At 59.2% G+C, this 110,208-nt stretch carries 124 protein-coding genes and 2 tRNA genes (2 of these 126 cut by a window edge); 87 read left to right on the top strand and 39 right to left on the bottom strand.

Annotated elements, in window-relative coordinates; genetic code table 11:
• The 4 genes in view from WC529_03025 to rpmH are tightly spaced (at most 8 nt apart) and all read right to left on the bottom strand, a layout consistent with a single transcriptional unit that may run on beyond the window.
• A protein-coding gene (locus tag WC529_03025) for a YidC/Oxa1 family membrane protein insertase (GenBank protein MFA5113252.1) crosses the window boundary here: on the bottom strand, window positions 1-69 show its beginning. It extends 555 nt beyond the left edge of the window; the window shows 69 of its 624 coding nt (coding positions 1-69); its start codon is at window positions 67-69; its stop codon lies beyond the left edge, outside the window.
• 8 nt (window positions 70-77) lie between these two features.
• Window positions 78-320, bottom strand: coding sequence for a membrane protein insertion efficiency factor YidD (yidD, locus tag WC529_03030; protein MFA5113253.1), 243 nt, complete (start codon window positions 318-320; stop codon window positions 78-80).
• Window positions 308-640 (bottom strand): ribonuclease P protein component, encoded by a 333-nt coding sequence (gene rnpA, locus WC529_03035; GenBank protein MFA5113254.1) that lies wholly within the window; start codon window positions 638-640, stop codon window positions 308-310. Before rnpA ends, yidD begins: the two co-directional genes overlap by 13 nt.
• Window positions 630-770, bottom strand: a complete 141-nt coding sequence (rpmH, locus tag WC529_03040; GenBank protein MFA5113255.1) for a 50S ribosomal protein L34 — start codon at window positions 768-770, stop codon at window positions 630-632. The genes rnpA and rpmH overlap by 11 nt, the downstream gene beginning before the upstream one ends.
• Window positions 771-851: 81 nt before the next feature.
• Between rpmH and dnaA the strand changes: the two genes are divergently transcribed.
• The 5 genes from dnaA (at window position 852) to gyrA (ending at window position 8,396) form a co-directional block, all read left to right on the top strand.
• Window positions 852-2,219, top strand: coding sequence for a chromosomal replication initiator protein DnaA (gene dnaA / locus WC529_03045; GenBank protein MFA5113256.1), 1,368 nt, complete (start codon window positions 852-854; stop codon window positions 2,217-2,219).
• Window positions 2,220-2,402: 183 nt separating this feature from the next.
• The gene (dnaN, locus tag WC529_03050) at window positions 2,403-3,542 is read left to right on the top strand and encodes a DNA polymerase III subunit beta (protein MFA5113257.1); all 1,140 of its coding nucleotides are present in this window, start codon (window positions 2,403-2,405) and stop codon (window positions 3,540-3,542) included.
• The gene (locus WC529_03055) at window positions 3,542-3,829 is read left to right on the top strand and encodes a DUF721 domain-containing protein (GenBank protein MFA5113258.1); all 288 of its coding nucleotides are present in this window, start codon (window positions 3,542-3,544) and stop codon (window positions 3,827-3,829) included. Before dnaN ends, WC529_03055 begins: the two co-directional genes overlap by 1 nt.
• Window positions 3,829-5,802 carry a DNA topoisomerase (ATP-hydrolyzing) subunit B gene (gene gyrB, locus WC529_03060; GenBank protein MFA5113259.1) on the top strand — a complete coding sequence of 658 codons (1,974 nt, stop codon included), beginning with the start codon at window positions 3,829-3,831 and terminating at the stop codon, window positions 5,800-5,802. Before WC529_03055 ends, gyrB begins: the two co-directional genes overlap by 1 nt.
• A gap of 20 nt (window positions 5,803-5,822) precedes the next feature.
• Window positions 5,823-8,396, top strand: a complete 2,574-nt coding sequence (gene gyrA, locus WC529_03065; GenBank protein MFA5113260.1) for a DNA gyrase subunit A — start codon at window positions 5,823-5,825, stop codon at window positions 8,394-8,396.
• Here the strand turns inward: gyrA and WC529_03070 are convergent.
• Window positions 8,393-8,812: a thioredoxin family protein gene (locus WC529_03070; protein MFA5113261.1), complete on the bottom strand. Its 420-nt coding sequence runs from the start codon at window positions 8,810-8,812 to the stop codon at window positions 8,393-8,395. The genes gyrA and WC529_03070 overlap by 4 nt on opposite strands.
• 68 nt (window positions 8,813-8,880) lie before the next feature.
• Between WC529_03070 and WC529_03075 the strand changes: the two genes are divergently transcribed.
• Entirely contained in the window at window positions 8,881-9,405 is a 525-nt protein-coding gene (locus WC529_03075) for a GerMN domain-containing protein (GenBank protein MFA5113262.1), read from the top strand.
• Here the strand turns inward: WC529_03075 and gcvPA are convergent.
• Genes gcvPA through gcvT form a run of 4 tightly spaced genes read right to left on the bottom strand, consistent with a single transcriptional unit; the run spans window position 9,379 to window position 12,304 of the window.
• Window positions 9,379-10,590: an aminomethyl-transferring glycine dehydrogenase subunit GcvPA gene (gene gcvPA, locus WC529_03080; GenBank protein ID MFA5113263.1), complete on the bottom strand. Its 1,212-nt coding sequence runs from the start codon at window positions 10,588-10,590 to the stop codon at window positions 9,379-9,381. The two genes, WC529_03075 and gcvPA, sit on opposite strands and share 27 nt — an antisense overlap.
• Window positions 10,587-10,970 carry a glycine cleavage system protein GcvH gene (gene gcvH, locus WC529_03085; GenBank protein ID MFA5113264.1) on the bottom strand — a complete coding sequence of 128 codons (384 nt, stop codon included), beginning with the start codon at window positions 10,968-10,970 and terminating at the stop codon, window positions 10,587-10,589. The genes gcvPA and gcvH overlap by 4 nt, the downstream gene beginning before the upstream one ends.
• 1 nt (window position 10,971) lies before the next feature.
• A complete protein-coding gene (locus WC529_03090) occupies window positions 10,972-11,256 on the bottom strand; it encodes a hypothetical protein (protein ID MFA5113265.1) in 285 nt (94 codons plus the stop codon).
• A gap of 7 nt (window positions 11,257-11,263) precedes the next feature.
• Window positions 11,264-12,304, bottom strand: a complete 1,041-nt coding sequence (gene gcvT, locus WC529_03095) for a glycine cleavage system aminomethyltransferase GcvT (GenBank protein MFA5113266.1) — start codon at window positions 12,302-12,304, stop codon at window positions 11,264-11,266.
• A gap of 50 nt (window positions 12,305-12,354) precedes the next feature.
• On the opposite strand from gcvT, the gene WC529_03100 reads away from it, so the two are divergent.
• Complete coding sequence (locus WC529_03100; protein MFA5113267.1) at window positions 12,355-13,194, top strand: hypothetical protein; 840 nt, start codon at window positions 12,355-12,357, stop codon at window positions 13,192-13,194.
• Between the two features lies 1 nt (window position 13,195).
• Here the strand turns inward: WC529_03100 and hisC are convergent, their stop codons facing one another.
• From hisC to WC529_03140, 8 genes are all read right to left on the bottom strand, one after another.
• Window positions 13,196-14,263, bottom strand: a complete 1,068-nt coding sequence (gene hisC / locus WC529_03105) for a histidinol-phosphate transaminase (GenBank protein MFA5113268.1) — start codon at window positions 14,261-14,263, stop codon at window positions 13,196-13,198.
• A gap of 75 nt (window positions 14,264-14,338) precedes the next feature.
• Complete coding sequence (locus tag WC529_03110) at window positions 14,339-15,013, bottom strand: hypothetical protein (GenBank protein ID MFA5113269.1); 675 nt, start codon at window positions 15,011-15,013, stop codon at window positions 14,339-14,341.
• Window positions 15,014-15,074: 61 nt separating this feature from the next.
• Window positions 15,075-15,803, bottom strand: a complete 729-nt coding sequence (locus WC529_03115; protein ID MFA5113270.1) for a hypothetical protein — start codon at window positions 15,801-15,803, stop codon at window positions 15,075-15,077.
• Entirely contained in the window at window positions 15,800-16,894 is a 1,095-nt protein-coding gene (locus WC529_03120; GenBank protein ID MFA5113271.1) for a glycosyltransferase, read from the bottom strand. Before WC529_03120 ends, WC529_03115 begins: the two co-directional genes overlap by 4 nt.
• Window positions 16,891-17,826: a UDP-3-O-(3-hydroxymyristoyl)glucosamine N-acyltransferase gene (lpxD, locus tag WC529_03125; GenBank protein MFA5113272.1), complete on the bottom strand. Its 936-nt coding sequence runs from the start codon at window positions 17,824-17,826 to the stop codon at window positions 16,891-16,893. Before lpxD ends, WC529_03120 begins: the two co-directional genes overlap by 4 nt.
• 2 nt (window positions 17,827-17,828) lie before the next feature.
• Window positions 17,829-18,284 carry an OmpH family outer membrane protein gene (locus tag WC529_03130; protein ID MFA5113273.1) on the bottom strand — a complete coding sequence of 152 codons (456 nt, stop codon included), beginning with the start codon at window positions 18,282-18,284 and terminating at the stop codon, window positions 17,829-17,831.
• Between the two features lie 25 nt (window positions 18,285-18,309).
• On the bottom strand, window positions 18,310-20,100 hold the full coding sequence (gene mnmG / locus WC529_03135) for a tRNA uridine-5-carboxymethylaminomethyl(34) synthesis enzyme MnmG (protein MFA5113274.1): 1,791 nt from the start codon (window positions 20,098-20,100) through the stop codon (window positions 18,310-18,312).
• Between the two features lie 18 nt (window positions 20,101-20,118).
• Window positions 20,119-21,162 (bottom strand): histidine kinase N-terminal 7TM domain-containing protein, encoded by a 1,044-nt coding sequence (locus WC529_03140; GenBank protein MFA5113275.1) that lies wholly within the window; start codon window positions 21,160-21,162, stop codon window positions 20,119-20,121.
• Between the two features lie 31 nt (window positions 21,163-21,193).
• Between WC529_03140 and pyrH the strand changes: the two genes are divergently transcribed.
• From pyrH to WC529_03185, 9 genes are read left to right on the top strand one after another with little or no spacing between them, the layout of a single operon-like run.
• Window positions 21,194-21,934 (top strand): UMP kinase, encoded by a 741-nt coding sequence (gene pyrH, locus WC529_03145; GenBank protein ID MFA5113276.1) that lies wholly within the window; start codon window positions 21,194-21,196, stop codon window positions 21,932-21,934.
• Window positions 21,931-22,488: a ribosome recycling factor gene (frr, locus tag WC529_03150; protein ID MFA5113277.1), complete on the top strand. Its 558-nt coding sequence runs from the start codon at window positions 21,931-21,933 to the stop codon at window positions 22,486-22,488. Before pyrH ends, frr begins: the two co-directional genes overlap by 4 nt.
• Window positions 22,489-22,529: 41 nt before the next feature.
• A complete protein-coding gene (uppS, locus tag WC529_03155; protein ID MFA5113278.1) occupies window positions 22,530-23,189 on the top strand; it encodes a polyprenyl diphosphate synthase in 660 nt (219 codons plus the stop codon).
• On the top strand, window positions 23,189-23,989 hold the full coding sequence (locus WC529_03160) for a phosphatidate cytidylyltransferase (GenBank protein MFA5113279.1): 801 nt from the start codon (window positions 23,189-23,191) through the stop codon (window positions 23,987-23,989). The genes uppS and WC529_03160 overlap by 1 nt, the downstream gene beginning before the upstream one ends.
• The gene (gene nadC, locus WC529_03165; protein ID MFA5113280.1) at window positions 23,986-24,816 is read left to right on the top strand and encodes a carboxylating nicotinate-nucleotide diphosphorylase; all 831 of its coding nucleotides are present in this window, start codon (window positions 23,986-23,988) and stop codon (window positions 24,814-24,816) included. The genes WC529_03160 and nadC overlap by 4 nt, the downstream gene beginning before the upstream one ends.
• An 11-nt stretch (window positions 24,817-24,827) precedes the next feature.
• The gene (locus tag WC529_03170; protein MFA5113281.1) at window positions 24,828-26,921 is read left to right on the top strand and encodes an ATP-dependent helicase; all 2,094 of its coding nucleotides are present in this window, start codon (window positions 24,828-24,830) and stop codon (window positions 26,919-26,921) included.
• A 42-nt stretch (window positions 26,922-26,963) separates the two neighbouring features.
• Window positions 26,964-28,376, top strand: a complete 1,413-nt coding sequence (locus WC529_03175; protein ID MFA5113282.1) for an ATP-binding protein — start codon at window positions 26,964-26,966, stop codon at window positions 28,374-28,376.
• A gap of 24 nt (window positions 28,377-28,400) precedes the next feature.
• Window positions 28,401-29,048 (top strand): 3'-5' exonuclease, encoded by a 648-nt coding sequence (locus WC529_03180; protein ID MFA5113283.1) that lies wholly within the window; start codon window positions 28,401-28,403, stop codon window positions 29,046-29,048.
• 7 nt (window positions 29,049-29,055) lie between these two features.
• Window positions 29,056-29,898, top strand: coding sequence for a CPBP family intramembrane glutamic endopeptidase (locus tag WC529_03185; GenBank protein ID MFA5113284.1), 843 nt, complete (start codon window positions 29,056-29,058; stop codon window positions 29,896-29,898).
• Window position 29,899: 1 nt separating this feature from the next.
• Here WC529_03185 and WC529_03190 read toward each other — a convergent pair.
• Together WC529_03190 and WC529_03195 are read right to left on the bottom strand one after the other, a co-directional pair.
• A tRNA-Glu gene (locus WC529_03190) sits at window positions 29,900-29,971 on the bottom strand.
• A 58-nt stretch (window positions 29,972-30,029) separates the two neighbouring features.
• Window positions 30,030-31,160, bottom strand: a complete 1,131-nt coding sequence (locus tag WC529_03195; protein ID MFA5113285.1) for a DNRLRE domain-containing protein — start codon at window positions 31,158-31,160, stop codon at window positions 30,030-30,032.
• 84 nt (window positions 31,161-31,244) lie between these two features.
• Here WC529_03195 and ychF point away from each other — a divergent pair, with 84 nt between their 5' ends.
• The 12 genes from ychF to hisD all read left to right on the top strand — a co-directional run bounded on the left by ychF (window position 31,245) and on the right by hisD (window position 41,385).
• Entirely contained in the window at window positions 31,245-32,336 is a 1,092-nt protein-coding gene (ychF, locus tag WC529_03200) for a redox-regulated ATPase YchF (GenBank protein MFA5113286.1), read from the top strand.
• A gap of 116 nt (window positions 32,337-32,452) precedes the next feature.
• Window positions 32,453-32,836, top strand: coding sequence for a 30S ribosomal protein S6 (gene rpsF, locus WC529_03205; protein ID MFA5113287.1), 384 nt, complete (start codon window positions 32,453-32,455; stop codon window positions 32,834-32,836).
• The gene (locus tag WC529_03210; protein ID MFA5113288.1) at window positions 32,820-33,248 is read left to right on the top strand and encodes a single-stranded DNA-binding protein; all 429 of its coding nucleotides are present in this window, start codon (window positions 32,820-32,822) and stop codon (window positions 33,246-33,248) included. Before rpsF ends, WC529_03210 begins: the two co-directional genes overlap by 17 nt.
• Before the next feature lie 3 nt (window positions 33,249-33,251).
• Window positions 33,252-33,632: a single-stranded DNA-binding protein gene (gene ssb / locus WC529_03215; protein MFA5113289.1), complete on the top strand. Its 381-nt coding sequence runs from the start codon at window positions 33,252-33,254 to the stop codon at window positions 33,630-33,632.
• Window positions 33,633-33,644: 12 nt separating this feature from the next.
• Window positions 33,645-33,896, top strand: coding sequence for a 30S ribosomal protein S18 (rpsR, locus tag WC529_03220; protein MFA5113290.1), 252 nt, complete (start codon window positions 33,645-33,647; stop codon window positions 33,894-33,896).
• Window positions 33,897-33,926: 30 nt separating this feature from the next.
• Complete coding sequence (rplI, locus tag WC529_03225) at window positions 33,927-34,352, top strand: 50S ribosomal protein L9 (GenBank protein ID MFA5113291.1); 426 nt, start codon at window positions 33,927-33,929, stop codon at window positions 34,350-34,352.
• Between the two features lie 3 nt (window positions 34,353-34,355).
• Window positions 34,356-35,621, top strand: a complete 1,266-nt coding sequence (locus tag WC529_03230) for an excinuclease ABC subunit UvrC (GenBank protein MFA5113292.1) — start codon at window positions 34,356-34,358, stop codon at window positions 35,619-35,621.
• A 39-nt stretch (window positions 35,622-35,660) separates the two neighbouring features.
• Window positions 35,661-36,770 (top strand): peptidoglycan DD-metalloendopeptidase family protein, encoded by a 1,110-nt coding sequence (locus WC529_03235; protein MFA5113293.1) that lies wholly within the window; start codon window positions 35,661-35,663, stop codon window positions 36,768-36,770.
• A gap of 20 nt (window positions 36,771-36,790) precedes the next feature.
• Window positions 36,791-37,990, top strand: coding sequence for a S41 family peptidase (locus WC529_03240; protein ID MFA5113294.1), 1,200 nt, complete (start codon window positions 36,791-36,793; stop codon window positions 37,988-37,990).
• Window positions 37,977-39,041: a bifunctional phosphoglucose/phosphomannose isomerase gene (locus tag WC529_03245; protein ID MFA5113295.1), complete on the top strand. Its 1,065-nt coding sequence runs from the start codon at window positions 37,977-37,979 to the stop codon at window positions 39,039-39,041. The genes WC529_03240 and WC529_03245 overlap by 14 nt, the downstream gene beginning before the upstream one ends.
• On the top strand, window positions 39,038-40,129 hold the full coding sequence (locus tag WC529_03250) for an NDP-sugar synthase (protein MFA5113296.1): 1,092 nt from the start codon (window positions 39,038-39,040) through the stop codon (window positions 40,127-40,129). The genes WC529_03245 and WC529_03250 overlap by 4 nt, the downstream gene beginning before the upstream one ends.
• A complete protein-coding gene (hisD, locus tag WC529_03255; protein MFA5113297.1) occupies window positions 40,117-41,385 on the top strand; it encodes a histidinol dehydrogenase in 1,269 nt (422 codons plus the stop codon). The genes WC529_03250 and hisD overlap by 13 nt, the downstream gene beginning before the upstream one ends.
• Here the strand turns inward: hisD and WC529_03260 are convergent.
• Window positions 41,363-42,043 carry a histidinol phosphate phosphatase domain-containing protein gene (locus tag WC529_03260; GenBank protein MFA5113298.1) on the bottom strand — a complete coding sequence of 227 codons (681 nt, stop codon included), beginning with the start codon at window positions 42,041-42,043 and terminating at the stop codon, window positions 41,363-41,365. The two genes, hisD and WC529_03260, sit on opposite strands and share 23 nt — an antisense overlap.
• A gap of 24 nt (window positions 42,044-42,067) precedes the next feature.
• Between WC529_03260 and rlmD the strand changes: the two genes are divergently transcribed.
• Window positions 42,068-43,288: a 23S rRNA (uracil(1939)-C(5))-methyltransferase RlmD gene (rlmD, locus tag WC529_03265; GenBank protein ID MFA5113299.1), complete on the top strand. Its 1,221-nt coding sequence runs from the start codon at window positions 42,068-42,070 to the stop codon at window positions 43,286-43,288.
• A 44-nt stretch (window positions 43,289-43,332) separates the two neighbouring features.
• Here the strand turns inward: rlmD and miaA are convergent, their stop codons facing one another.
• From miaA to WC529_03295, 6 genes are read right to left on the bottom strand one after another with little or no spacing between them, the layout of a single operon-like run.
• Complete coding sequence (gene miaA / locus WC529_03270) at window positions 43,333-44,238, bottom strand: tRNA (adenosine(37)-N6)-dimethylallyltransferase MiaA (GenBank protein MFA5113300.1); 906 nt, start codon at window positions 44,236-44,238, stop codon at window positions 43,333-43,335.
• Window positions 44,238-44,921 carry a zinc metallopeptidase gene (locus tag WC529_03275; protein MFA5113301.1) on the bottom strand — a complete coding sequence of 228 codons (684 nt, stop codon included), beginning with the start codon at window positions 44,919-44,921 and terminating at the stop codon, window positions 44,238-44,240. Before WC529_03275 ends, miaA begins: the two co-directional genes overlap by 1 nt.
• A gap of 18 nt (window positions 44,922-44,939) precedes the next feature.
• Entirely contained in the window at window positions 44,940-45,656 is a 717-nt protein-coding gene (locus tag WC529_03280; GenBank protein MFA5113302.1) for an anaerobic ribonucleoside-triphosphate reductase activating protein, read from the bottom strand.
• Window positions 45,653-46,090: an MgtC/SapB family protein gene (locus WC529_03285; protein MFA5113303.1), complete on the bottom strand. Its 438-nt coding sequence runs from the start codon at window positions 46,088-46,090 to the stop codon at window positions 45,653-45,655. Before WC529_03285 ends, WC529_03280 begins: the two co-directional genes overlap by 4 nt.
• Before the next feature lie 12 nt (window positions 46,091-46,102).
• On the bottom strand, window positions 46,103-46,507 hold the full coding sequence (locus WC529_03290) for an archease (protein MFA5113304.1): 405 nt from the start codon (window positions 46,505-46,507) through the stop codon (window positions 46,103-46,105).
• Complete coding sequence (locus WC529_03295) at window positions 46,488-46,994, bottom strand: 3-isopropylmalate dehydratase small subunit (GenBank protein MFA5113305.1); 507 nt, start codon at window positions 46,992-46,994, stop codon at window positions 46,488-46,490. The genes WC529_03290 and WC529_03295 overlap by 20 nt, the downstream gene beginning before the upstream one ends.
• A gap of 60 nt (window positions 46,995-47,054) precedes the next feature.
• On the opposite strand from WC529_03295, the gene WC529_03300 reads away from it, so the two are divergent.
• Entirely contained in the window at window positions 47,055-47,675 is a 621-nt protein-coding gene (locus WC529_03300) for a hypothetical protein (GenBank protein MFA5113306.1), read from the top strand.
• Here the strand turns inward: WC529_03300 and WC529_03305 are convergent.
• Both WC529_03305 and WC529_03310 read right to left on the bottom strand, forming a co-directional pair.
• Entirely contained in the window at window positions 47,670-48,923 is a 1,254-nt protein-coding gene (locus WC529_03305; GenBank protein MFA5113307.1) for a 3-isopropylmalate dehydratase large subunit, read from the bottom strand. The two genes, WC529_03300 and WC529_03305, sit on opposite strands and share 6 nt — an antisense overlap.
• Complete coding sequence (locus WC529_03310; protein MFA5113308.1) at window positions 48,923-49,813, bottom strand: hypothetical protein; 891 nt, start codon at window positions 49,811-49,813, stop codon at window positions 48,923-48,925. The genes WC529_03305 and WC529_03310 overlap by 1 nt, the downstream gene beginning before the upstream one ends.
• Window positions 49,814-49,922: 109 nt before the next feature.
• Here WC529_03310 and rnc point away from each other — a divergent pair, with 109 nt between their 5' ends.
• The 6 genes from rnc (at window position 49,923) to WC529_03340 (ending at window position 54,598) form a co-directional block, all read left to right on the top strand.
• On the top strand, window positions 49,923-50,750 hold the full coding sequence (gene rnc, locus WC529_03315) for a ribonuclease III (GenBank protein ID MFA5113309.1): 828 nt from the start codon (window positions 49,923-49,925) through the stop codon (window positions 50,748-50,750).
• Entirely contained in the window at window positions 50,747-52,036 is a 1,290-nt protein-coding gene (locus tag WC529_03320) for a dihydroorotase (GenBank protein ID MFA5113310.1), read from the top strand. The genes rnc and WC529_03320 overlap by 4 nt, the downstream gene beginning before the upstream one ends.
• Window positions 52,020-52,670: a carboxypeptidase-like regulatory domain-containing protein gene (locus tag WC529_03325; GenBank protein ID MFA5113311.1), complete on the top strand. Its 651-nt coding sequence runs from the start codon at window positions 52,020-52,022 to the stop codon at window positions 52,668-52,670. The genes WC529_03320 and WC529_03325 overlap by 17 nt, the downstream gene beginning before the upstream one ends.
• Window positions 52,667-53,008 carry a hypothetical protein gene (locus WC529_03330; GenBank protein MFA5113312.1) on the top strand — a complete coding sequence of 114 codons (342 nt, stop codon included), beginning with the start codon at window positions 52,667-52,669 and terminating at the stop codon, window positions 53,006-53,008. The genes WC529_03325 and WC529_03330 overlap by 4 nt, the downstream gene beginning before the upstream one ends.
• A gap of 63 nt (window positions 53,009-53,071) precedes the next feature.
• Window positions 53,072-53,437: a hypothetical protein gene (locus WC529_03335; protein ID MFA5113313.1), complete on the top strand. Its 366-nt coding sequence runs from the start codon at window positions 53,072-53,074 to the stop codon at window positions 53,435-53,437.
• A gap of 3 nt (window positions 53,438-53,440) precedes the next feature.
• Complete coding sequence (locus WC529_03340) at window positions 53,441-54,598, top strand: secretin and TonB N-terminal domain-containing protein (protein MFA5113314.1); 1,158 nt, start codon at window positions 53,441-53,443, stop codon at window positions 54,596-54,598.
• Here WC529_03340 and WC529_03345 read toward each other — a convergent pair.
• Complete coding sequence (locus WC529_03345) at window positions 54,595-55,320, bottom strand: UPF0280 family protein (protein MFA5113315.1); 726 nt, start codon at window positions 55,318-55,320, stop codon at window positions 54,595-54,597. The genes WC529_03340 and WC529_03345 overlap by 4 nt on opposite strands.
• A gap of 58 nt (window positions 55,321-55,378) precedes the next feature.
• On the opposite strand from WC529_03345, the gene WC529_03350 reads away from it, so the two are divergent.
• Window positions 55,379-56,281: a hypothetical protein gene (locus tag WC529_03350; protein ID MFA5113316.1), complete on the top strand. Its 903-nt coding sequence runs from the start codon at window positions 55,379-55,381 to the stop codon at window positions 56,279-56,281.
• Here WC529_03350 and hisB read toward each other — a convergent pair.
• From hisB to WC529_03365, 3 genes are read right to left on the bottom strand one after another with little or no spacing between them, the layout of a single operon-like run.
• Window positions 56,261-56,887 (bottom strand): imidazoleglycerol-phosphate dehydratase HisB, encoded by a 627-nt coding sequence (gene hisB, locus WC529_03355; GenBank protein ID MFA5113317.1) that lies wholly within the window; start codon window positions 56,885-56,887, stop codon window positions 56,261-56,263. The genes WC529_03350 and hisB overlap by 21 nt on opposite strands.
• A complete protein-coding gene (gene ruvB / locus WC529_03360; GenBank protein MFA5113318.1) occupies window positions 56,887-57,897 on the bottom strand; it encodes a Holliday junction branch migration DNA helicase RuvB in 1,011 nt (336 codons plus the stop codon). The genes hisB and ruvB overlap by 1 nt, the downstream gene beginning before the upstream one ends.
• Window positions 57,881-60,055: a transglycosylase SLT domain-containing protein gene (locus tag WC529_03365; GenBank protein MFA5113319.1), complete on the bottom strand. Its 2,175-nt coding sequence runs from the start codon at window positions 60,053-60,055 to the stop codon at window positions 57,881-57,883. Before WC529_03365 ends, ruvB begins: the two co-directional genes overlap by 17 nt.
• 46 nt (window positions 60,056-60,101) lie before the next feature.
• Here WC529_03365 and galT point away from each other — a divergent pair, with 46 nt between their 5' ends.
• The 4 genes from galT to WC529_03385 are packed head-to-tail and all read left to right on the top strand — an operon-like array spanning window position 60,102 to window position 63,038.
• Window positions 60,102-61,112: a galactose-1-phosphate uridylyltransferase gene (gene galT / locus WC529_03370; protein ID MFA5113320.1), complete on the top strand. Its 1,011-nt coding sequence runs from the start codon at window positions 60,102-60,104 to the stop codon at window positions 61,110-61,112.
• Window positions 61,096-61,842 (top strand): TlyA family RNA methyltransferase, encoded by a 747-nt coding sequence (locus WC529_03375; GenBank protein ID MFA5113321.1) that lies wholly within the window; start codon window positions 61,096-61,098, stop codon window positions 61,840-61,842. Before galT ends, WC529_03375 begins: the two co-directional genes overlap by 17 nt.
• A gap of 13 nt (window positions 61,843-61,855) precedes the next feature.
• Entirely contained in the window at window positions 61,856-62,245 is a 390-nt protein-coding gene (locus WC529_03380; GenBank protein ID MFA5113322.1) for a hypothetical protein, read from the top strand.
• A 31-nt stretch (window positions 62,246-62,276) separates the two neighbouring features.
• Window positions 62,277-63,038: an NAD(+)/NADH kinase gene (locus tag WC529_03385; GenBank protein MFA5113323.1), complete on the top strand. Its 762-nt coding sequence runs from the start codon at window positions 62,277-62,279 to the stop codon at window positions 63,036-63,038.
• Here WC529_03385 and WC529_03390 read toward each other — a convergent pair.
• The 3 genes from WC529_03390 to WC529_03400 are packed head-to-tail and all read right to left on the bottom strand — an operon-like array spanning window position 63,035 to window position 64,317.
• Window positions 63,035-63,253: a hypothetical protein gene (locus WC529_03390; protein ID MFA5113324.1), complete on the bottom strand. Its 219-nt coding sequence runs from the start codon at window positions 63,251-63,253 to the stop codon at window positions 63,035-63,037. The two genes, WC529_03385 and WC529_03390, sit on opposite strands and share 4 nt — an antisense overlap.
• The gene (locus WC529_03395; GenBank protein ID MFA5113325.1) at window positions 63,250-63,438 is read right to left on the bottom strand and encodes a hypothetical protein; all 189 of its coding nucleotides are present in this window, start codon (window positions 63,436-63,438) and stop codon (window positions 63,250-63,252) included. Before WC529_03395 ends, WC529_03390 begins: the two co-directional genes overlap by 4 nt.
• 45 nt (window positions 63,439-63,483) lie before the next feature.
• A complete protein-coding gene (locus tag WC529_03400) occupies window positions 63,484-64,317 on the bottom strand; it encodes a histidine phosphatase family protein (protein MFA5113326.1) in 834 nt (277 codons plus the stop codon).
• 89 nt (window positions 64,318-64,406) lie between these two features.
• Here WC529_03400 and WC529_03405 point away from each other — a divergent pair, with 89 nt between their 5' ends.
• The 20 genes from WC529_03405 (at window position 64,407) to WC529_03500 (ending at window position 84,100) form a co-directional block, all read left to right on the top strand.
• Complete coding sequence (locus WC529_03405; GenBank protein MFA5113327.1) at window positions 64,407-65,432, top strand: serine/threonine-protein kinase; 1,026 nt, start codon at window positions 64,407-64,409, stop codon at window positions 65,430-65,432.
• Complete coding sequence (locus tag WC529_03410) at window positions 65,433-66,062, top strand: PASTA domain-containing protein (protein ID MFA5113328.1); 630 nt, start codon at window positions 65,433-65,435, stop codon at window positions 66,060-66,062.
• Entirely contained in the window at window positions 66,059-66,709 is a 651-nt protein-coding gene (rpe, locus tag WC529_03415; protein ID MFA5113329.1) for a ribulose-phosphate 3-epimerase, read from the top strand. The genes WC529_03410 and rpe overlap by 4 nt, the downstream gene beginning before the upstream one ends.
• Before the next feature lie 49 nt (window positions 66,710-66,758).
• Window positions 66,759-69,218: an HD domain-containing protein gene (locus WC529_03420; GenBank protein ID MFA5113330.1), complete on the top strand. Its 2,460-nt coding sequence runs from the start codon at window positions 66,759-66,761 to the stop codon at window positions 69,216-69,218.
• A gap of 23 nt (window positions 69,219-69,241) precedes the next feature.
• On the top strand, window positions 69,242-70,342 hold the full coding sequence (gene ribD / locus WC529_03425; protein MFA5113331.1) for a bifunctional diaminohydroxyphosphoribosylaminopyrimidine deaminase/5-amino-6-(5-phosphoribosylamino)uracil reductase RibD: 1,101 nt from the start codon (window positions 69,242-69,244) through the stop codon (window positions 70,340-70,342).
• A complete protein-coding gene (locus tag WC529_03430) occupies window positions 70,342-71,610 on the top strand; it encodes a radical SAM protein (protein MFA5113332.1) in 1,269 nt (422 codons plus the stop codon). Before ribD ends, WC529_03430 begins: the two co-directional genes overlap by 1 nt.
• A 53-nt stretch (window positions 71,611-71,663) precedes the next feature.
• On the top strand, window positions 71,664-72,302 hold the full coding sequence (locus WC529_03435; protein ID MFA5113333.1) for a redox-sensing transcriptional repressor Rex: 639 nt from the start codon (window positions 71,664-71,666) through the stop codon (window positions 72,300-72,302).
• A 75-nt stretch (window positions 72,303-72,377) separates the two neighbouring features.
• Window positions 72,378-73,421, top strand: coding sequence for a 4Fe-4S dicluster domain-containing protein (locus WC529_03440; protein MFA5113334.1), 1,044 nt, complete (start codon window positions 72,378-72,380; stop codon window positions 73,419-73,421).
• Between the two features lies 1 nt (window position 73,422).
• Window positions 73,423-74,247 (top strand): FAD/NAD(P)-binding protein, encoded by an 825-nt coding sequence (locus WC529_03445; GenBank protein ID MFA5113335.1) that lies wholly within the window; start codon window positions 73,423-73,425, stop codon window positions 74,245-74,247.
• Window positions 74,241-75,662, top strand: a complete 1,422-nt coding sequence (locus WC529_03450) for a molybdopterin-dependent oxidoreductase (GenBank protein ID MFA5113336.1) — start codon at window positions 74,241-74,243, stop codon at window positions 75,660-75,662. Before WC529_03445 ends, WC529_03450 begins: the two co-directional genes overlap by 7 nt.
• Window positions 75,655-76,134: a 4Fe-4S dicluster domain-containing protein gene (locus WC529_03455; GenBank protein MFA5113337.1), complete on the top strand. Its 480-nt coding sequence runs from the start codon at window positions 75,655-75,657 to the stop codon at window positions 76,132-76,134. The genes WC529_03450 and WC529_03455 overlap by 8 nt, the downstream gene beginning before the upstream one ends.
• Window positions 76,135-76,136: 2 nt before the next feature.
• Window positions 76,137-76,814, top strand: a complete 678-nt coding sequence (locus tag WC529_03460) for a tetratricopeptide repeat protein (protein MFA5113338.1) — start codon at window positions 76,137-76,139, stop codon at window positions 76,812-76,814.
• A gap of 32 nt (window positions 76,815-76,846) precedes the next feature.
• The gene (locus WC529_03465) at window positions 76,847-77,734 is read left to right on the top strand and encodes a complex I subunit 1 family protein (protein ID MFA5113339.1); all 888 of its coding nucleotides are present in this window, start codon (window positions 76,847-76,849) and stop codon (window positions 77,732-77,734) included.
• Window position 77,735: 1 nt separating this feature from the next.
• Window positions 77,736-78,158 (top strand): NADH-quinone oxidoreductase subunit NuoB, encoded by a 423-nt coding sequence (gene nuoB / locus WC529_03470; GenBank protein ID MFA5113340.1) that lies wholly within the window; start codon window positions 77,736-77,738, stop codon window positions 78,156-78,158.
• Window positions 78,155-78,610: an NADH-quinone oxidoreductase subunit C gene (locus WC529_03475; protein MFA5113341.1), complete on the top strand. Its 456-nt coding sequence runs from the start codon at window positions 78,155-78,157 to the stop codon at window positions 78,608-78,610. Before nuoB ends, WC529_03475 begins: the two co-directional genes overlap by 4 nt.
• A 1-nt stretch (window position 78,611) precedes the next feature.
• Window positions 78,612-79,790, top strand: a complete 1,179-nt coding sequence (locus tag WC529_03480; protein ID MFA5113342.1) for a nickel-dependent hydrogenase large subunit — start codon at window positions 78,612-78,614, stop codon at window positions 79,788-79,790.
• Window positions 79,787-81,709 carry a complex I subunit 5 family protein gene (locus WC529_03485; GenBank protein MFA5113343.1) on the top strand — a complete coding sequence of 641 codons (1,923 nt, stop codon included), beginning with the start codon at window positions 79,787-79,789 and terminating at the stop codon, window positions 81,707-81,709. Before WC529_03480 ends, WC529_03485 begins: the two co-directional genes overlap by 4 nt.
• Window positions 81,710-81,719: 10 nt before the next feature.
• Complete coding sequence (locus tag WC529_03490; GenBank protein MFA5113344.1) at window positions 81,720-83,168, top strand: proton-conducting transporter membrane subunit; 1,449 nt, start codon at window positions 81,720-81,722, stop codon at window positions 83,166-83,168.
• A complete protein-coding gene (locus tag WC529_03495; protein ID MFA5113345.1) occupies window positions 83,165-83,770 on the top strand; it encodes a 4Fe-4S dicluster domain-containing protein in 606 nt (201 codons plus the stop codon). Before WC529_03490 ends, WC529_03495 begins: the two co-directional genes overlap by 4 nt.
• Before the next feature lie 48 nt (window positions 83,771-83,818).
• Entirely contained in the window at window positions 83,819-84,100 is a 282-nt protein-coding gene (locus tag WC529_03500) for a hydrogenase maturation nickel metallochaperone HypA (protein ID MFA5113346.1), read from the top strand.
• On the opposite strand, the gene hydG is transcribed toward WC529_03500, so the two are convergent.
• Entirely contained in the window at window positions 84,089-85,471 is a 1,383-nt protein-coding gene (hydG, locus tag WC529_03505) for a [FeFe] hydrogenase H-cluster radical SAM maturase HydG (GenBank protein ID MFA5113347.1), read from the bottom strand. The genes WC529_03500 and hydG overlap by 12 nt on opposite strands.
• A 156-nt stretch (window positions 85,472-85,627) precedes the next feature.
• On the opposite strand from hydG, the gene WC529_03510 reads away from it, so the two are divergent.
• Window positions 85,628-86,308: a response regulator transcription factor gene (locus WC529_03510; protein ID MFA5113348.1), complete on the top strand. Its 681-nt coding sequence runs from the start codon at window positions 85,628-85,630 to the stop codon at window positions 86,306-86,308.
• Between the two features lies 1 nt (window position 86,309).
• Window positions 86,310-87,323 (top strand): ATP-binding protein, encoded by a 1,014-nt coding sequence (locus WC529_03515; protein MFA5113349.1) that lies wholly within the window; start codon window positions 86,310-86,312, stop codon window positions 87,321-87,323.
• On the opposite strand, the gene nikR is transcribed toward WC529_03515, so the two are convergent.
• Window positions 87,303-87,719: a nickel-responsive transcriptional regulator NikR gene (gene nikR, locus WC529_03520; protein MFA5113350.1), complete on the bottom strand. Its 417-nt coding sequence runs from the start codon at window positions 87,717-87,719 to the stop codon at window positions 87,303-87,305. The genes WC529_03515 and nikR overlap by 21 nt on opposite strands.
• A 57-nt stretch (window positions 87,720-87,776) precedes the next feature.
• Here nikR and WC529_03525 point away from each other — a divergent pair, with 57 nt between their 5' ends.
• The 19 genes from WC529_03525 (at window position 87,777) to WC529_03615 (ending at window position 102,519) form a co-directional block, all read left to right on the top strand.
• Window positions 87,777-88,475, top strand: coding sequence for an energy-coupling factor ABC transporter permease (locus WC529_03525; GenBank protein ID MFA5113351.1), 699 nt, complete (start codon window positions 87,777-87,779; stop codon window positions 88,473-88,475).
• Between the two features lie 2 nt (window positions 88,476-88,477).
• The gene (locus WC529_03530) at window positions 88,478-89,461 is read left to right on the top strand and encodes a PDGLE domain-containing protein (GenBank protein ID MFA5113352.1); all 984 of its coding nucleotides are present in this window, start codon (window positions 88,478-88,480) and stop codon (window positions 89,459-89,461) included.
• An 18-nt stretch (window positions 89,462-89,479) separates the two neighbouring features.
• Entirely contained in the window at window positions 89,480-90,217 is a 738-nt protein-coding gene (locus WC529_03535) for a ZIP family metal transporter (protein ID MFA5113353.1), read from the top strand.
• A gap of 75 nt (window positions 90,218-90,292) precedes the next feature.
• On the top strand, window positions 90,293-90,463 hold the full coding sequence (locus WC529_03540; protein MFA5113354.1) for a hypothetical protein: 171 nt from the start codon (window positions 90,293-90,295) through the stop codon (window positions 90,461-90,463).
• 17 nt (window positions 90,464-90,480) lie between these two features.
• Window positions 90,481-91,692 carry a hypothetical protein gene (locus WC529_03545; GenBank protein MFA5113355.1) on the top strand — a complete coding sequence of 404 codons (1,212 nt, stop codon included), beginning with the start codon at window positions 90,481-90,483 and terminating at the stop codon, window positions 91,690-91,692.
• 16 nt (window positions 91,693-91,708) lie between these two features.
• The gene (gene pstS / locus WC529_03550) at window positions 91,709-92,716 is read left to right on the top strand and encodes a phosphate ABC transporter substrate-binding protein PstS (protein MFA5113356.1); all 1,008 of its coding nucleotides are present in this window, start codon (window positions 91,709-91,711) and stop codon (window positions 92,714-92,716) included.
• 5 nt (window positions 92,717-92,721) lie between these two features.
• A complete protein-coding gene (pstC, locus tag WC529_03555) occupies window positions 92,722-93,570 on the top strand; it encodes a phosphate ABC transporter permease subunit PstC (GenBank protein ID MFA5113357.1) in 849 nt (282 codons plus the stop codon).
• Complete coding sequence (gene pstA / locus WC529_03560) at window positions 93,537-94,391, top strand: phosphate ABC transporter permease PstA (protein MFA5113358.1); 855 nt, start codon at window positions 93,537-93,539, stop codon at window positions 94,389-94,391. The genes pstC (WC529_03555) and pstA (WC529_03560) overlap by 34 nt, the downstream gene beginning before the upstream one ends.
• A complete protein-coding gene (pstB, locus tag WC529_03565) occupies window positions 94,384-95,145 on the top strand; it encodes a phosphate ABC transporter ATP-binding protein PstB (protein MFA5113359.1) in 762 nt (253 codons plus the stop codon). The genes pstA (WC529_03560) and pstB (WC529_03565) overlap by 8 nt, the downstream gene beginning before the upstream one ends.
• 14 nt (window positions 95,146-95,159) lie before the next feature.
• The gene (gene phoU, locus WC529_03570) at window positions 95,160-95,816 is read left to right on the top strand and encodes a phosphate signaling complex protein PhoU (GenBank protein MFA5113360.1); all 657 of its coding nucleotides are present in this window, start codon (window positions 95,160-95,162) and stop codon (window positions 95,814-95,816) included.
• Window positions 95,797-96,195, top strand: a complete 399-nt coding sequence (locus tag WC529_03575; GenBank protein MFA5113361.1) for an arsenate reductase ArsC — start codon at window positions 95,797-95,799, stop codon at window positions 96,193-96,195. The genes phoU (WC529_03570) and WC529_03575 overlap by 20 nt, the downstream gene beginning before the upstream one ends.
• Before the next feature lie 102 nt (window positions 96,196-96,297).
• Entirely contained in the window at window positions 96,298-97,107 is an 810-nt protein-coding gene (locus WC529_03580) for a phosphate ABC transporter substrate-binding protein (GenBank protein ID MFA5113362.1), read from the top strand.
• A complete protein-coding gene (gene pstC / locus WC529_03585; protein MFA5113363.1) occupies window positions 97,104-97,985 on the top strand; it encodes a phosphate ABC transporter permease subunit PstC in 882 nt (293 codons plus the stop codon). Before WC529_03580 ends, pstC (WC529_03585) begins: the two co-directional genes overlap by 4 nt.
• A complete protein-coding gene (gene pstA / locus WC529_03590) occupies window positions 97,982-98,830 on the top strand; it encodes a phosphate ABC transporter permease PstA (GenBank protein ID MFA5113364.1) in 849 nt (282 codons plus the stop codon). The genes pstC (WC529_03585) and pstA (WC529_03590) overlap by 4 nt, the downstream gene beginning before the upstream one ends.
• Window positions 98,824-99,564 (top strand): phosphate ABC transporter ATP-binding protein, encoded by a 741-nt coding sequence (locus WC529_03595; protein ID MFA5113365.1) that lies wholly within the window; start codon window positions 98,824-98,826, stop codon window positions 99,562-99,564. Before pstA (WC529_03590) ends, WC529_03595 begins: the two co-directional genes overlap by 7 nt.
• Window positions 99,561-100,313 carry a phosphate ABC transporter ATP-binding protein PstB gene (gene pstB, locus WC529_03600; GenBank protein ID MFA5113366.1) on the top strand — a complete coding sequence of 251 codons (753 nt, stop codon included), beginning with the start codon at window positions 99,561-99,563 and terminating at the stop codon, window positions 100,311-100,313. Before WC529_03595 ends, pstB (WC529_03600) begins: the two co-directional genes overlap by 4 nt.
• Window positions 100,314-100,315: 2 nt before the next feature.
• On the top strand, window positions 100,316-100,981 hold the full coding sequence (phoU, locus tag WC529_03605; protein ID MFA5113367.1) for a phosphate signaling complex protein PhoU: 666 nt from the start codon (window positions 100,316-100,318) through the stop codon (window positions 100,979-100,981).
• 40 nt (window positions 100,982-101,021) lie between these two features.
• Entirely contained in the window at window positions 101,022-101,195 is a 174-nt protein-coding gene (locus WC529_03610; GenBank protein MFA5113368.1) for a ferredoxin, read from the top strand.
• Between the two features lies 1 nt (window position 101,196).
• Complete coding sequence (locus WC529_03615; GenBank protein ID MFA5113369.1) at window positions 101,197-102,519, top strand: MFS transporter; 1,323 nt, start codon at window positions 101,197-101,199, stop codon at window positions 102,517-102,519.
• Here the strand turns inward: WC529_03615 and WC529_03620 are convergent.
• On the bottom strand, window positions 102,500-103,438 hold the full coding sequence (locus tag WC529_03620) for an aspartate carbamoyltransferase catalytic subunit (GenBank protein ID MFA5113370.1): 939 nt from the start codon (window positions 103,436-103,438) through the stop codon (window positions 102,500-102,502). The two genes, WC529_03615 and WC529_03620, sit on opposite strands and share 20 nt — an antisense overlap.
• A gap of 29 nt (window positions 103,439-103,467) precedes the next feature.
• Here WC529_03620 and WC529_03625 point away from each other — a divergent pair, with 29 nt between their 5' ends.
• From WC529_03625 to WC529_03635, 3 genes are read left to right on the top strand one after another with little or no spacing between them, the layout of a single operon-like run.
• Window positions 103,468-104,274, top strand: a complete 807-nt coding sequence (locus tag WC529_03625; protein MFA5113371.1) for an FAD:protein FMN transferase — start codon at window positions 103,468-103,470, stop codon at window positions 104,272-104,274.
• Entirely contained in the window at window positions 104,246-105,538 is a 1,293-nt protein-coding gene (locus WC529_03630) for an acetate kinase (protein MFA5113372.1), read from the top strand. Before WC529_03625 ends, WC529_03630 begins: the two co-directional genes overlap by 29 nt.
• A gap of 15 nt (window positions 105,539-105,553) precedes the next feature.
• The gene (locus WC529_03635) at window positions 105,554-106,354 is read left to right on the top strand and encodes a hypothetical protein (protein MFA5113373.1); all 801 of its coding nucleotides are present in this window, start codon (window positions 105,554-105,556) and stop codon (window positions 106,352-106,354) included.
• On the opposite strand, the gene WC529_03640 is transcribed toward WC529_03635, so the two are convergent.
• Window positions 106,344-108,788: a hypothetical protein gene (locus WC529_03640; protein ID MFA5113374.1), complete on the bottom strand. Its 2,445-nt coding sequence runs from the start codon at window positions 108,786-108,788 to the stop codon at window positions 106,344-106,346. The genes WC529_03635 and WC529_03640 overlap by 11 nt on opposite strands.
• A 101-nt stretch (window positions 108,789-108,889) precedes the next feature.
• On the opposite strand from WC529_03640, the gene WC529_03645 reads away from it, so the two are divergent.
• Together WC529_03645 and WC529_03650 are read left to right on the top strand one after the other, a co-directional pair.
• Window positions 108,890-108,960: transfer RNA gene (locus WC529_03645), tRNA-Gln, on the top strand.
• A 32-nt stretch (window positions 108,961-108,992) separates the two neighbouring features.
• A protein-coding gene (locus WC529_03650; protein ID MFA5113375.1) for a hypothetical protein crosses the window boundary here: on the top strand, window positions 108,993-110,208 show its 5' portion. It continues 395 nt past the right edge of the window; the window shows 1,216 of its 1,611 coding nt (coding positions 1-1,216); its start codon is at window positions 108,993-108,995; the stop codon falls past the right edge of the window.

Below are 110,208 nucleotides of genomic sequence, written 5' to 3' on the forward strand. Positions count from 1 at the left end.
CAGCCAAATAATTGCTAGGCCGTAGTTGTGCCCGCCTATTACATAGAAGAACTTGAGCACCTCGAGCATAATATTAGTTAATTGTTCCATTTTGTTTCACGTGAAACAGCCGCAGGGACCGGGTCGAATCCACCCGGGAAAAACTGGTTGCATTTTATTAGCCTTTTTATGCCTAATAATGAACCAACCAGTGCCCCGTGGCTGCCTACCGCCTCCTTTGTGTAATCAGAACAGGTTGGATAGTAACGGCAGCGCTGGCCCAGGTAGGGAGCGATATATTTTTGGTATAATGTCAGCAAATATATCACTATTCTTGCCATAATTTTGCCTGCTTCAAACCCTGCTCCAGCGCGCCCTGATATTCATTTGTCGCCGCGCTCTTTTGCGGCATGATGGCCATATCAATGTTTTTGGCGATATTATGCCTAATATTGCCATAAGCTCCGACGATCTGCCGCTTAATGCGGTTCCTCGTCACCGCGTTGCCGACTTTACCGCTACAAATGACCACGACCCGTTTGTCGTTTTTACTATATCTACCAGAAAAATAGAGTAGGGGAGAGGCAAAGTGAAACTGCTTGTTCCTTACCGTCTGCTTGATCTCATCGCCCCTGACGATCCGCTGGTCCTTAGGGAGCAATCCGCTTCCTGCCCTTTTTCCGGCGACTGGACAACACCCGGCGGCCGCCCCTGGTCCTCATCTTGACCAGGAACCCGTGCGTTGTTTTTCTGCTCTTCTTGTGCGGCTGATACGTTCTTTTCGTTGACATGGGTCAATTATACTTTTTGCCCCGGGCCGTGTCAACCTTCTTGTTAATGCGCGGCGGCCGTGCTACAATGTTTTTCTGGCCATGGCTATCGTCGATATTAACACGATCTGGAACGACGTACTCCCGTTATTGGAAAAAAGTCTTAACCGGCCTATTTATGAGGCGCTTATCTCTTCGACCAAGCCGGTCTCCTTTAATAATGGCGTGTTCGAAGCCGCCGTGCCCAACCACGTGGTCAAAGAATGGCTTTCGAAATATTGCGTGACGCTCCTGGAGCAGGAGCTGGCGGCCCATCTGCCCGGCTTAAAAAGCGTTTCTTTCGTGGTCGGCCCCGAGTCGCTGTTTTCCACGCCGCTTTTTGAGGCGACCTCGATCGAGCCGGTCAAGGCGCAGCCGCCGCTCAACCAGCATTTGAACTACCGTTACACCTTCGACACTTTTGTCGTCGGTCACGGCAACCGCTTCGCCCACGCCGCCGCCCTGGCGGTCGCCGAAAGCCCCGCGACGGCCTACAATCCCTTTTTCCTTTACGGCGGGGTGGGGCTCGGCAAAACCCACCTGATGCAGGCGATCGGCCACCGCGTGCTGCTGAAAAATCCGCGCGCCAAGATCCTTTATACCACCTCGGAGATGTTCACCAACGAGCTGATCAACTCGATCCGCGACGACCGCGCCCTGCAGTTCCGGAACAAATACCGCAATATCGACATCCTGATGGTCGACGACGTCCAATTCATCGCCGGCAAGGAGCGGACCCAGGAAGAGTTCTTCCACACTTTCAACACTTTATACGAATCGCACAAGCAGATCGTCCTAAGCTCGGACCGGCCGCCGAAGGAAATGACCACGCTGGAAGACCGGCTGCGTTCCCGCTTCGAATGGGGCCTGACCGCCGATATCCAGCCGCCGGACTTCGAGACCAGGATGGCAATTTTAAAAAAGAAGGCCGAGATCAGCGGCATCGTCGTTTCCGACGACCTTTTGGCCGTTATCGCCAGCCGGATCATCTCCAATATCCGCAAATTGGAGGGGGCGCTGATCAGGGTCGTGGCCTTTGCCTCTTTGACCAACCGGGCGATCGACATCGCCCTGGTGGACCAGGTGCTCAAGGACGTGTCCACGCCGGAAAAAGAGGCGCTGAACATCTCCATCGACCTGATCAAGAAGATCACCGCCGAGCATTTCAACCTCCGGATCGAGGACCTGTCCGCCAAAGTGCGGACCGAAAAGATCGCTACCGCCCGGCAGGTCGCCATGTTCCTGGCCCGCGAGCTGACCGGGGCCTCGCTGCCGAAGATCGGCGACGAATTCGGGGGCCGCGACCACACGACGGTCCTCCATGCCTGCGCCAAGATCAAGACCAAACAGAAAAAAGACAGCGACCTGGCCGACTCGATCCGGAGCATCGGCGCGCTGGTCAGGAAGTACACACCCTCGGCTGTGCATTAGTCCGGCCCGGGGAGTTTTGCACCGGTTCTTTAAACAGTTGTGGATTAAGTCTCATTTCTTTTCCCGCCAAAGGGGAGATTAATCGACTTATTCACATATCAACAGGCTCTTTTACTACTGTATTATTTATACTATAATACATAGAGCCTTGGATAAGGTGGACAAGCCCAGAAAGGGGGAGTTATGGAATTTTCTTGTGAAAAGAAAGATTTGCAAGCCGGAGTTTCCACGGTCGAAAAGATCGTGGCCACCCGCAGCACGCTGCCGATCATCGGCAACGTTCTTTTTGAAGCCCAAAAGAGCGGCATAAAGATCTCCGCGAACAATTTAGAGATCGGCATGGAATTGGGGATCAAGGCGAACGTCACGAAAGAAGGTTCCGCATTATTGCCGGCCAAAAAACTGAGCGAAATCGTCTCCCGCTTGCCGGAAACAAAGATCAGCTTCAAGCTGGGCGAGAACGGAACGATCAGGATCAACTACGACCAATCGCACGTGAACCTGCACGCGCTGCCGGCGGACGAATTCCCCGCTTTACCGAAAGTCAAAGAGGGCAAAGCCTTCAGTGTTGAGCCAGAGACCTTGGTCAGCGTAATCAAACAAACGATCTTTTCCGCTTCGAGCAGCGAAGAAAAATACGTTTTGACCGGAGCATTGCTGGAGGCGGGGAAAAGCAGCCAGGCCGGGGATGCTTCCAATCTCCGCATGATCGCGACGGACGGCTATCGCCTGGCCAAGCGGGGCGAAAAGATCGAGCTAAAGGGCGATCCGGGCATCAGCGTGATCATTCCCGCCCGGGCGCTGCAGGAACTAGCCAAGATCCTGGAAGGAAAAGACAAGGGAGAGGTCAAGATCAACGTCTCCGGCGAACAGATCAGTTTTAAATACGAAGACACTTACCTGGTTTCCCGCCTGATCCAGGGGCAATTCCCGGATTACCGGCAAGTGATCCCCAAAAAGAGCGCGACCAAGCTGCACCTGAACACCCGGGAGCTGCTGAAGGCGGCGGAGCGGGCGGCGGTCATCGCTTCCGGATCGGCCAACGTCACGGCCTTCGAATTGCGGAGCGGAAAGCTCTATGTTACCGCGAATACCCCGGACCTGGGGAGCGTGACCGAAGTGTTGAACGCCGAAGTTAAGGGGGCGGAAAAGGCGCGGGTCTCTTTCAATATCCGCCTGATCACCGACGTCCTTAACACCATCGAAGAAGAGCAGATCGTGCTGGAATTAGGCGAAGGGCTGAGCCCGGGCGTTATCAAGCCGGCGGAAGGCCCCGATTATCTTTACATAGTAATGCCGATCAGGACGCAAGAGGCCGCCTAGTGACGCAGAAGATTGGGGAGATTTTCCTGCAGATAGACGGGAACATCGGCGGGTTAGTCCGCAACTGCCGGCTACTGGACCTCTGGGCGATGGTCGTGGACGAACGGGTCGCCCGCAACACCGAGCCGGTCAAGATCCGCGACCGGACGCTCCACATCTACACCAAAACGCCGGTCTGGGCGCAGGAATTATCGTTCCTGAAAACCCAGATCATTAAAAAATTCAACGAGAAGGCGGGCCGGGACGTCATTTCCGACATTCGCTTCAAGACGATGGAGGTAGCTTAATGGCAAAGGCGGCAAAAACCAAGGATCCGTCAGGTTACGACGCATCCAGCATTAAGATCCTGGGCGGGATAGACGCGGTCCGGATGCGGCCGGGCATGTACATCGGTTCGACCGGAAAACCAGGCCTCCACCACATGATCTACGAGGTCGTGGATAACAGCGTTGATGAGGCGCTGGCGGGGCACTGCGATACGATCGAAGTGACGATCCATAAAGACAATTCCGTGTCGGTGGACGACAACGGCCGCGGCATACCTTTTGATATCCACCCGGAAACGAAGCGGCCGGCGGCGGAAGTCGTCTTGACCACGCTGCACGCCGGCGGCAAGTTCGGCGACTCGGTCTATAAGGTGTCCGGCGGCCTGCACGGCGTCGGCGTCTCGGTCGTCAACGCGCTGTCGGAATGGATGGACGTGGAGATCTACCGCGAAGGGAAGGTCTACAACCAGCACTTTGACGTCGGCGAACCGAAAAAAGAGAAGATCGGCTCGGCCAAGGACAAAGAGCGAACGGGGACGGTCATCACCTTCATGCCGGACAAGAAAATATTCGACGACATTATTTTTGAATATGAAACGGTCAAACACCGGCTGCAGGAAGTGGCGTTCCTTAATAAAGGATTAAAGATCATCCTGGCCGACGAGCGGGGCAAAAAAGAACCGGAGACATTCCACTACGAAGGCGGGCTGATCGAGTTCGTGAAGCACCTGAACAAGGGCAAAGAAGCGATGTACGCGCCGCCGGTGCTTTTTGCTACCGACAAGGACAACACTTACGTCGAGATCGCCATGCAGCACTGCAAGGAATATTACGACGAGAACATTTTTTCTTACGTCAACTGCATCCGGACCAGGGAGGGCGGGACCCACCTGGTGGGCTTCAAGTCGGGGCTGACCAAGGCGATCAACAATTTTGCGAAGAAGAATAACTTGCTCAAGGAAAACGAAGCGCTGGCGGGAGAGGACGTCCGCGAGGGGCTAACCTGCGTCATTAACCTCCGCATCGCGAACCCGCAATTCGAAGGACAAACCAAGACCAAGCTGGGGAACAGCGAAATTAAGGGGCTGGTCGATTCGATCACGATCGACGGCTTGGGCGCCTATTTGGATAAAAACCCGGCGGCGGCCAGGGCGATAATTGAAAAATCCCTCCTGGCATACCGGGTCCGGGCGGCGGCGCGCAAGGCCCAGGAGCTGGAGAGGAAGAAATCGGCCCTGGACACGGCCACTCTCCCGGGCAAGCTGGCGGACTGCTCGGAGTCGGACCCGTCCAAATGCGAGATCTTCATCGTTGAGGGCGACAGCGCCGGCGGCTCGGCCAAGCAGGGGCGGGACCGGCGGTTCCAGGCGATCCTGCCGCTGCGCGGCAAGATCCTGAACGTGGAAAAGGCCCGCCTGGACAAGATCCTGGCCAACAACGAGATCCGGACGCTGATCACCGCGATCGGCCCGGGCGTCGTGACCGCGCTCAAGGGCGACGGCAACGGCGACGCCGAAGTGGAGCTGACGCCGGAAGAGCTGCATAAGCGGCTCCGCTACCACAAGATCATCCTGCTTTGCGACGCCGACGTTGACGGCGCGCACATCCGGACGCTGATCCTGACCTTCTTTTACCGGTATGCCCGCGAGCTGGTCGAGAACGGCCACCTTTATATCGCCCAGCCGCCGCTTTACCTGCTAAAAAAGAACAAGGCCCAGCACTGGCTGCACTCCGACGCGGAGCTGGAAAAGAAACTGAAGGAGATCGGCAAGGAAGGGATCAGCCTGCAGCGCTACAAAGGCTTGGGCGAAATGAACGCCGAACAGCTGTGGGAGACGACCCTGAACCCGGAAACCAGAACGATGCTGCAGGTCCAATTGGAGGACGCGGAGACCGCCGACGAGATCTTTACCATCCTGATGGGGTCGGAAGTCGAGCCGCGCCGCGAGTTCATCGAGCAGAACGCTAAATTAGTAAAGAGGTTGGACGTATAATGGCGCTTAAAAAAAGGAAAATGAAAGAAGGGCCGGCGGAACAGGCGCCGGCAAAGCTGGAGGCCGGGCTGCTGCCGACCACGATCGAACACGAGATGAAGTCGTCGTACATTGACTACGCGATGTCGGTCATTGTCGGCCGCGCGCTGCCGGACGTCCGCGACGGGTTCAAGCCGGTCCACCGCCGCATCTTGTTCGCCATGGACGAGCTGGGCCTGCAGCCGGGCAAGCCGTACAAAAAATCCGCCAGGGTCGTCGGTGAAGTCTTAGGTAAATACCACCCGCACGGCGACACGGCCGTTTACGACGCCATGGTCCGCATGGCCCAGGATTTCTCGCTCCGCTACATGATGGTCGACGGCCAGGGCAACATGGGCAGCGTCGACGGCGATTCGCCGGCGGCGATGCGCTACACCGAAGCCCGGCTCTCTAAGTTTGCCGTCGAAATGCTGGCGGACATCGAAAAAGAGACGGTCAACTTCGGGCCGAACTTCGACGAGTCGCTGCAAGAGCCGCTCGTCATGCCGTCCAAACTGCCAAACTTATTGATCAACGGCTCGTCCGGGATCGCCGTCGGCATGGCGACCAATATCCCGCCGAACAACCTGGGGGAGATCGTCGACGGGCTGGTGATGTTGATCGACGCCCCGGAAACGACGATCGAGTCGCTGATGCAGGTCGTTAAAGGGCCGGACTTCCCGACCGGCGGCTTGATCTGCGGCAAACAGGGGATCAAGGACGCCTACACGACCGGCCGCGGCCTGCTGACGCTGCGCGCCCGCTACGACGTGGAGCGGGCCAAGGCGGGCAAGGAAGCGATCATCGTCACCGAGATCCCGTACATGGTCAACAAGGCGGAGATGATCGAGCAGGTCGCCGAGCTGGTCAAGGATAAAAAGATCCAGGGGATCTCCGACCTGCGCGACGAATCGGACCGCGACGGAATGCGCATTTACATCGAGCTGAAGCGCGACGCCAGCCGCGAGGTCGTGCTGAACCAGCTATTCAAGCATTGCAACCTGCAAACGACCTTTGGCGTCAACATGGTCGCGCTGGTCGACGGCCAACCCAGGCTGCTTAACCTGAAGGAGATGATGGCCGAGTTCATCAAGCACCGCGAAGAGGTCGTCACCCGCCGGACCAAGTACGACCTGCGCCGGGCCGAAGAGCAGGCCCATATTTTAGAAGGCCTGGTCATTTGCGTCTCCAATATCGACGCGGTCGTTAACCTGATCAAGAAGGCCAAGAACGTCGAGGACGCGCGCGAAGGGTTGATGAAGAAGTTCGACCTGAGCAAGGTCCAGGCGCAGGCGATCCTTGACCTGAAACTGCAGCGGTTAACCGCCCTGGAGCGGCTGAAGATCGAAGAAGAGCTGAAGGCGCTCAAGAAACTGATCGGCGAGCTGAAGGAGATCCTGGCCAGCAAGAAAAAGCTGATGGGGATCGTGAAGAAAGAGCTCGTCGACGTCCGGGAGAAATACGGCGACAAGCGGCGGACCGACATCGCCGCCGCGGCCGAAGAGATCGACATCGAACAGTTGATCCCGGTCATGGAGGTCGCCGTGCTGATCACCCGCGACGGCTACGTCAAGCGGGTGCCGGTCTCCTCGTTCAAGTCGCAGCTGCGCGGCGGGCGAGGGGTGTCCGGGATGACGACGCGGGAAGAGGACCAGATCGAGAACATCTTTACGGCGTCGACCCACGCCTTCGTCGTTTTCTTCACGAACATGGGCCGGGTGTTCAAGCTCAAGGTCTACGACCTGCCGGAAGCGAGCCGGGCCGGCAAAGGCCAGGCGATCGCCCAGGTCCTGCAAGTTGGCCAGGGGGAGACGGTCACGGCCGCCGTGCCCGTCGACAATTTTGAAAAGAAGACGTTCCTGATGATGTGCACCCGGAACGGCATGGTCAAAAAGGTCCCGCTGGAGGACTTTGCCAATATCCGCCGGAACGGGATCATTGCGATCAAGCTCAAGGACAAGGACGAGCTCCGCTGGGTCTCCGAGACCGACGGCAAGAGAGAAGTTATTCTCGGCGCGGCCAGCGGCCTGATGATCCGCTTCTCGGAAAAGACCGTTAGGCCGATGGGCCGGGCGGCCTCGGGCGTGCGCGGGATCCGCTTAAAAGACAAAGACAAGGTCGTTTCCATGGACATTATCAACGACGGCGGCGACCTGCTGGTCATCTCGGACAACGGTTTCGGCAAGCGGATGAAGATGGGCGAGTTCTCCGCCCAGAACCGCGGCGGCAAGGGGCACATCGCCATCAAGCTGCGCGACAAGGACACGGTCTCGCAGATGAAGATCATCCAGCCGAAAGACGAGCTGCTGTTCGTGACGGCGAACGGGACCATGAGCCGGCAGAAGGCCTCCGGCATCACCGCCCAGGGGCGCTACGCTAAGGGCGTGCGGATCCAGCGGGTGGACGACGGCGACCGGATCGTCGACCTGGCCCGCGTCGTGAACGAAGAAGAAGCGGCCGAAGCGCTCGAGGAAGCGGTCAAGAAAGAAGAAGAGCGCAAGGAAGAGCTCCTGGAAAAGATCAAGGAAGAGCGCGCCAAGCTCCCGATCAAGCGGACCAGAAAAAGAAAGAGCTAGTTGGCGGCGAGTTTCTTGAGAACGGCCAGGATCGCCGATTTATCCCAATAGCCTTCGTGTTTTGCCTGGATCGCGCCGGCGGGCGTTAAAATAATAACCGAGGGGATCTCGCTCACCCCATAAAATTCCGCCAGCTGCGGCTCGTCCTCAACATTGATCAGGCGGAACGACGCGCGGCCGCGCCATTCCCGGGCAAGCTCCCGGGAGACGAAAACCGCCAGGTCCGACTCGCTTTCCCCTTTTTGGTACAAGGTAACGACTTTGGGGAGAACGACCGCTTTGACGGCGGTCGCCTCCGGCGTGGCGCCGGCAAGCTTGACGGCCGGCGGCGGGGCGGAAGGCCGCAGGGCCAGGTACAACGAGCCGATAACGGCGACGGCGGCCACGGCCAGAATAACGACCCAATATTTTTTCATGATATTATCTCCTTCGAGTTTTCGAGATTATAGCATTTACTTTTTAATTGTGGTAGACTTTTTTCGCGATGGCCAGAAAACGCCCGAAAAAAATCCCGCTTAGCCTGCTCCTGGCGTCGTTTGTTTTCGCGACGATCATCCTCGCCGCGCTCTACTACTGTTCCAGCGCGCCCCAGCCCAAACAGCCGACGGTCACGATCTATTTAACCAAAGGAGACCGGCTGGCCGCCGCGGAGCGGCCGCTGGCGAAAAACGACGATCGGCTGGGGCGGGCAATCGCCGCGCTGCTCGCCGGGCCGACCGCAGCGGAAAAAGCCGGCGGGCTGACGACCCTGATCCCCGGCGGGACCAGGGTGCTGCACCACCGGGTCAAGGACGGAGTGGCGATAGTTGATTTTAACCGGCAGCTCGAAGATTACGGCGGCGGGTCGGCCAGGATCGAAGGGATCATCGCCCAGATCGTTTACACGGCGACGGAAGTCCCCGGCGTCAAGAAGGTCTGGGTCCGGATCGAAGGGAACAAAGAGGTCGTCCTCGGCGGGGAAGGGCTCGTCCTGGACAAGCCGCTAGGCCGCGCCGATCTCCGCCGCTAATTTATCCAGCGCCGCTTTTTTTACCAGTTCGGTCACGCACAGCAAGCGCAAGGGAGAAGTTTGGGAAATAAGGGCGGAGGCGTCGTAGCCGAAAGGGGCGCCGGACCGGGCCACGAACTCCTTGAAGCTCGGCGTCTCGGGCCACAACACTTTAGCCCCCAACAACCTTTTCAGGTAAGTGGATTTTTGCAGGCAGAGCTCGGCGACCCGGCGCAGCCCGCCGCCGCCCAGCAGCGAGAGATAGACGCAGGCGGAGAGGGCGCAGAGCGCCTCATTGCTGCAGATGTTGGAGGTCGCGCGCTCGCGGCGAATGTGCTGTTCGCGAGTCGCCATGGTCAAAACGTAGCCGCGGCGACCCTGGCTGTCAACGGCCGCGCCGGCCAAGCGGCCCGGCATCTGACGTAAGAACTCTTTTTTAGCGGCGAACAAGCCAAGCCCCGGCCCGCCGAAGCTCTGCGGGTTGCCGAGCGCCTGCCCTTCGCCGACCACGATATCGGCGCCGTAAGCGCCGGGCGGCTTGAGGAGGCCGAGCGAGATCGGGTCGACGCTGACAATAAAGAGGGCGCCGGCGGCGTGGACCTTGTCGGCCAGCCCGAAAACGTTTTCAATGTTGCCGAAAAAATTTGGCTGTTGTAAAACGAAGCAAGCGGCACCGGGGGCCAGGGGCTGGGGGCTGGGGGTTAACCCTGTTGTTTGGTCAAAGGGCAAGGCCGTCAGCTTTAAATCGGCCGCATTACAATAGGTCCGTAAAACCTCCAGGTAGTTCGGATGGATCGCGGCGGAGACGACGATCTCTTTGCGGCCCGTTATCCGGCAGGCCATAAAGGCGGCCTCGGCGAGGGCGGTCGCCCCGTCGTACATCGAGGCGTTAGCGACTTCCATCCCGGTCAGCTCGCAGATCAGGGACTGGTATTCATAGATCGCCTGGAGCGTCCCCTGGCTAGCCTCGGCCTGGTAAGGGGTGTAGGCGGTAGAGAACTCGGCGCGGCCGACAAGATGCTTTAGCGCGCTGGGAATAAAATGCCGGTAAGACCCGGCGCCGAGGAACCGCTCGGCCCGCGGCTGTTTTTCGCTCAGGCGGGCAAGCTCGGCCAGCAGGTCCGGCTCGCTTAAAGGGGCGGGCAGGGACAAGGGCTGCTTGACCCGAACTTTATCCGGGATAACGGCAAAGAGATCGGTCGTCACTTCTGGATCAGTTTCTGGTAATCAGCGGCGGGAAGCAGCGCGTTCAGGTCGGCCGGCGCGGACATTTCCAGCTTCATGATCCACCCTTCGTCGTAAGGAGAGGAGTTGACCTTTTCCGGATGATCGTTCAGCCCTTCGTTGCGCGCCACGACCTTGCCGGAAACGGGAGAGTAGAGAGTGGAGACCGACTTGACCGATTCGACGACACCGAACTCCTGCATGGCCTGGAACTCCTTGCCAAGCGCCGGGATCTCGACATAAACGACGTCGCCGAGAGAATCCTGGGCGTAATCGGAGATCCCGATGGTCGCGACGTTCCCCGCCACCCGGACCCATTCATGCTCCTTGCTGTATTTGAGGTCAGCCGGATAATTTCCCATGTTAGCTCTCCGATCCGTCGGCCCGCTTGCGGCAGTACAGGAAAACGGCGCCGGCAAAAGCGACCCGCGCCACCCCGTCCCACAGGCGGTCGACCAGCATTTTTTTCTGGTAATATGCTTCGAGATACTGCTCGCTCGGTTGGCCGGCCAGCTGGTCGGCGGCCGGGGCCGCTCCCCGGTTAACTACCAGGCCGATCGCCGAGCCGGTCAGGTCAACGGCCCCCCAAAAAAGGAAGAAAAGGGCGGCCAGGCAAATGATGAAGTAGTAGGCTTTTTTGAGGTCCATGGCAGAACTATTGTACTCTTTTATAGAACGCTTTGTCAACGACGCGCCCCGGCGCCATCTGCCCCCGGATATCGACGAGAACCGCCGTTTCGTCCGACGTTAAATAGGCGAGGGCGACCGGCTTTTTCAGCGTCGGCGAAAAGGTGCCGCTGGTCACTACGCCGACCTGGCGCGCGCCCTGGGCCGCGAGGACCGGGTATCCTTGCCTGGGGATGGTGCGGCCGGCCATTTCAATACCGACCAGCTTCTTTTTGGGGCCTTTTAACAAGGCTTGTTTGCCGATAAAATCTCCCTTGTCGAACTTGACCGCCCAGGCGTAACCGGCGTCGAGCGGAGAGGTTTCTTCGTCATACTCGTGGCCGTACAAGGGTAGCCCGGCTTCGAGCCGCAGCGTGTCCCGCGCCCCCAGCCCGCAAGGCTGGACCCCGGCCTTAATGAACTTGTCCCAGAGCCCGGGAACTTCTTGCTTGTGCGCGATCAGTTCGATCCCGTCCTCGCCGGTGTAGCCGCTCCGGGACAGAATGATGTCTCGCCACCAGAGCGAACGGTTATGTTTGAGGCCGGCGAGCGGAATAGCCAAGGCCTTGCTCGCCACGGCAACGGCCTGCGGGCCCTGGACCGAAAGCATGCAGTAATTGTCGTAAAAGGCAACGTGCTTGTTGCCGGAAAGCTCTTTCAGCCGGGCCAGGACCCGGTCCGCGTTAACGGCGTTGGCAACGATCAGGTAAAGCATCGGCAGGCGGTAGAGGAAGAGATCGTCGATCGTCCCTCCGGCCTCGTTGCAGAGGACGGTGTACTGGCATTGGTTCTCCGCCAGGCGGGAGGCGTCGTTGGTCATGGCCCGCTGGAGCAGCGGCAAGGCTTGGTCCCCTTCAACCTTGACCAGCCCCATGTGGCCGATGTCAAAAAGGCCGGCGGTCGACCGGACGGCGAGGTGCTCGGCGATGATCCCGGCCGGGTACTGGACCGGCATTTCCCAGCCGGCAAAAGGGACCATTTTGGCGCCGAGAGCGAGATGCTTTTCGTAAAGAGGGGTGCGGTTGAGCATGAACCAATTATATCATGAAATATTTGGCGAAAAATGACGATAAACATATGATGAAAATCGGCCAAAAAATTACCGGGATCGTGGCGCGCTTAGTTGTAAAAACACGCCGGGTCAACGTCGCCTCTTTGCGCGGGGCGGAGCTGTTTTCCACGATCTTTGCCCAGCCGGGCAGGGCGGAGCGCCTGAAGATCAACGGGCTTGACCTAACGGTTACGGCGTACCACCTGAACGGCCGCGCGGCCGCGAAGTTGGGGATCAGCCCCGTTACCTTGCGGGGGGGAGCGGAGATCCAGGTCCTGACCAAAGAAGATTATAAACGCTATTGCGCCACCTTCGAAGCCGACCCCGAAGTCCTGGCCGGAGTTTACGCGCCGGCCGGAAAAAAAGAACTTTACCGCCTGATGCAGGGGGCCCAGCCGATGCTTTCCCGGGCGAACCGGAAGATCCTGGTCCCCGAGGACGCCAGCGCGCTGACCCTGTGCCACGAGATCCTGCATGATTTTTATCTGAACCAAAACCTCTGGGCGCTGGCGGAAGAGCGGATCGGCTTTTCGCGGCTGGTCGTCTCCCAGATCTATCGGGAAGCGATAACGGCGCCCGATTCCGAAGCGATGAAGTTTTTTGCCGGGGTCGCTGCCCGCTGCGCCGAACCGTTCGACCTGGCGCGGATCACCAAGACCAACGTCCCCGAGATCCTGGCGACCAGGCGCAACCTCAAATTCCTGGAAGATACTCAGATTTTTATCGGGGAGATCTTTGCCTACGGCGCCTCGATGGCGATCTTGTCCCGCCTCGCGCCGGGTTACTCGGAAGAAGGGCTGGGAAAAGTGCCGGAAGAACTGCGGATCTACTTTGAACGAACGATCATGAACCCCGACCTGCAGGGGTAGGTCAGAGGGCTTGCTTGAGCGCCGCGACGAACTTTTCGTTCTGTTCCCGCGTGCCGATCGAGACCCGGATCGCGTTGGGGAAACCGAAAGAAGTCAACGGCCGGATAATTACCCCCCGCCGCATCAGCTCCAGGAACATTTCATCGGCCGGTTTTTGGGTGTAGAGGAAAATAAAGTTGGCCTCCGTCTTCTGGTGCTTAATGCCCAGCTTGTCCAGCTCCGCGTAAAGATAATCCTTGCCCGCGCCATTGTTCTGGAGCGTCTTGGCCATAAAATCATCGTCGTCGAGGGCCGCCGCCGCGCCGGCCTGGGCCAGGCGGTTAACGTTGAACGGCATCTTGGTCCGGAACATCGGAGCAACGAGCTCTTTTCGGGCAACGCCATAACCAACGCGCAGGCCGGCTAAACCAAAGAACTTGGAAAAAGTCCGCAGCACCACCACATTGCGCCCCTCTTTGACATAGTCGATGCTATTCGGGAAATCCTTGCTTTCGACGAACTCGGCGTAAGCCTCGTCAATTACGATCAGGATGTTGTCGGGGACCTTTTTCTTGAAAGCGGCAAACTCCGCCGCGGTAAAGATCGTCCCGGTCGGGTTGTTCGGGTTAGTCAGAAAAACGACCTTGGTTTTGGCCGTAACGGCGCCGGCGATCGCGGCCAGGTCGAGCGCTTCGTTCTTGATATCGACCAGGACCAGCTTGCCGCCGAAGAGCCTCGTGACCAGCTCATACAGGCTAAAGGTGTTCTTAGAGACAATAACCTCGTCGCCGGGCTCTATATATGTAGAGGCGAGGACCTGCATGATGTCGTCCGATCCATTGCCGCAGATAATGCAATCGGGGCTGATATCAAGCTTTTTCCCCAGCGCTTCGCGCAAAAGGGTCGACTTTTGGTCAGGATAGATCTGCAGTCTGCCGGCTTCTTCGCCTATGGCCTTAACCGCTTTTGGCGAGGGGCCAAAGGGATTTTCGTTGGACGCCAGCTTAACTACCCCCGGCTCTTTCGGAGTCTTCCCCGGGATATAATCCTTGATCGCCTCGACTTCTTTTCTGATCGGGATATCGCCCATGCGGAAATTATAGCACAGCCCTAAAAAAAAGGCCTCCGGAGGGACCCGGAGGCCTTTGGGACAAACAGACCGGAACTAAAGAGAATAGGCGACGCCGGCAGCGATCTGACTGCTGCTGTAGTTGCTGCCGCCATTCGGGGTGGTCGACTGCGCCGTATACTCAACCAGGACCGCGCCCTGCATGGACCAGGCGATCGCGGTGCCGACGCTCAGGTCGATCGCGGTGCCGAGCGCCGTACCGCTGGAATTCATCGAGCGATAGGTCAGGCCGCCGTAAGGAACGAACGGGGCCATGATCTTGCTGACGCCAACCGCCACGGCGATCTGGGACGTCGGGGTTGAGAACGAGCCGAGGCCGGTGATGTTGGTGGTGCTGGAAGCGGACTTATAGCCGCCGCCGAGCGCGACGCTGACCGGGAAGTCTTTGCCTTCGGCCATTAAGGCGTACTTCAGATTAAGGGCATAGCCGGACCCGGTTATGCTGGAGACGCCGAGCGGAAGGGTGCCGCCCGCCGTTGACGAGCCGATCTGAGCCAGCAGATCCAACTTGTCGGTCAGGCCGTACCCAACATAGCCGCCGATGGTGCCCAGCGTCAGGCCGCTCATGTTGCCGTAATTAGAGTCCTGAATGTAGCCGCCCAAAACGGCGATCTTGCCTTGGCCCAGCGGATTAGCGGTGATCAGCAGTTCAGCGGAGACGGCGGAGACGGCGATAACAGAAACTAATAATAACGTGGCTAAGAGTCTCATTTGGTCCTCCTAATAGTAATTAATCTCGGGACGCAATATTTAACTGTTAACCACCCCCTTATTAAAAAGGATTAGCCCAGCTGAAACCGAGCAGGACGGAGCGCGTATCCTTGACCTGCGTGCCGTCCAGGACGTTCAAGGCGCTGACGTTCAGGGAGAAGATCGGCGTAAAATAAAGGCGGGCACCGGCGTTGACCTGGAAAAGAGTTTCCCCGGCCAGCAGGTCCGACAGCAGGAAAACGGTGTCGCCGAGCGGGATCTCGATGCCGGCCAGGCCGAGCGGCCGGAACTTGTTGTTCGGGAAATCGGCCTGGAAGCCGAAGGTCGCCTTGGGCCCCTGTTTAAAGTACTTGGTGGCGACCATGTAAACGTCGGTTTGCGTGTAGGAGAAAAGGTTTTCCACGCCGAGCGCCAGGAGCAAGGGGTAGGGCTCGTCGCCGGTGGAGAGCGACAGCTTCATGTTGACGAACACCCCTTCGCGCAGCTTGCTCGAATTCTTCTCGGTCCCGCCGACGATGCCGAGCTCGACGCCGTGGAAGGTGCCGAGGTTCATTTTGTAGGAGACGACCGCTTCGCCGGTCGCGCTCCCGTTGGCGGTCACCGTCGTGCCGTAGTCGGCGCCGATGTTGAAGTTCTTGTACGGGATACAGTCGGCCGAAGGGATCTTTACCACGCCCGTCGGCCCGCTCAAGGCCGGCGCGGGGAGATACTGGGGTGCGGCCAGGGAACACGAGAAAGCAGAAATTAGTAAGTAGAGAATAGAGCAAACGAGCGCCGCTTTTGTTCTCATATGAGGGAATTATAAATAGATTCGATCCGCTTTGCAACAACAAATGAGGCAAAACGCTCCTGCGCGTCGGACCGGGCGGCCTGGGCCATTTTGCGGCGCAAAGCGTCGTCCTCGAGCAGGCGCGTTAAATGCTCAACATAAGCGTTGAGGTCGCGTCGGACCAGGTAGCCGTCGACCCCAGAGCGGACAGTATCAACTAATCCGCCGGCGAACAAGGCAACGACCGGGAGCCCTGCCGCCTTGGCTTCCGCCAGGACCATCCCCTGCGTTTCGGTCGTTGACGAAAAGACGAAGATATCCCCCATTAGGTAATAGCTTAAGATCTCCGGATAGGATATCTCGCCGGTCGCGACGATCCTTTTATGATGAGGAAGCTTGAGCGGGCCGCCGCCGACGATCACGAGTCGCGTGTCGCGAGCCGCGAGTCGCTCGAATGCCTTTAGAATAAAAGGGAGGTTCTTCTCTTTCGAAACGCGGCCGGCGTAGAGCAAGACTTTCTCGTGTTCGCCGATGCCGTATTTATGGCGAAGCTTTTTCCTCGCGGCCGCGAAGTCGGCGGGATATTTATACAGCTCAACGCCGGAAGGAACAACGGCGATCGGCTTAGCAATTTTCCACGCCCTTAACACCCGCCTGGCCATGTCCGACGGAGTAATTATCTGGTCGGCTCCGCGGCAAAACGCTTGTAAATAGGCGACGATCCCCATTTTGGCCAGGGTTTTTGGCACAAAACGGGCGTAATGGACGTAACGGGTGAAGAGCGTGTGGAACGAGTAAACGAACGGGACCTTTCTCCGCCGGGCGACGAAGCGTGCCAATAACCCGGCCTGAAAAGGGGAGTGGCTGTGAATAATGTCGACCTCGGGGATCTGCCGGACGATCGGAATCGCCAGGCGGAACTTCGGGTAACCGCCGGAGAACGAGGGGAAGCGGATAATGTCCGGGTCGGTATCGACGTGGCCGGGATAGCGCGGGGCAAGCACATAAACCTTATGGCCGAGCGAGCGGAGCTCATTGACCAGGATCTCGGCCGAATTGGTCACCCCGGAGAGGTACGGTTTGTAGGAGTCGGCGAAAAAGGCGATCTTCACTGTTTTGGTTTCAGCGTTTTGAGCACTTCGGGCAGGCGGCGGAGCGCGGCCTGCTGTTCCAGGTCTTTCCGGTGGGGGACAGCCGGGAAGCCGGAAACGACCGAGTTGGCGGGGATATCTTTGGTCACGCCGGCCTTGGCCATGATGACGGAGTTCTCCCCGACGGTAATGTGCCCGTTGAATCCGGCCATGCCGCCGACCGAGACGTGGTCCTTGAACGTGACCGAACCGGCAAACCCGACCAGGGCGGTGACGGCGCAATGCCGGCCGATGTCGCAGTTGTGGGCGACGTGGGTCAGGCTGTCGATCTTGGTGCCGGCGCCGATCCGGGTGGCGCCGAGCGTGCCGCGGGCGACGCAGACGTTGGCGTAGAGCTCGACATCGTCTTCGATAACGACCGTGCCGACCTGCGGGATCTTCGCGTATTTGCCGTCGTGCCAGACAAAGCCGTACCCGTCGACCCCGATCCGGGCGCCGGCGTGGATCACGACCCGCTTGCCGATCTTGACCCGGTCGTAAATGGTGACGGAGGGATAAATTACCGAGTCGTCGCCGATCTCGACGTCTTCGCCGATACAGACGAAGGGGTGAATGGCCACCCGCTTGCCGATCTTGGCGCCGGGGGCGATGACGGCGGTCTGGTGGATGCCGGGCTTCGCCTTTGGTTTTGGCGCGAAATGAGGGAGGATCTGCGCCAGGGCCAGGCGCGGATTTTTCACCAGAATGGCGGACTTCCCCGAAATCTGCGCGGCGGCCGGGGCGACGAGCGCCGCCGCTTTCGAGGACAAAGCCGGAGCCAGGTTCTTGTCCTCGAGTACGAAGACCAAATCCCCGGCCCCGGCCTCTTCGATGGGGGAAACGCCCCCGATCTCCAGATTTCCGTCGCCGACCAACGCGCCGGCGGCGATCTCAACCAGTTTTTTTAGCTTCACGATTACTTATTGAGCTCGGTGATCACCATCTCGGTCAGGTCCATCCCGCCGGTGATGACGACTTGCTTGTCGAGGACCATTTCGATCCCGACCTTTTTACCGACCTTCTGGACGGCTTGCAAGATCTCCTGCTGGAGCTTGCCGGTCAACTGGGCGTTAAGCCGGAGCAAGGTTTCCCGCTTGGGCGCGAGGCTTGTCTCGAGCTCTTTCTTCATCTTCTCGAGCTCTTCCGGTTTTTTCCCGTCCTTTTCGGCCTTTTCCAGCTTTTTCTGGCTGTCTTCAAATTCCTTTTTGAAGCTTTCTTCCTGCTTGCCCAGTTCACTCTGGGCCTTGGAAGTTTCCTTGTATTCCTTGAAAACCTTCTGGACGTCGATAAAGCCGATAGAGTTGAAATTGGCGGCTTGCGAAACACCGGCGATAAAGGCGATCGCTAACAATGCGACTAATAACTTTCTCATGATTGTCACCTCCTCTTGAACAGCGCTATTCTAACACGGCGGTTTTTTTTCGTCCAGACGCCGCCAGGTGGACGAGCAGGACGGAAATATCGGCCGGGGAGACGCCGGCGATCCGGGAGGCCTGGCCGACCGAGGCCGGCCGCAAGGCCGTGAGCTTGTGCTGCGCCTCGCGGGAAAGGCCCCGGAGGCGATGATAATCGACGCCTGACGGGATCCGGCGCCCCTCGAGCCGCTTGAATTTCCCGACTTCCTCGATCTGCCTGGTAATGTAACCGGCATATTTGGCGGTAATGTCGATCTGCTCGGCGGCTTCCGGCGAGATCCGGGCGCCTTTCTCGACCGCGGCCTTTTTCCGCCTGAACGCCCGATGCCTGGCCTTGCCGACCAGCCCGGCCTTATACCCTTTTTCAGTCAGCCGGAGGTCGGCGTTATCCTGCCGGAGCAGGAGGCGGTATTCCGAACGGGAGGTCAGCATCCGGTACGGCTCCAGGATCTCCTTGGTGATCAGGTCGTCGATCAGCGTGCCGATGTAGCTGTCGTCCCGGCGCAAGATCAGCGGGGCTTTCTTTTTGACCTGGAGGGCGGCGTTGAGCCCGGCGACAAGCCCCTGGGCGGCCGCCTCTTCGTAGCCGGAGGTCCCGTTGATCTGCCCGGCGCAAAAAAGCCCGCCGATCTTTTTTGTTTCCAAAGCGTACTGGAGCTGGGAGGGAAGGACGTAGTCGTATTCGACGGCGTACCCGGGGCGGATCAACTCGACTTTTTCCAGCCCAGGCATCGTCCGCAAAAAAGCGACCTGAACGTCTTCGGGGAGCGAAGTCGACATCCCCTGGGCGTACATCTCGTTGGTGCGCCGGCCGGTGGGCTCGATGAAGCACTGCTGTTTGTTCTTTTCCGGGAAACGGACGACCTTGTCCTCGATCGAGGGGCAGTAGCGCGGGCCGGTCCCCTTGATCTTCCCCTGGAAAAGCGGCGAGCGGTCGAGGTTCTTCCGGATGATCCGGTGGGTTTTTTCGTTCGTCCAGGTCAAGTGACAGGCGACCTGGGGCAGCCCAATGACCGGATTGTCCGGCAGGCCGGTCAGGCCGTATTGTTGATATTCCCAGGCGAAAGAAAACATTTTCGGCGGTTCGTCGCCCGGTTGCGGCGTCATTTTCGAGAAGTCGATCGTCCTTTTATTCAACCGCGCCGGCGTCCCGGTCTTCAGCCGGCCAAGCTTTAAACCGAGCTTCTTGAGCGAAGCGGAAAGCCCCTTAGCCGGGAACTCGCCCATCCGCCCGGCTTCCTGGTGTTTCATCCCGACGTGGATTATGCCGTTGAGGAACGTGCCGGTCGTGACGACGACGGTTTTGCCGTGGTAAACGACCTCCAGGCTTGTCCTGACGCCGGTCACGTGTCGCGGGTCGCGGGCCGCGAGCAGCTCAACAACTTCGCCTTGCTTCAGGTCGAGGTTCGGCTCGGACTCAAGGATTTCCTTCATCGTCACGTGGTAGTCCTTGCGGTCCGACTGGGCGCGGAGCGCCCACACAGCCGGCCCTTTGTTGGTGTTGAGCATTTTCATCTGGAGGAAAGTCAGGTCGGTCGAAATACCGATCTGGCCACCGAGAGCGTCGACTTCGCGGACCAGCGTTGACTTGGCAGGCCCGCCCATCGCCGGATTGCACGACATAAAAGCGACGGTGTCGATGTTCATCGTCAACAATAACGTCCGACAGCCCAGCCGCGCCGCCGCCAAAGCCGCCTCAATCCCGGCATGCCCGGCGCCGATGACGATGACATCATAGTGTTTGGGGTAGATATAATCCCTGATCTTTTTCATAACGACCCGGAGCGGAAGTTAACCTCTGATGTCCCGGATAACGAAGACGATGCCGATCGTTTCGCCGACCACTTTTTCGCGCAGGAGGCGCGCGTTGATCAGCGCGGGGATCCGCTCGCCCAGATTATCGACCAGCTCGGCCTCGTACCGCTCCACCAGGACCTTTTTCTGCGCCACTTCCTGGTAGAGCTTGTAGAAATCGTCCTTATGCTTGAACAGATTGATGATCCGGTGGCCGGCGACGTCTTCGCAGCAGACATGAAAGAACTGCTGGGCTTCTTCGTTGATAAAGATGATCCGGCCGAGCAGGTCGGTCACGATCAGGGAATCGGGCATCGTTTCGATGATCGTATCGGCGGCCAGCGCGGCGGAGATGGAAAAGAGGGCGTAACGCCGCATGGCGATAAAAATGAACAGGTTCATGATGGCGATATCGAAGACCACCGTCGGCGCGGTGAGCCGGGCGCCGAGCAGGCCGGGAACCAGCATGTCGTTCAGTACGCCGATGCCGACCGCCACGATCGAGCCGAGCATGATGAGGATCGCCTGGAGCCGCTCGGTCTTCTGCGGCGTATGGCGGGCATAATTGAAGAGGACGACGATCCCCCAGAGGCAATAGGCGAAGGTCTCCAGGGTGAACAGGAAATAGAGCGGCGCCGGGGCGCTGATAATGCCGATGTTCCAGATCTCGTGCCGCAGGTACATCTGGTTGGTGAACAGGAAGAGGAAGCTGATGATCGCCGGCGGCAGGTACAGGAGGACGTAACTGAACGGGTTTTCCAGGAACCGGCGCTTTTTGGTGAAGAGCAGGGCGAAATGGGCGTACATGGCGAAGACAAAGGCCCAGAGGGAGCCGCTCAGCCGGTTAATGTCGGCGGCGATCTCCAGCGTAAAGGCGATGCGGAGCGAGTAGGTCAGGATGGCCGCCAGAAAGGCCATAATGGCGAAAAGCCCGTAAAACCGGGCCAATTTATTCTCGTAATGCCGCGTCCAGATCTGGAAAGCGAGGAGCAAAATAAAGAGCGACGCGGCCAATTCGAAGTACGGGAAAAACATTGCCATGATGCCCAGATTATAGTATAATCTCGTCGATATGACAAGACCGCGCTACAAAAGAATCCTCCTCAAGCTCTCCGGTGAAGTTTTCGGCGGCAAACAGAAATACGGGATCGACCTGGACGTCCTGGCGACCATCGCCCAGGAGATCAAATCGGTCAAGGAGCTGGGGGTCGGCGTGGCGGTCGTGATCGGCGGCGGTAACATTTTCCGCGGCGTCGCCGGGGCGGTCAAAGGGATCGACCGGGCGACCGGCGACTACATGGGGATGCTGGCCACGGTCATCAACTCGCTGGCCCTGCAGGATTCGCTGGAAAGAGCGGGCGTCCCTTCCCGGGTGCAGACCGCGATCGAAATGCGCTCCATCGCCGAACCGTTCATCCGCCGCCGCTCGATCCGTCACATGGAAAAGGGCCGGGTCGTGATCCTGGCGGCCGGCACCGGCAACCCTTATTTTTCGACCGACACCACCGCCGCCCTGCGCGCGGCCGAGCTGGACGCCGAAGTGATCCTGAAAGCGACCAAGGTCGACGGCATCTACGACAAAGATCCGCTGCAGTTCAACAACGCCAAAAAATTCAAGAAGATCACCCACATGGCAATACTGCAAAAAAGGCTGCGGGTCATGGACTCGACCGCCGCCTCGCTCTGCATGGAGAACAAGATCCCGATCATCGTTTTCGATCTAATGAAGGGTGGCAACATTAAAAGCGCCGTGCTCGGCAAGGATGTCGGCACCATGGTTTACAACGAAAAGGGAAAGCAAGGAGGCCAGTGATGCAGGACGTGATCAAAGAGAGCGAAGCGCGGATGCAGAAGGCGATGGAGGTCTTGAAAAAGAATTTTGCGGCGGTCCGCACCGGCCGCGCCAACGCCGCCCTGCTGGACCATGTCCACGTCGAATATTACGGGGCAAGCACCCCGCTCAAACAGCTGGCGCAGATCGCCACCCCGGACGCGCGCAGCCTGCTCGTTACCCCTTACGACAAAACCGCCGCCCAGGCGATCGAAAAAGCGATCCTGACCTCCGATCTCGGCATCAACCCGAAGAACGAAGGGGGCACCATCCGGCTATCCCTGCCCGAGCCGTCGCAGGAGAGGCGGAAAGAGCTGGTCAAGGTCACAAAAAAAGAATCCGAAGACGCCAAGATCGCCATCCGCAACGTCCGCCGCGACGCGATCGAGGCCCTGAAAAAACAAAAGGCCGACAAAACGATCACCGAAGACATGGAAAAAATGCAGGACAAAAAGGTCCAGGAATTGACCGACAAAGTTTCCCTCGAGATCGACAAACTTTTAACCGCTAAAGAAAAAGAGATAATGGAGGTCTAGCCATAGACCCCAAGAACATCCCACAGCACATCGCGGTCATCATGGACGGGAACGGCCGCTGGGCCAAGCGGCGCAAGCGGCCGCGGATCTTCGGGCACAAGGAAGGCGCGGAGTCGCTGCGCGCCGTGCTGAAAGGTTGCGCCGAGTTCGGGGTCAAATACCTGACCGTTTACGCTTTTTCCACCGAGAACTGGGGCCGCCCCCGGAACGAAGTCGACTTCCTGATGAACCTTTTTTCCGTGACGATCGACCGCGAGATGGACGAACTGATGAGGAGCGGCGTCAAACTCCAGTTCCTGGGCCGGTTGGCGAAGTTCTCGGCCGAGCTGCGGAAAAAGATGAACGCGGCGATGGAAAAGACCAGGGACAATAAGCGGATCACCCTGAGCGTTATGGTCAACTACGGGGGACGGGCGGAGATCGTCGACGCCGTTAACCGGGTCGTCGAGTCGCGGGCCGCGGGTCACGGGCCGATCACGGAAGAAGAATTCAGCAAGCACCTCTATACCGCGGGGATGCCCGATCCCGATCTGTTAATCAGGACGGCGAACGAAATGAGGGTTTCTAATTACCTCCTCTGGCAGATCGCTTACGCCGAGATCTACGTGACCGAGACGCTCTGGCCCGATTTCCGCCGCGCACAGCTGATCGCCGCGCTCGAAGCCTACCAGAAAAGAGAGCGGCGCTACGGGAAGCTCTAATGGTCATTAGGAGCTTGACGGTCCTGTTGACCGCGCCGATCATCCTGGCCTGCGTCTACTACGGCGGCATCCCTTTCCTGATCATGCTGCTGGCGCTGGCGATCATCGCCGTCAACGAGTTCTACAATTTGATGATGAAAAAAGGGCTGTTCCCGGCTTACTGGGTCGGCAACCTGATCACGATCTTCTTCATCACCTTCGCCTACTACGCCCTGAAACGGAACTGGGAGCCGGCGCATTCGGCGATCCTGACGCTGGCGGTGGCGGTCGCCATGATCGCCGGGGTTTTCCTGAAGAGGGAAAAGGACACGATCGTCGATGTTGCCGTCACCGTGCTGGGGATGTTCTATGTCGGCTGGTTCTTCAGCTACCTGATCTTTATCCGGGCGCTGACCGACCACGGCGGCTATCTGTTCTTCCTGCTGTTCACGATCTGGGCGATGGACAGCGCCGCCTACCTGGCCGGCAAAGTTTTTGGGCACACCAAGCTGATGCCGTCGATCTCGCCGAAAAAGACCTGGGAAGGGGCGATCGCCGGCTTTCTGACCTGCCTGGTAGCGGCGGCGATCTTTTCGCAGACCGCCCAGCTGGAGCTTTGGCACGCGCTGATCCTCGGCGCCCTGATCGGGGTCTTCGGCCAGATCTCCGACCTGATCGAATCGCTGATCAAGCGCGACGCGGGAGCGAAAGATTCGTCCGACATCCTGCCGGGGCACGGCGGTGTGCTCGACCGGATCGATTCCTTTGTCCTGACCGCGCCGCTGATGTATTATTACCTGGTAATATTCGTGCTTAAATGAAAGAGATAACCGACTTCTTAGTTAAACTCGCCCTGGCCGAAGATCTCGGCCCGGGCGACATTACGACGCGCGCCGTGGTCGGGAGAGGGGAGCGGGCCCAGGCGGCGGTCAGAGCGAAAGAGCGCGGCGTGATCTGCGGCCAGGCGATCGCTGCCGAAGTATTTAAGCACCTCGACCCGCGCGTTAAATATGCGGCGAAGGTTAAGGATGGGGCGTTGGTCAAAAAGGGCAAAGTCATTGCGCTCGTTTCCGGCCCGGCCCGGGCGATCCTCACCGGCGAACGGACGGCGTTGAACTTTCTGCAGCACCTCTCGGGGATCGCAACGCTGACGCGTAAATTTGTTGCCAGGGTGCCAGGGACCAGGTGCCAGGTGCTGGATACGCGCAAGACAGTCCCCGGCCTGCGCTTGCTCGAAAAGTACGCCGTCAAATGCGGGGGCGGGGCCAACCACCGGCTGGGGCTGCATGACGCGATCTTAATAAAAGACAATCACGTTAAGCAAGCGGGAGGGATCGGGGAGGCCGTCTATCAGGTCAAGCGCCAAGGTTTTCGCGCCAACAAGATCGAAGCGGAAGCAAAGACGCTCGGGGAAGTTAAGGCGGCGCTCAGCGTCGGTGTCGGCCGGGTCCTTTTGGATAACATGAGCGTTAAAATGCTCCGCCAGGCCGTTAAACTGTGCAAAAAAGCGCGGATCAAGACGGAAGCGTCGGGCGGCGTAAATTTAAAAAACGTCCGGGCGATCGCCAAAACCGGCGTCGACTTCATTTCCGTCGGCGCGCTGACCCATTCGGCTCCCGCTTTAGATATCAGTCTAAAAGTGTTATAATCGTTCGTTCAATGCCGCAAAAGTATATTCTCAAGACCACCTTCGATGCGGGGAAGCAGTCCCGGATAAATTACCAAGAGGAATTAACCGCGGAACAGCTGCCCGTGGTCACGGCTGCCGGCGGGCCGATGCTGGTCATCGCCGGGGCGGGTTCGGGCAAAACCCGGATCGTGACCTACCGCGTCGCCTACCTGGCCGAGTCCGGCGTGCCGCTCGACCGGATCCTGCTCGTGACCTTCACCAACAAAGCGGCCAAGGAGATGCTTTCGCGGGTCGAAGTGCTCCTCCAGCGCGACGCCAGGGGGATCTGGGGCGGGACCTTCCACCACATCGGCAACATGATGCTGCGCAAGAACGCCCAGCGGCTCGGCTTCAGCAACAACTTCACGATCCTGGACCGCGGCGACGCCAAAGAGCTGATCGACGCCTGCATCGCCGAGGCGCAGATCGACGTCAAGGCGCGCCGCTTCCCGAAGGGCGAGGCCCTGCAGGACATCTTCAGCCTTTCCGTCAACACCGGGCGGAACATCATCGACGTGATCGCCTACAACTACCCGCAGTTCGAGCCGCTGACCGACGAGATCGAAGGGGTCTACCGGCTCTACGTCGACCGGAAGCGGAAGGGGAACATCATGGACTTTGACGACCTCCTGTTCTACTGGTGGAAATTGCTGCACGACCACCCCGACGTCGCCGAGGCTTACGCCGCCAAATTCCTGCATATCCTGGTCGACGAATACCAGGACACGAACTCGCTGCAGGCTAAGATCATCGATATCCTGGCGGCCAAGCACCGGAACTTAATGGTGGTCGGCGACGACAGCCAGTCGATCTACAGCTTCCGCGGGGCCCACTTCAAGAACATCATCAATTTCCCCAGGGTCTATCCGGACGCGAAGTTCTTTAAGCTGGAGATCAACCACCGCTCGACCCCGGAGATCCTCTCGGTCGCCAACAGCTCGATCATGCTGGCCAAGGAAAAGTTCGAGAAGAACCTGAGGACGAACCGGCCAGCCGGACAAAAACCGATCATCGTGCCGGTGACGACCGTGCACGAGCAGGCCGCCTTCATCGCCCAGCGGATGCTGGAGCTGCGCGAGGAGGGGCATTCGCTCAACGACATGGCGGTCCTTTACCGTTCGCACTACCAGTCGATGGAGGTCCAAATGGAGCTGACCAAGCGGGCTATCCCGTTCGAGATCCGCTCCGGCCTCCGCTTTTTTGAAGAAGCCCACATCAAAGACGTGATGGCCTACATGAAGGTCATCCACAACCCCAAGGACGAGATCGCCTGGCAGCGGGTGCTCAAGCTCCTGCCCAAGGTCGGGCCGAAGACGGCGGAGAAGATCTTCCAGTTCATTTCCCGGGCGCCCGAGCCGCTCAAGGAGATCGTGGCCCAGGCGGTGTTGCCGCTGGTGCCGGGGGGCGGCGAGCGGGCGTTCAAGGAATTTCAGGCAGTACTAGGCGCGATGCTGGAGAAGATCGACCACCCGGCCGAGATGATCAAGATCGTTAGCGAATCGAGTTACGCGGAGCACCTGAAAGCGCAATACCCGAACTGGCGGGAAAGACTGGAAGACCTGGCCCAGCTCGGCAGTTACGCCACCCAGTTCAAGTCGCTGGAGGAGCTGCTCAGTTCGCTGGCTTTAGCGTCGGGCATCGAAGCGGAAACGATCGTTGAGGGGAGCGAAGGGGACAAAGAGGCGTGCGTCCTGACGACGATCCACCAGGCCAAGGGGCTGGAATGGAAGGTCGTTTTTATCGTCTGGCTGGCGGACGGCCGGTTCCCGTCCTACCTGAGCTTCGGCAAGGACGAGGAGATGGAAGAGGAGCGGCGGCTTTTTTACGTCGCCGTGACCCGCGCCAAGGACGAGTTGTACCTCTCTTACCCGCTGATCTACTCCGGCTACGACGGCGAAGTCTTGATGAAGATCTCCCGCTACCTGGAAGAGCTCCCCGACTGGGCCTACGACCGCTGGGACATTGAAACGGACAGCGAGGGGCCGCAGGAGACCATTGACCTGAGCCAGTACCGCGAAGTCAACGTCAAAGGGCAAAAGAGCGACTTTGAAGCGGTCGACCTGAACGACCTTTTCCCCCGCTAAAAACCCTGAAATCAACCCCGGAGTTAAGCGATACAAAACTGTATGACGGAAATGCGGCCGATCAAACCGATCATCGGCTATATAAAAGGGAAAATGACCAGGCAATGGGGCGCCCTGACCGGCCTGGGGGAGATCAAGCTGGGTGTCGCCAAACGCGCCCGGCTCCAGGCCGTTGATACCGGCCTCAACCTGATCGGCGGCATGCAAATCGGCTACCTCCGCTTGCTCCAGATCGGCAACCGCTTGTCCGGCCAACCGGACGAGTTCCGCCGCTTGCCGCTCGAAGAGACCAGGGTGCAGCTTGGCAAGATCCGGGGCCGGATGAAGATCAACAGCATCGACGGGCAGGTGCTGAACCATTCCCCGGATTACGTCTGCTTTCTCGACCTGAAAGGCAACATTACCTGGCTGAACGCCACGATGATCGAGGCGCTCGGACGCGACACGACGGAGATCGTCGGCCGCAGCCACTTCGAGCTGCTTCACCCCGATGACCAGCCGCTGGCCAAGGAGCGGTTCGCCGCGCTGATCGCCACCGGCCGCTCCAACCCGATGGAGGCCCGCTTCAAGAAAAACGGGTCGTTTTTCTGGGGCTGGATCGTCGGCCGCGTCCTGCACGAAATGGGAAAGCCGGTCGGCGTGGCACTGAACATCCGCGACGTCACGGAGCGCAAGGAAAAAGAGATCAAGATGATCGTTAACGAACGCCTCCGCTTCCTGCGGCAGATCTGGCTCGGCATGAACCATGAGTTTAACAACGCCTTTGTCCCGATCCTCCTGGTCCTGGAAAACGTCGAACAACTGCTGGAAAAGGGAAGCCAGGAAATGATCAACCGCTGCCTGCGGCAAATGGCCGGGAATGCCGGCCGGATCCGGCAGTTCACCGACCGGCTGCATTATTTTCTGCAGTTTTCCGGCCGGGCCAAGGCCCGGACCGACCTGCGGGTGCTGGTCGAGGGGGTCGCGGCGCTGATGCAGGAAAAGCTCAATGCCGCCGACGCCACGTTCGAGGTCGATTGCCCGCGGATCGCGGTCGGCCCGGACGGGGCCACGGCGCCGGACCGCTTCCTCATGGAGCTCCATTTTGACGGCCTGGAGATGATCTTGATCGACTTGCTGAATAACGCCGTTGAGGCGATCGCCGCGCGCCGCGCCGCCGACGGCCAAGCCCCGCGGCGGGTCAAGGTCTCCCTCGCGAAAGAATTTGCCGGCGAGCAGCGCTACTTCGTGGTGAAAGTTTGCGACACCGGCTGCGGCATTAAGCCCGATAACATCGGCAAGCTCTTCCAGCCCTTTTTCTCGACTAAACCGGCGGGAGAGGGGACCGGGCTCGGGATGGTCATTGTCCAGCAGATCGTCAGGGAACACGGCGGGACGGTCGAGATCGCCTCGCAAGAGAACGAAGGGACGGAGATCGTCCTGCGTTTGCCGGTCGACTCCCAAGACTGGGAATAAATTTGCTATAATACTGCCTCGCGTATGTTCAGCTTCATGCAGTCCGAAGAATTCGCCAAACTGGAGACCGAATACCCTTTCTTGCGCCGCGCGCGCGAGCAAGTCTTCGGCCTGAAGTCGCTCCCCTTTGTGATCGTGGACATCGAAACGACCGGCCTGGAGCCGGCGGACAACGAGATCACCGAAGTGGCCGCGCTCAAGCTGAAGAACGGCGAGATCGTCGACGTGTTCGGTTCGCTGATCCGCGTCAACCGGAAGCTGTCGCCGGAGATCGTCAAGCTGACCGGGATCACCGACGAGATGCTGGTCGAAGAAGGGAAGAACCGGAACCAGGTCCTCCGTTCGCTCTACGATTTTATCGGCAAAACGCCGCTGATCGCCCACAACACCGAGTTCGACGTGCCGTTCCTTAACCACCATTTAAAGAAAGACTGGGGGATCACGTTGCAGGGCCCGCAAGTCTGCACGCTCAAGATCTCACGCAAGCTGCTGCCGGGCCTTTCTTCGCACCGGCTGGGCGAGATCGCCAAATATTTTAAGGTCCCGGTCTCGCAAGCCCACCGGGCGGGGGGCGACGTGGAAACGACGCACCAGGTCTGGCTAAAGATCATCGAGCTGCTGGAAAAACACGGGGTCAACTCGCTGGAGACGCTGCTCAAGTACGCGGTATAACAATAAGATGAAAGTTCCCTACGCCTATAAGCCGGTTCAATTTTTCCTGATCGCCATTTTGCTCACTTGGGCGGCCTGGTTAACGGCCGCTTATTTAAGTTATCAGCCGGGCGGCGGAGCAAGCGGCTTAATTCCCGCGTTGGAGATCGTCGGGTTGTTCGGCCCTTTCCTCGCCTCTTTATGGATGGTCTTTGCCGCGGCTGACAAGGGATTGCGGCGGGACTATATCAATCGACTCTTAAATTTGAAGTTGATAAAACCTTCCAGTTTCCCGGTCATTTTGCTGGTCATGCCGGCGGCGGTCGTAGTTGCCGTCTGGCTTTCCCATCTTTTTTTCGGACGATCTTTGGACCAATTGAGCCTTGCTAAGGCGTCGACTTTCACCGCCGGAATTTTACCGGTCCCGGTCATGCTTTTTGTCCCTGCTTTATTAGAGGAATTGGGCTGGAAAGGGTATGGAGTGGACAGCCTTCGCGGCCAACGCACTTTTTTTACGGCGACGCTCATTTATGCCGCGCTGTGGGCTTGCTGGCATAGCCCTTTATTCCTGATCAACGGGTATTACCATAATCTGATCTTAAGGGCTAACCCTCTATTCGCCCTCAACTTCTTTGTCAGCGTCTTTCCCATGACGTTCATTATTAATTGGTTATGGCATAAGAACAAGGGGAGCGTTTTAACGGCGGTCCTTGTTCACGCGTCCGCTAATTGCCAGGGGCTTTTACCGCTGGGGCAGCTCGCGAAAGGGATCGAAACGGCGGTGATGGTAGTTATGGCAATAATTATCGTCGGTTTGGACCGCAAAACGTTTTTCGCCAAATTCCCGGCGCGGATCGGAGATTTTGGTTAAATAGCCCCACGGGGAATCGAACCCCGGTTCTCAGCTTGAAAAGCTGGTGTCCTAACCCCTAGACGATGGGGCCCCAAGATCAGGCATATTATAGCAGATTGAACCGCGTGTTTCAGAGGGGCAGAAAAACTTTACTTATACACCAGGCTGAGGGTCGGCTTATTGGTGGGATTTTCTTTGCTGAGCAAGCCGACCACCCCGTTCTCCCCGCCATCCTGCCGGAGCGCGAACCCGAAATTAACGGCCGGGGCGGAATACCAGGTCCGCACGGCGGCCAGAAACGGATCGCTGCCGAGCTCGTTGTACTGGCCGGCGGTAAAAGCGCTGGCGAGCAGATAAGTGCTGACCGTCGGCTTGGTTGCCCAGGTCGTAGTGCCGGAAAAAGCGCTGCTGAGGTTGTAAAGCTGCAACGAAGGCGTTCCGGCCGATGTTGCGTAGAGCATTAACGAGGCCGATTCGATCGTCATGCCGGCCGGAATGGCGGCCAGGGAAAACCGGAGATACGTCTCGTAATACCGGGCCGGGGTGGAGGACAAGTAGCCGGCCTTGAGCGCGGTTTCCCCCTCATAGGTCACGGTCGGGTTCCCCTCGTCAACGTAAATGTCCGCCTCTACGGTGATCTCCAGCAGGTAGCCCTCGATCGTCACGTAGGACTGGCCGATGACCTCGCCGGAAAGGCAGCTGATCACGGCCGTCCCGACCGCCTTCGCCTCCAGTGTCGCCATTTGCCCGACCGCCGTGAAAACGCCGACCGCGTCGCCGGAGATCAGCCAGGAAGGCGCGATGGCGATCATCTCGCCGCTGGCCGTCAGGCCGGTCGCGTTAAAGAGCTGATAACTGTTGACCGGCATCTCCCCCGTCGCGGGGGAAACTTCGATGGTGGTCAGGCGGTTCACGTCGGCGGTCGTGGACTTGGTCACCGTCAGGGAGGCAAAGGACGATTTGCTCTCGTAAACGGCGGTCACCGTGCCGGTCCCTTCCGCGGAAGCGGTGAACATGCCGGAGAGGCCGACCGAGACGATCGCGCCGATCTCGCTGGAAACGGACCAGGTGGGAACGACGAAATTGCTGGAACCGTCGGAGTAAGCGGCCAGGGCCGTGAAAAAAACGCGATTGCCGACGTAGACCGTCGCGCTGGTCGGCGACACGGTCAGGCTGGTCAAGGTTTTTTCGTCCGGGTTGGTGGTTTGATCGCCGCAGCCGCTGACGAAGAAGGCCAGCGCCAGGAAGCCGACGAGCAGGATGAATTTGCCAGCTTTCACTATACACTAATATAGCCGACCAACTCCGGGGTGTCAACCGGCCGGCGGCAGGCGCGCGGCCGGTGTGATATAATCGGCTCCATCATGGGCTTTTCCCTCGGTATAGTCGGGCTGCCGAACGTCGGCAAATCGACCCTTTTTAACCTTTTAGCCAAAGCCAAGGCCGACGTTTCCAATTATCCGTTCACGACGATCAAGCCGAACGTCGGCGTGGTCGCGGTCCCCGACGAACGGCTGGCGGCCGTCAAACAACTGATCGGGTCGGCTAAAGCGGTCCCGACCGTGATCGAATTCCACGATATCGCCGGCCTGGTCAAGGGGGCGCACAAGGGAGAGGGGCTGGGCAACCAATTCTTGGCGAACATCCGCGAGGCCGACGCGATCGCCCACGTGGTGCGCTGTTTTGCCGACCCGAACATCACCCACGTCGAAGGCGCGGTCGACCCCCGCCGCGACAGCGAACTGATCAAGGCGGAGCTGATCCTGGCGGACCTGGCGGCGATCGACAAAAAATTCGAAGCTTGCCGCGGCGCGGTCAAAGCCGGCGACAAAAAGATCTTAAAATACCTCCACCTGCTGGACAAGCTGAAAGAACACCTGGGCCGGGGTTTGCCGGCCCGTTCCGTATTGCGTTCGATGAACCAGGAGGACCTGGCCTTACTCAGCGACTTGTCCCTCCTGACCGCCAAGCCGGTGCTTTACATCGCCAACGTGGACGAGACCGGGAACCGGGCGGAGGTCGATTTTGTCCGGCAGATCGCCAAAGAAGAGGGGGCCCAGCTGGTCGCGATCTGCGCCAAACTCGAGCAGGAGATCGGAGAGCTGCCCCCCGCGGAGGCGCAGGAATATCTCAAGGCGGTCGGGTTGGAAGAGTTCGGCCTGCAGCGGCTGATCAAAGCGGGGTATGAACTGCTCGAACTGATCACTTTTTTCACCGCTAACGACAAAGAATGCCGGGCCTGGACGACCCGGCGGGAGGAGAAAGCGCCAAAAGCGGCCGGTAAAGTCCACTCCGACATGGAAAAGGGCTTTATTGCCGCGGAAGTGATCCATTTTGCCGATCTGGCCGCGGCCGGCAGTTACACTAAAGCCCGGGAAAAAGGGCTTTTACATACCGAAGGGAAGGAATATTTGGTCCAGGACGGAGATTTGATTTTAGTCCGTTTCGTGGTATAATATAGCGTTCAAGCGAGGTAATATCGCCGAGGCTCATTTCCCCTGTTATCCGAGTGAAATGCGCTGGTCTGAGATATTCCTAATTACAGGAGGTTTTTACGTTGAATCCTTATGAATTGATCATGATCATGGACGCCGCGCTGGGAGAAGACAAGGCCAGCCAGGTGGTTACTAAGGTGGAAGAGAAGATCAAGGCGCTGGGCGGAGAAGTGGAAAAGACCGAAAAGTGGGGGACCAAACGGTTGGCCTCGATGATCCGCAAGGCGAAAACCCTGACCCAGGGCTATTACGTCATGATCAAATTTAATTCCGCCCCGTCATTGCCGGCGGAGATCCAGGCTTATCTCAAGGTCAACGAGAGCGTTATTCGTTACTTCCTCTCCCGCGCGGTCATCGCGGCCGATATCGCTCCTCCGGAGAGAAAGGGCATACCCGGCGCCCCGCTCGAGGCCATATCCGTCGGTGAGATCAAAGGGGAGCCGCTTGGCGAATCAAAATAAGATCATCCTGGTCGGGCGGTTGACCGCGGACCCGGAAGGCCGTTCCACGGCCGAGGGTTTGCCGGTCACCAAGTTCCGCCTGGCGGTCGACCGGCCGACGAGCGGGCAGGGAGAAACGGGCGCCGACTTTATAGATATCGTCGCCTGGCGGCGCCTGGCCGAAGTCTGCGGGCAGTACCTGAAAAAAGGCCAGCTGGTGCTGGTGGACGGCCGGATCCAGAACCGTTCGTTCGAAGACCAGTCCGGGCAGCGGAAATGGGTGACCGAAGTGATCGCCAGCACGATGACGATGCTGGAGAAGTCGCGGGTCACGGGCCACGAGACCGCGGCCGCGGCCCATCATGACGAGGAGTCGGGCGCCGGCGAAGAGGTCGTGGACGACACGGACCTGGCCAGCGATCTCCCTTTTTAAGCCATGTATAACAAAGCGTTCTTGATCGGCAATTTGACCAGGGACCCGGAACTCCGCTACACGACCAGCGGGATCCCGGTGGCCCGGTTCGCCATCGCGATCAACCGTTTCAAAAAAGGCGGCGGCCAGGACGTCGATTTTATCAACATTGTCGCCTGGCGGCGCCTGGCCGAGATCTGCGGCGAATTCCTGAAAAAGGGCCGGCCGGTGGCGATCGAAGGGCGGCTCCAGATCCGGAGCTTTACCGGCCGCGACGGGCAAAAACGGACCATGACCGAGGTCGTGGCCGATAACATGCAGATGCTGGGCAGCAAGCCGGGCGCGGGCCCGAGCAAAGATGTCGCGCCGGCCGCCGAAGAAGCGGCCGACGACATACCATTTTAAAGGGGTGGACCAATGACCAGAGAAGCGAGAAAACCAAAGACCGGCGGCCCGTTCAAGAAGAGGAAAAAGAAACCGTGCGTGTTTTGCGTCGACCAGCGCGGGATCGATTATAAGGACATCGGTTTTGTCCGGCGGTTCATGACCGACCGGGGCAAGATCGCCCCGCGGCGGCTTTCCGGCTGCTGCGCCCTGCACCAGCGGATGATCGCCAAAGCGGTCAAGCGCGCCCGGCAGATCGGCATGGCGCCGTTCGTGCTCGACTGAGCGGCCGGCGGAGAGGGAGAGGATAAAAAGATGAAAGTTATATTCATTGAAGACGACCGGATCGAAGACGTCTCCGAAGGGTACGCCCGCAACTATCTGTTGCCGCGCAAGCAGGTGATCATCGCCACGCCGGCGGCGGTCGCGCTGGTCGAAAAACGGAAAGAGAAGAAACAGGCCCAAGTCACGCAAAAACGCGCGACCATGAACGAGCTGGCCGAAAAGCTGGCCAGCGCGCCGGTCACGGTCAGCGCGGACGTCGGCGAAGGCGGCAAGCTGTTCGGTTCGGTCACGACCGGCGACATCGCCGCCGCGGTCAAAGGAACGCACGGCGTGGAGCTCGAACGGAAAAAGATCGAATTGCGCGAACCGATCAAGCTGGTCGGCGAATACACCGTGCCGGTCAAGCTTTTTCAGGACGTCACCGCTCACCTCAAGCTAATCGTCGCCGCCCGCTAGGCGATGAGCACGCTTCGCGAGAAGCTTGCCGCTCTGCCGCTTAAGCCGGGGGTATACCTTTTTAAGGACCGGACCGGCGCGATCATCTACGTCGGCAAGGCGAAATCGCTGCGGAAAAGAGTGGCCTCTTACTTCCGGCCGCACCCCGACATCAAGACTTCCCTGCTGGTCGAGCGGCTTTACGACCTGGATTACCTGACCACCGCTTCCGAGCTCGACGCCCTGATCCTGGAAGACGAGCTGGTCAAAAAATACAAGCCGCGTTACAACATCGCCCTGAAAGACGATAAAGCCTATCCGTTCCTCAAGCTGACGGTCAACGAAGAATGGCCGCGGCTGCTGATGGTCCGGCGGCGCGAAGACGACGGGGCGCTCTATTTCGGCCGGTTCCAGGGCGCCATGGTCCGGACGGTGATCCGCCTGGTCAAAAAGCTTTTCCCGATCCGCTGGTGCGGCGAAAGCCCGCTGAAACAAAGGGAGCGGCCCTGCCTTTACTACCACATCGGGGCTTGCACCGGCCCGTGCATCGGCCGGATCGATAAAGACAATTACCGGACGCTGGTCGAAGGGATCGCCCTGCTGTTGAAAGGCAAAATGGCGGCGGCGATCGCCAAGTTAAAACGCGAAATGGCGCGCGCCGCGGCGGAACAGGACTTTGAACGGGCCGGATATTTCCGCGACAGCATTGAATTGCTGGAAAAAATGGCAGCCGGGAAGACAAACCTGGCCCGGACGCCCTCCCTGCGCGGCGGCCAGGACCTGATCGCGCTCCAGCGGGCGCTGAAGCTGAAACAGGCGCCGCTGCGGATCGAATGTTTTGACATTTCCAACCTGCAGGGGAAGAACACGGTCGCTTCGCTGGTCACTTTTCTCGGCGGGGTCCCGCTCAAAAGCGATTACCGCCGCTTTAAGGTCAACAGCGTGCAGGGAAAGCCGAACGACGTCCAGGCGATCTACGAAGTGGTAAAGCGGCGTTACGCCGGCTCGCTGGCGAAAAAAATGGCCCTGCCGGACCTGGTCATGGTGGACGGCGGCGCCGCCCAGGTGGCCTTTGGCCGGCGGGCGTTGAAGGAGGCCGGGGTGCCCGGGCTGCCGCTCATCGGCCTGGCCAAAAAAGAGGAAGAGATCTACCTGCCGGAACAGGTCAAAACACTGAAGCTGGCGCGCCGCGACCCGGCCTTGCTGCTGCTGCAGCGGGTCCGCGACGAAGCCCACCGGTTCGCCGTCACTTTTCATCGAGAAAAACGGAAAAAAACGCTTTTTGCCTAACTTGAGAGGGTGGGGCATTTGTGTTATGATAAAAAACCAATGAAGCTCTGGTGCTGTGTTTTGGCCTGCCTCCTGCTCGGGAGCGCGGCGATGGCGGATAAACTGACCGAGCAAGAGAAACTGCAACAGATCCAGCACGAGCTTAAACAGAGCCAGGCCAGGCTGAAAGAAACGAAGCAAAAAAGGCAGGAAGAGCTGGGGAAACTGGTGGTCATTACCCAGGAGCTGAAGCAGGCGAACAAGCGGCTGAACAAGGCCAAGGAAAAGATCAGCGAGAACGTGACCAAGATCACCGAACTGTCGGTGGAGCTGAAAAAGACCGAGGCGGACCTGGAACAGAAATCAAGCCTGCTGGAGACCAGGGTCAGGGAAGCGTTCAAGAACGGCCGGGTCAGCTACCTCGACCTGCTCTTTTTGTCCCGGTCCGTGTCCGATTTCCTGAACCGCAGCTATTATTTTGAAAAGGTCGTCGCCCGGGACGCCAGCCTGATCAGGGGCGTGCGGCAGGACCTGCAGGAGACGAAGACGAAACGGACGGTCCTGAACGACCGGACCAAAGAGATCAAGCAGCTGGCCACGGTCATCGCCGAACAGAAAAGCAAGATCGTGACCCAGGCGGAAGAGAAAAAGAAGGTCCTGGACGACCTGAAAGAACGCCAGGCCGAATACGAGCAAAAGATCGCCGAGCTGGAACGGAGCTCGCGCGAGCTGGAAGTTTTGATCCAGAAGAAAATGGCCGAGCGCAAGCGGGCCGGCGTTTCCGCCCGCGGCAGCGGAACGATGATCTGGCCGCTGCAGGGGAGGATCACTTCGCGGTACGGCGCGTCCCGGCGCTGGGGACGGTCGCGGCATACGGGCGTGGACATTGCCACGACCTACGGCACGCCGATCCTGGCGGCGGACGGCGGTGAAGTGATCTTTGCCGGCTGGTGGGACGGGTACGGGAAGGCGGTCGTGATCGACCACGGCAAGGGGATCGCGACGGTCTACGGCCACATGTCCCGGATCTATCCGGCGGTCGGCCTGACGGTCGCCAAGGGACAGACGATCGGCCTGGAGGGGAGCACCGGTTATTCGACCGGGCCGCACCTGCATTTTGAGGTCAGAAAGAACGGTAAACCGGTCAACCCGATGCCGTATTTACCGTAGGACGCAAGGAGGCAAAAATGTTGAAGTTCAATCGCACGGGGCTCATGATCGTCTGCCTGGTGATCGCGCTCACTTCTTTTTCCGTCGGCCGGGTCGTGGCGCAGGGCGGGGACCTGCAAAGCAAATTGGAAACCTACCTGCAGGTGCTGGAGATCGTTAAAAGCGACTACGTCGAGAAGAACGTGGACGACCAGAAACTGGTCTACGGCTCGATCCGCGGGCTGCTCGACGCGCTCGACGACCCTTACACCCGGTTCATGGAGCCGAAGTCGTACAAGGAAATGAAGATGAGGATGAGCGGCTCTTACTCCGGCATCGGCATCTACATCGGGATCAAGGACAAACAACTGACCGTTATTTCCCCGATCGACGAGACCCCGGCCAAGAAGATGGGGCTGAAAGCGGGCGACGCGATCTTGAAAATAGACGGCAAGGAGACCAAGGATATGGCGCTGGAAGAAGCGGTCAGCCTGATCCGGGGCCCGCAGAATTCCAAGGTCAAGATCAACATCTTCCGCCGGAGCTGGAAGGAACCGAAGGACTTCAGCATCACGCGGGAAAAGATTGTGATCAAGAGCGTCGTCCTGAAGATGTACGATAACGGCATCGCCTATATCAAACTGAACACGTTCGAAAATCTGGCGGCGGCCCGGGAATTCGAGAAAGCGCTGCGCAACGCGAAAGCGGCTGACGGCCTGATCATCGACGTGCGGGGGAACGGCGGCGGCCTGCTGCAGAACGCGATCGACATCGGCAGCATGTTCATTCCCACGCCGGGGATGATCGTGCAGACCGTGGACCGGGAAGGCCGGCGCGAACAGCTGGAATCGACCGGCCGGGTGCTGTGGACCAAACCGGTCGTGATGCTGATCAACGAAAGCTCGGCCTCCGCCTCCGAGATCCTGGCCGGGGCGCTGCGCGACAACAAGGTCGCCACCCTGGTCGGCATGCACTCGTTCGGTAAGGCCTCGGTCCAGAACGTCCGCCAGCTGAACGACGGCTCGGCGGTGCTGCTGACCATTGCCAAGTACCTGACCCCGAACGGCGAAGACATCACCAAGCGCGGGATCTCGGCCGAAGTGGTCGTTTCCGTCCCGACCGCGGAAGCGGAAATGGAGGCGGATGACGCCCTGCCCGACGAAGCCAAGGACATCCAACTGCAGAGAGCGATCAAGGTCTTGAAGGACAAGATCATGGGGGGAACCGGTGGCCAAGGTTGAGCTGCTGGATAGCGAAGAGCAGCTAAAAAAGACCGACCGGAGCGGGATGCTGGCGGTCGTGGCCGCTATGCCGGAAATGCTGCGGCAAGCGCAGCAATTTTCCGCCGGAGTATCGTTGCCGGCCCGGCCCGTTTCCCGGGTGATCGTGACCGGGATGGGCGGCTCGGCGATCGCCGGGGACCTGGCGGCCGACCTGTTCTATAAGAAAGCTAAAGTGCCGCTGACGACCGTGCGCGGCTACGCCTTGCCGGAAGGAGTGGACGGCGAGACGCTGGTGATCGCCCTCTCTTATTCCGGCGAGACGGAAGAGACCGTGAGCGCCGTCAAGGACGCCGAAAAAAAAGGGGCGCAGGTCGTTTGCGTTACCGCCGGCGGCAAGCTCCGGGAGATCGCGGAAGCGAAAAAATATCCGGTCTTTCTGATCCCTGCCGGTTACCAGCCGCGGGCGGCGCTGCCGTTCCTGCTGGTCTGCCTGCTGGCCGCCCTGGCCAAGGCCGGCGTCGCGCCCGACCAGACGGCGGAGCTGACCGAGGCGGCCGCCCTGCTGCAGAAGCTGCGCGAAGAATACAAGCCGGCCAAGCCGGCGCGGACCAACCTCGCCAAACAATTAGCCAAAAAGCTCTTCGGGAAGATCCCGGTCGTCTTCGGTACGGCCGGCACGACCGGCGCGGTCGCTTACCGGGCGAAATGCCAGTTCAACGAGAACAGCAAGCTGACGGCGATCGCCAACGTTTTTCCGGAGCTGAACCACAACGAACTGGTCAACATCGCGGCGCTGCGGAAAGACGATAACCCGTTCGCCCTGATCGTGCTGCGCGACGACGACGACAACGAACGGGTCAAGAAACGGATCGAGATCACTAAATCGTTGATCAGCTGCCAGCTGGGCGGGGCGAACGAGCTGGCCGGGCAGGGGAAGTCCCCGCTGGCCAGGCTGCTGTCGTTGATTTATTGTCTCGACCATGTTAGCGTTTACCTGGCCTTGCTCCAGGGGATCGACCCGACGCCGGTCGAGATAATCGGGCGGTTGAAAAAGGAGATGGCGCGTTGAAAGCGGTCATTATCGCGGGGGGGCTGGGCACCCGCCTGCGGCCTTTAACCTACAATATTCCCAAGCCGATCGTTCCGGTCGCCAACCGGCCGTTCATCCTGCACCAGATCGAACTGCTCAAACAGCACGGGATCACGGAGATCATCCTCAGCCTGCACTACCTGACGGAGGAGATCAGGGCGGTCCTGGGCGACGGCCGGAAGTTCGGGGTCAAGCTGTACTATTCCCTGGAAAAACAGGCGTTGGGAACGGGCGGCGCCGTCAAGAACGCCGAGGAATATTTTGTTGACGAAGACTTACTGCTCGTTTTTAACGGCGACGTGCTGACCGACATCAATTTGGCGCAGGTTATCGCTTTTCACAAAAAGAACAAGGCCCGGGCGACGTTGACCCTGACCCGGGTGGCCGATCCGACCGCTTACGGCCTGATCGTGACCGACAAGCACGGCGTGGTCTCCCAATTTATCGAAAAACCGAGCTGGGAACAGGTCTCCAACGTCAAGAAGATCGGCACGGCGGACACGATCAACGCCGGCCTTTACGCGCTCGACCCCAAGGTTTTCCGCAATATCCCGGCCGGCGTCGAATATTCTTTTGAGCGGCAGCTTTTCCCCGGCTTGCTGGAAAAAGGCGAGCTGGTTTGCGGCTTTATTTCCGACCGGTACTGGATCGACATCGGCAAGCCGAACCAATACCGGCAGGCGCACGAAGCGATCATGCGCAACGAAGTTACGGCCCGGGTGCTCGGCACCAGGGTCGATAACCGGGCGTGGATCGGCGAGCACGCCAGGATCGCGAAGAGCGCGAAGCTGCTGGGGCCGTCGATCATCGGCCAGAAGGTCGTGATCGGCGACGAAACCAAGATCAAAGACTATACCGTCCTGGGCGACCGGGTCCAGGTCGGCAAGGACTCGGTCCTGACCAATACGATCATCTGGGAGGGGACAAAGGTCGGGAGCCACGTCTCCCTGGACGGCTGTATCATCGGCTACGACTGCGTGATCGAGGATTTTGCCGCGATCGGACCCGGCGTCGTGCTGGCCGATCGGACGGTGATCAAGAAAGGTTCGGTCCTATGCTCAAAGTGATCGCTAAAGAAGAAACCGCGGCCGAAGTCCGGCGGTTGATCGAGCGCCGGACGATCACCGCCGACCGTCCGGAAGCGGCGGTCGTGCAGGAGATCGTGGCCGACGTCCGGAAAACGGGCGACCAGGCGTTGCTCAAGTACACGGCCAAGTTCGACGGAGCGAAACTGACGGCCGGCGCGCTGCGGATCACCGATCAGGAGACCAAGGCGGCTTACCAGCAGGTCGCTGCCGGTTTTATCGACTCCCTGACCAAGGCCATCCAGAACATTACCGCGTTCCATAAGAAGCAAAAGAGCGACGAATGGTTTGAAACGCTGCCGCTGGACGTCTTGCTCGGCCAGCGCCTGATCCCGCTGGCGCGGGTCGGCATTTACGTGCCGGGCGGGCGGGCGACCTACCCGTCGTCGGTCTTGATGAACGCGATCCCCGCCAAAGTTGCCGGCGTGAAGGAGATAATCCTGGTGTCGCCGCCGCCGGTCAGCCCGTACGTGCTGGTCGCCGCCGCGGAGGCGGGCGTCAGCGCCGTTTACCAGATCGGCGGGGCGCAGGCGATCGCCGCCCTGGCTTACGGGACGGAAACGGTCCCCCGGGTGGACAAGATAGTCGGCCCGGGGAACATCTACGTGACCCTGGCCAAGAAAGAGGTCTTTGGCGCGGTCGGGATCGAAAGCCTGGCCGGTCCGTCCGACGTACTGATCATCGCCGACCGGGACGCGGAAGCCGAATTCATCGCCGCCGACCTGTTAGCCCAGGCAGAACACGACCCTTCGGCTTCGGCCGTCCTGGCCACGAACTCGCGCAAGCTGATCGAGCGGGTGGAAAAAGAGATCGCCAAGCAAAAGCCCAAGCTCAAGCGGCAGGCGATCATCGACCAGGCGGAGATCGTCTTGCTGGAGGTCGAGTCGATCGACCAGGCGATCGAGATCGGCAACCGGATCGCCCCGGAGCACCTGGAGCTGGAAGTCGGCTCGCCGCAGCGGCTGCTGGAAAAGATCAGGAACGCCGGCGCGGTCTTTATCGGCCCGCATTCGCCGGTTGCCGTCGGCGACTACATCGCCGGCCCGAACCACGTTTTGCCGACCGGCGGGACGGCGCGCTTCTCGTCCCCGCTCGGGGTCTACGACTTCGTCAAGCACCAGAGCATTATCGGCTACACCAAGCCGGCGCTCAAGAATGTCTGGAAAGACGTTAAACTACTGGCGGAGATCGAGGGGCTGGACGCGCACGCCCGGTCTATCGACGTTCGATTCTCTTAATTAACTCCTGAGGATTATCCCGGACTGTTTGGAGCGCTTCCTCGTCGGTCATCCCCGCTTCCTTGCAGAGGGAGTAAGCCTGCTCCTGGGTGATCATGTCGCTTTCGTTGTGGCAGTCGGTATCGACCACGCACTTCGCCTTGAACTGCCGGGCCATCTCCGCCACGTGGCGGTTCCCCTCGCGGTGCCCTTTGCGCGCGGTTATTTCCAGGAAGACGCCGTTCTTGGCAGCGAGGATCACGTCCTCCTCGGTGATGTTGCCGGGGTGGGCCAGGATATCGACCAGCCCGGCGTCTTTGACCGCGGCGTGGTTCGTGCCGGGGTAAACTTGTTCGACCGGCGACTCGCCGTGGACGATGATGATCCGGGCGCCGTTCTGCCGCGCCTTGCGGCAATACTGGGCGAGGAACGGCGGGCGGACGTAGCTGACTTCCGCGCCGGGGAAGAACTTGAGCGGCAATTGGCCGCGCGTCTCCTTTTCGAACTTGGTCAAAGCTTTTAAGACCGCTTCCAGGTTGGAAGCGTCGACGTGGTCGGTAATGGCCAGGGCGCTATGGCCCCGGACCTCGGCCTCGCGGACGAGCGCGGCCGGCAGCAAGGCGCCATCGCTAAAGATCGAATGGCAATGGAACTCGACCCGGGGGCCAAGATTGTTCATGTAATTATGGTATCATAGAGAAGAATGGATAGACAAGTCAAACCCCGTTGCCCTTATTACGGCGCCTGCGGCGGCTGCCAGCTGCAGCACCTGGAATACCACGATCAGCTCGTGCTCAAGACAGGGATCGTCAGAGAGGCCTTGGCCAAGGAAGGGGTTGGCGAGATCGGGGTCAGGCCGACGATCGGGATGGAAGACCCCTGGTTCTACCGGAACAAGATCCAATTCCCGATCCGCCAGCAGAACGGGCAGCTGCAGATGGGGTATTTCCGGAAGCGGACGCACGAAGTCGTCAACATCAAGGAATGTTACATCCAGAACCCGTTCCTGACCGAGATCGCCCAGATCGCCCGGAAGATCTTCGCTGAACGCGGGTTAACCGCCTACGACGAAAAGACCGGCAAAGGGCTCCTGCGCCATTTTATCGGCCGGAGCGCGGAAGCGACCGGCGAACTCCTGCTCGGGATCGTCGTGAACGCCAAGGGATTGCCGGCCGGGTTCACGGTCGCCGACGAGATCAAGAAACAGGAGCGGCTGATGCACCGGCAGGTCGCCCGCCACCAGGATTATCCCCGGTTCGAGACCCGCCCGAAGATCGTCGGCATTGTCCAGAACAGCAATCTGGCCCGCGGCAACGTGATCATGGGGCAGTTCGATACCACCTTGCTGGGAATCCCTTTCATGCGCGAACAGCTGGGCCGCTTCAAGTTCAAGGTGGGCTTGCATTCCTTTTTACAGGTCAACCCGACCCAGACGGTCAAGCTTTACAACCTGATCAAAAAATACGCGGAACTGTCGGGGACCGAGAAAGTGGTTGACGCCTATGCCGGGATCGGGACGATCGCTTTCTGGCTGTCCGAAAAGGCGGAGGGGGTCGTGGGGATCGAGGAGCGGGAGGAAGCGGTCAAGGACGCCAAACAGAACATCGCCCTGAACAAGCTGGCGAACGTCACCATGGTCGCCGGACTGGCGGAAAAGGAATTCCCCAAAAGGGCGGACGTGGCCGTGCTCGACCCGCCGCGCGGCGGTTGTTCCGAGCAGGCGCTGAAAAGGATCGTGCGCGCGGAGCCGCGCCTGATCATTTACGTGTCATGCAATCCAACGACGTTAGCCCGCGACCTGAAAGCGCTGGTCAATGAGGATTACCAGATCGCAGCGATCCAGCCGGTCGACATGTTCCCGCAGACGGAGCACGTTGAGGTGGTGGTAAAGTTAAGCCGCGGAGGGAGAAGCTTTTCGCAGTAGCCCTTTTTTCCGTTTAACTTCTTTTTTTCTCTTCTGGCGCCGTTTTATTTCTTGCTGTCTGGTGCGTGGCATAAAGCTATTATACCATCCTTTTCGCCCGGCGGGAACCAGGCGGCGTCCTTAAACCGCCGGAACCAGGTCATCTGGCGGCGGGCAAAGTGGCGGGTCCGCTTCTTTAGCTCCTCGATCATCGTCTTCTTGTCCCACTTGCCGTCCAGATAATCGACCGCTTCCTTATAGCCGAGCGCCTGGAAGGAATTCAGCTCTTTGGAATAGCCTTTGGCCAGCAAGCCTTTGACCTCTGCGATCAGCCCTTTGGCGATCATGTCGTCAACGCGCTGTTCGATCCGGGCGTAGAGTTCCGGGCGGGGGAGGTCAAGGCCGACCAGGAGGTAGTCTCGAGTCCCGCGTCCCGGGTCACGGGTCGCTTGCAGTTCCGAGATAGGTCTCCCGGTCAACTCATAGACTTCCAGCGCCCGGACCAGCCGCTTTTTGTCATTGGCGTGGATCTTTTGGGCGGATGCAGGATCGACCTTAGAGAGTAGGGAGTAGAGAGTAGCGGCTGGTTCCTGCTCAAGCTTCTGCCGTAAGGCTGGATCCGCTGGGGTGATCGGGAAGGAAAAGCCTTCCAGCAGCGACCAGAGGTAAAGGCCGGTCCCTCCGACAATGATCGGCAAATGTCCCCGGGCAATTATCTGGGCGGTTAGGCCGTTAGCTTGTTGGATAAAGTCGGAAACAGTCCAGACTTCGTCCGGGTTGATGACGTCGATCAGGTGGTGAGGGACCCCTTGCCGCTCCTTGAGCGTCGGTTTGGCGGTCCCGATGTCCATGCCGCGATAGACCTGCATCGAATCGGCCGAAATGATCTCGCCGTTCAGTTCTTTGGCCAGGGCAAGACTAAGGGCGGTTTTGCCAACGGCGGTCGGGCCCAGCAGGACCAGCGGCTTCACTAATCTCTCGAGCTGCGGAGCATCAGCAGGCGGACCAGGTTGAGCACCGCCATGGCGGTGGAGGCGACATAAGTCAAAGCGGCGGCGTTGAGCACGGCTTTCGCGCCCGGCAGTTCCCGCTCGGTCAGGAAATGCCCGTCGGCCAGGACGCGGATCGCCCGGGCGCTGGCGTTGAACTCGACCGGCAGCGTCAGGATCGAGAAAGCGACGGCCAGCGAAAAAAGCACTATCCCGACGTCCATGAACATCGGCATGCCGGCGAACATGCCGAGGATAAAGAGCGGGAAAGCGAGGGTCGAGCCGAGGTTAGAGACCGGCACCATCCCGTTCCGGAGCTTGATCGGGACGTACCCCTTGGCGTCCTGGATGGCGTGGCCGGCTTCGTGAGCGGCGACGCCGAGCGCGGCGATCGAATTGCTGTTATAGACCGGGTCGGAAAGGCGGAGTTTCCGGGCCCGCGGGTCGTAATGGTCGGTCAGCTCGCCGGCGATCGCTTCGACCGCGATATCCTGCAGGCGGTAATCGTCCAAAATATAGCGGGCGACGGAAGCGCCGGTGTAACCGCGCGAACAAGCGACCTTAGAATACTTGTCGAACGTGCTTTTGACCTTCCACTGGGCGTAGAAAGCGAGGACCAGGGCCGGAATGACCAGCAGGAAAGTGGCGTCGTTGTAGAAGTACATGGTTGAATTATAACAAAATCAGATACCCCGGACAATCGTGTTGGGGACGTATTGCCGGGCGAGCGCCGCCATCTCCTCAAGCGTTTCTTTGGGGTGGGGGTCAAGCTTCTGCATTTCCTTGATCAGTGAGTGGGCGGGAACGAATTGCTGCAGCGCGTATTTCCTGGCCCCGGCGATCGTTTTGGCGATCTCCGCGATCTCCGGTTTATGCAAAATGTTCGGCGTCACGGTCGTCCGGAACTCGTAATCGACGCCGGACTTCATGATCAGGCCGATGCTTTCCCTGATCTTGGCCAGATCGACCTTGGCCCCGCAGGCGAGGTCGTACTTTGCGTCAAGCGGCGCTTTAACGTCCATCGCGATATAATCGACCAGCTTGTCCTTGATCAGGGCGGCCAGCATGGCCGGGTTCGTTCCGTTGGTATCGAGCTTGACCAGGACCCCGAGCGCTTTGAGCCGCTTGGCCAGATCGGGCAGATCGCGGTGGATGGTCGGCTCGCCGCCGGTGATGACGACGCCGTCGAGGAAGTCCTGCCGCTCCTTGATAAAGGCTTCGAGCCGTTCCAGGGGGACTTCCGGCAAGCTTTCCGGGTCATGGACCAGGAGCCAATTGCTGCAGAACGGGCAGGTAAAGTTGCAGTTCGGGACAAAAATGACGCAGCTGACCTTGCCGTCCCAATCGAGGAACGAGGTTTCGATCACCCCCCGGATCTTGATCCCGGCAGGAGAGCTCATTCTTCGTGGTGCTTGGTCTTGATGACGTGCACTTCCAGGAGGCGCAAGATCTGGAGGGTGGCGATGGTCAGGGCTGTTCCGGTGACCGAACTGACGTAAAAACCCGCTCCCGCGGCGATGCCGATCGCGGAAGTGACAAAGATCGAGGCGGCGGTAGTGATCCCCGTGATCCCGCTCCCGGTCTGCATGATGCAGCCGGCGCCGATAAAACCGATGCCGGTGACCACGCCGGCCGCGATCCGGCCCGGATCGGCGATCCCGGTCAGCGACATCATATCGCGGGAAATGACCATGAAGAGGGCGGAACCAAGGGCGACCAGCGTGTGCGTCCGCATCCCGGCGGTCTTTTTTTCTTTCTCGCGGAACCAGCCGATCAATCCTCCCAGGATGAAGGCCAGCAATAGATTCGTTATGGTAGTTAAGTCGCCGTTCATGTTCGTCCCCCTTTAAGTTTCAAAGATAATTTTAGCTTCTCCGGGGCCGACCTGCAATTGGTTGTAAGCGGCGGCTTTGATCGCCAGGGTGATCTGGTGCCGGGCCGGGTCGATCTTTTCCCCGGAAACCTCGGCTTCCAGGCCGGTGTCGGAGAGCGCCTTGACCTGGAATTTCCGGAAGAGCATTTTTCGGGAATCCTTGAGAGCGATCAGCTCGTTCAGCCAGTTAGCCAGCAGCGACCCGAAGTCGTCTCCCTTGACCTTAAGACTGATCAGCTGCTTGGGCGAGACCGACTCCAGGTCGGCCATCAGCGAAAAGAGGCCGTAAGCGGCATTCTCAAAGAGCTCTTTGCGCTGTTTGCCGTAGGTGACGATGCCAAGCGGGTTCTCGACCCGCTTAAATCTTAAAGCTGCCATGCTTCTTGAAGTGCTCGACGAGCCCGCCGTCGGCGAGGAGCGTTTGCATGGTTTTGGGGAGCGGCGAGATCTTGATCTCTTGCCCTTTGGTCTTGTTGCGGATCACGCCGGCGTCAAAGTCGACCTCCAGCTCGTCCCCCTCGGCGATCCCGTCGGTGTCGCACTCGATCGCCGGCAGACCGAGGTTGAAGCAGTTGCGATAGAAGATCCGGGCGAACGATTTGGCCAGAACGGCGGAGACGTTGGCGTATTTGATCGCCATCGGCGCCTGTTCGCGGGAAGATCCGCAGCCGAAGTTGGTCCCGGCGACCAGGAAGTCGCCTTTTTGGACGCGGGAGTAGAATTCCGGGTCGATATCTTCCATGACATGCTTGGCCAGTTCCACCGGGTCCTGGATCTTGAACTTGTACCGGCCGGAGATAATGTAATCGGTATTGATGTCGTCGGCCTGGTTTTTCGGGACGCGCGCCTTCCCCGTTAATTTCATGAATTAATTATACCTTAAAGGACTGAAATATTCATCTTGCCGTCACGACAATAAGCTGAAATGCGCACAGCGAACAGGATCGGCCGAACAGACGGGAAATACGCGGGCGTGATGGCCAACGGGGCATACCGGCGCAATCTCGAACTGGTCCGGAACAATCAGCTTCGTTTAACTGCCAGGTTCGTTATTGCCCTTAAGGATCCGGCACACCCGCTGGGGAATCTTTTTGCCAAAAAAGACCTGAATAATTGCCCGGTCTTGAAAGAAGCGCTGGCCGCCCGGGCGGCGGATAAAGTGGCGGCCGCCTTGCAGGCCTGGCTTCTCGAGAGCGTTTTTCAGATGAAGATCATGACCGACCAGGGACTAGCGGAAGTCATCAGAGGGGCGAGACGCTGGACGCCTCCCGCAATAACGGACGATGGCTGGCACCAGGTCGCGCAGAAGGTCAGAGAGGGGTATATGCGGATGACGCCGAAGGGGAAGCGCGCGTACACCCTAAATTTAGCCAGGGTATTGAACACTTTTCCCGGCGAACTGGCGGAAATGGCAAAACAAGCCCGGACATATAAACTGGTAAAGCATTATCAAGTGGTTGTTAAAGCCGGGGTAGGCGGGAGAATGGAACTTGATCTCTTGACCGACCTGCGCGCCGAAGAAACTTCCCGCTGGCCGCGTTTATAAATACTTCCGCGGATCGGTTATCTGCCCTTCGATCAGCGAAGCGGCGACCGTCGCGGGCGAACCTAAATAGATAAAAGCGTTCCGATTTCCCATCCGGCCTAAGAAGTTCCGGTTGGCCGTGGAAATGACATTCTCCCCGTCGGACGGGACGCCGTTATGCGTCCCGACGCAGGGGCCGCAGCCAGGGGTGACGGCGACCGCGCCGGAATCGAGCAGACTCTGGTAAGTTCCATCCTTGATCATCGCCAGCAGAATGTCCTTGGAAGAGGGGGCGACGATCAGGCGGCAGCCGTCTTTCACTTTCTTCCCCTTCAGGATCTGGGCGGCGACCTGGAAATCTTCCAGCCGGCCGTTGGTGCAGGTGCCGATCAACCCTTGCTGGACCGGCGTGCCGGCGACGGCCGAAACGCCGCAAGTATTGTCGACCTGGTGCGGCTTGGCGATCTGCGGTTCGAGCTTCGCAACATCGATCTCCACGACCTGCTTATAGACTGCGTCCTTATCCGCTGCCTGCGGGTTCGGTTTCTTCTGCCCGTGCTGTTTGACCCACTCCAGGACCTTGGCGTCGGCGTTCATCAAGCCGGCCTTGGCGCCGCATTCGATCGCCATGTTGGAGAGGGTAAAGCGGGCGTCGACCGACAGGGCGTCGATCGCGTCGCCCACGATCTCCAGCGCCAGGTAAGTTGCCCCGTCCGCCCCGATCTGCCCGATCAGGTTGAGGATCAAGTCTTTCGAATAAATACCTTTGGGGAGTTTCCCCTTATAGACGACTTTCAGCGTTTCCGGCACCTTGAACCAGAGCTTGCCGGAGATCATCCCGGCGGCGAGGTCGGTCGAGCCGATCCCGGTCGAAAAGACGTTGATCGCGCCGTAGGTGCAGGTGTGGGAGTCCGCCCCGATGACGAGGTCGCCCGGCACGACGTGCCCCTGTTCCGGCGTCAGCTGGTGGCAAACGCCGCAGCCGATATCATAAAGCTTGATCCCCTGTTCTTTGGTGAACTCGCGGATTTTTTTGTGAATGGCGGAAACCCCTTCGTTGGGGGAGGGGGAGCTGTGGTCGATGATGATGGCGATCTTCCTCGGATCGAAAACTTTCTTGGCGTTCATTTTCCGGAACGAATCGATCGCTACGCCGGAAGTGCCGTCCTGGCCGATCATGAAATCGAGGTCGGCGATGACGATGTCGCCAGCTTTAGCGTCCTTTCCGGAGTGGTTGGAGAGGATCTTCTCCGCGATCGTCTTCCCCATTACTTGATCTTCTTTCTCTGCTTGATCGCCTGTTCGATGAGGCTGGCTTTTTCGATCAGGTACGGGTCGAGGCCTTCCATGTCGTGGACTTCCTTGAGCAGCTTGGCCGCTTTCGGGTGGGTGACGACGTCGGCCATGTCGAGCTTGGCGCGGGCGACCAGGTCCTTGTAGTTAAAGGACATCTTGATCACTTCGGTCAGCAGTTTTTCCGCTTTGTGGAAGTCTCCCTTGCGGGCGCGGCGCGCCAGGATCTCCGACTTGACGACCTTGCCCTTGTTGGCGAAGTAGTCATCCGGCCGGGAGGCTAATTCCTTGAGCGAGAAGTCGACCAGTTTGAGCGCCGCGGCCAAGTCGTCGGGGTTCCGGTAGAGGACGATCTCCGCCTTGGAGAGCAGGGCGCGGCCGCGGAAATACCAGTGGGCGGCTTTTTCCTTGACGACGGAGTTGATCAGCTCGAGCGCGGTCGCCCAGTCGCCTTTGTCGCGCCGGGCGAGGCGCAGCTCCGCCTCCACGATGATCCCCTTGGAGGCGAAGAACTCGGACACGTCCTTGCCCAGGATCTGGCGGGCTTTTTCGCAGAGCGAGATCGCGTTGCCGAATTCCTCGGGGATACCGATCAGCAGCTCGGCCTTGCCGATCAGGGCGCGGGCCTTGAGATATTCCGGCGGGTTGCGCAGCAGGATCTGGTCGTAGGTCCGGGTCGCCTCTTCCTTGTCGCCCGGCTCGCCGCGGCCGACCAGCAGGTCGGCGATACCGAACAGGATCTCCGGCGCGTCGGAACGCTTGGGATGCTGGGCGAGGATGTTGCGGTAGCGGCGCAGGGCCTTATTGATCTTCTCTTTTTCGGACGGGATCGGGAAGCCGATCTCCTTGTCAACGATGTAACTCATTATTGGGGATAAAACCGCCATTAATAACCACCCTCTGGCAAGAAACCGCCGGAACGGACGCTCGGGTTCCTTGTTTTTCAATTCTATATAATGTAAAATGTAATGTCAAATGCAACCGCTCTCGCCCGAACGAGAAAAGTCACTTCAGGAGCTGGAAAAAAAGCTCGACCTCGCTTTTCTGAACAAATCGCTCCTTAACCAGGCGCTGTCCCACAGCTCTTACGGCCACGAAAAAAGCTTGCCGGACAACGAGCGCCTGGAGTTCCTGGGCGACGCTGTCCTCAAGCTGGTGACCACCGAATACCTCTACAACAAGTTCCCGGAACGGGCGGAAGGCGACCTGACCAAGATCCGCGCGTCGGTGATCTCCGACGACACTTTGGCCGTCGTCGGCAAAGAACTGGCGCTCGGCGACCACCTGCTCCTGAGCGAGAACGAGATAAAGAGCGGCGGCCAGCGGCGCAAATCGAACGTGGCGAACGCCTTTGAGGCGTTGATCGGCGCGGTTTTCCTCGACGCCGGGTTGGGCAAATCGCGCGACATGGTGATCGACATGCTCCGGGAAGAGATCGAAAAAGTCTCCAAGGCCGGCTACATCAGCGATTACAAATCGGCCTTGCAGGAATACGCGCAAAAAAGGAAATACGACCTGCCCCAGTACCGCGTCATCAAAGAATCCGGCCCGAAGCACCGGCGCGTTTTCTGGATGGAAGTGAAAGTGCGGGGGCGGCGGTACGGCGTCGGCCGCGGCGCGAACAAGAAGGAAGCGGAACAGCGGGCCGCGGCGATGGGCCTGAAACGGATCAAGCAGGAAGAGCGCGGCGGCGCGCCGGAGAAAAGGCCGCCAGCCAGACCGCCGGCCAGACGGCCGGAACAAAAGACGGCCGGGATCCGGGCGCTGCTGAATAAAGTCAAAAAGAAGATGAACCTGGAATGAGCAAGCTACTGATCAAAGGCGGCAGGGTGATCGATCCGGCGAGCGGCCTCGACGGGATCAGGGACGTGCTGCTGGAGAACGGGAAGGTCAAAGCGGTCGGGTCGCGGGTCACGAGTCACGGGGCACGAGTCATTGACGCTAAGGGAATGTTAGTGCTGCCCGGGTTGATCGACATGCATGTTCACCTGCGCGATCCGGGCCGGCCCGACAAGGAAACCATCGCTTCGGGGGCGCGGGCGGCGGCGCTGGGCGGCTTTACGACCATCTGCTGCATGGCCAACACCGATCCGCCGATCGACAATCCGGCGGCCGTTGAATACGTCATCGCCAAGGCGAAAGCGGAAGCGATCGTCAACGTGCTGCCGATCGCGGCGGTCACCAAGGGCTTGAAGGGCGAAGAATTGGCCGAGATCGGCCGCTGCCGGATGGAAGGGGCGGTGGCCTTTTCCGACGACGGCCACCCGATCATGCGCGCCGACGTGATGCGGCGGGCGCTGGAATATACCCGCCAGTTCGACGCGCCGGTCATCGCCCACTGCGAAGACTCCGGCCTGTCGGCCGGCGGCTCGATGAACGAAGGGGTGGTCTCGACCGAGATCGGGTTACCCGGCAGCCCTTCGCTCTCCGAAGAAGTGATGGTCGCCCGCGACGTGCTGCTGGCCAGGGAATACGGGCGGGTCCACGTTGCCCACGTTTCCTGCGCCCGCTCCATCAAGTTCATTCGCGACGCCAAGCGGGAAAAAGCGCCGGTCACCTGCGAAACCTGCCCGCATTATTTTACCTTGACCGACGAAGCGGCCCGGGAATACGACACCAACGCCAAGGTCAACCCGCCGCTCCGCACCCGGCCCGACCGCCAGGCGGTGATCAAGGGTTTGCAGGACGGAACGATCGACGTTATTGCCACCGATCACGCGCCGCACACGATCGACGACAAGAACGTCGAGTTCAACCAGGCGGCCAGCGGCATGGTCGGCCTGGAGACGGCGCTGGGGCTGGTCCTGACCCAGCTGGTCGCGACCAAGGCGCTGTCGCTGCCGGAAGCGGTGGCGAAAATGACCGCCAACCCGGCGCGCATCCTCGGCCTGGCCGGCAAAGGGACGCTGCGGCCGGGCGCCGACGCCGACCTGATCATTGTTGACCCGGCCGGCAAATGGACCGTTGACCCCGGTAAATTCGCCTCGAAAAGCCGGAACACCCCTTTTGCCGGCTGGCAGCTAACGGGGAAGGTCGTCCAGACCATCGTTGGCGGCAAGCAGATCGTTAAAGATGGCAAGCTCGCGTAAATACTGGGCCGGCGCCGGCGTCCTGCTGACCGTGCTCGGTTTCTCCCTCGTTTTTTCCCTGTTCGGCTGCGGCGACCTGGAAAACGGCAACGTGGCTTCCCTGACGATCAGCCCCGGCACGACCACGGTCGGCGTTAACCGGAGCGCCGCGTTCAGCTCGCTGGCCAAAGACAGTGCCGGCAAGATCGTCTCCGCCTCCGTGACCTGGAGCGTGATCGGCGGGCTGGGGACGATCTCCCAGACCGGGCTTTTTACCGCCGGCGGCAACGAAGGGACGTGCACCATCGTCGCGACGGTCGACTCGATCTCGGCGCAGGCCAGCGCAGCGATAACGGCCAAGGGCTGGATTGTGGGGCGAGTTTCCGCCTCGGACGGATCGAATCCCTCCGGTTTAAAAGTCTACCTTTTCGACTTGCCGACCTATGTCGATTTTACCGACAGTTCCGGCGATTATTCGATCTCGGGCGTCCCGGCCGGCCAGCACAATGTTTATACGCTGGAAACTTCGATCTATTACCCCGGGTCGCAAGAGGTTACCGTGGCAAGCGGCGAGACCGTTACCCAGGATATTTTTGTTAACATCAAGCCGGGAACGCCGACGATCCCGACCATCCCCATTCCGACCTTTATATGACCGCCGACCTCCCTCCGCTGGAAGAAGGAAAAAGGATCGCCCACACTTATCTAAGCAAAAGAGGGTGGGCCGGCGAATGGCGCCGCTCGCTGAATACGCAGCTCTACCCGGCGTTCCAACGCGAAGAATTCGAAGAAAAACAGCGCCGCTGCGACCAGCTGGAAGATGAGGCGGAAGAGTATTTCAGCGGCCAATACGAGCTCTGGCGCAAGATTGATACGGCGATCGGCCGGGAGGTGCGGCTGGGCATCTGGCAAGTCCTGGGCCGCCGGACCGACCTCGGGTTTTACGGTAAAAGGATAGTCGACCGCCTCAAACGCGAATTCGCCCCGCTCTAACTGTCGAAATCCCCTACAATTCCCCGGGACTAAGCGTGGCAATAAACTTGCTAGGCTTCTGGCATGGGACGATCGGTCTGGCTTTTACTCCCCCTGGTCTTATTGCTGGGCGCTTGCGCCGGCAGTGAAGAGGGGGCGAAGCCTTCGTTCGAGCCGGAAAATCTAACCCCGGAAGCGGCGGCGATCAGCAATGAAGCGGTGGCGGTCTACGACCAGGCCGCGGACCGGGTCGTTTTAAGATTAGCGGGTGAGCCCGGCAGGCTGCCGGGCGGCAGCGGGCGCCTGGTTGGGGTGGTCAGCGGGGGGAAGAAAGTCGCCCTGCTGGACCTTGGCGGCCGCGGGCTCGCCCTGGCGGAAGGAGACAGGCTAGATGATTATCGAGTTGTGGGGATTGCTGGCGATCGCCTTTTACTTAAACGAGAGAGGTAGAAAGTGAAAAGGGCGCTCTTTTTCTGCTGGGCCTTGATGATGTTTTTAACGCCGTCCGCCATTTGGGCGGTGCCGCTCGAACGGATAGATTTCGAGGACGCGCCGGTGGTCGGCATCGCGCAGGCGCTGGCGAAAAGCGCCGGCTTCGACTTGGTGATCGCGGGGGACCAGGCGGCCGCCCAGGCGAAAAAAGCGACCGTTCACCTAAAGGAAGTTGAGGCGGAAGAGGCGCTCGAATACATCCTGCGGACCAACGGTTTCAATTACGAGAAGAAGGGAACGGTTTTACTGGTTTCCTCTTTGCCGCAAGACCTGGCGCCGACCGCTTACCAGCCGGCGATCGCGGTCATTAACCTTAAATATCTGGGGGCCGCCAGGGCCGTTGAACTGCTGGCAAAATTGCTGCCGGCCGCCGCTTTCCAAGTTGGCGGGAGAGCCAGCGCCCTGGTCATCAGGGGGAGGGAGGCGGAGATCGGCGAAGCCCGGCGGCTCCTGGCCGAGATCGATAAAAGAGCGCCGCAGATCCTGATCGAAAGCAAGGTCATGGAACTGTCGCAAAGCGATTCCTTAAGGCTCGGGCTCTCGTTCGGCAACGGGGCGTATAAGTTCGTCACCAATAAGGAGACGAAGATGACCCGGCCGGCCGACGACCTGGTCACGACGCTGAACGCGCTGGCCGCCAACGGCCGGGCGAACGTCGTTGCCAATCCCCGCATTGCCACGCTGGACAACCAAGAAGCATTGATCAACATCGGCAACCGGATCCCCTATGCCGTGCCGGTCACCAGCGGCGGGGCGACCACGCAGTGGACGGTCGATTACATCGATGCCGGGGTCAAGCTGAGGATCACGCCGCAGCTGGGGGAGGCGGGGGAGATCACTACGCTGATCCAGCCGGAAGTCTCCACGGTCTCCGAATGGCGCACGACCGCCGCCGGCGATTTCCCGGTCATTTCGACGCGCAACGCGGCGGCCACCGTTAGGGTGAAAGACGGAGAGACGATCGTGATCGGCGGGCTATTGTCGGAAACGGTGCGGGAAAACGTCAGCCGGGTCCCGGTCTTAGGTTATTTGCCGCTGCTCGGCTATTTATTTCAAAACAAGAGCCAGGAAAAAGAGAAAACAGAAATAGTCTTCTTGATAACCCCGCATATTATCTAAAGCGGAACGATCTTGAGTTTGCCTAAGGCGCCTAATTGATCGTCCTTGATTATCAAAACCCCGTCCAGCCCCCGGATCTTTTTGGCTTGCTTGAGGCCCGCCTCGATATCGCCGACATCCTTGACGACATTGCCGATGGCGGTGGCGGCGGCGTCGGCCAGCAGAGCGCTTTTCGCGATCACCACGACGGCGTCCGCCTTGCCGAAGCTGAAGGAGTGGCCGACCGTCCCGGACGAGGTGCAGACCGAGAACGGCTCGGGCCGGGGTTCGAGCTCAAGGGCGATCTTCTCGGAAAAAGGGGAGGCGCCGGCGTAGACGCCGACCTTGCGCGGCTGGCTGATCTTCAGGAAAATATCGCCGCCGTTCTCCACGATCAGCTCCTGGGTGAACGCCAGCAGCTCTTTGCCGACGAATTCGGCTATTGCGCCGGCGACCGCCGCCATCGGGCCGACCTTGACCCGGCGGGCCGCGTCGGCCATTGCCCGGGCGATCGGCGGGGCGTCGTAGCGGACCCGGTGGGAGGAGTAGGTCTTGAAAAAGGTCGGGTCGCTTTCGATGTACTTTTCCAGTTCCGTCCGGTACTTCAGCGTAAAGGCGAACGCCTTGTCATAGAGGTTCGTGTCGGCCAGGATCAGGAGATCGGTCTCCTTTTCGATGATCTCGAATTTGATCAGGTTATCGGCTTTGACGTAATTGCGGTAAGTTCGCTCTTCATAGACCATGCCCCGGATTATAGCAAAGATCTGAAATAATGCGAAATAGAAGGCGATATAAAAGCAAATGAGTAATGTCGCCGTGACCAGGGGGCTTTTTCATTATATCCTTTCGGCGCAACAACATCGGGTTGCTCTGGCGAAAGTCCGGGCCATGCCGAAAATGCTTAAGGATATATCCCGCATGAGCGGCTGTTTTGTCGGAAAGCCGCAATTCGTGATCGAGAAAAAAGGCGACAGAACCACGGTTTTTCGTGAAGATTATTATAGCCAGCTTGCCGAAGTGGTCGCCGAGCATCAGCCGGAAGACGGACAACGCTTAAGCGTTAGCGAATGGGAGGTCTTCTCCAAATATCACGGAATTGAGCCAGAGCGGCCGCCGGTAACCATGCATGATGTTTTTTCCCTTGAGGGATTAACGATCAAGACGGGGAACCCCTTCCGCAACAACGCGTTCGAAGAGTTCCACCGGGCATTATTGGCCCGTTGTGCCGGCATCGTTGAGGCAAAATCGCCGCTTGGATTTATCTTCTGGCAGAATGATATTTACGGCGAACGGCAGCCCGGTTTAATGTTCTATAAGCACCTCAACGGGCTTGATCTGGATAAAGCGATCGACGCGGAAGACGAGGGGGCTATGAATTGGGCGCTTTGGGAATCAGGTAAATTTTTCAGCCGCTTGATCAATGCCAAGTTGTACCTTGAAGACGCTGACCGCCTGAACAATTATTTCATTGAAAAAAACGCGGCCAACCGGATATTCCGTTTTCTTGACCTGGAGAGGCTGCACCCGATCGGGCAATATACCGACAAAAAGAAGGCCGAGATGATCACTAATTTCGGCCGGAAAGCGATCGGGCGCGGATGGTTAACGCAAGAGAAGTTAGGGGAGTTCATTATTGTCGCCCTGGGGGCCGACTCGCCAGCGGCCGATCTGGTCCGGCAGGCTTTAGAGCCGTCCTTTAGTTGAAGGAACGCCCTTTTTCCGCGGATTGACGGCGCAGGCGCGCATCAGCGCCACGCCGAAGGCTTTGAAGATCGCTTCGATCTTATGGTGCGTGTTCTTCCCCCGGACCAGGTCGATGTGCAGTGAAACGCCCGCCTTATAAACGAACGCCTCAAAGAATTCCCGGAGCATCTCGTCGTCCAGGTAAAGTTTCACGCGCGTCTTGCCGATCTCCGCGTAAATAAGCTCCCTGGGGAATTTCGCCTTGAAGGTAAAATGCGGCCGGCCGGAGATGTCGATCGCCGCTTTGACCTCGGCCAGCGATTCGTCCATCGGGACGATGGCGTGCCCGTAGCGTTCGATCTTTAATTTCTTTCCCAGCGCCTTGGCGAAGACTTCACCCAAAGAAAGCCCGGTATCCTCGATCAGATGATGGAGGTCGACCTCCAGATCGCCTTTAGCCGCCAGCTTCAGGTCGAACAGGCCGTGCTTGGCGAACAGCGTCAGCATGTGGCCGATGAACGGGATCGGATACTTGATCCGGCTTTTCCCCGAACCGTCGACGTTCAATTCGATCTTAAGCGCGGTCTCCCTGGTCTTTCGGAGCAGTTTAGCCGTTCTTTTTTTCATTAGAATAATTTCTCCTGTGGCGAGCTCTCTTTGCCCGTTTTCAATTTGCGGCCGACGTGCGTGGCGGCGGAAGGGGTGACCAGCCGGCCGCGCGACGTCCGCTCCAGGAAGCCGAGCTGCATCAGGAACGGCTCGTAAACGTCCTCGATCGTTTCCACTTCTTCGGAGATCCCGGCCGCGAGCGTCTCGACGCCGACCGGGCCGCCGCCGAACTTGTCGATGATGGTGATCAGGTACTTGCGGTCGATCTTGTCGAGCCCGAACTCGTCAACCCCCAGGGAATCAAGGCATTCCTTGGCAATGGCAAAGGAGATCTCCCCCGAACCTTTGACCTGGGCGTAGTCGCGGACCCGGCGCAGGAAGCGGATAGCGATGCGCGGCGTGCCGCGGGAGCGTTTGGCGATCTCCAGCGCCCCCGGGCCTTCGATCTTGATCTCCAGCGACTGGGCGGCGCGCATGACGATCTGCTTCAGTTCGTCGTGGTTGTAATATTCCAGCCGGTTGACGATGCCGAAGCGGTCGCGCAGCGGCGCGGAAAGCAGGCCGATGCGGGTCGTCGCCCCGATCAGGGTGAAGCGGGGGAGGTCGAGCCGGATCGAACGGGCGCTCGGCCCCTTGCCGATGATGATGTCGAGCCCGAAGTCTTCCATGGCGGGGTAGAGGACCTCTTCGACCACCTTGTTGAGCCGGTGGATCTCGTCGATAAAAAGGATGTCGTGCTGCTTGAGGTTGGTCAGGATCGCGGCCAGGTCGCCGGGACGCTCGATCGCCGGCCCGGAAGTGACCTTGATGCTGACCCCCATTTCGTTGGCGATGATGTTGGCCAGCGTGGTTTTGCCCAGGCCGGGCGGGCCGTAAAAGAGGAGGTGTTCCAGCGCTTCGCCGCGGGAACGGGCGGCCTCCATGTGGATGTGCAGGTTGTTCAGGATCGGCCCCTGGCCGATAAAGTTGTCGAACTTGCGGGGCCTTAGGCCGTCAAAGGCGCGTTCGTCGTCATGATTTTCGTTCATACAATCTCTTGTACTCAAAATAGCTGCCCATCACCTTTTGCACGTAGAGACGGGTTTCCCGGACCGGGATGCTTTCGATGAACTCGTCAATATCGACCGAGCTCAGGTCGCCATTATACCAGCTTTTCACGTATCTCGATATCCGGTTGGGGCCGCCGTTGTAGCCGGCCAGGGCCAGGTAAGCGTTGTCCTGGAAGCGCTTGATCAGGTCGGACAGGTAAAAGGTCCCCATCTTGATGTTGGTGGACGGCTCGTAGAGCTTGGCGGTGCGGTAGCCGTTCAGCTCCAGCTTTTTAGCGATCCCGGTGCCGGTCCGCGCCATGATCTGCATCAGCCCCCGGGCTTTGGAGCGGGAGACCGCCTTAGCATTGAACCGGCTCTCTTCCCGGATCACCGCCAGGACCAGGTAGGGATCGATATCGAACTTATTGGCTTCGCGGGCGACGTGCGACCAGTAGCCGCGCGGGTAACCGAGCTCCCAGATCTTCTTGGGCAGGACCTCCGGTTTGCCGCTGATCACCGCTTCTTTGATCTTCCGGTCGGCAAAACGGATCGGCTGGCGGAATTCGCCCGAGCGGACCAACATCTCGCCCAGCTTGATCTGGGCGGAATCTTTCTCGATCTCCGAAGTGATATCGACCAGGTAGCGGGCTTCTTCCGCGGCGTACTGCGGCAAGCCGACCCCCATTAGCTCCTTATATTTGGCCAGGTGGGCGCGCGCCTCCCGGGTGCTGCCCGGGTCAACGTCGCCGATCTTGGTCTGTTCCCAGATCTCCATGATGGCGGCCAGTTCCGCGGTCTTTTCGCCGTCGACGTTGCTGAGCACGGCGGAATAATCTTCGCCGTTGAACGAAGTGCCTAGTGAATAGGAAATACCACCGGCGTTGAGCCGGGCCTGCGCCCGGTAGGCGTAATAAGTGTGGTCAAAGCGGCCAAGCAGTTTTTTGTAGACCTCAACGGCGGCGCCGCGGTTGCCGAGTCGTTCCAGCGCTTTGGCCTCGAAGAAATAGCAGCGCGCGCTGTCCTCGCCGGCCGGATAGATCTGGGCCATGTGCAGGTAAGTGGCGGCGTTCTGGAAGTCGCTGTTCCAATAGTAGAGCCGGCCGATCCGCCAGATCGCCGCCGGCACGGCTTTGCTGTACGGGTATTTGGTGATCATCGCGTAATAGGCGTCGAGCGCCCGCTGGGTGTTGTCTTTCTGTTCGTAGTAATAACCGATCCAGTAGGCGGCGTCGTCGGCCAGCCCGGAATCGGGATAATTTCCCGTGACCTTCATCAGCGAATAAATGGCGTTGTCGTAATCGCCGCGGCGGCCGCGCGCCAAGCCGAGGTAATAGTGTGCCCGGCCGGCCGTATTGGCAGGGCCGCGCGTCGCTTTTTCCAGGTCCGAGATCGCCGCCGGCTTGTTGGCCTGGTCTTCCGCCCGGCCGAGCATGAGCAGCGCTTCGTAGGCGTACTTGCTGTGCGGGTATTCCCGGGCCAGACGATTAAAGATGTTCGCGGCCATTTCGTAATCGTCCTGTTCGAAATAGGCCATCCCTTTCTTGTAAAGCACCGGGGCGGTGGCGGTGAATTTGGGGAGCTTCTTTTTATGCGCCCGCTTCAGCGCGGCGATCGCCTGGCGGGACCGCTTGCCGAAATAGCTTAAGGGGTGGAACAGGTCGACCTCTTCGTACGCCAGGTACGCGGCTTTCCAGTCCTTTTGGGCTTCGCGCGCGCGGGCGATCAGGTAACGGGCTTCCGCCGCTTCGGCCGCTTCGGGATATTTATCGACCAGGCCGGCAAAGGTCTTGACCGCCCGATCGTATTTTTTCAGGTTGAAGTAGCTCTTGCCCATCTGCAGATACGACCGGGAGAGCAGCAGGCTTTCGCGGTGATCGGTAACGACTTTATAGTACTCCGGGACGGCGGCGCCGTATTCCCCGCTGGCGTACAGGGTCTCGGCCAGCTCGAACTGGGCGTAATCGGCCAGCGGATAGCGCTTATCGCCGGCGGCCTGGCGGAAAAGCGGGAGCGACTCGGCGAAACGCCCTTCCTGCCGGGCCAGATAGGCCTTGATCAACGGGGCGCTCGCCTCAAGCCGGCCGCTTTCATCGGACTGGGCATTGAGAGGGATCGTTAAAACAACAAGCAGAATTGCGACGATAGCGCTGCGCATTTGAGAGATTAATTATAACATTTTTCGTGTTATAATACAAACCACCATGCCAGAGCTGCGCCAGAATCCGGCGACCAAAGAGTGGGTCATTATCGCCACCGAGCGCGCCCGCCGCCCGGAAGAGCTGGGGACCGGACCGGCCCAGTTTACCCCCAACGAACATGATAAATGTCCCTTCTGCCCCGGCAAAGAGACTTTAACGCCGAAAGAGCTCCTCGCCTACCGCGCCTATGGGACGCAGGCGAATTCCCCCGGCTGGTGGATCCGGATCATCCCCAACGCGTTTCCCGCCCTGATCCCCCAGGGGGTCCCCGAGCGGTTCAAGGTCGAGGATTTTTTCACTTACATGGAAGGGCTGGGCGACCACGAAGTGATCATCGAGTCGCCCGATCACCAGATGACGATCGCGTTGATGGAAGAGAAGCAGGTGGAAGAGCTTTTCCTGGCCTACCGGGAGCGTTACATGACCCTGGCCAAGGACCCGCGCTTTGAAATGGTCATTTTGTTCAAGAACTACGGCGCGTCGGCGGGGACCTCGCTCCGCCACCCGCACTCCCAGATCATCGCCACGCCGATCACGCCGCTCAATATCCGGAACCGGATCGAATCGGCCATGCATTATTTCGACGACAACGGCACCTGCGTTTATTGCGACATGATCGCCAAAGAGAAAAAGATCAAGGAGCGGGTGGTCAGCGAGACCGATAACTACATCGTGTTCGAGCCGTTCGCCGCCCGCGCTCCGTTCGAGACCTGGGTGCTGCCGAAAAAACACTGCTCCTCTTTTGAGTCGATCTCGGCGGAGAGCGCCAAGGAGCTGGCCTTTGTCATGCGTTCAACGCTGGGCAAGATCTACCGCTCGCTGAGCAACCCCGACTATAACTTTGTTTTTCGCTCCGCCCCGGTCCACGAGAAGAACGTCGAATACTACCACTGGCACATCATGATCCTGCCCCGGGTCAGCGCGGTGGCCGGTTTTGAGCTTGGCTCCGGGATCTACATTAATACCGTTATCCCCGAAGAAGCGGCCAAATTCCTCCGTGAAACAGCGAGTTAGGCTCGACCAGTATCTTGCCGACCAGGGTCTTTGCGCTTCCCGCAGCAAGGCGCAGGCGGCGATCATGGCCGGGCTGGTCTATGTCGCCGGCCAGAAAGCGGAAAAGCCGGGGATGAACGTGGTGGAAGGGGCCAGCGTCGAGGTGCGGGGCAAACCGCATCCTTTTGTGAGCCGCGGCGGGGTCAAACTGGAAAAAGCCTTGAATGAATTTCCCATCGACGTCGCCGGGCGAACGGCGCTCGACGTCGGCGCTTCGACCGGCGGCTTTACCGATTGCCTGCTGCAGCGCGGTGCCGCCAAAGTTTACGCGGTTGACGTCGGTTACGGCCAACTCGACTGGAAATTGCGCAACGATCCGCGCGTTGCGGTTATTGAGAGGACCAACGCCCGCAACCTGACGCCCGGCGACCTGGTCCCCCAGGCGGCTCCCCCCACGCTGGCGGTGATCGACGTCTCCTTTATTTCCCTTTCGAAGATCCTGCCGGCGGTCTATAATTTATTGGCGGACAAGGCGGAGATCGTCGCCCTGATCAAGCCGCAGTTCGAAGCGGGCAAGGGGAAAGTGGGGCGGGGCGGGGTCGTCAGGGACGAGGCGGTCAGGCAAGAGGTTATCGCGAAAGTGCAAACAGGGGCGGAAGGCTTAGGCCTGAAGACCAAGGGCTTGGTCCAGTCGCCGATCGAAGGAGCGGACGGGAACATTGAATACCTTATTTGGCTCGGCAAAGGATGACCCGGCAAAGCTGTTGAAGCGGCACGGGTACCAGATACTCGGGAAAAACCAGCGCGAGCTGGTGGAGATGACAATTGAGGGGCGGGCGCAGCTCGGCGAGCTGGTCGCGGATTTTACCGTCGCGAAAAAGGGCAAGCGGTATGCGGTCTGCGGGGTGAGGAGCGAGGGGGAAAGCGATCCGACGCTGCCGGCGCTGCGCGACAGGTTGATCGCTTTTGACCGGGCCTTCGGTTTGAACGGCGTAATCCTGGCCGACTGGCAAAACGAGCGGCTGCAAACGATCGCGCTCCGCTACCCCCGGGAGCGGGGGCTCGAGTTTTATTTCCAGTTCCTGGCGGCGCTGTTTGTCCTGGCGTTCGTTATTGGTATAATCTGGCTGATGGTCGCCGTTAAACTCTTCTAGGGACCGGGGACTAAGGAAAAGGAGAACAAAAATGACAACGGTCAACGTAATTTTTAAAAAAGAAGACAAGCTGATCGCCGGGACGGCGGCGCAGGTCGTTAAAGACCTGAAGGCCAAAGGGTATAAGGTCGGCGAGCGGAACGCCAAGTTTGTCATTACGCTCGGCGGCGACGGGACGACGCTCCGGGCGGCCAGGCAGTTGGCGAAAAGCGGCACGCCGATCCTGAGCGTCCACATGGGGGGCGTCGGCTTCCTGACGGAGATCGAACTGCGGCAGCTGAGCGAGGCGCTGGCGCAGATCAGGCGGGGAAAATACCAGATCGACGAGCGGACGATGATCGAAGCGCACACCGGCGGAAAAACCTTGATCGCCCTGAACGACCTGGTGATCAGCAAGAGCGGGATCGCCCGGGTGATCAGGCTGGAGATCGCCGGCATCGCGGAATACGTGGCCGACGGCCTGATCTTTTCCACCGCGTCCGGCTCGACCGCTTACAACCTGTCGGCCGGCGGGCCGCTCCTGACGCCGGACGCGCAAAGCCTGGTGATCTGCGCGATCTGCCCGCACACGATCAATACCCGGCCGATCGTGATCGATAAGCCGATAAGCGTTATCCTGACGCGGGGCGGGGACGTGAACCTGACCGCGGACGGCCAGCAGGTGCTCGCGCTGCAGGAAGGCCAGAAGATCGTGGTGCAAAGATCGCGGCTCAAGGCCCGCTTCATCCGCTTAAAGGAATACCCGTTCTTCTTAAGGGTAAAACAAACGTTCGGTTTCGGGCAGAGGAATTAGTTCAGGACGCTGCCGCTGTTCAGCTCGGTCAGGCCGCCCAGGTCGCTCAGGAGCATGATCGGGTGCGGATCGGAGAGGTTAGCCGCGGCCGTGTACGGGAAGACGGAGAAGAGGACCAGCCGCTGCATGTCGGTCTCGATCAGTTTGGTAAAATAGGTGAAAGCCGCCGTTTTTTCCAGCGTTTCGATGACCTTGGCGTTGTCCATGGTGTTCATCGGTAGCTCCCCTCACTAGCCTCGAGCTTCAGAAAAATATCGGCCATGACCTTAACGAAATTGCCGGTGGTCTTGGACTGTTTTTCCAGGGACATGGCGTCCTGGACGTAATTGGCCCGTTTTTCCTGGCCCTTGCGGGTGATGGAAGCGACATCGTATTGATCTTTTAAGTAATCTTGTGCCATGGTCTTTTCCTCTCAAGTATATATCGTCCGTTTTGGGCGGAAATTTCACTTTGTTTCCAGATGCCCCGCATCGGCCCACAGCCACAAATGGTTATCGCTCAGATCGGACGAGAATTCGATCACGGTTATCGCCGTCGGGGCAATGTTGTCGATCAACGGATGAAGATGCGCCAGATGGACGCCGAAAGCCCGGGCGGCGATGACGCCGTTCGCCCAGGCGTGGCCGACCATCAAAAAGGCTCTTCCCAGATTACTGCGGACCGCCCGGCCGACGACAGGGCCGGTCCGGTCGGCGACGTCGGAAAAAGATTCGCCGCCGGGGGCTTTCCAGCGATGCGGTCGGTCCCGGAGGAGCCTAAAACTCGTCGGCAGCCGGGCCTCGATCGACCCGCTCCCGCCCGCGCTGCGGTCGAAAAAGCAATGATGCCAGGTGCCGCAATTTATTTCACCCAGAGCGGGTTCCGTCCGGTGCGGTAACCCGAGATCGGCCGCGATCTCGGCGGCGAGCAATCGCGCCCGGGATAAGTGACTGGAGAAAACGAAGCTGAAAGCGAGGCCGCGCAGCGCCGTTTTCAGCTTGAGGGCTTCGGTTCGGCCCGTCTCGCTGAGAGGAATATCTTCCGAGCCGGCCAGCTTCCTGATTTCGGAGTAGACCGTTGAGGGATGCCTGACAAAGACAGCTATCGCTCGGTCAGGCCCGATCTCGTTCCTGTCCAGGTGTTCCCGGACCTCCGCGATCCGAGAGAACCGACCCCCGGCGATCAGCTTCTCGGCTGTATGAACCAAGTCGGCCCTGGCGGCCAAGTCATAGGACAGCGGGTTTGCCAGTTTGCTCGTTAGCCGGCCGTTTACGATTTTAATCCGATTGGTAATTATCATATTATCCAGCCCGCAGGAATATCGGCCCCTGCGGCCGTTGATTTCATTGCTTTAGGGATCATCTTCCCCGTGTTATAATAACGACCGGCATGGAGCAGCTCCTCAAAAGCAAGTACCGCATCGGCAATAAGCTGGCGGAAAACCCCTTTAGCGTCACTTATCAGGGCTTCTTTATCGGCACGGAAAAGCCGGTGATCGTCAAGATCTACAAGCGCGGGACCCTCAATTCTTCCCTGATCAAGAACATGAAGCAAAAGGTCCTGGCCCTGTCGCTGCTCAACCACCACGGAGTGGCCAAGCTGCTCGACGGCGATTACGGCTGGCAGGGCTTCTACTACGTCCGGGAATACGTGGACGGCTTCAGCCTTAAGGACCTGCTCGACCGGCGCGAGAAAGCCGGGATCGACAAGGCGTGCGCGGCGACGGAGCAAGCGGCGGCCGCCCTGCAGGCCGCCCACGAGCGCGGGATCGTCCACGCCGGGATCAAGCCGGGCAATATCTTCGTCGACAGCCAGGGGCTGGTCAAGCTGGCCGATTTCGTGATCGAGGGGGAGATCAAGTCGGCGCTGCCGCAAAAGGTGGAAGAGCTGATGAGCGGCGCCCGGTACGCTTCGCCCGAGGAACTGCAGGGGGAACCGGTCACGCCGGCCTCCGATATTTATTCGCTCGGCCTGGTTTTATACGAAATGGCGACGGGAAAACCGCTGCCGCAGGCGGAGGGTTTGTCCGGCAGCTTGCAAAAGCTCCGGGCCAAACAGCTGTTGCCGAAAGAAGAGCTGGCCGCCTTGCCCCCTTACCTGAAAGACATTATCCTCTGCGCGACCGCAAGGGAGCCGCTGCGGCGGTTCGCGTCGGCCGAAGAAATGAGGGAAAGCCTGGAGAAAAAGGCCTTGATCAGACAAGCCCCGGCCGACGAAGAGCTGATCCGGATCTACGAAAGCGTCGTGACCCAGTACGGCGGGGAGGTCGTCGACCAGGAGAGCGAAGTGCTCCAGGACGTCGGCCGGATCCGGCTCCGCTGGGGAAGGGAAAAGCACCGGAACTGGATCCTGGCGGTCGTCGCGGTCTTGGCCGTGGCGCTCGGCATAATCTATGCTTTTCTCCTGGGATTATAAATGCTAACGACATACCTGGTCCTTTATCTGCTGTTCGTGATCGCGGCCAGCCTGGCCGTCAGCCTGATCGTGCTGCGGCTTAAGCTCCCGTCGCCCCGGCTGGTCATCGGCCTGCTGACCCTGTTCATCGTTTCTCCCCTGGTCATCGGCTACTTTTACCTGATGTATTTTAATTCGCTGCCGGAAACGGTCACCCCGGACGTGACCGGCCTGCCGCTGGTCGCGGCGCAAGCCCGGCTGGAGGAGATCGGCCTTAAAGCGCGGGATGCCGGTCAGGTTTACGAATCAAAACAGCCGGAGGGGACGGTCGTTTCTCAGCGGCCGGAGCCCGGGCGCCACGTGAAAGTCGGCCGGGTCGTCAATTTAATGATCAGCGGCGGCAAGCGCAAGGTCCCGGTCCCCAACCTGATCGGCCGGCCGCTGGCCCAGTCCGACGAGCTCCTGCTGGCGGCCGAACTGCAGCTGGGGGATATCCGTTTTGAGCGGATGGACGGGGTGGCGGAGGGGACGATCCTGGCCCAGGAGCCGATGGCGGGGGAAGAGACCGGGGCCGGCGGCAGCGTCGACCTGCTGGTCGCCACCAGCGGCGAAGTGATCACCGAAGAAACAACGGAGGAGACCGAACAATGAACATCAAGATCGCCCCCTCGATCCTGTCGGCGGATTTCGGCCAGCTGGCGAACGAGATCAGGAAGGTCGAGGCCGCCGGCGCCGACCTGATCCACATCGACGTGATGGACGGCCATTTTGTCCCGAACATCACGATCGGGCCGCTGGTCGTTAAAGCCTGCCGCCAGGCGACCAAGCTGCCGCTCGACGTTCACCTGATGATCGAGAACCCGGACCGCTACATCCCGTATTTTGCCCGGGCCGGGGCGGACATCATTACGATCCACGTCGAAACGGTCAAGAACCTCGACGCCGACATTGAGCTGATCAGGCAACACAACGTTAAGCCAGGTGTTGTCGTAAATCCGGGAACGCCGGCCGATTCGGTCTTTCACGTTCTGGACAAAGTCGACATGGTTTTATTAATGTCGGTCAATCCGGGCTTCGAGGGACAGAAATTTATGCCGGTGGTTTTAGATAAAATAAAAGTCCTTCGGTCGTTAGTCGTTAGTCGTAAGTTGTCAGTTGATATCGAGGTAGACGGCGGGATCAATCTGGAGACCGCCAAAGAGGTCGTCAAAGCGGGGGCGAACGTGCTGGTCGCCGGCTCGGCGATCTTTTACGCCAAGGATTACCGCGAAATCATCGGCAAGTTAAAAGCAATTTAACCGCGCTTAACTGAAATTTCCCCGATTTACGGGCGAAAAGCATCTGGTCATGAATAGCCCAGGGAAAATACGTTTTACCTTTGTTAACAAGGGCGGACAGGTGCGCCGCGTTCCGGCCGGCCAGCAGTTCTATATTAATATTTTGCTGCAGTCCGAATTCCATCCCCGGATCGCCGTCTTGGCCGACCGGATCGAGACCATGATCAGGGAGCGGGGCGACCGGAGCAATTTTAACCGGCAGAAATTCTACGAGGCGGCCGGTGTTTCCATCTGGGCGCACCGCGACGTGAAACGGCAAACGAGCGGGCGGCCGTACGCCGACCACCCGATAACCGTGGCGGAGCGGGATGTTAACATTTTGCGGGTGACCGACAGCGAAGAACTGATCGCTTGCCTGCTTCACGACACGGTCGAAGACACCGAGATAGACCTGAAGTTCATTGAACGTCGGTTCGGACGCGGGACCGCCGTCTTGGTCGACGGCGTGACCAAGATCACCCAGCTGGGCAAGGACAAGCTGATCAGCGAAGAGAACATCGATAAATTCGTCGGCACCCTGGCCCGAGACATTCGCGCCTTGCGGATCAAGATGATCGACCGTGGAGTGAACCTGGAGGACGCCGAAAAACTATCGGCCGAACGGCGGGAAAGAAATTGCCGTGAAGCGCTGGATTTTTACGTTCCGCTGGGCGTCCTGTGCGGCTTCATGAAAGCCTCCCGGCATTTGTCGGACATCGCCTTTAAGAAACTGCACCCCGATCGATATAACGAGGTCGCAGCGGTGATCAAGGAGACGATCGGCAAAAAACAGGAATTGTTGGATTCGCTGCGGCGGGAGATCGCGGCCAAATTCAAGCAAAGAGCCCGCCGCCAGCCGGCCGAGATCCTGACCAAGCCGCGGACCGTCTATGAGGTCGACCAGATCGCCGCCATGCGCGGGACGGAAGCCCGTAACCTGTCCGACGTAGTGATGATGCAGATCACGGTCGAGACCGAACAGGATTGTTACGCGTTGATCGACGTCGTCCATTCGCTGGGGATCCCGATCGACCGCTACTGGCACGATTACATCAAGGACCGGAAGATCAACGGTTATCAATCGCTCCACACCGGGGTCCTGGCCGGCGATACGCTGATCCGTTTCCAGATCAGGACCAGGCGGATGCAGGCGGTCGCCAACGACGGGGTCCTGGTCGACGCCTATGACCGGGGCGGCAGGTATGTCCAGCCGCGGCTCCCCTGGCTGAATGCCGATTGGCTGCAGACGATCTTTGAGGTCAAGGATCGCCGGGAAAAGATCAGGCTGACAAAATCACTGGCCCAGGCCTGGCTGGCGACGGTCATGGTGACCGGCCCATCGGTCAACACCATTTATCGCGACGTGCTGCTGCCGCGCGGGGTCACGCCGCTGGAGATCGCCTTTATTACCGACCCGCTGCTGGGATTTTGCCTGGCCGGAGCGATCCATGATGAACGGCCGCAAGATTTACGCGAACCGATCAGGCAGGGGGTTGGCTTGATCAAGCTGCAGATCGGCGGCGAAGCCAAGCCGCTGGATTATGCCAAGATCTTGGCCGATCCGCTGGCGCGGCGCCGGTTCATGACGCACCAGAGAAAGAGCGGTGAGCCGTCCCGAATTAAATTCGCCCGGCAGGTTTTGGAAGCGGAGCTGGCCAAGGCTTTTATCCGGCTCCGGGAAGTGGAAGAGGTGGACCCGGAAAAAACGCGCTGGCTGATCGAAAGGACCGGCAGCGGCGAGAGCGCGGCGGTTGACGCGGCGGCCGAGATCAAGTCCTCTATCCGTCGCGGCGGGACCGAGATCAGAGTCATAGAAAGGCTGGAATTGGAAACCCGAGGCTTCCCTCAGGAAAGCCTGATCAATGCCGTCAAGGAGAATTTTCCGATCGAGCGGTACGGCAGCGAACGGAACGAATTAAAACTGTCGATCCCCCTGCGAAACCCGGCCCAGGAGCAGCAGTTCGTTAATTACCTGGAACATCTCCGGCATATGGCGGGGGTTAAAGTGACCAACCAGAGGCAGGTCCGGCCGCCGCTGCTCGATGACCTGTCGCTGAACGAACATTCGCTCTATTACTCTTTTGACCTGGCTTTGGAGGCGGCAAAAGCGCTAAAAGAGCAAGGCGGGAGGATCCTTGACCTCAATCTAAATCCCTGGCTGATCCAGATGTTGCCGGACGAGCAAAGGAGCGAGATCGATGCGCTGGTCGCCCAGCATATCGCCAGCGCGCGGATCTTGTTCCTCAGCGGCAAAGACCCGGCTGAAGTCGCGAAATTCCAGCGCGCGCTCCGTGCGCTGATCGAGCGGAGCATGTTCGACCTGCCGCTCATGGTCGTTTTTGAGAAGAAGGGGATGTTCCATACCGAAGGGGTCGTCCGGGGCATCCAGGAGCTGGCCGGGATCGGCTTTGAGATCATGGAGATGGGGCACACGGCCGATTTTATCCTTGATTGCCTGCGACAGCGCGTCGGCGAGCTGACAGCGCGTTGATTAAGTGTTAAAATGCAGTCCCGATGTGGACTGAAGACGATATAAGGTTCATGCGCGAGGCGCACGGCCTGGCCAAATCGGCCGAAGGGCGGACAACGCCCGACCCGCTGGTCGGCGCCGTCCTGGTCAAAGCCGGCCGGATCATCTCCATGGGGTACCACGGCGAAGTCGCCACCCCGCACGCCGAAGCCTGGGCGATCCAGAAGGCCGGCGAAGAAGCCCGCGGCGCGACCCTCTATTTAAATTTAGAACCCTGCTGCAATTTTGCCAACAAAAACAACCCTCCCTGCACCGAAGCGATCATCAAGGCGGGGATCAAGCGGGTCGTTGCCTCGATGAAAGACCCCAACCCGCTGGTGAACGGGCGCGGCTTTGCCAAGCTCAAGCGGCACGGGATCAAGGTGGAAGTCGGCCTGCTGGAAAAAGAAGCGCGCCGGCTCAACGAGGTGTTCGCCAAGTACATCAAGACCAAACGGCCGTTCGTTTGCCTCAAGACCGCGCTGACGATCGACGGCAAGATCGCGACGCGGACCGGCGCCAGCCGCTGGGTAGCCGGGCCGGCCTCGCTCCGCTTCGCCCATCACCTGCGCAATATCTACGACGCCATCCTGGTCGGCATCGGCAACGTCCTGATCGACGACCCGCGGCTCGACGTCCGCCGGGTGGAAAAGGTCAAAGACCCGGTCCGGATCGTCCTCGACTCGTTCGCCCGGACCCCGCTGCGGGCCAAAGTGCTGACGACCGGCACCGCCCGGACGATCATCGTCGTCGGCCCGCGGGCGCCCAAGAGCAAGATCGAGTCGCTGGCCAAAAAAGGGGCGGAGGTCTTGCAAGTGGCGGCCCCCAACGGCCGGATCAACATTAAGGAGCTGCTCAAGAAGCTGGGGGAAATGAAGATCACCAGTTTGCTGGTCGAAGGCGGCGGCGAGGTCAATTCGTCGTTCATTGCGGCCAACGCGATCGACAAAGCGTACTTTATCATCGCGCCCAAGATCTTCGGCGGCCGCGATGCCAAAACTCCGGTCGAAGGCGAGGGGATCGCCCTGCCGAACCAGGCCAAATGGCTGAAGAACGTGTACGTCGACCGGCTGGAGAACGATATCCTCATTTCCGGTCACTTCTGATGTGTTACGCTATCCCCGGCAAGGTTACGGCCATCGACGGCAAGAAAGTCACAGTCGATTATTTTGGCGAGAAGAAAACCGCCATCAATGAGATTGTCAGCCTGAAGGTCGGCGATTATATCTACGCTCAGGGCGGCTACGTCATCCAGACGGTCCCCGAAAAAGAGGCGATCGAGACCCTGGAAACGTGGAAAGAGCTCTTCTTTGAGCTCCGGGAGACCGACGTCAAACTTTCGCGCAAGCCGTCCGAGCTCGGCGTCGACCAAAGCTTTTCCCTGATCATCGATAAGGCGTCGGAAGGACGCGAACTGAGCCGCGACGAGCTGTTACGCTTATTAAAGAGCGAAAACCCGGCCGAGCTCGAACTCCTTTATAAAACCGCCAACTTTCTCCGCCAGAAATACCTGTCCAACTCCTGCTGCGTCCACGGGATCATCGAGTTTTCCAATTACTGCCGGAACGACTGCGTTTATTGCGGGATCAGGCAAAGCAACGCCGACTTAAAGCGCTACCGGATGACGGAAGAGGAGATACTGGCGGCGGCGGCCGAAGCGATCGACCAACACGGCTTCAAGGCGTTGGTCCTGCAATCAGGCGAAGACCCGGAATTTCCGGTCGAACGGGTCGCCAAATTGGTCAAAGCGATCAAAGCCCGTCATGCCGTCTTGATCTTTGTCTCGGTCGGGGAGGTCGGTAAGCCGGGCCTAAAGCTGCTTTGGGAAGCGGGGGCGCGGGGAATATTGATGCGTTTTGAGACGAGCGATCCCAAGCTATACGCTAAACTGCATTGCGGCGATAAACTGGAAGAGCGGCTGGCAGAACTGCGCGAAGCCTATCGCCTCGGGTTCCTGGTGATCGCCGGCGGGCTGATCGGTTTGCCCGGCCAAACGGCCGAAAGCCTGCTGAACGATATCCGCCTGACCAAGGAATTGAACGCCGAAATGTACACGTTCGGCCCGGTCCTGCCGGACGGCCCGCCGACCGACCTGGTCCTGAAAGTTTTGGCCGTCAGCCGGATCGTCGACCCGGTCAACGCCAAGATCGTCGTAACGACCGGTTTTGAAACGCTCGACCCGGAGGCGAGGAGGAAAGGGCTGCTGGCCGGCGCGAATTCGGTGATGCTCAACGTCACCCCTTTTAAGTACCGCAAGCTCTACGACATCTACCCGAACCGGGCGCATGTCACGGAAACGATCGGGGAACAGATCAAGGCCACGCTGGAACTGCTTTATTCCCTGGGCCGCGCCCCGACCGACCTCGGCCTTTAAGCCCCGCTTGACAGCAACCGCGCCAAATAGTATCATTGTGAATAGTATCACAAATGAAAATACCGGAAAAAACCATCTCGCGCCTCTCGCTTTACTACCGCAACCTGCACTTTTTGTCGCAGCAGGGGACCTACGCGATCTCGTCCAAATCGCTGGCTTCGATGGTCGGCCTGAAAGCCGACCAGGTCAGAAAGGACCTTTCTTACTTCGGTTCGTTCGGCAAGACCGGGTTCGGCTATAACGTTTCGGAGCTGAAGAACGCGCTGGCCAGGATCCTCGGCTTGGAGCAGGGGAGGAAAGTGGCGATCGTCGGCATGGGGAACCTGGGCCTGGCACTGGTCGGCTATAAAGGCTTTGAGGTCCTGGGCTTTAAGATCCTGGCGGTATTTGATAATTCTTCAAATAAGATAGGGAAAAAGTACAGGGGACGCCCTTGCTATAATATCAGCGAATTCAAGCAAATTGCCGCTCGGGAGGGGATCGAGATGGTGATCCTGACCGTGCCGGCCGAAGTGGTCCATGAAGTGACCGGCACGATCGTCGCCGCCGGGGTCAAGGCGATCCTCAATTTTACGCCAGTCCACCTGAACGTTCCCCGGGCCGTGCACGTGACCAACGTTGACCTGGCCACGGAGCTGAAAAGCCTGTCCTACTTCGTTTTCGGCCAAAAAAGCGCCGCCCGCAACCCTTGACAACCGGCCGCCGGATGCCGTAAAATAGAGGTGAGCGGTCAATTGTGAAGAACATCACAAACCTGCCTAATTCACATGCAAAGCTATTTTATTACGCCGGTCGAGTTTGAGGGCTTCATTGCCAAGCTGCTAACGGAAGGTACGGTCATCGCCCCGACGCTGGTCGCGGGCCGCAATATCCTGCAGGAAGTGACCCCGGAGACCATCAAGGCCGTTAACCTGGGCGGTTACCGGGCGGTCGAGCCGTTCAAGTCGTATCTTTTCCGGTTGACGGAAAAAGTCGCCCGCTATTTTGGCGCCGACGAGGCAACGCACGGACGGAAACTGGTCTTGCTCGGCGTCAGGGGCTGCGACCGGGAAGCGTTGAGCGTTTATGACCGCGTGCTGGGCGAAGGGGAGGTCGCCGACCCGTATTACCTGGCGAACCGGCAGGACCTCTTGATCATTACGGCCGATTGCACCGATTGCGGCAAGACCTGTTTCTGCAACATGGTCGGCGGCCAGGCGTTTGCCGGCAAAGGGTTCGACCTGAACGTGACAAAAGTGCCGGACGGATATGTTATCGAGACCGGCAGCGCAAGAGGGGAACAGCTCGTTGTCCTGTTCAACAAAGCGTCCGACGACCAGTTAATGCTGAAAGCCGGCGTCAGGAACGAAATGGCGGACAAGCTGGAGTCGGTCAACCGGGAATTCAAATGCAAGTGCAACATCGATTGGCGGGACGCGCATAAGATCAATCTGGAGAACGGCCGGGCCTGGAAAGAGGTCACGAAAAAATGCGTAGAATGCAGCGCCTGCAACTTTGTCTGCCCGACCTGCACCTGTTTCTTGTTGCTGGACGCCGCAGCGGGCGGAGAGCACGACCGCTATAAGGTCTGGGATGCCTGTTTAAAGAACGGTTACGCCCGGGTGGCGGGCGGAGCAAATTCGCGGCCGAAATTGCCCGAGCGGCTGCAGAACCGCTACCATTGCAAGTTCGATTACTCCCATGACCGGTTAGGCCGTTATACCTGCGTCGGCTGCGGCCGCTGCATCGACGGCTGCGCCGGCAATATCGACATGAGGGAAGTTTACGCCGAGCTGGTCCGGCAAGTGCCGCTGACCGCGAAGCTGGAATAATATGGGCTGCAACGGACAAAATCCCTATCGGCCGGTCGAAGCGCGGACGGAAAAGGTCATCACCGAAACGTCCAACATCAAGACCTTTGTCTTCCGCCCGGCAGAACCGCTGACGTTCCTGCCGGGCCAGTTCATGCTGGTAACGGTGCCGGGGGTCGGCGAGTGCGCTTTTACTCCTTCTTCTGATTACAAGGTCACCGAAACACTGGAATTCACCATCATGAGGGCGGGCTCGGTCACCGGCCTGATCCATCAGCTGAAAGAAGGGGACACGGTCGGCTTGCGCGGCCCGTACGGCAAGCCGTATCCGCTGAAAGATTATCACGGCAAGGACGTTTACGTGGTCGGCGGGGGCGTCGGTCTGGCGCCGCTCCGGGCGCTGCTCTACGGGCTGAACCACGAGATCGACCACCTGAAAAAAGTCGAGGTCCGCTTCGGTTCCCGCTCGCCGCAGGACATCTGTTACCGGGACGACCTGCCGAACTGGCAGAAACGGAAAAAGACCAATCTGGTGATCTCGGTCGACACCGCGGCGCCCGGCTGGACCGGCAATGTCGGCCTGGTGACGACCATCCTCAAGGACGACGACGTGGACGTGAAGAACGCCGTCGCCGTCGTCTGCGGGCCGCCGATCATGATGAAGTTCGTCAACAAACGGCTGCTCGACATGGGCTTCGCGCCCAAGGACATTTACCTGTCGATGGAAAAGAACATGAGCTGCGGCGTCGGCAAATGCTTCCACTGCAACCTGGGGAAATACTTCGTTTGCCAGGACGGCCCGGTGTTCACGTGGGAGCAGATAAAGGATATTCCCGAACCATGGTAACAAAAAACTCAATTTGTTTGTTTTGTTCGCTCGGCTGCGGGGTCAGTTTCCGGGCCGAGGGGGGACAGGTCAAAGCGCTCGCTTACGACCAGGAGAACCCGGTCAATAAGGGGGCGCTGTGCCCGCGCGGCCATTACAATCTTGAGCTGGTCAATCATCCCGGCCGGTTGACCGAGCCGCAGATCGGCAAGCGGAAAGTCTCCTGGGAAGAGGCCGCGACCTTTATCCGGCAAGAGCTGCAGCCGTTCAACAAGCCGGAGATCGGTTGCCTGGTCTCTTGCCTGCTCAGCAACGAAGCGGCGCTGGCCGTGGCCCGGATGGCGCAAAGGCTCGGCATCAAGAATCTTCTGACGGCCGGTGCGGCCGCCGATCTGGAAGCGTACGAGGGGAATAAATGGCAGGTCCCCGGCGCAGAGCTGGCGACGCTGGAAAGCCTGGAGCAATCCGACGCGCTGCTGATCGTCGGCGACCTGCTCAGCCGGTCGCCGGTCCTCTCCAAACGGGTCAACAAGGTCAAGTACGGCAAACGCGGGAACAAGATAATCGTGATCGACCCGAACCAGACCCATACGACCTGGTTCGCGACGAGCCATCTGGCCTGCAAGCCGGGGACGGAGGCGGTTGTGCTGGCGGCCCTGGCTGGCGCGCTCCCCGCTGCCGAGGCGGAGAGACTTTGCGGTATCCCGGCCGCCAGGCTGCAGCAAACGGCCGCTGACTTCCAGGCCGCCGCGGCCGGCACGGTTATCTATGTCCCCCAGAGCCGGAAGCCGCGCAACGACCTGGCCGTATACTACGCGAAGAAACTGGCGGCCGCTTCGGCCAACAAAAAATACCTGGTCTACTACCTGTTCGGCAACACACTCGGCGTGAACACCGTGATCGACCGGGAGGCGCCCGATCACCCGACCTACCACGAGCTGCTTGCCAAGATCGACCGGGGCGAGATCAAGAGCCTGCTGATGTTCGGCGAGGACATTTCCGCCGGCCACGCGGAGCTGCAGAAACGGTTCCGGATGCTGAAGTTCGTCGCTTTTGCCGGCCACTTTGAAAGCGAATCGCCGGCGATCTACGACAACAGCATCCTGCTCCCCCTGGCCACGCAGTGCGAGGCCGGCGGCAGTTACCTGCTGGCGGACGGCAAGGTCGCCGAGTGCGAACCGGTCGCGCCGGCGGTCGGCAGCGCGACCCTGACAAAGATCTGCGGTTTATTGGCGGATGTCAGCGTCGGCCGGAGCGAAGGCCGGCAATGCGTCGAGCAAGGCCTGGTCGGCAAAACGAAGGACGAGGCCGAGGCGCTGGCCGAGCTTAAAGGGGTCCAGCCGGTCGAAAGCTCGACGACCAAGCCGATCACCTATTTCGGCAACAACCATCTGGTCAGCAACTTTTTCTGGTATCAGGTGAACAAGAATGGCTAAAAGGGTCTATCTTAATCTCGACCTCTGCTGCGGCTGCAAGAGCTGCGCGGCGGCCTGCGCTTACGGGCACCACCTCCAGTCGCTGCTCGGCCACGCGCCGCTGCCGGCGGCGGCGCTGCCGCTCCACTGCCTGCATTGCGACCAGCCGGCCTGCGCGGCCGCCTGCCCGAACGAAGCGATGAAGAAAATGGAAGACGGCACGGTTTTGCGCAGCCAGTACCGCTGCGTCGGCTGCCGTTCCTGCTCGGTCGCCTGTCCGTTCGGCGTCATTCAGCCGGACCTGGCCAAGCACGTGACCCCCAAGTGCGACCTTTGCCTCGACCGGTTGGCCGAAGGGGAGGTGCCGCGCTGCGTGGCGACCTGCACCTCGGGCGCGCTGTCGTTCGCCGAGGTCGACGAACAGATCGCGGACAAGAACAAGAACCTGGTCTCGGTCAGGATGCTGTCGAATTTCATCGGGAGGAGGCGGTAATCATGGGTAGAGTCGAAGAGCACATGGACAAGGCCTGTTCGCTGCTGCGCGAGGGGAAGCTGCGCGACGCGATCGGTGAATATAAACAGGCGCTGGATGTTGATCCGGAAAACGCGATCGCCCACAAGAGCCTGGGGAGCATCTATTACCGGTTGACCATGCTCGACGAATCGATCAGCGAGTTCGAGCTGGCGGTCAAGCATCATCCCAAGTACGCCGACGCTTATTACGAGCTGGGCGTCTCGCTCTACCGCCGCGGCCGCCTGGAAGATTCGATCAAGTCGTTCGAGAAGGCGGTGGAGATCAACCCGAACTTCCATATTGCCCGTTACTGGCTGGGGCTCTCTTTCTATTATTCCGGCAAGCTGCTGAAAGCGATCGAATACTTCAAGCAGGTGCTGGACAAGGAGCCGCACGTCGTTATTTCCCGCTACCACATGGGGGTGGCCTACGCGCGTTTAAGCAAGTTCACCGAAGCGATCAAGGAATTTGAGTTGTTCCTGAAAGACGTGCCGGCCAGCGCCGCGGCCTACTACAACCTGGGTAAAGCCTACTATAATAAAGGGGATGTGGAAAAGGCGGTCGACGCTTTCAAAAAAGCGGTCGACATCGATCCGGAAGACGAACGGTCGAAAAAGAACTTATTAATGCTGGAGGACCTAAAGAGCCGGTTCTTCTAAGTTCAAAAGTTAGAATGCAAAGTTTAAAATTATTGTTTGATTATTTAATATTTCCGGGGTTCCTGTTCTGCGCGGTGGCCGGTTTATTGGCGACCTGGGTGGACAGGAAGGTGACCGCCCGGCTGCAGTACCGGGTCGGGCCGCCCTGGTTTCAGCCGTTCGCCGATGTCGCCAAGCTGCTGGGCAAAGAGACGATCGTCCCGGCGGGAGCGGCCAGGCCGATTTTTCTCGGCGCGCCGCTGGTCGGTCTGGCCAGCGTAACCCTGGTCGGGACACTGCTCTGGTTGAACGTCGGCCGGACATTTATCGGCGATCTGATCGTCGTAATGTATCTGCTGACGCTGCCGTCGCTGGCGATCATTATCGGCGGGTCGGCCTCGCGCAACCCGCTGGCGGCGATCGGCGCCAGCCGCGAAATGAAACTGATCCTCGCCTATGAACTGCCGTTCATCCTGGCGGCGGCGACGGTCATTTACCGGACCAAGGCTATCCAGCTGGGGATGATCGCCGGTTATCAAGCGGTCAACGGGCCGGTCCTTTGGTCCCTGTCCGGCGGTCTGGCCTTTTTGGCGGCGCTGCTGGTCGTCCAGGCCAAGCTGGGCGCCGTCCCGTTCGATATCGCGGAGGCGGAGCAGGAGATCGCCGCCGGGGCGATCATCGAATATTCCGGCCCGGCGCTGGCGGTCATCAAATTGACCCGGGCGATCCTGTACTTTGTCCTGCCGCTCTTTTTGGCCGTGCTGTTCCTGGGCGGGATCGACGTTTGGTTCCCGCTCAAATATCTGGGGATTTTAACTTTGATCATCCTGATCAAGAACACTAATCCGCGGCTGCGGATCGACCACGCGCTCCGGTTCTTCTGGGGGCCGGTGACGATCATGGCGGCGGCCGGGTTCATTCTGGCCATGCTGGGGAAATAAGATGCTAAAGAATATCTTTAAATGGGGAGCAAAAAAGTCGCTGTGGGTCTACCACGCGGGGGCGTCGGCCTGTAACAACTGCGACATCGAGATCCTGGATATGCTGACACCGCGGCACGACGTCGAACGGTTCGGCGTGATGCTGGTCGGCTCGCCGCGGCACGCCGACGTCCTGCTGGTGACCGGAGTTTGCAACCGGCAGACGGCGCCGCGGCTGAAAAGGGTGTACGAGCAGGTCCCCAAGCCGTGTTTGGTGATCGCGATCGGCAGCTGCGCCTGTTCCGGGCACTTCTTCCGCGACAGCTATAATTACGTCAGCCCGATCGACCAGATCATTCCGGTCGACGTTTACCTGCCCGGCTGTCCGCCCAAACCGGAGGCGATGATCGACGCAGTCATTAAGGCGGTGGGGAAAATCAAATGAACGCCTTGGCACAAGTTAAAAAGAGATTCAGCAAGATCGCGGTGGACGAAAAGAACCAAAAAAGGATCTATATCACGGCCGATAACGAAACGGCCAAAGCGATCGTGGTCTGCCTGTTCGCGGAGCTCAAGGTCCGCCTGTCCACTATCACCGGCGTCGATACCAGGGCGGGGGTCGAGCTGCTTTACCACCTGGCGGCCGATAACGAAGCGCAGGTGATCACCGTCCGGACGCTGGTCCAGAAACCGGAGCTGGAGATGAGCTCGGTGACGCCGGAGATCCCGGCGGCGGAGTGGATCGAGCGGGAAATAGCGGAGATGCTCGGCGTCAAGTTCACCGGGCACCCGAACATGGCGACGCTGCTGCTGCCCGACGATTGGCCGGCCGGCGTCTACCCGCTGCGCAAGCAAACATTCGAGTCGCAGCAAGAGCTGAAAGAGAACGAGAACTAAAATGAGAAAAGAAACGATGATCCCGATCGGCCCGTACCATCCGCTCCTGGAAGAGCCGGAGTTCTTCAAGTTTTACGTCGAAGGGGAGAAGATCGTCGACGCGGAGGTCCGCGTCGGCTATAACCACCGCGGCGTGGAAAAGATCTCGGAAGGGAAGACCTTCGACCAGTCCACTTTTGTGGTCGAGCGGATCTGTGGGATCTGCTCCACTTCCCATCCGTTCGCTTATGTCCGGGCGGTGGAAGATATTTCCGGGATCGTAGTGCCGGAGCGGGCGGAATATATCCGGACGCTGATCGGCGAGCTGGAGCGGATCCATAGCCATCTGCTCTGGGTCGGGCTGGCCGGCCACTTTATCGGTTACAACACGGTCTTTATGTGGGCCTGGAAATACCGCGAGCCGGTCCTCGACATGTTCGAGATCATCTCCGGCAACCGGAACCATTACAACATGTTCAAGGTCGGCGGCGTTCGCCGCGACATCAAGGAGAGCGACGTCCCCGGCCTGCTCAAGGCGATCGACGACGTCGAGAGTTTCTGCAACATGCTGCTCAAGGCGGTGATCGACGACCCGGTGATCAAGGCGCGGCTGAAAAATGTTGGCGTCCTGAAAAAAGCCGACGCGGTCGCCTTGGGCGTCGTCGGCCCGGTCGCCCGCGCCTCCGGCATACCGATCGACGTCCGCAAGGACCACCCGTACGCCGCTTACGACCGGGTCAATTTCGAGCGGATCGTCATGGAGGGCGGCGACGTCTTCAACAAAGCGGCGATCCGCCTGCTGGAGTGCGTCGAATCGGCCAAGATCATCCGCCAGTGCCTGAAACAGATGAAGCCGGGCGAGATCGACGCCGCCGTTCGGGAGGTCGGGGCGGGTGAGGGGATCGGCCAGCACGAAGCGCCGCGCGGCGAATGCATTCACTACGTCCGCTCCAACGGTTCGAACAACCCGGAGCGGCACAAGATCCGCGCCCCTTCGTTCATGAACGTCCCGTCGTTCAAGCTGACGGTGATCGGCGAATCGATCGCCGACGCCGCCCTGATCACCGCCGCCGTCGACCCGTGCTACTGCTGTACCGAGCGGATGGCGATCGTTGACCGGGAAACCGACAAAATATTATTATCCGGCGAAGAAATGGTCCGGCTCAGCCAGGCGAAAACGGAGCAGTTGAAGAACCAATGAACAATATTCTGCTAACGATCATGGTCCCGCTGGCGGCCGCGCTGCTCTGTGTGCTATTCCGCCGCCTGGCGGGTTGGCTGGCGCTGCTGGCGTCGGCTTTTGTCGTGTTAGAGGCGGCCCTGGTCTTCCGGGCGGGCGGCGCGGTTTCTCCGCTTTTTGCTCTCCAGGCTTTCCCTTTTACGGCCGGTATTTTCCTGGCCGCCGCGGTCTTTACGCTGCTGGTCGTTATTTACTCGATCGGGTTCATAACCGAAGGGAAACGGAGCGGCGAATATTACGCCTACGTGCTGATCACTCTGGCCTGCGCGGCCGGCGTCCTGTTCGCCAGCGATTTCCTGACCCTGATCCTCTGCTGGGGAACGCTGGGCATACCATTATATATGCTGGTCGGCATTGCCGATCAGGACGACGGGAGCGCGGCCAAAAAAACGCTGCTGATCGTCGGCGGCGCCGACGCGCTGATGATCATCGGGATCGGCATTATCTGGCTGGCGACCGGCTCGCTGCAGATCGGGTCCACTCATTTGCCGCTCAATACGCCGCTCATGATCGCCGCGTTCCTCGCGCTGTTAGCCGGCGCCTTTGCCAAGGCGGGGGTTATGCCGCTGCACAGCTGGATCCCGGAGGCGGCCGCCTGCGCCCCGGCGCCGGTCATGGCGTTCTTGCCGGCTTCGATCGACAAGCTGCTCGGCATTTATTTATTATCGCGGCTTTGTTACGACGTTTTTATCATCCGGCCGAACAGCCCGCTGGCGATCGGCCTGCTGGCGATCGGCTCGGTCACGATCATCGGCGCGGTCCTGGCCGCCCTGGTACAGCACGACCTGAAAAAGCTCCTCTCTTTCCACGCCGTTTCCCAGGTCGGCTACATGGTGCTCGGCCTGGGGACCGGATTGCCGCTCGGCGTGGCCGGCGGCATCTTTCACATGTTCAACCACGCGATCTACAAATCGTGCCTGTTCCTCTGTGCCGGGACGGTCGAAGCGCGGACCGGGACGACGGAGCTGGCAAAACTGGGCGGGCTCGGCAAAAAGATGCCGCTCACCTTTGCCGCGTTCCTGATCGCGGCGTTCTCGATCTCCGGTTTGCCGCCGCTCAACGGTTTTGTCTCCAAGTGGATGATCTATTCCAGCGTTATCCAGCTGGCAGGCAGCAGCAATTGGTGGATCGTCTGGCTGGCGGCGGCGATGTTCGGCTCGGCCTTTACTTTGGCCAGTTTTGTCAAAGTTATCCAGGCGGTCTTTCTCGGCCAGGGGAGCGAATTCGCCGAGAAAGCCAAAGAAGGCTCGGCCTGGCTCTGGCTGCCGACCGTTTTCCTGGCCGCAGTCTGCGTCATTTTCGGTCTTTGGGCGTTCGCCTTACCGATCAGGTACCTGGTCGCGCCGGCGATCGCGATCATTCCTTTTAGCGGTATCTGGGAGCCGGGTCCGGCTACCCTGTTATTGCTGACCGGCCTGGCCGTCGGCCTGGCGATCTACTTGCTCGGCAACGTCCGCAAGGTCAGCGAGCGGCCGGCCTTCTACGGCGGAGAAGAGCTCCCGCTGGCGGAGATCAAAGTGACCGGCACCGATTTCTATGACACGGTCAAAAGATTCAAACCGCTGGAAATGGCCTACGCGGCCGGCGAGAAACATTATTTTGACCTGTACGAAATGACAACGGCCCTGGTCCGCTGGCTCGGCGCGCGGTTGTTCTGGCTCGACACGAAACAGCCGTTCGGCCTTATTGGCTGGTTCCGGCGCGACCGCGCCTTTGCGACCCGGCTGCTGATCGCCCTGGTCGCGGCCGAGCTGCTGGTCGAAGGCCTGCTGCTCCTTTGCGGCGTCAGAGAACTGCTGACCACTCTAACCGCGCTGGCCGCGGTCGCAGTGACCTTTTTCCTGACCGCCCGGTTGAGCAGGAGTTATGCCAATGAATAATCAATTACTATTGTTTGTCCTGATCGCCCTGCCGCTGCTGGCGGCGCTGCTGATCGGCGTTTTTCGCCGTTCCGGCGCCTGGCTGGCCGGTTTGACCGTCCTGGTCCTGGCCAAGATCATCGGCTGGCTTTACCTGGTCCGGCCGTTCAACAATATCATCCTTTTCAATAAGTTTGGCCTGGCGCTGGTGCTGGACGGCCTCAGCCATCTGCTCCTGTTCACCGCGGACCTGACGGCGTTCTTCATTATCTTATACGCGGCCGCTTATGCCGGTAAATACCGGAACCAGCCGTGGTTCTTTGCGCTCTTCCTGGTCCTGCTGGCCGGGATCAACGGGGTGGTGCTGGCCGGCGACCTGGTCTGGCTTTTCATTTTCCTGGAATTAGCCGCCCTGTCGGCTTATCTGCTGGTGGCGTTCGGCAACACCCGCGCCCAACTGGAAGCGGCGGTCAAATATCTGTTGATCGGGGAGGGGGCGTCGCTCCTGATCCTGGCCGGCTGCGGCCTGGTCCACAAAATGACCGGCACGTTCAACATGGGGGAGGCGGCGCAGATCATGGCCAACGGCCCCGTTAGCCTGAAAATGGCCGCCAGCCTGCTCTTTATCGCCGGCTTCGGCACCAAAGCGGCGCTGATGCCGTTCCAGGCCTGGCTGCCCGACGCGCATTCGTCCGCGCCGGCGCCGGTTTCCGCGATCCTTTCCGGCGTGATCATCAAGACTTTGGGGATCTACGCGTTAGCGCGCATCCTCTTTAACGTGCTGGGGATGACCCCGGAGCTTTCGCTGATCCTGATCGGGCTCGGCGTCCTGTCGATCATTGTCGCCGGCTTGTTCGCCGTCGGCCAGTCGGACATGAAGCGGCTGATGGCCTATTCGAGCATCTCACAGATCGGCTATATTACCGTCGGCCTGGCGCTGGCGACGCCGCTCGCCCTGATGGGAGCGCTCTTCCATCTTTTTAATCACGCGTTGATGAAGGGGCTCCTTTTCCTGAACGCCGGCGCGGTGGAGCGCCAGACCGAGACGCGCGACCTGACGGAGCTCGGCGGCCTGCGCCGGCAAATGCCGGTCACCGCGGCCACCTCGCTGGTCGGCTCGCTGGCGATCTCCGGCGTGCCGCCGTTCAACGGGTTTTGGAGCAAGCTGTTCATCATTATTGCCTGTGTCCAGGCCGGTAAACTCTGGGTCGCTCTGGCGGCGGTGATCGGCAGCTTGCTGACAATGGGGGCCTTCTTGAGGCTGCAAAAGCATGTTTTCTTCGGGCAACCGCACAAGAAATTCTTTGAGCTGCGGGAGGCGCCGCTGACCATGAGCCTGGCGGTCGTCGGGTTAGCGCTGCTCTGCTTAGTGGTCGGGCTCGCTTATCCGCTGGTCATCGCGTACCTGGTCAATCCGGCGGTCGTGGCGCTGTCGAACGGGACCGGTTACGCCAGGATGATCATGGGGGGACTGCAATGAGAATACCGTTGCCCAAGATCAGAGAGCTGATCGAAGCGATCAAGTCGCTATTTTCCCGGCCGTTCACCAACGGTTATCCGTTCGTCAAGCTGACGCCGCCCGACGGTTTCCGCGGTAAACCGGAATATTACGAGAACGATTGCGTCGGCTGTCTCGCCTGCTACGAAGTCTGCCCGGCCCGGGCGATCAGTTACGAAGATAACAAGGGAACGAAACAGCGAACGCTGACCCACCGCGCCGATCTCTGCATCTTTTGCCAGCAGTGCGAAAAAGCCTGCATCACCGAAAAAGGGATCAAGCTGACCAAGGCGTTCGAATTAGCCCGCTACGAACGGAAGAACGACCTGTCGCAGAGCCGGAAAGAGCTGGTCCTGTGCGAGCATTGCGGCGAAGTCATCGGCTGCCTGGACCACTTAAAATTCCTGGCGAAGAAAGTCGGCCCGCTCCTCTACACGAACCCGACGCTCTTGCTCGCGCGCCACGCGGAGCTCAAGCTCCTGGAACAGCAGCGCGGCCAGGGCAGCCCGCACCCGCGCGCCGGGCATCTCCAGCTCCTGTGCCCCAATTGCCGCCGCAAGATGATCGTTAAAGAGCAGTGGTAGCCCGCTATGCATGAGCTGCATTTAGCGGAAGACATTTTGCGGAAGATAATGGAGAAGGCCGAGGAACTGGAGAAGAAGGAAATAACCGGCGCCAGGATCGGGCTGGGCGCGTCACGCTTCACTCATATGGAAGAGCTGCTCGAATTATTTGACGACATTTCCGGCGGGATCAAGCTGGAGATCGACGTTATCCCGGTCAAGACCGCCTGCGCCCAGTGTAAAGCGGAGTTCAGCCCTAAGACAATGCGGTTAGATTGCGAAAAATGCGGGTCGACGGACATTCAAATGGTTTCCGGGAACGAGCTGGTCGTCAAAGAGCTAAAAGTATAGGTCTCTTTTTCCCTTGGCGATCGCTTTCAGCTTTTGCAGCGCCGTTTTTCTCACCTTATCGCTGCTAATATCGGCCAAATGCCGGCCGATCACCTTTTTTCCCAATTTCTTGGCTTCTTTGTCGCCATAATCGAGCAGGTATTCCTGGAACGTCAGGAGAGAGTTGGGCAGGCAATAGCTTTTGATCAGCCCCGGTTTGGCCAGGTCCATGAAGTCGTGTCCCACACGGCCAAGCCGGTAGCAGGCGGTGCAGAAGCTTGGCGAATAGCCGAGCGCCGAAATGTCCTTGATCACCTGGAGGAGCGAACGGCTGTCGTGCAGGGAGAACTGCTCGGCATTGTGTTTGCCTGCTGAGTAACCGCCCGGGTTGGTCCGCGAGCCGGCGCTGATCTGGGAGATGCCGAGGGCAAAGAGCTCGTTCCGCATTTTCGCTGATTCGCGCGTCGAGAGGATGATCCCGGTGTAGGGGACGGCCAGACGAAGAATGGCAACGACCTTCTTGAAGTCATCGTCGGCAACCTGGAACGGTGGGTTCAAGGATAGCGGGGCGCCGACCGCCGGTTCGATCCGCGGGACGGAAATGGTGTGCGGGCCGGCACCGAACTTCTTTTCCAGTTCGAGCGCGTGGTAGAGCAGGGCGAGTGTTTCGAACTTAAAGTCGTATAGGCCGAACAGGACGCCGATGCCGACGTCGTCGATCCCGGCTTCCATCGCCCGGTGCATCCCGTAGAGCCGGTAACGATAGTCGCTCTTGGGCCCTTTAACATGCATCACTTTATATGTCGGCAGATGGTAAGTTTCCTGGAAAAGCTGGAAAGTACCGATCTTGCTCTTTTTCAGCCGGCGGAAGTCAGCTACCGATAACGGAGCAATGTTGACGTTGAGCCGGCGGATCTCCCCTCTGCCGACTTTAGTCGCGTAGGCTGCCTTGATCGCTTTTTGCAGAAAGCCGATGTTGGCGGTTTTGGGGTCTTCCCCGGCGACCAGGAGGATCCGCTTATGGCCTTCTTTCTCCAGCAGCCGGACCTCGGCCTTGATCTCCGGGATCGTCAGCCGGCGCCGCGTTAGCATCGCATTGCCGGAGCGGAAACCGCAGTAGAGGCAATCGTTGATGCAAAAGTTAGTCGTGTAGAGCGGGGCAAAGAGGACCAGCCGCTTGCCGTAGATCGCTTCTTTGACCGTCCGGGCTGCCCGGAACATCTTGGCCAGGACCTTTTTGTCTTTGGCCGCCAGCAAGACCGCTGCTTCAGCCGGGGTCAGCCCCTTAAGCTGGAGCGCCTTGGCGATGATCCGTTCCGCCTCCCGGCGGGGGGCCTTGGCTGCCTTCTTGATGAGGGTGTTAATTTGCCGTTCGTCAATGAAAGTTTTCATGGGGGGATGACTTATTATATCACTTTTAGCGTCGGTAAGCAACTTGGCCCCCCTTTGTGTTCTTAGGGATCTTAGTGGTTATTCCGGAATTACCACTAAGGGCACAAAGGGCACTAAGTACACCAAGGGGAAAAAGAGGGTATAATATGGACAGTTATGACCGAGATCCTCATTATTGAAGATGACCGGGACATTGTCGAAAGCCTGGAATACAACCTCAAGAAGGAAGGCTTTAAAGTATCCAAGGCCTATGACGGCGCGGCCGGCCTTAAGTCGGCCGAAGAGAAAAGGCCGGATCTTGTCCTCCTGGACCTGATGCTGCCGATCTTTGATGGCCTGGAAGTTTGCCGCCGGCTCCGGAAAAACGCCAAGACCTCGGCTATCCCGATCATCATGCTGACCGCCAAAGGGACCGAGACCGACAAGGTCGTCGGCCTGGAGGTCGGCGCCGATGACTATATCGTCAAGCCGTTCAGCCTTAAAGAGGTCATCGCCCGGATCAAAGTGATCCTCCGCCGCAGCGGTAAAAAAGAGGCCCCGCCGCCGGCGGTGCTCAAGTTTAAAGAGTTGGAGATCGATACCGACCGGTACGAAGTCCGCGTGGCTGGTAAGCCGCTGGAACTGACGGCCAAGGAATTCCAACTGTTGCGTTACTTGGCGGAAAATAAGGGCCGAGTCTACTCACGCGAAAGACTGCTTGACGCGGTTTGGGGGATCGAGGTGGCGATTGAGACCCGGACCGTCGACGTTCATGTCCGCCGGCTGCGCGAAAAGCTGGGTAAGGCCGAGAAGCATCTGATCACCCTGCGCGGCGTCGGCTATAAGTTTGAGGCGTAGGATGTTCGAACAAGCCCTCTCCGGCATGAAAGACGGCGTACTGGTGGTCGACTCCGCCGACACGATCATCTTTGCCAATCCCGCCTTGACCGCTATATTTTCCGTTCCTCACCGGGAACTGATCGGCAAACGGCCGCTGGAAGCGATCCGGTTAGTTGAACTGGCAGAATTGGTCGCCGAAGTTCGGGCATCCGGCAAGCCCGGCAGCAAGGAGATGAGGGTCGTCTACCCCGCGGAGAAGACGTTGCTGGGATCGGCTAACCTAGCCGAAACCGAGAACGGCCAGGGGGTGGCGGTCGTTGTCCAGGACATCTCCGAAATAAAAAAATTGGAAAATCTCCGCCAGGAATTCGTGGCCAACGTCTCACATGAGCTGAAAACCCCGTTGACGGCTATCAAGAGCTACGCCGAGACCCTGCTGGGCGGCGCGATCGACGACCCGCAAAACAACCGGCAGTTCCTGGGGAAGATCGAGAAGAACGCGCAAGACCTTGCCGCCCTAATCGATGACACGCTGGAGCTGTCGCGGCTGGAGGCGCACCGCGGCCTGGCCCCCTTTGAACCGGTCCATTTGGAGCAAGAGATCGACAAGGCGCTGGAAACGTTAGCCCCCAGGATCAAGGAGAAAATGCTGGAAGTCGTCAAACAGGGCGAGGCGGGGAGTTGCGAGATTGCCGGTGAGCCGAGTCACATTTACCGGGCTCTCCTAAACCTGCTTGATAATGCTGTTAAGTATTCCAATGCCGGCGGCCGGATCGAGATCGCTTGCGCTAGAAGCGTGCACGAGCTGCGTCTGAGCGTTAAGGACTACGGGCCGGGCATTCCAGCTGAGCATCATCCGCGGTTATTCGAACGCTTCTACAGAGTTGATAAAGCCCGATCAAGAGAGCTGGGCGGGACCGGGCTCGGCTTATCGATCGTTAAGCATATTATGGACATCCACGGTGGCAAAGTTGAGATGGAGAGCAAGGCGGGGGAAGGGGCGATGTTTACTTTAGTCTTCCCGCAGGGCTGAGGTCATTACCAATTTCCCGTGTTTGACCCCTTTGGTGGCGATCAGGCGATCGGCGATATCTTTCACTTTCCGGCTTTTTCCCCGGACGACCAGCACTTCCAGGCAATTGTGATGATCGAGATGGATATGGGTGGTCGAGATGATGTTCTTAAAATGGGAGTGTTGCAGGTCGGCTAATTTGTCGGACAGGTCGTGTGAATGGTGGTTGTAGACCAGAGTGACCGTGCCGACCACTTCGCTTAAGGGAGCGGCCCATTCCTCGTCGACGAACCGGTCGCGGACCAGGTCGCGCAGAACTTCGGAGCGGTTGCTATACCCCTTCTTTTTGGCCAGCTTGTCCAGCTTGGCCAGCAGCTCGTCCGGGATCGAAACACCGAACCTTTTGGTCATTGACAAGATTGTATAGTAAATGATAATATCTTGCAAGAGTAACACGAAAGGAGAAAAGGTGCTATGCATATTCCGGACGGTTTTCTTGATCCAAAAGTGGCGACCGGCTTGATGGGGGCGGCGGCGGTGGTGCTGGCGTTCAGCGTCGCGAAGGTGCGGGAGGTGGTTACCGCCATTCAGCCGGCGGCGGCATGGGCGGCGGCGGGCAAGGGGATGGGGAACGTGGTTGGCGGAATGAAGCGGGTTTTGACCGGGAACGGGGAGCGAACCATCTACCAGATGGGGATGGTGGCAGCCCTGGTCTTTGCCGGGCAGATGTTCAATTTTCCGATCAGCGGCGGTACGTCCGGCCACCTGATCGGCGGCGTATTTGCCTCGGTCATTCTCGGACCGTTCGCCGGGGCGATCGTCATCGCGGCCGTATTAGCAGTTCAGATGCTCTTTTTTGCCGATGGGGGGTTGGTCGCGATCGGCGCCAACATCATCAATATGGCGTTATTTGGGACGATCGTCGCTTACTATATATACTACTATTTGAAGAGGATCGCGCCGGAGTGGCTGGCGATCGTTGCCGCCGCCTGGTCTGCCGTTCCGCTGGCGGCGTTCGCCTGCGCGTTGGAGCTCGGTTTTTCCGGCACGATCCCGTTTGCCGCAGTGGTCCCCGCGATGGTCAAAGTTCACGCCATTATTGGTATCGCCGAAGCGCTGATCACGCTGGCGCTAATCAATGTCTTTCGCGCCATGCTGAAGGGGGAGGAATAGCCATGAAGAAGCTGTTCTGGGTTTCCGTTGTTATTGCCATCCTAGCCGCTTTTTTCGCTTCAGCCAATCCCGACGGTCTTGATTTTATCTCCGAGAAATTGGGGTTCGCCGAGAAGGGGCAGGAGCGAACGGCGCCGCTGGCCGATTACAGCGTCGGCTTTCTGCCGGCCGGGGGCATTTCCACTTCGACTGCCGGGATCGCCGGAATCTTGATCACGCTGGGGATCTTCTGGCTGGCTGCTTATGCTTTAAAGAGAGGCGACAATAAAACTAAAAACAAAGCAGCTTGTTCCCTGTTTTTGATCCTGGCCGCGGTTTCTCCGGTTTTTGCCGCTCGCCCGCTGGTGACCGATGATTTTTACACGGTCGCGGCCGGAGGTTACGAGCTGGAGGTCGGTTACGCCGCTACGCAAAACCAAGCGTCACAAGCCAATGGCGCCAATCTTTCGTTCAAGCGAGGCATTTTGGCGAACTTTGACCTGGGGATCGAGGTCCCGTACGCCGTTTCTTCTCCTTCGGGCTTGAATGATATTTTGCTGCATGCTAAATACCGCCTTTGGGAGAGGGGGGAGGATGAGGGCTTGACCGGCCGGATCGATTATAAGTTCAATAATGGCGACGTCAGCCAGGGATTAGGGAGCGGGGACAACGACTACTGCTTGATGCTGATCTATTCGAAAATGGTCGGGTCAACTAAAACGCACTGGAATTTCGGCCACGTAAAGGTCGGGATCAACGGCGGCGTGCAATCAGCCGATTATTTCGCTTATTCTATTGCCCTGGAGCAGCCGGTCTGGGGAGAGAACGGGGACGTCGTGGCCGAATATGTGGCCAACAATGCCGCTTCGCCAAGCCCCGCGTTCATTCAGCTGGGCGCCCGCTATCTGGTCGCCCAGGGCCTGAAGCTTGACGCCGGCTATAGCGTCGGCTTGAACAATAACACGATCAAGAACAGCGCGACGGCCGGTATTCATTACGAGTTCTGATTATGTTAAGATGACCACATGACGCTCTTGTGGATCATTGGTAGCACTGTATTGATCAGCCTGATCTCGCTGGTCGGGGTGTTCACCCTTTCTTTAAAAGATAAAATTCTTGACGAGATATTGTTGCTGCTGGTCGGCTTTTCCGCCGGCACGCTGGCCGGCGGCGCTTTTCTCCATCTCTTGCCCGAGTCGCTGGAAAAACTGCCGGGGGGAGAGACCTTTGTTTACGCCCTGGTCGGTTTTAGCGTTTTTTTCCTAATGGAGCGGATCTTGTACTGGCGCCACTGCCACGAAGGCCATTGCGATGTCCACGCTTTTTCTTACCTCAACCTGTTCGGTGACGGTATTCATAATTTTATCGATGGGCTGGTCATCGCGGGGAGCTTTCTTGGCGGCGTACCCCTGGGGATAGCCACCACGGTTGCGGTCGTCTCACATGAGATCCCCCAGGAGATCGGCGACTTTGCGGTCTTGATCTACGGCGGTTTTTCCAAGGGCCGGGCATTGGCTTATAACTTGCTGTCGGCCGTAATGGCGGTCGCCGGCGGGGTGGCCGGTTATTTCCTGGCGACCAATATCGCCGGGTTTTCCGCCCCGCTGCTGCCGATCACGGCCGGCGGGTTCATTTATATCGCCGCTTCCGACCTGATCCCCGAACTGCACAAAGAGAAGGACGCCAATAAGTCAAACCTCGCCTTTATCCTCTTTATCCTCGGGCTCCTCTTTATGTGGCTGATGAAGCAGTTGACCCACTGACCGCCCCGAAATTTACCTCTCTGTAACATTATTTTCATCGCTCCTTAACACCCCGAGCCGATAATACTGGCAGAGGTGAATGACATGGTAATGAACATCCTGGTAATAGCAATGATCATCGCGATCGGATTATACGTCGCCAAACAGATGGTGGTCGTTAAGGATGCCGGCTTCATTGCCGGGCTATTAGCTGGATGGCAAGAAGAGGGGGGTGAGAAGGGACGCCACTGGCCGCTGTTCATTTAAATTAAGGAGGAAGTAAAATGCCAAGAAAGTCTATCGCTTTGATATTCATATTATTGTTCCTGTTCACTGCCATGGCTAATGCCGCGCCGAAGAAGACGGCCAAAAGCGCAACGAAAAAGGCCCCCAGTGCAGCCAAAAAGGCGGCTCCGGTGCTGGCGCCGGTCGAAACAGCTAAGGTCGAAGAGGATAAAATCGCCGATCTCAAGGAAGAAACCAACAAGGCGCTGACCAGCCTGAAGAACGACCTGGATAAGGTCAAAGCCGATAACAAGGATGCTAAGGTCGGCGGCGTGATCTTTTTCCGCTGGCAGAAGTATACCCAAAACGCCGGGACCAATGTCAACAATTTCGACGTCGACCGCGCTTACATTGATATCAAGAAGAAGCTTGACTGGGGCGCCGCTTCCCGCGTAACGCTCGACGTCGCCCGGATCACCGGCGCCGCCCGGCAGAACTTGTTCGACTATTTGAAATACGCTTATGTCGAAATGCCGCTCAACGTTTCCGCATTTCAGATTGTTCCCTGGGAAATGACCGCTAAGGTCGGTCTCCAGCACACGGTGTGGATCGACTGGGCAGATAAAGCGCTCAACCTGCGCTACATCGCCAAGAGCCTGGTCGATAACGAAGGGGTGATGAGCTCATCCGACTTCGGTGTCGGCGCGCTCGGCAAAGTGATGATCGCCGGTTTGCCGGAGATCGAGTACCACGGGACGGTCCTGAACGGGACCGGCTATGCCACCAACGAAAGCGACGGTAAAAAGGCGGTGGCCTTGAGGTTAAATACGACCGCTTATGACGCCGGCGATAACGGCAAGGTGCTGCTGGGCGCTTTCGGCAACGTTGAATCGCTGAAGAGCGACTTCTCCTTCAACGGGAGCATGAAACAAGCAGGCCTTGACCTGGTTTACAAGCACGACCTCGGAGCAGCCAACCTGGAATATGTCACTGGGTCGAAGAGCAGCAAGAAGATCAACGGTTACAGCCTTGGCGGAATATTTAACGTCGGCACGGCGCTCGGTTTCCTGCCAGACCTTAGCCTGTTCGCCCGGCTGGACAATTATGACCCGAGCGCGGCCGCCAGTAACGACGAAAAGAAAAAGACGTTCTACGGCGTGACCTATGACTGGGGCAAAGACGTCAAACTGGCGCTGGACATGCAGACCGCCCAGACCGGTTCCGGAACGACGACCAGCATTCTCTACGCGCATTCGTCGATCACATTTTGAACAGGGAGGGAATGAAATGTTAAAAAAGATAACCGCTTTTTGCCTGGGCCTGGTCTTGCTGTCGGGGGCGGCTCTGGCCGTCGGGCTCAACGGCGCCGGCGCCACTTTTCCGTACCCGATCTACTCCAAATGGTTCTCCCAGTATAAGAACGAAAAGGGGACACAGATCAATTACGCCCCGATCGGCTCGGGCGGCGGCATCCGCCAGTTCCTGGCCGGGGTCGTCGATTTCGGCGGGACCGACGCGCCGATGACCGACGCCGAGATCAAGAGCGCCGGCGGCGACGTTCTGCACATCCCGACCGTGATGGGGGCGGTGGCGGTCGTTTATAACGCCGGCTTCGAAGGGTTGAAACTGGACGGCGATACGCTGGCCGCCATTTTCCTCAGCGAGATCAAGAAATGGAATGACCCGGCGATCGTAGAGCTAAATCCCGGGCTTTCTCTGCCGGATAAAAGTATCAAGGTGGTCCACCGCTCCGACAGCAGCGGGACGACCGATATTTTCACCAATTATCTGGCCAAGGTCAGCACCGCTTGGGCGGCCAAGGTCGGCGCCGGCAAATCCGTCTCCTGGCCGGCCGGTGTCGGCGGTAAAGGGAACCCCGGGGTAGCGGGGGCGGTCAAGAATAATGGCGGAGCGATCGGTTACGTCGAGCTGGCTTACGCCGAAACCAATAACCTGGCAGTGGCCGCGATGAAAAACCGGTCGGGCAATTACATTAAGCCGTCGGTGGATGGGACGACGGCAGCCGCGGCCGGCGGGATCGGCAAGATCCCGGCCGATTTCCGCGGCGAGCTCTTGAACCAGAAGGGCGCCAATTCTTACCCGATCTGCGGATTCACCTGGTTGGTCGTTCACCAGCAACAAGGGAACGCAGAGAAGGGCGAAGCGCTCAAATCGTTCCTTCGTTGGGCGATGGCCGACGGTCAACGTTATGCAAAGGAACTCTATTACGCGCCGCTGCCCGACCAATTGATCACAAAAGTGCTGGCAGCGGTCGAGGGGATCTCCACGAAGTGACGGCAGTGAAAAGCAATCGAGGGGATGCGGTTTTCCGGGCGGCGACCCTGGGGTTCGCCGCCAGCATCCCCTTGCTCTTCCTTGGCATTTTCCTGATGCTGATCTGGCAGTCGCAGCTGGCGATCTTCCGGTTCGGCTTCGGCTTCCTGATCAATTCGGTCTGGGACCCGATCCGCGAGCAATACGGCGCCCTCCCGTTCATCTACGGCACACTGGTCTCTTCGCTCCTGGCACTTTTGATCGCCGTGCCGCTTGGGCTCGGTTGCGCTATTTTCCTGGCCGAAGTGTCCGCTTCCAAATACAAGGAGTGGATAGCCACGATGGTCGATATGCTGGCGGCGATTCCATCGGTCGTTTACGGCCTCTGGGGGATATTCGTCCTGGGCCCGATCTTCGGGCTGAGCATGATGAGCGCCGGCGTCCTTTTGGCAATAATGATCTTGCCGACGATCACCGCCGTTTCCCGCGAGGTGCTCCAGGCGGTGCCTAATCCCTTGCGTGAAGCGGCCCGGGCACTAGGCGCTACCCGCTGGGAGACACTGCGGCTGGCAGTCCTGCCGCCGGCCGCGTCGGGGATCATCGGCTCGATCGTTCTCGGCCTCGGCCGGGCGATCGGGGAGACGATGGCGGTCACCATGGTGATCGGCAACCGGCCGGAGGTTAATTTCAATCTCCTTGCTCCGGCGTACTCGTTATCAGCGGTCATTGCCAACGAATTTGCCGAAGCGGTTTCCGATCTGAACTTTTCGGTCATGGTCGAGATCGGCCTGGTCCTGCTCCTGATCACGGTCCTGGTCAACGGTTTAGCGAGGTTGTTAGTATGGAAAATGGTCAGCAACAGTCGTATTCAATAAGGAAGCTCAAAGAACGGTTCTTTTTGACGCTGGTTTACCTGGCGGCGGCGCTGGCCGTGCTCCCGTTATTCTCCCTGCTGGTTTACGTTTGCCTCCGCGGCGCCACGGCGCTTAACCTTGATTTCTTCACTCACCTGCCGGTCCCGGTCGGCGAGCAGGGAGGCGGCATGGCGAACGCGATCGTCGGGACATTTATCATTGTTGGCATCGCCGGCTTGATCAGCCTGCCGGTCGGGATCCTGGGCGGGATCTGGCTGGCGGAGTGGGGGAAAGGGAAGCGAGGTTTCATTGTCCGTTACGCGGTTGATGTCATGTCCGGTTTCCCGACCATCGTTTTCGGCATTTTCGCTTATATGTTGTTCGTTCTAACGATGAAAAGGTTCTCGGCGCTGGCCGGCGGCTTCGCTCTGGCGCTGGTGATGATCCCGTACATAACGAAAACGACCGAGGAGATGATCAGGATGGTGCCGCGCACCCTCAAGGAGTCGGCCCTGGCGCTCGGCGTGCCGGAGTGGAAAGTGATGCTGTTCGTGGTCCTGCGGACCGCCTGGAGCGGGATCTTTACCGGGATCATGCTGGCGGTTGCCCGGGCGGCCGGAGAAACGGCGCCGCTCCTTTTTACCGCGTTCAACAATATGTACTGGAATTTCCAACTCGACCAGCCGATGGCCTCGATGACCGTGCAGATCTACAATTACGCGATCTCGCCGTTCGAGGAGTGGAACCGGATGGCCTGGGCCGGCTCGCTGGCGCTGGTCGGTTTCGTCCTGCTTATTACCGTGATCGTCAGAAGATATTCAAAGAGGGTGGTGTATGGCTGAAAACAAGATAAGCGTCAAAAATCTAAACGCCTGGTTTGGCGCGAAGCAGGCGCTGCAGGACATCAACATTGCGATCCCGGCCAACCAGGTGACGGCGATCATCGGCCCGTCCGGCTGCGGCAAATCGACCTTTGTCCGCTGCCTGAACCGGATGCATGAGACGGTCGCGGGCGCCACTGCCGACGGCGAGATCCGGGTCGACGGGGCGAACATTCTCGATCCAAGCATTGATCCGGTCACGATCCGACGGCAGATCGGGATGGTCTTCCAGAAGCCGACACCGTTCCCGACGATGACCGTTTATGAAAACGTCGCGGCCGGCCTTAAGCTGAACGGAGAGCGGAACAGGCAGGTGCTGGATGAAGCGGTCGAGACCAGCTTGCGCCGGGCGGCGCTCTGGGACGAAATTAAAGATTGTCTGCAACAGCCGGGTGTCTGCCTGTCAGGCGGACAGCAGCAGCGGCTATGCATTGCCCGGACGCTGGCAGTCAAACCGGAGATCATCCTGCTTGACGAACCGTGCTCGGCGCTTGACCCGATCTCGACCGGCAAGATCGAGGAGTTGATCCATGAGTTGAAAAAGGATTACACGATCGTCATCGTTACCCACAACATGCAGCAAGCGGCGCGAGTGGCAGACCGGACCGGTTTCTTCCTGCTCGGCGAATTGATCGAATACGATATCACGACAAAAATATTCACCGCGCCGGCCGACAAACGGACCGAAGATTATGTGACGGGGAGGTTCGGATAATGGACCATAAAATATTGTTCGATCAGGAGATAGAAGAGCTGAAGGGGCGGATCGTGGGGATGGGGGAGCTGGTCGGCCAGCTGATCGGCCGTTCAGTGGCCGCCCTGGCCAACCGCGATAAGGACCTGGCCAAGCAAGTGATCAAGGATGACGTGGAAGTTGACCGGCTGGAGCTTTTGATCGATGACCGCTGCATCAACCTGATCGCCGTCCGCCAGCCGATGGCGATCGACCTGCGCACCATCACGACCGGAATGCGGATCGCGACCGACCTGGAGCGGATCGGCGACCTGGCCGAAGATATCGCCGAACGGGCGATCGAACTGGCGGAACAAGGACTGATCAAGCCGCTGGTCGATGTTCCGGAGATGGCTAAGCTGTCGCAGGACGCGTTAGCCGACGCGCTGAACGCGTTCCGGAGCGGCGATGTGGAGCTTGCTAAGTCGATCTGGGAGAAGGAGAATAGAGTGGATAAACTGCGGGACCATGTCCAGGACGAGCTGATGGCGATCATGGAAAGCGATCCCCGTTCGGTCCGGAAAGCGATCCCGCTCCTTTTGGTCGCCCGGCACCTGGAGCGGATCTCCGATCACGCGACCAATATTGCCGAAGATGTCATCTATATGGTAAAAGCCAAGGTGGTGAAACATAGTGGCGGAGAAAAAAACTAGGATTCTGTTCGTTTGTGTCGAGAATTCGTGCCGCTCGCAAATGGCCGAGGGCTTTGCCCGGGTTTTGGGCGGCGACCGGGTCGCAGCGTACTCGGCGGGGTCAAAACCGTCCGGGGTCGTTAATCCGGAAGCGATAGAGGCGATGAAGGAGGCCGGCGTCGATATTTCGCAGGCAAGGTCAAAAGGCTTTGGCGATCTGCCGGTCCAGGAATACGACTATGTGGTCACCATGGGTTGCCAGGACGTCTGCCCGTTCTTTCCGGCCAAGGAGGAGCTGGCCTGGGATATTCCCGATCCAAAAGGAAAGGGGAGAGAAGAATTCCGGCGGGTGAGGGGCCTGATCAAGGAAAAGGTCGGCGTTTTGTTAACGGCGATTTAACATTCCCGTAACATTCGCTTAACATTCATTATTGATAATAGGTTTGTGAAAGCCCGGCGCCAGATATTAATTGGTTTGGTTGCTATCTTTTGCCTCTTGGCTATGATCGTTACCGGTTGCTCCCGCTCCCAGAAGGCCTTACAGATCAAAGGGTCCGACACGATGGTTAACCTGGCCCAGGCCTGGGCGGAGCAGTACATGAACATCCATCCGGAAACGGCGATCGCCATCACCGGGGGCGGGTCGGGGACCGGGATCGCCGCGATCATCGCCAACGCGACCGACATCGCCCAGTGTTCCCGGAACATCAAGGAGAAGGAGATCAAGCAGGCGGAGCATAATGGCGTTCACCCGGTCGAGTGGCACGTCGCCAACGACGGCGTCGCCATCGCCGTCAACCCGGCCAATCCGGTCAATAAACTGACGATCAAACAACTCTCGGATATCTTTACCGGCCGGATCAAGAACTGGCGCCAGGTTGGCGGGCAGGACAAGCGGATCGTCGCGCTCTCCCGCGAGCGGAACTCCGGGACCCACGTTTTCTTTCTGGAGCACGTCGTTAAACTGGGAGAGAAGAATAACCCGAACGAATTCGACGCGTCGGTCCTGATGATGCCGTCGTCGCAGGCGATCATCGAAGAGATCGCTTCCAGCCCGACGGCGATCGGCTACATCGGCCTCGGCTACATGACTAAAAAAGAGAAGGCGCTGGCGATCGCCAAAGACGGCAGTTCGCCCTACGTGCTCCCGACCGTTAAAAGCGTGATCGAGCGGCGCTACCCGATCTCCCGGTCGCTCCTCTTCTACACCAACGGCGTCCCGTCCGGAGAGGTGAAATCTTTCATTGATTATGTCTTTAGTAAAGCGGGGCAGGAGATAGTCCTAAAAATGGACTTTGTCCCCATTAAATGAGAAGGCCGTTCGACTATATCATTGAAAAGCTGATCTTCCTGTCGGGGGTCGCCTCGATCTTGTTCGTTCTCTTGATCTTTATCTTCCTGCTCAAGGAGGGCCTGTCGCTCTTCGGCCAGGTCAGTATCCAGTCGTTCCTGTTCAACGTCAACTGGTATCCGATTTCCGATCCGCCGCAGTTCGGGATCGCGCCGCTCCTGCTCGGCTCGCTCTTCGTGACGCTGGGGGCGATCGTCATCGCCGTGCCGATGGGGTTGGCGGCCGCGATCTATATTTCGGAGTTCGCTCCCCACTGGTTCGCCAATATCTTGAAGACCGGGATCGAGCTGCTGGCGGCGATCCCGAGCATCGTCCTCGGTTTTATCGGGATCGTGACGCTCGCGCCGTTCTTAAAGACCGTCTTTCGCCTGCCGAGCGGCTTGACCGCGCTGGCCGGGTCGATCATGCTCGCTTTCATGGCGATGCCGACGATCGTCTCGATCATCGAGGACGCGATCGTTTCGATCCCCAAGAGCTATAAAGAGGGGTCGTTGGCCTTGGGCGCCACGCGCTGGCAAACCGTTTACCGGGTAACCATTCCGGCCGCTTCTTCCGGCATCCTGGCGGCGATGATGCTCGGGATCGGCCGGGTGATCGGCGAGACGATGGCGGTCTTGATGATCACCGGCAACGCGGCGGTCATTCCGACCAGCTTTCTCCAGCCGGTCAGGACGCTGACGGCGACGATCGCCGCCGAAATGGGGGAGGCGGTCGCTGGGAGCGGGCATTATTATTCGCTCTTCGCGATCGGCATCATCCTGTTCATCATCAGTTTCATCATTAACCTGCTGGCCGACATATTCCTCCACCGGAGCAACAAAGGGAAAAAGAAAAGATGATCGACGCCAGACAAAAAGAAAAGATCGCCAAGGTGATCCTCCATTTGGTCACCCTCCTGATCGTTTTGCCGGTCGTCCTGATCTTTATCCTGATCCTGGTCAGGGGGCTGCCGGCGCTGACCGCGGAATTCCTGCTCGCCATGCCGCGCGACGGGATGAGGGCCGGCGGGATCTTCCCGGCGATCGTCGGCACGATCTACCTGACGATCGGTACGGCGGTATTTTCGATACCGCTCGGGATCATGGCCGCGATCTATCTGAACGAATACGCCCAGCGGAACTGGTTAACCCGGGTGATCGAACTGGCGATCATCAACCTGGCCGGCGTCCCCTCGATCGTTTACGGCCTGTTCGGCCTCGGCTTGTTCGTGACGTTCCTCCAGTTCGGGGCGTCCATTCTGGCAGGGTCGCTGACCCTGGCGATCATGACGCTGCCGGTCATTATTACGGCGACGCGGGAAGCGCTGGGGGCGGTGCCGCGCTCTTTCCGCGAAGTCAGCTTCTCGCTCGGCGCCACCCGCTGGCAAACTGTCCGCCATGTCGTCCTGCCCAACGCGATCCCGGGGATCATTACCGGCGCGATCCTGGGATTATCGCGGGCGGCGGGGGAAACCGCGCCGATCCTGTTCACGGTCGCCGCGTTCTACCTGCCGCGGCTGCCGCGCTCGGTCTACGACCAGGCGATGGTCCTGCCTTACCATATATATGTCCTTTCCACCCAGGTGCCGAACGTCAGCGTTAAGATCCAGTATGGAACGGTACTGGTCCTGGTCGGCATGGTTTTCATCATGAACATTCTGGCGTCCTGGCTGAGAGCAAGGTTGAGGAAACGGAAAACATGGTAAAGCTCGAAGTTAAAAACCTCAATGTCTGGTACGACAAGCACCAAGCTGTAAAAGACTTAAACTTGGCAGTCCAAACCAATGAGATTTTGGGGATCATTGGGCCGTCAAACAGCGGCAAGACCTCGTTCCTCCGGACGCTGAACCGCTTGAACGAGCTTTATCCGAATTCTAAAACAACCGGCGAGGTTTTGCTGGATGGCATGGACATATTTTGCAGGATCGATAAACATCTTTTGCGTAAAAGAGTCGGGATCGTTTTCGCCCTGCCGCTCCCTCTCCCTTTGTCGATCTTTGACAACGTTGCCTACGGCCCGCGTTTGCACGGGAGCAAAAAGGTCGACGAGATCGTCGAGAAAGCGTTAAAAGCGGCGGCGATCTGGGACGAGGTCAAAGACCGCCTGCAGACCAACGCCTTTAAGCTTTCCGGCGGACAGCAGCAGCGGCTGTGTATCGCCCGGACGCTGGCGGTCGAACCGGAAGTTATCCTGTACGACGAGCCGTGCTCAGGGCTTGATCCGATCTCGACCTTAAAGATCGAAGAGGCGATGCAGGAGCTGAAAAAGAGCTATACCCAGATCCTGGTCACGAACAATGTTAAACAAGCGGCGCGCGCTTCCGACCGGACCGCGTTCTTCCTGATGGGGGAGCTGATCGAGATCGGCCCGACCGGCGAGCTCTTTACCGTGCCGCGCGACAAGCGGACCGAGGATTACATCACCGGGAGATTCGGATGAACATTATCGAAACCAGCAAGTTGGCCTTATGGTACGGGACGTTCCAGGCGCTGAAAGACGTCGACTTGAAAGTGGCCCAGCACCGGATCACCGCGCTGATCGGCCCGTCGGGCTGCGGCAAATCGACCCTGCTCCGCGTTTTTAACCGGATGAACGACCTGATCGAAGGGGTCCGGACGACCGGGAGCGTGAAAGTGGGCGGGGAGGAGATACTGGGCGGTGAAACCGATCTGATCGCCCTGCGGACGAAGGTCGGCATGGTCTTCCAGCGGCCGAACCCGTTCCCGCTCTCCGTTTACGAGAACGTCGTCTACGCCTTGCGGATCCACGGGATCAGGGACCGGCAGAAGCTGGAAGCGGCGGCGGAAAAAGCGCTCTCGTCCGTGCTGCTGTGGGACGAGTTGAAAGACCAGCTGGGGGCCAACGCGTTAACGCTCTCGCTGGAACAGCAGCAGCGGCTTTGCATCGCCCGCCTGCTGGCCGTGACCCCCGAAGTCGTGCTGATGGACGAGCCGTGCTCCACGCTCGACCCGCTGGCAACTATGCGGATCGAAGAGTTGATGATAGAATTGAAAAAGCAGTACACGATCGTCATCGTGACGCACAACATGCAGCAGGCGGCGCGAATTTCCGACGAATGCGGGTACATGCTGCTGGGCGAACTGGTCGAGCTGGGCGCGACGAAGCAGATCTTTACCACGCCGCGCCACAAGCGGACCGAAGACTACATAACCGGGAGGTTTGGATAACCATGATAGACGGCAGAGAGCATTTTCAAAAAGAATTGAACCGCTTGAACGACCTGATCCTGAAGATGGGGGGGCTCGTCGAAAAATCGATCTTTAATTCGGTCGAAGCGCTGAAGAAGAACAACCCGAAGCTGGCGAAAGACGTCATTCTGGCCGACAGCCAGGTCGACAACATCGAGCTGGAGGTCGACGAGCTCTGCCTGGAGCTTTTGGCGACGCAGCAGCCGATGGCCGTCGACCTCCGTTTTATCACGACCGGGATGCGGATCGGCTCCGACCTGGAGCGGATCGGCGACCTGTCGGTCGATATCGCCCAGCGGGCGGTGGAGCTGGCGGAACTGCCGCTGCTCAAACCGCTGGAAGACATCCCGAAAATGGCGGAGCTGGCGGAGGCGATGGTCCACAAGGCGCTCGACGCGTTCGTGAAACGGGACGCGGCGCTGGCCCGCACCCTCTGGCAGGACGAGGACCGGGCGGACGGCTACCGCAATCTGGTGACCGACGAGCTGGTCGACATCATGACCAAGGACGCCGCCACTACCGCGCGGGCCCTGCCGCTGATCCTGATCGCCCGCCACCTGGAGCGGATCGCCGATCACGCCACCAACATTGCCGAGGACGTCGTTTACATGGCCGAAGGCAAGGTCATCAAGCACAGTCCCAAATAATAATATTTGTGTTATAATTTGCCGGTAAGGGGTGATAACGATGGTAAGTGTTGACCAATCTTTATGTATCGGCTGCGGCGTTTGCGTGGACATGTGTCCCGAGGTTTTCGTCATGACCGCCGACGGCAAAGCGCAAACCGTCAAAGCGGAATGCGACCAGCATAACCTGGAAGAGATCGCCGGCGCCTGTCCCACCGAAGCGATCGCCGTATAAATTGTTAAAGAAACTGGCCTATAGCCTCGGCGCGGTCGCCACGGCGATCTCGTACCAGGCTTTTTCCACCTACTTAATATTTTTCTACGTTGACGTACTGAAACTGCCGGTCGCCCTGGCCGGTTCGGCGATCCTGCTCTACGGGCTCTGGAACGCGGTCAACGATCCGCTCTTCGGTTTTCTCTCCGATAATACCCGGACCAGGTGGGGACGCCGGATCCCGTATCTGTTAGCCGGCGCCATCCCTTTCGGCCTCCTCTTTTTCCTGCTCTGGGTCCCGCCGTTCGACGGGATCGACCACGCCCTTGAGCTGTTCCTCTACTTGGCCATACTGATCTGCCTGTTCGACGCCCTGTACACGATCACGGTGCTGAACTGGGCGGCGTTGTTCCCGGAGATGTTCCCGACCGACCAGGAGCGGGCGCAGGTCAACGTTTTCCGCCAGTCACTGGGGATGATCGGCCTGCTGCTGGGCATTGCCCTGCCGCCGCTTTTTTACAGCACCTGGGGTTGGCCGAGCATGGGAGCGCTCTTCGGCTGTTTGATCTCCCTGACGATGCTTATCGCCGTGTGGGGAAGCCGGGAGAACAAGGCCTTCAGCCGGCCTCAGCCGCTGCCGTTCTGGCCGGCCCTGAAGGCGACGCTGCGCAACCGTTCGTTCCTGACGTTCGTCCTGGCCAACTTGTTCGTGCAATACACTTTTACGCTGATCATGGCGACGATCCCGTTCTTCGCTAAATACGTGCTCAACGCCAACCCGCAGCGGGTGACCGTTATCCTGGCGGCGGCTTTCCTGACGGCCATCCCGATGCTGTTCGTCTGGAAGCGGGTGGCGGTCAGGTTCGGGGCCAAACAGGCTTTTCTCGCTTCCCTGCTGCTGCTGGCGTTGTTTCTGACGCCGCTTTTTTACGTCCAGAGTTTCGGCCTGGTCGTTTTGACGGCCGCCCTGATCGGGGCGGCGATGGCCGGCTTTATCCTGGTCGCCGACCTGGTCATTGCCGATATTATTGACGAGGACGAGCTGACGACCGGCCACCGCCGCGAGGGGATGTATTTCGGCCTGAACGCCTTTATCACCCGCTTTGCCATCGGCCTGGAAGCGTTCAGCATGAGCGCCGTCTTTATCATGAGCGGCTACAATCCTTACGTCTTCACGCAGTACGCGGAATTCCGGGCGGGCTTACGGTTCCTGATCGCCGGCCTGCCGATCATCGCTTTGGCGATCGGGTTCAGCATCATGCTGTTCTATCCGCTGGCCGGGCATAAACTGGCCGAACTAAAAACGAGGCTGGCCGAAGCGCACGCTAAGCAGGCTGCGAGCTGAGGAGTAGGAAGAGGATCGCCGTCCGGACCGCCACCCCGTTGGTCACCTGTTCCAGGATGACGTTGAACGGCCCGTCCGCCACTTCGGAGGTTATTTCCACGCCGCGGTTGATCGGCCCCGGGTGCATGACGACGACGTCTTTTTTCGCCTTTTTCATCCGTTCGGCGTTGAGACCGTACAGCTGGGAGTATTCTTCGATCGAAGGGAACAAGCCTTTTTCCATCCGCTCTTTCTGGATCCTGAGCATGTTGATAAAATCGGCGTCCGCGATCTCGTCGTCCAGTTTATAGGAGACCCGGACCCCCATCTGCTCGATCCCGATCGGCATCAGGGTCGGCGGGCCGACGACGACGATCTCGGCGCCCAGCTTCTTGAGCCCCCAGATATTGCTCCGGGCGACGCGGGAATGCAGAATGTCGCCGACGATCACCACCTTTTTCCCTTTGACCGTCTTGCGCTTGTCGATCATCGTGAAAATGTCGAGCAGCCCCTGGGTCGGGTGCTCGTTGAAGCCGTCGCCGGCGTTGATGACGGAGGCGTTGCAGTGCTGGGCGGCCAGCAGCGGGGCGCCCCCCATGCTGTGGCGGATGACGATGCAGTCCAGCCCCATCACTTCCAGGTTCTTGATCGTGTCGATCAGGCTCTCGCCCTTGACCACGCTGGTGGTCGACATCTGGACGTTGGTGATGTTGGCGGAGAGGATCTTGGCGGCGGTATTGAACGAAGTCCGGGTCCGGGTCGACGGCTCGTAGAAGAGAGTGACGATGTGCTTGCCGAGCAGGGTCGGGACCTTGGGGATCGGCCGGAGCATGATCTCTTTCATCGAACGGGCGGTCTCTAAAATAAGCTTGATTTCCTCAACGGTGAGGTCTTTGAGGCCGAGGAGGTCTTTTGATCGGAGCCCTTTGACCTTGTTCATCCTGAGTATCTATTATATCATACTAAGCGATGAAAATACGCCCCGCTTACCTGATCATTCTTTTCCTGCTGCTGGCGATCGCCGGGGAATCATATTACGCCAAGCTGCCGGTCGTGGCCGAGCGGACCGCCCCGGTGATGGGGACGTCGGTTCGCGTCAAAGTGACCGGCCCGGGCGCCCCGCACTGGACGCTGCGGGCGATCTACGAGCTCCGGCGGCTCGACCGCCTGTTCAGCCGGTACGACCGGCGGAGCGAGATCTTCCTGCTCAATAAACTTGCCGGCCGGGCGCCGCTGCAGCTTTCCGCCGACACCGCCGCTGTGCTGAAAATGGCGGAGGATGTTAAGCGGGCCTCGGGCGGAGCATTCGATATCAGATACGCGACCCGTGACATTGACCTGGGCGGCATCGGCAAAGGTTATGCCGTCGAATCCGCCCGGCGGCTCCTGCTGAAGAAAGGGGTCAAAAGTGCTATAATTGACCTGCATTCGTCGATCGCGGTGATCGGTAACGGCTGGCGGATCGGGATCAAAGACCCGAGGGACGGGGAAGTTTTGGGGGTAGTGATCCTGAACAACGGAGACGCCCTCTCGACCTCCGGCCAATACGAACAACCCGGCCATATCGTCGATCCGCGGACCGGAAAAAAAGCCGATCGGTGCCTGAGCGTGACGGTCGTTGCTAAAGACGCGGCCCTGGCTGACGCTTTATCAACCGCTGTCTTCGTGTTAGGCCCCGCTGACGGTTGGCAACTGCTCGAACGGTTCGGAGCCAAAGCGTTCGTGATCGACAGGAACGGAAAAACTTATGATAGTATTGGCGTTAAATTGCGGTAGCTCCTCGGTAAAATATAAGCTCTTCTTCTGGGAGAAGCGGGAGACGATCACCAAAGGGGTCGTGGAACGGATCGGGATCCCCGGATCGTTCATCAGCTTCAGCGTGCCGGGCAAAGGGGAGCAGAAGCTTGATTTTGAATGCCCCGACCACCGGACCGCGCTCCAGCTGATCATCGACACGCTGGTCCACAAGGAGCACGGCGTGCTCCACGACCTGCAGGACATTTGCGCCGTCGGCCACCGGGTCGTCCACGGCGGGGAAAAGTTCAAGAGCTCCGTCCGGATCGACAGCGAGGTGCTGGAAGCGATCAAGAACGTCCAGGACCTGGCGCCGCTCCACAATCCGCCGAACATCGCCGGGATCGAAGCGGCCCAGGAAGTCCTGCCGGATATCCCGCACATCGCCGTGTTCGACACCGCTTTCCACCAGACGATGCCGGAAAGCTCCTTCCTTTACGCCGTCCCTTACGAATGGTACGGGATGTACGGCGTCCGCCGCTACGGTTTTCACGGTACTTCGCACCTGTACGTTTCCCGCCGGGCGTCAGTGCTATTGAACAAGCCGCCGCTGGAAACGAATTTGATCACTATGCATATCGGCAACGGCGTCAGCATTACGGCGATCAAAGGGGGGATCTCGATCGACACCAGCATGGGCTTGACCCCGCTGGAGGGGGCGGTGATGGGGACCCGCTGCGGCGACATCGACCCGGCGATCATCCTCTTCATGATCGAAAAAGAGGGCTTCTACGCCGAAGAGCTCGACACGATCCTGAATAAAAAGAGCGGCCTGCTCGGCTTGACCGGCAAGTACATGGACCGGCGCGACATCGAAAAAGCGGCGGGCGAGGGCGACCGCCGGTCCCAGCTGGCGATGGAGATCGAGGCCTATCGGCTGAAAAAATATATCGGCGCCTACGCGGCCGCGCTCGGCCGGGTGGACGCGGTCGTTTTTACGGCCGGCGCCGGCGAGCTGAACTGGCGGCTGCGGGAGAAGGTCGTCGACGGCCTGGAGAACCTGGGCCTGAAGCTGGACAAGAAAAAGAACGAGCAGACGATCAGCCGGGAACAGGAAACGCCGATCTCCGCCGACGATTCGCCGGTCAAGATCTACGTCATCCCGACCGACGAAGAGATCGTTTTTATCGAGGACGTGGTGGCGATCATGGAAGGCCGCTACGAGACCCACACCCACTTCCATTATTCGTTCGAGAAGCCGAATTACCGGAAGAAGGGGGACTCGGCGCTGGGGACAAGGGACTAGGGGGGCTGAGGGACTATGGGGAAAGAAAATTTTAAACCGCTAACTTACATCAGGGAAATTACCGAATTACGCTGCGGCGCCCGCACTTTGGCTGACCATCCCGGGAAAAAGATCGAATATCTTTGGGACCTGATCGTTGGTTTGAAAGAAGATCTGGAAAAAGATGTCGCGAGTCTCGGGTCGCGGGTCTCGGGTCGGGTCCACCCGTCGGCCGTCCTTTACGCCAAGGAGAACATGCTGATCGAGGAAGGCGCGGAGATCGAGGCTTGCGCCGTGCTCGACGCGCGTTCCGGGCCGATCTACATCGGCAAGAAGACGGTTATCCGTCCGCAAAGCTACCTGCGCGGCCCGCTCTCGATCGGCCCCGAGTGCCGGATCGGGGGAGAAGTGACGCACTCGATCTTCCACGGTTACGCCAATAAAGCGCACTACGGCTTCATCGGCCATGCGTACGTCGGCGAGTGGGTTAACTTAGGGGCGGGGACGACGAACTCGAATTTAAAGAACAATTATGGCCCGGTCAGAGTCGGGGGAGTCGATACTGGTCAGCAATTCCTCGGCTGTTTTGTCGGCGACTTCGCCAAGACCGGGATCGGCACGCTGATCAACACCGGTTCGGTCATCGGCCTCGGCGCGAACGTCCTGGGCGGCAAGGTCACGCCGAAAGTCGTGCCCGATTTCCAGTGGAACGAAGCGGAGCGTTACCGGCTCGACGATTTCCTGAAAGCGGCGGCGGCGATGATGGGGCGGCGCGGCAAAAAACTTGATGACCGGTTGAAAGAGGCGCTGACCAAGGCCTATTCCCTTACGAAGTAACGACTACCCCCCGGATCCCCTCGATCTCGTACAACCGTTCGCTGAGCAGCTTAATGATCTTCGGCCCGCGATTACCGTACGGGAGCTGGATCGAAAGAGTGTAGGTCGATTCTTTGTCCGGCGAGGCCGACGGATACGCGATCTTGCTGACGTTCGCGCCCAGCTCGACGATCTCGCCCAACGCGGTTTTCAGGGTTTCCAGCCTGACGGCTTCCTGTTTGATCCGGAAATCGATATTCACGATCTTGCCGAGCTGGGGGGCCGGCGGCGGCACGTCGCGGTAGAGGTTCTCGAGGTCGGCGATGAACGCCTGATATTTTTCCCGGGCGCCAAAGGCCAGCGCGAACTTCAACTGGCCGAAAACATTGCCGCGCAGCGGCTTTTGCTCCATCGCCAGGACCTTGATACCGTACTTTTCCATGAGCCGGAAAAGCTCGAGCGCGACCCCCGGGATGTTTAATCCCAGCATGGCCAGTTTGGCGGTCCGGCCGGCGGTCTCCGTGGCGGCGATCACGGCGTTTTCCCTGACCTTGGTCTTGAGGGCCGCCGCGAACGCCGCGTCATCATTGTTGAGCAGGCCCATGACCAGGTAAAGCTCGTCGACGGAAGAAAAGCCTTTCCGCCGCGCCAGCCTTTCCAGGGAGAACCGGAGCTGAGGCTCGGCTGCCCGGGAAAACCGGAACGTTTCGGGTTCGGATTCTTTTTCCAGCCCATCGAAATATTTACGGACCTCGGCGATTATCTCTCCGGCGATGCCGCGGCTGAGCTCGGCGAACCGGCTGCCGCCCTTGGTGATCAGCCGCCGTTCGTCCGCCAGCTGGCGCGGGTCGATCCCGCCGCGCGACAGCGCGTGAATGACCGCCCGGCCGAGGAACGTATTGACGTCTTTGTCGCGGCCGGCGGAGAGCAGGTGGGTCCCTTTCAGCAACCGGACCACGTCGCCGGTCGCGACCGGGTCGCGCAAGGCGGCGTGCTGCCCGTTGATCAGGCCGCTTTGGAGCAGCAGCCCTTCGCCAAGCCCCCGGGCGAAGGCGAAATCAAGCAGGGTCGGCGCGGCGTCCGGCGTGACGCTGATCAATTTAAAGAGCCGGTTGTCGACGTCGTAAACATAATAGACGCCGGCCTTCTGCATCGTTTCCCGTTTGGCCGCGAAACGCTGCTCGGCAATATTCGCGCGGTTGTCGATGACGATCTTGGCCAGTTCGTCGCCGGTCTTGTAGGCGGCGTGCGAGGCTTTGCCGAACTCGGCGTTCCAGTCCATCTCCTCGGTGCGGAACTGGGCTTCCAGCGTGTAGCCGTCGGCATGCCGGAACTGGGCGTGCAGCGCCTGGTAACTGGTCGGGCGCGGCTTGGCGATGTAATCGTCATACTTGGCGGGGATCTCTTCCCAGCCGTCCTCGCTCAGCTGTTCCCTGATCCGGAAAAGGGTCAAATAGCAATCGGCCGCGTTATTGGAGGTCAAGATCACCCTGATCCCGTTGGAGTCGGCCGGGATCTCCCCTTTTTCGTTGACCTTGCGGCCGAAGCTCGGTACCCGCTTGACCCGGTAAATGATCCGGTGCGGGATCTCGTGGAGATCGAGCAAGGCGTCCAGGTCCTGGGTGATCCCTTTGAGCCGTTCCAGCGCCTGGGTGCGTCCCATGCCGATCGTTTGGGCCTGCAGCTCTTCCACCTTTTTGTAATAGGCCGGGTCAAGGTGCAGCAGGGCCAGGTCCTCAAGCTCGCCGCATTCCTCGAGATTTAGATATTTCAGGACCCAGGAACTGGTATGGAACGCCCGCTCGATCCGCTCTTTTTTCGGCTGCTTGATCCCGGCGTTGTAGAGCCGCAGGTCGCAGAGGTCCTTGGCGGCCAGGGCGAGCAAGGTTTCGTGACTGTCGGCCAGCTGAAAAAGGAGGTTGCGGAAATGACTGATCTGCTGCTTGTCGCTGCAATTGCAGGCGAGGGCGTTCAACCGGTTGATGTTAGCCAGCGCCTTTTTCGTTTCGGCATCGATCTTACCGGGCAGCTCGGCGCTGTCGAGCAGCAGCGAGGCGGCGACGACGCCGGGCGAGACCTGCCATTCCACGAGCTGGAAGGCGACCCGGAGGTTCCTTTCCCGCTGTGCCGGCGCCAGCCGGGCCAGTGCGGAAAAGGCGGCCTCGACCGAGGCAGTGTCTTTGTGGCCGTTCTTGGCCAGCGAATCGATCAAGGTTTGCCGGGAGACGTCCAGTTCGTCGACCAGCTTGCCGCCCGAGGCCGACATGCCGTCCATGAACATGACGGGAGAAATGTCCCTGGGCCCCAGCGCGGCCGGCTGCCAGCCGAGCAAGGCTTCGGGGTTAGGGAATAGCCATTTGCCGACCCTGTCCGCCAAACGCCGGGTGGTATCGGTCAAGGTCCTAACCGGGCGCGGCCGGATCGCAAATCCTCTGTTTTCCTGCACTTTCACCATATCAGTATAATATCGTCAAAAAATGTGTATGATTTCAAGAATAAATGATATACTTCAATGCGGTTTCGAGTTTCGTTTTTAGTATTTCGAGTTTATTTCAGTGGGGGATCGTCTAATGGTAGGACACCGCCCTTTGGAGGCGAGAATCGGGGTTCAAGTCCCTGTCCCCCAGCTTTCCCGGCTGCGTGGCAAACAAATCGCATTATGACGATAAAACGCAATAGTTGGACCTGGCTGATCTTCTTGCTCGTGCTGCTATGGGCCCTGCCGGCCCAGGCGTATTTTCGGATCCCGGTGACCTACGGCACTCTTTTTGAGCGGGGCCCGGATACTTCACTCCTGGGCCAGAGCGAAAAGGAAGCCCTGCTCAATATCATCAAAATGACCGCTTCCGGAGAAGGGCAGGGCCTCTTGATCGAATCGGTCGGCGCGCTCAACGATTACAATTTTGGCGTTTTGATCAACGACATGATCGGCAGCCTTTATCGCAGCCACGGCTGCCTGCATATGGCCCCGCGCAGCGTTTTTCTTGCCAGCCGGCTGCTGCCGATCGGCACTAAGATAATCGTTAAAGGCGGCAAAGACCTGGCCGATCCGTCATATGAGCAATTACCGACCTTAACCAGCCTGATCGATTTTGCGGCTGACATCAAAGCGCTGGCGCCCCGCTTTGCCAGGCCGGCGGCGGTCACCGTGACGGTCTATCCCGCTTCCTCGCTCTGGGTCATTTTCCTGGACGGCGAACCGTTCGCCAAGATCAAGATCCAGTCGGGGCCGAGCACGGCGGTGAAAGTCGTCCAGAGCCGGGAAGGTCTCGGGCAGCCGACATTTAGCGCCGATATCGCTTATCCGACCTCGGCGGCGACCTTTTACGTTTTTAAAAAGCCGGTCAACTACGTTTCCGGCATTTATCACGACACGACCGTTATCCCGCAGGACGCGCAGCTGAAAAAAACGGGCGGCCAATGGAACTTTCTTAACGAGGGGGGCAACTGGGCTAAGGTGCCGGGGATCGTCGCCGACGATCTTAACGCGCCGGCCGCCAAACAGGTCTACTTGTATTATAACGTCGCGACCGACGAGAGCGGCAACGTGGTCAAGGCCCGCTGGGGGAGCAACGAGTTCGGCAAATACCCGATCCAGCTTTCGCGCGACCGCAAGACCTCCGCGGCGGAGCTGGCGCACACCTCCGGCGACCTGATGATGGAACAGCGCCAAATGGTCCGCGAACTTATCAAGGTCCTGGCGGCGCCCAAGGACACTTTTGAAGATTGCGCCAAGTACAGCAAGAATTTTGAACTATATTTAGCCTGTTACGATTTTATCCGGGACCCGAACACCCCCGACCTGATCGAGCCGGCGGGCAGCGCCAGTTATAAGTTGGCGCTGAACCTGCCGTTGACCAGCGCCGAGGCCGCGG

Source organism: Candidatus Margulisiibacteriota bacterium (genome assembly GCA_041650855.1).
In the GTDB taxonomy this organism is placed as follows: Bacteria; Margulisbacteria; WOR-1; order O2-12-FULL-45-9; family XYB2-FULL-48-7; genus JALOPZ01.

Coding starts and splice junctions, on each gene's coding strand:
- yidD (MFA5113253.1), bottom strand. CDS start 320: ATGGCAAGAATAGTGATATATTTGCTGACATTATACCAAAAATATATC.
- rpmH (MFA5113255.1), bottom strand. CDS start 770: ATGTCAACGAAAAGAACGTATCAGCCGCACAAGAAGAGCAGAAAAACA.
- dnaA (MFA5113256.1), top strand. CDS start 852: ATGGCTATCGTCGATATTAACACGATCTGGAACGACGTACTCCCGTTA.
- dnaN (MFA5113257.1), top strand. CDS start 2,403: ATGGAATTTTCTTGTGAAAAGAAAGATTTGCAAGCCGGAGTTTCCACG.
- gyrB (MFA5113259.1), top strand. CDS start 3,829: ATGGCAAAGGCGGCAAAAACCAAGGATCCGTCAGGTTACGACGCATCC.
- gyrA (MFA5113260.1), top strand. CDS start 5,823: ATGAAAGAAGGGCCGGCGGAACAGGCGCCGGCAAAGCTGGAGGCCGGG.
- WC529_03070 (MFA5113261.1), bottom strand. CDS start 8,812: ATGAAAAAATATTGGGTCGTTATTCTGGCCGTGGCCGCCGTCGCCGTT.
- WC529_03075 (MFA5113262.1), top strand. CDS start 8,881: ATGGCCAGAAAACGCCCGAAAAAAATCCCGCTTAGCCTGCTCCTGGCG.
- gcvH (MFA5113264.1), bottom strand. CDS start 10,970: ATGGGAAATTATCCGGCTGACCTCAAATACAGCAAGGAGCATGAATGG.
- WC529_03090 (MFA5113265.1), bottom strand. CDS start 11,256: ATGGACCTCAAAAAAGCCTACTACTTCATCATTTGCCTGGCCGCCCTT.
- gcvT (MFA5113266.1), bottom strand. CDS start 12,304: ATGCTCAACCGCACCCCTCTTTACGAAAAGCATCTCGCTCTCGGCGCC.
- WC529_03100 (MFA5113267.1), top strand. CDS start 12,355: ATGAAAATCGGCCAAAAAATTACCGGGATCGTGGCGCGCTTAGTTGTA.
- hisC (MFA5113268.1), bottom strand. CDS start 14,263: ATGGGCGATATCCCGATCAGAAAAGAAGTCGAGGCGATCAAGGATTAT.
- WC529_03110 (MFA5113269.1), bottom strand. CDS start 15,013: ATGAGACTCTTAGCCACGTTATTATTAGTTTCTGTTATCGCCGTCTCC.
- WC529_03115 (MFA5113270.1), bottom strand. CDS start 15,803: ATGAGAACAAAAGCGGCGCTCGTTTGCTCTATTCTCTACTTACTAATT.
- WC529_03130 (MFA5113273.1), bottom strand. CDS start 18,284: ATGAGAAAGTTATTAGTCGCATTGTTAGCGATCGCCTTTATCGCCGGT.
- mnmG (MFA5113274.1), bottom strand. CDS start 20,100: ATGAAAAAGATCAGGGATTATATCTACCCCAAACACTATGATGTCATC.
- WC529_03140 (MFA5113275.1), bottom strand. CDS start 21,162: ATGGCAATGTTTTTCCCGTACTTCGAATTGGCCGCGTCGCTCTTTATT.
- pyrH (MFA5113276.1), top strand. CDS start 21,194: ATGACAAGACCGCGCTACAAAAGAATCCTCCTCAAGCTCTCCGGTGAA.
- uppS (MFA5113278.1), top strand. CDS start 22,530: ATGGACGGGAACGGCCGCTGGGCCAAGCGGCGCAAGCGGCCGCGGATC.
- WC529_03160 (MFA5113279.1), top strand. CDS start 23,189: ATGGTCATTAGGAGCTTGACGGTCCTGTTGACCGCGCCGATCATCCTG.
- nadC (MFA5113280.1), top strand. CDS start 23,986: ATGAAAGAGATAACCGACTTCTTAGTTAAACTCGCCCTGGCCGAAGAT.
- WC529_03170 (MFA5113281.1), top strand. CDS start 24,828: ATGCCGCAAAAGTATATTCTCAAGACCACCTTCGATGCGGGGAAGCAG.
- WC529_03175 (MFA5113282.1), top strand. CDS start 26,964: ATGACGGAAATGCGGCCGATCAAACCGATCATCGGCTATATAAAAGGG.
- WC529_03180 (MFA5113283.1), top strand. CDS start 28,401: ATGTTCAGCTTCATGCAGTCCGAAGAATTCGCCAAACTGGAGACCGAA.
- WC529_03185 (MFA5113284.1), top strand. CDS start 29,056: ATGAAAGTTCCCTACGCCTATAAGCCGGTTCAATTTTTCCTGATCGCC.
- ychF (MFA5113286.1), top strand. CDS start 31,245: ATGGGCTTTTCCCTCGGTATAGTCGGGCTGCCGAACGTCGGCAAATCG.
- ssb (MFA5113289.1), top strand. CDS start 33,252: ATGTATAACAAAGCGTTCTTGATCGGCAATTTGACCAGGGACCCGGAA.
- rpsR (MFA5113290.1), top strand. CDS start 33,645: ATGACCAGAGAAGCGAGAAAACCAAAGACCGGCGGCCCGTTCAAGAAG.
- rplI (MFA5113291.1), top strand. CDS start 33,927: ATGAAAGTTATATTCATTGAAGACGACCGGATCGAAGACGTCTCCGAA.
- WC529_03230 (MFA5113292.1), top strand. CDS start 34,356: ATGAGCACGCTTCGCGAGAAGCTTGCCGCTCTGCCGCTTAAGCCGGGG.
- WC529_03235 (MFA5113293.1), top strand. CDS start 35,661: ATGAAGCTCTGGTGCTGTGTTTTGGCCTGCCTCCTGCTCGGGAGCGCG.
- hisD (MFA5113297.1), top strand. CDS start 40,117: ATGCTCAAAGTGATCGCTAAAGAAGAAACCGCGGCCGAAGTCCGGCGG.
- WC529_03260 (MFA5113298.1), bottom strand. CDS start 42,043: ATGAACAATCTTGGCCCCCGGGTCGAGTTCCATTGCCATTCGATCTTT.
- rlmD (MFA5113299.1), top strand. CDS start 42,068: ATGGATAGACAAGTCAAACCCCGTTGCCCTTATTACGGCGCCTGCGGC.
- WC529_03275 (MFA5113301.1), bottom strand. CDS start 44,921: ATGTACTTCTACAACGACGCCACTTTCCTGCTGGTCATTCCGGCCCTG.
- WC529_03280 (MFA5113302.1), bottom strand. CDS start 45,656: ATGAGCTCTCCTGCCGGGATCAAGATCCGGGGGGTGATCGAAACCTCG.
- WC529_03285 (MFA5113303.1), bottom strand. CDS start 46,090: ATGAACGGCGACTTAACTACCATAACGAATCTATTGCTGGCCTTCATC.
- WC529_03290 (MFA5113304.1), bottom strand. CDS start 46,507: ATGGCAGCTTTAAGATTTAAGCGGGTCGAGAACCCGCTTGGCATCGTC.
- WC529_03295 (MFA5113305.1), bottom strand. CDS start 46,994: ATGAAATTAACGGGGAAGGCGCGCGTCCCGAAAAACCAGGCCGACGAC.
- WC529_03300 (MFA5113306.1), top strand. CDS start 47,055: ATGCGCACAGCGAACAGGATCGGCCGAACAGACGGGAAATACGCGGGC.
- WC529_03305 (MFA5113307.1), bottom strand. CDS start 48,923: ATGGGGAAGACGATCGCGGAGAAGATCCTCTCCAACCACTCCGGAAAG.
- WC529_03310 (MFA5113308.1), bottom strand. CDS start 49,813: ATGAGTTACATCGTTGACAAGGAGATCGGCTTCCCGATCCCGTCCGAA.
- rnc (MFA5113309.1), top strand. CDS start 49,923: ATGCAACCGCTCTCGCCCGAACGAGAAAAGTCACTTCAGGAGCTGGAA.
- WC529_03320 (MFA5113310.1), top strand. CDS start 50,747: ATGAGCAAGCTACTGATCAAAGGCGGCAGGGTGATCGATCCGGCGAGC.
- WC529_03325 (MFA5113311.1), top strand. CDS start 52,020: ATGGCAAGCTCGCGTAAATACTGGGCCGGCGCCGGCGTCCTGCTGACC.
- WC529_03330 (MFA5113312.1), top strand. CDS start 52,667: ATGACCGCCGACCTCCCTCCGCTGGAAGAAGGAAAAAGGATCGCCCAC.
- WC529_03335 (MFA5113313.1), top strand. CDS start 53,072: ATGGGACGATCGGTCTGGCTTTTACTCCCCCTGGTCTTATTGCTGGGC.
- WC529_03345 (MFA5113315.1), bottom strand. CDS start 55,320: ATGGTCTATGAAGAGCGAACTTACCGCAATTACGTCAAAGCCGATAAC.
- WC529_03350 (MFA5113316.1), top strand. CDS start 55,379: ATGAGTAATGTCGCCGTGACCAGGGGGCTTTTTCATTATATCCTTTCG.
- hisB (MFA5113317.1), bottom strand. CDS start 56,887: ATGAAAAAAAGAACGGCTAAACTGCTCCGAAAGACCAGGGAGACCGCG.
- ruvB (MFA5113318.1), bottom strand. CDS start 57,897: ATGAACGAAAATCATGACGACGAACGCGCCTTTGACGGCCTAAGGCCC.
- WC529_03365 (MFA5113319.1), bottom strand. CDS start 60,055: ATGCGCAGCGCTATCGTCGCAATTCTGCTTGTTGTTTTAACGATCCCT.
- galT (MFA5113320.1), top strand. CDS start 60,102: ATGCCAGAGCTGCGCCAGAATCCGGCGACCAAAGAGTGGGTCATTATC.
- WC529_03385 (MFA5113323.1), top strand. CDS start 62,277: ATGACAACGGTCAACGTAATTTTTAAAAAAGAAGACAAGCTGATCGCC.
- WC529_03390 (MFA5113324.1), bottom strand. CDS start 63,253: ATGAACACCATGGACAACGCCAAGGTCATCGAAACGCTGGAAAAAACG.
- WC529_03395 (MFA5113325.1), bottom strand. CDS start 63,438: ATGGCACAAGATTACTTAAAAGATCAATACGATGTCGCTTCCATCACC.
- WC529_03400 (MFA5113326.1), bottom strand. CDS start 64,317: ATGATAATTACCAATCGGATTAAAATCGTAAACGGCCGGCTAACGAGC.
- WC529_03405 (MFA5113327.1), top strand. CDS start 64,407: ATGGAGCAGCTCCTCAAAAGCAAGTACCGCATCGGCAATAAGCTGGCG.
- WC529_03410 (MFA5113328.1), top strand. CDS start 65,433: ATGCTAACGACATACCTGGTCCTTTATCTGCTGTTCGTGATCGCGGCC.
- rpe (MFA5113329.1), top strand. CDS start 66,059: ATGAACATCAAGATCGCCCCCTCGATCCTGTCGGCGGATTTCGGCCAG.
- WC529_03420 (MFA5113330.1), top strand. CDS start 66,759: ATGAATAGCCCAGGGAAAATACGTTTTACCTTTGTTAACAAGGGCGGA.
- ribD (MFA5113331.1), top strand. CDS start 69,242: ATGTGGACTGAAGACGATATAAGGTTCATGCGCGAGGCGCACGGCCTG.
- WC529_03430 (MFA5113332.1), top strand. CDS start 70,342: ATGTGTTACGCTATCCCCGGCAAGGTTACGGCCATCGACGGCAAGAAA.
- WC529_03435 (MFA5113333.1), top strand. CDS start 71,664: ATGAAAATACCGGAAAAAACCATCTCGCGCCTCTCGCTTTACTACCGC.
- WC529_03440 (MFA5113334.1), top strand. CDS start 72,378: ATGCAAAGCTATTTTATTACGCCGGTCGAGTTTGAGGGCTTCATTGCC.
- WC529_03445 (MFA5113335.1), top strand. CDS start 73,423: ATGGGCTGCAACGGACAAAATCCCTATCGGCCGGTCGAAGCGCGGACG.
- WC529_03450 (MFA5113336.1), top strand. CDS start 74,241: ATGGTAACAAAAAACTCAATTTGTTTGTTTTGTTCGCTCGGCTGCGGG.
- WC529_03455 (MFA5113337.1), top strand. CDS start 75,655: ATGGCTAAAAGGGTCTATCTTAATCTCGACCTCTGCTGCGGCTGCAAG.
- WC529_03460 (MFA5113338.1), top strand. CDS start 76,137: ATGGGTAGAGTCGAAGAGCACATGGACAAGGCCTGTTCGCTGCTGCGC.
- nuoB (MFA5113340.1), top strand. CDS start 77,736: ATGCTAAAGAATATCTTTAAATGGGGAGCAAAAAAGTCGCTGTGGGTC.
- WC529_03475 (MFA5113341.1), top strand. CDS start 78,155: ATGAACGCCTTGGCACAAGTTAAAAAGAGATTCAGCAAGATCGCGGTG.
- WC529_03480 (MFA5113342.1), top strand. CDS start 78,612: ATGAGAAAAGAAACGATGATCCCGATCGGCCCGTACCATCCGCTCCTG.
- WC529_03485 (MFA5113343.1), top strand. CDS start 79,787: ATGAACAATATTCTGCTAACGATCATGGTCCCGCTGGCGGCCGCGCTG.
- WC529_03495 (MFA5113345.1), top strand. CDS start 83,165: ATGAGAATACCGTTGCCCAAGATCAGAGAGCTGATCGAAGCGATCAAG.
- WC529_03500 (MFA5113346.1), top strand. CDS start 83,819: ATGGAGAAGGCCGAGGAACTGGAGAAGAAGGAAATAACCGGCGCCAGG.
- hydG (MFA5113347.1), bottom strand. CDS start 85,471: ATGAAAACTTTCATTGACGAACGGCAAATTAACACCCTCATCAAGAAG.
- WC529_03510 (MFA5113348.1), top strand. CDS start 85,628: ATGACCGAGATCCTCATTATTGAAGATGACCGGGACATTGTCGAAAGC.
- WC529_03515 (MFA5113349.1), top strand. CDS start 86,310: ATGTTCGAACAAGCCCTCTCCGGCATGAAAGACGGCGTACTGGTGGTC.
- WC529_03525 (MFA5113351.1), top strand. CDS start 87,777: ATGCATATTCCGGACGGTTTTCTTGATCCAAAAGTGGCGACCGGCTTG.
- WC529_03530 (MFA5113352.1), top strand. CDS start 88,478: ATGAAGAAGCTGTTCTGGGTTTCCGTTGTTATTGCCATCCTAGCCGCT.
- WC529_03535 (MFA5113353.1), top strand. CDS start 89,480: ATGACGCTCTTGTGGATCATTGGTAGCACTGTATTGATCAGCCTGATC.
- WC529_03545 (MFA5113355.1), top strand. CDS start 90,481: ATGCCAAGAAAGTCTATCGCTTTGATATTCATATTATTGTTCCTGTTC.
- pstS (MFA5113356.1), top strand. CDS start 91,709: ATGTTAAAAAAGATAACCGCTTTTTGCCTGGGCCTGGTCTTGCTGTCG.
- pstA (MFA5113358.1), top strand. CDS start 93,537: ATGGAAAATGGTCAGCAACAGTCGTATTCAATAAGGAAGCTCAAAGAA.
- pstB (MFA5113359.1), top strand. CDS start 94,384: ATGGCTGAAAACAAGATAAGCGTCAAAAATCTAAACGCCTGGTTTGGC.
- WC529_03580 (MFA5113362.1), top strand. CDS start 96,298: ATGATCGTTACCGGTTGCTCCCGCTCCCAGAAGGCCTTACAGATCAAA.
- pstC (MFA5113363.1), top strand. CDS start 97,104: ATGAGAAGGCCGTTCGACTATATCATTGAAAAGCTGATCTTCCTGTCG.
- pstA (MFA5113364.1), top strand. CDS start 97,982: ATGATCGACGCCAGACAAAAAGAAAAGATCGCCAAGGTGATCCTCCAT.
- WC529_03595 (MFA5113365.1), top strand. CDS start 98,824: ATGGTAAAGCTCGAAGTTAAAAACCTCAATGTCTGGTACGACAAGCAC.
- pstB (MFA5113366.1), top strand. CDS start 99,561: ATGAACATTATCGAAACCAGCAAGTTGGCCTTATGGTACGGGACGTTC.
- phoU (MFA5113367.1), top strand. CDS start 100,316: ATGATAGACGGCAGAGAGCATTTTCAAAAAGAATTGAACCGCTTGAAC.
- WC529_03610 (MFA5113368.1), top strand. CDS start 101,022: ATGGTAAGTGTTGACCAATCTTTATGTATCGGCTGCGGCGTTTGCGTG.
- WC529_03620 (MFA5113370.1), bottom strand. CDS start 103,438: ATGAACAAGGTCAAAGGGCTCCGATCAAAAGACCTCCTCGGCCTCAAA.
- WC529_03625 (MFA5113371.1), top strand. CDS start 103,468: ATGAAAATACGCCCCGCTTACCTGATCATTCTTTTCCTGCTGCTGGCG.
- WC529_03630 (MFA5113372.1), top strand. CDS start 104,246: ATGATAGTATTGGCGTTAAATTGCGGTAGCTCCTCGGTAAAATATAAG.
- WC529_03635 (MFA5113373.1), top strand. CDS start 105,554: ATGGGGAAAGAAAATTTTAAACCGCTAACTTACATCAGGGAAATTACC.
- WC529_03640 (MFA5113374.1), bottom strand. CDS start 108,788: ATGGTGAAAGTGCAGGAAAACAGAGGATTTGCGATCCGGCCGCGCCCG.